The following is a 110595-nucleotide window of genomic DNA, read 5'->3' as shown; positions in this document are numbered from 1 at the left end:
ACGAAAAGGCGTGCTAGCCTGGCCCCATGTCGCAGGTTCTCCTCCGCCGCCTCGCCTTCGTCGCCCTGATCCTGGGCGTGCTCGCCAGCATCGCTTTGCTGAACAAGGGCCTGCAGGGGAACGTCCCCCTGGGCCAGCTGGCGGTGGTGCTGTTCCTGGCCTGCGTGGCCGGTTTCGCGCTGGTTTCGCGTCGGCGGACCTGAAGCGGCCCTAAGCCGCCCGGCCGTTGCCCTCGTCGGTCATGAAGCCCATCAGGGCGTCGATGCGCCTGACCAGTTCGGCGCGGCCGCCGCCGACCGAGAAATCGGCCGTGGTGCAGCCGGCCAGAGCCGCGGCGGCCTCGACCAGGCGCGGATCCTTCACCGCCACGCCGACGGCGTTCAGTTCGGCCGCCTGGGCGGCCAGGGCGCGGCGGGCCTGGGCCGGATCGCTGTCCAGCGACTGGGCGGCGGATTTGACGATGCGCAGGGCCTGCGACAGGCGCGCGGCGGGGGTGCCGGCGGCGTCGGCCTTGCGCTTGCGCGGACCCTTGTATTCGGCCGAGTTGAAGCGGCGGCGGTCGGGACCGACGTACTGGACGGCCTCCACCCAGTCGCGCGGCTTCAGGGTCACGGCCTCGAGGCGGCGTTCCAGATCCTTGATCGTGAACGGCTTGCGCATGAACTCGTGGATGCCGGCGTCGCGGGCCCCGAAGATGGCTTCGGCGGTGGCTTCGGCCGTGCACATGATGATCGGGTTCTGGCGGCAGGCCAGGTCGCTGCGGCGGATCTTGCGCGCCAGGGCCAGGCCGTCGGCGCCCGAACTGGCGTGCTCGACGAAGATCATCTGCGGGTCGACGGTGCGCACCATGCCCCAGCCCTGCTCGATGGTCGGGGCGGCGAAGACCTGCACATTGCCCACGTGGCGCAGTTGGTCGCCCAGCAGGCGGACGGCCGCGTTGCTCGGATCGACGACCAACACGCGCTGCATCTTGGCGGCGATGCGCTGCAGGGTGCGGGGGTTGTCGTCGAACACGGGGCGGGGCCTCCTCGCTGGTCGGGAAGATCGGACCCCGACTCTTAAGGCGCGAGGGTAAAAATCCGCTTGATGACCAGGCGGGCCCTCTGCGTCAGATCGCCTACCTCAGGTGGACGATCTCAGATCGACAGCGAGGCCGACAACCCGGAGTCGAAGTCCTGCAGGATGTCGACGGCCTCTTCCACGTCGACGATGGCCGGCTGGCCCTCGGGGAAGCGGTAGCGCCAGAAGCTGGCGATGTGCGAGATCACCCCGACCTTCTCGCCCAGGGACAGGAACATCTCGGGCGCGCGCAGCAGGAACTCGCGGAAGGCCTGCGGCTTGCCGTTGTCGATCAGGTCCTCGAAGGCGTCGTCATAGACCTTGATCGTGCGCAGGATCGAGGCGCGCTCGACCACCACCCCGTGCTGCAGCCGCTTGCGGGCGTCGTCGACATAGCGGGCCGTCTCGGCCTCGCGGGCGCCGGTGATGATCATCTGGCCGATCTCGCCGGCCGTGGCGGTCAGCTGCGGCCACAGGCGCGTCAGCATCCACTTGTAATAGAGGAAGCCCTTCCAGCTGAAGACGCCCTCGCGGAAGCTCTCGCCCTCCAGGACCAGGGTCTCGCGCAGGGGCTCCAGCCGCTCGTCGACGTCGGTCGACAGCAGGGCCTCGACCAGGCGGGCGGCGGCCGCGCCGTTGACCCGGCCGCTGTCGCGATAGGCCAGGTCGATCAGCCGCGAGATCTCGACGGTGACGAAGCCCTGCATCTGCTCCAGGTCGCCGGGCGACAGGGCGAAGTAGCAGGGGGCCACGATCATGCCGTGGCGGCGCAGGTGCTCGCGCAGCAGGAACGGGTCCAGCGACGGCAGCATGTCGATCATGCGCAGCGTGGCCAGGTCCCGCGTCATGTCGGTGGGATCGTTGCAGGCCTCGCGCAGCAGGTCGATCCAGCCGCGCTGGCCCACGAAGAACGACTGGCCGCCCAGCGACAGGTCGCTGCGCTCGAACGGGATGATGATCTTGGTCGCCGTGGGGCGGGCTTCGTCGAACAGGAACAGGTCGTCGGCCCGCAGGCGGTGCTTGACGATCAGGGCGTTGTTCAGGACCCGGTTGCGAAACAGCGGATGCTGCGAATATTCCGGCCGCTTGTGGCTGTCGGCGGCGATGGCCAGCAGGTTCAGCACCCGGCTGGTCGAGGCCGTGCGCTCCAGGGCGCGCAGGCTGCGCGTCAATCGGTCCGGCTTGCGGACCGGAGAGAGCTTTCGACGCGCGGACAAGATCAGGCGACCCCCTTGGTGACACGAGGGTTGTAGCCTTGCCGACCTAAGCAATCGCTAACCGCGACCGTAGGTAGTCCTCATTATGGGGATTGTCGGCTCCCGTGAGTTCCTTCTCCCGCCTCGGTTCACCTCTCCCATAGGGAGAGGGAGGGGCCCATGCGAAGCATGGGAGGGTGAGGGGTTACAGACTTTCCGGACAGGGCAAGGGGCGAGGGGGATAGGACGGCTGACGTCCTACCCCCTCACCCTCCCACGCCTGACGGCGCGGGCCCCTCCCTCTCCCCATGGGAGAGGTTTCAAAAGCTTAACCCGCGAACGGGTCGCGCATCAGGATGGTGTCGTCGCGCTCGGGGCTGGTGGAGAGCAGGGCCACCGGGGCGCCGATCAGTTCCTCGACGCGGCGCACATACTTGATGGCGTTGGCGTTGAGGTCCTTGAACGAGCGGGCGCCGGCGGTGCTTTCGCTCCAGCCTTCGATCTCCTCGTACACGGGCTCGGCGGCGGCCTGGTCGCGCATGCCGGCGGGCAGGTAGTCGAGGATCTTGTCGCCGATCTTGTAGCCGACGCAGATCTTCAGGGTCTTCAGGCCGTCCAGCACGTCCAGCTTGGTCAGGGCGATGCCGTCGATGCCGTTGATGGCCACCGACTGGCGCACCAGCACCGCGTCGAACCAGCCGCAGCGGCGCGGACGGCCGGTGTTGACGCCGACCTCGCGGCCGATCGTGGCCAGGTGCTTGCCGACCTCATCCTGCAGCTCGCAGGCGAACGGGCCTTCGCCGACGCGGGTGGTGTAGGCCTTGACGATGCCCAGCACGTAGCCCGGACCCTTGGGACCCATGCCCGAACCGGCGGCGGCCTGGCCGGCGACGGTGTTGGACGAGGTGACGAACGGATAAGTGCCGTGGTCGACGTCCAGCAGGGCGCCTTGCGCGCCTTCGAACAGGATGCGCTTGCCGGCCTTGTGGGCCTGGTCGAGCACGCGCCAGGCGGGCTGGGCGTAGGCCAGGATCTGCGGCGCGATCTCCATCAGCTGGTCGAACAGCGCGCCGGCGTCGGCGTCCGGCAGGCCAAGGCCGCGACGCAGGGCGCCGTGGTGGCTGAGCAGGCGCTCGATCTTCGGCTTCAGGGCTTCGGGATCGGCCAGGTCGGCGACGCGGATGGCGCGACGGCCGACCTTGTCCTCGTAGGCCGGGCCGATGCCGCGGCCGGTGGTGCCGATCTTCTGGCTGGAGGCGGCTTCACGCGCCTGGTCCAGGTCGCGGTGCAGCGGCAGGATCAGGGCGGCGTTGTCGGCCAGGATCAGCACGTCGGGCGTGATGGCCACGCCCTGGTCGGCGATCTTGGCGATCTCGCCCAGCAGGTGCCACGGGTCGACGACGACGCCGTTGCCGATGACCGAGGTCTTGCCCTGCACGACCCCCGAGGGCAGCAGGGCCAGCTTGTAGACCTTGCCGTCCACCACCAGCGTATGGCCGGCGTTGTGGCCGCCCTGGAAGCGCACGACGACGTCGGCCCGGTTGGAGAGCCAGTCGACGATCTTGCCCTTGCCCTCGTCGCCCCATTGGGCGCCCACGACGGTCACGTTGGCCATGATAGAGATATGCCTTGTCACCTGCCCGGTAGCGCCCGCGGCCCTTCGACAGGACTCGGCGGCGGACGTTGTCTCGATTGTAGGTGACGAACGGGGGGCCGTCAGGCGGCCCCCGCGAAGTCAGAAGGCGTAAAGCAGTCGCACGCCCAGATCGTCAAGCCCCTGGTTCTTGCCCTGGTGGAAGATCTGGCCGTTCGACAGGTGCACATAGGACAGTTCGGTCGCCCAACGGTCGTTGAAGCGGTAGCCCAGGTTCAGCTCCGGCTGGAACAGCACCTTCGAGCCGAAATCGATGCGGGTGTAGTAGAGCTTGAGGCGGCGATCGATCTCGGCCTGGCTGATGCCGGGCTGGTTCACCGGCGGCAGGTTGGTCTCGCCGTCGGTATAGGCCAGGCCCATGCCCGGGCGGAAATAGAAGCCGCCCTTGTCGCCGAAGTCGATCGGCCAGCTGAAGCCGGCGGCCACGAAGTTCGAGGTGTTTTCGCTGTTCAGGGACAGGAAAGCGTGGACCTGCGGCTTGCCCAGCCAGCGCAGGTTCTCCAGGCGATCGGTGCGGTAGCCGACGTGCAGGTCGACGCCGTCCTCGCGGCCGGCGGCGCCCAGGCCGACGGCCTCGCCGATGAAGGTGACGTCGTGCTTGTAGGCGCCGACGATCAGTTCGCCGGCGCTGGCGGCCGTGCCGGCGGCGAGCGACAGGACGGCGCAGGCCGCGGCGGCCAGCAGTGCGGTCTTCATGGTGTGAGAGCCCCTCAGCAGTCTTCCCGCTCTCTTATGGCGCGAACTTCCTGTGCGAGCTAGTAGCGGTGCGGTCGATTGTCGCGGCCCGTGGGGCCGCAGCCGCAACGGATGTTTTCATGACCGTCTCGCTCGCCGACATCCAGGCCGCCGCCGCCCGCCTCCAGGGCCAGGCCGTCGTCACCCCCTTGCTCGAAAGCGCCGCCCTGTCCGAGCGGCTGTCGGGGCGGATCTTCGTCAAGCCCGAGACCCTGCAGCTGGCCGGGGCCTTCAAGTTCCGCGGCGCCTACAACCGTCTCTCGCAGCTGACGGCCGAAGAGAAGGAGAGGGGCGTCGTCGCCTTCTCGTCGGGCAACCACGCCCAGGGCGTGGCCCTGGCGGCCCGCAAGCTCGGCATGCCGGCCCTGATCGTCATGCCGCTGGATGCGCCGAGCGTGAAGGTCGAGGCGACGCGGGGCTTCGGGGCCGAGATCCGCTTCTTCGACCGCTTCAAGGAAGACCGCGAGGCGATCGCCGCCGAGATCGCGGACCAGCGCGGCATGATCGTCGTGCCGTCCTACGACGACCCGCACATCATCGCCGGCCAGGGCACGGTGGGGCTGGAGATCATCGCCCAGGCCGAGGCGGCCGACGCGACCCTGGACAAGGTGCTCTGCCCCGTCGGCGGCGGCGGGCTGATCGCCGGAACCTCGACGGCGGTGAAGGCCCTGTCGCCGGCCACCCAGGTCTGGGGCGCCGAACCCGCGGGCTTCGACGAAACCCGCCGCTCGCTGGGCAGCGGCCATCGCGAGGTGATCGACCCCGACGCCCGCTCGTTCTGCGACGCCCTGCTGACCCCGATCCCCGGCGCCCTGACCTGGCCGATCAACAGCCGGACGCTCACTGGGATCGCCGCCGTCACCGACGACGAGGTGGCGAGCGCCATGCGCTGGGCTTTTGCGAACCTCAAGCTGGTGGTCGAGCCGGGCGGCTGCGTGGCTTTGGCCGCGGCGCTGTCGGGCAAGATCGACCTGTCCGGCCAGACGGCGGCCATCGTGCTGTCTGGCGGGAATGTGGATCCGGCGGTGTTCAAGCAAGTTCTCTGATCCTTCTCCCCTTGCGGGAGAAGGTGGCGGCCGAAGGCCGACGGATGAGGGGTCTCTCAGAAAGACCAACCGCGACGACCACTGACGAGCAGACGGCAACTTGAGATTGTTCTCAATTTGTTCCATGCTCCGTGCATGGCCGCCATCGCCCAAGCCCGCCACATGCGCCGCGCGCCCGTCTCCACCGAGCGCCTGCTATGGACCCTCCTGCGCGACCGCCAGCTCGACGGTCTGAAGTTCCGGCGGCAGGTCCTCCTGGGCCGCTACATCGCCGATTTCGTCTGTTTTCGGCATCGGCTGGTGATCGAGGCGGACGGTCCGCACCACGACGAGCGCGACCGGGATCTGGTTCGCGATTCCTGGCTACGGGAGCAGGGCTTTCGGGTGATGCGGTTTCCGAACCGGACGGTGCAGGAAGATCGGGAGACGGTGCTCGCGGCCATACTGGCGGCGTGCGGTCGCTAGCATTCGCCGTGCGCGGCGGCGCCGGCTTTCGACCCCTCATCCGACGCCTATCGGCGCCACCTTCTCCCGCAAGGGGAGAAGGAAGCTCGAGCACGCCCACTTTCTCCCCACCCCCTAGCGGCGGTCAAAACCACCCGCTAGGGTCCGCGCCTTCGAATGAACCGCTCGAAAAGAACAGCGACGATGAAACGCCTTCTCCTCGCCACGGCCCTGATCGCCGCGCCCATGCTCGCGCATGCGGCCGACGCGCCCAAGATTGACCCGGCCCGCCTGTCGCAGCACATCAAGGTGCTGTCCTCGGACGAATTCGAGGGCCGGGGTCCCGCCACCGAGGGCGAGAAGAAGACCGTCGCCTACATCACCCAGCAGATGCAGGCGATCGGCCTGGAGCCGGCCGGCGACCTGCAAAAGGACGGCAAGCGCGCCTGGACCCAGGACGTGCCGCTGGGCAAGTTCGAGATCAAGGGTCCGGTCGCCGCCCACATCATGACGGCGTCGAACCACATCAATCTGGCCCAGGGCGAGCAGATCGCCATCCGCGCGGCCATGACCAATGTCGACAAGGTGTCGATCAAGGACGCGCCGCTGGTCTTCGCCGGCTACGGCGTCACCGCGCCGGAACGCAACTGGGACGATTTCAAGGGCCTGGACGTCAAGGGCAAGATCGTCGTCGTGCTGATCAACGACCCGGACTTCGAAACGGGTAAGGGCGACTTCGGCGGCAAGGCCATGACCTATTACGGCCGCTGGACCTACAAGTACGAAGAGGCCGCCCGCCGCGGCGCCGCCGGCCTGCTGATCGTCCACGAGACCGCGCCCGCCTCCTACGGCTGGAACACGGTCAAGAACTCCAACACCAACACGATGTTCGACATCGTCCGCAAGGACCCGGGCAAGAGCCACCCGCCCCTGGAAGGCTGGATCCAGCGTGACCTGGCCGTCGAGCTCTTCAAGCAGGCGGGCCTGGACTTCGAGGCCCTGAAGCAGCAGGCCCAGACCCGCGACTTCAAGCCGGTGGACCTGAAGGCCACCTTCTCGGCCGACTACGCCGTCGACCACCAGGTCATCGTGTCCAAGAACATCGCCGGCCGGGTGAAGGGCACGAAGTTCCCCGACGAGAGCATCATCTACAGCGGCCACTGGGACCACCTGGGCGTGGGCCTGCCGGACGCCAAGGGCGACAAGATCTACAACGGCGCGGTCGACAACGCCGACGGCATCGCGGCTTTGCTGGAGCTCGGCCGGGCCTTCAAGGCCGGCCCCGCGCCGCAGCGCTCGGTGCTGTTCCTGGCCGTGACGGCGGAAGAAAAGGGCCTGCTGGGCTCGGAATACTACGCCGCCAACCCGCTGTTCCCGCTGGCCAAGACGGTCGCCGACCTCAACATCGACGCCCTGTCGGCCGCCGGTCCGGCCAAGGACGTCACCACCTCGGGCGACGGCAAGGTCGATCTGCAGGACATGCTGGTGGCCAAGGCCAAGGAAGAGGGCCGTTACTTCACGCCCGATCCGACGCCGCAGGCCGGCCACTTCTACCGCTCGGACCACTTCCCCTTCGCCAAGCGCGGCGTGCCGGCGATCTCGGTCGGCTCGGGCGCCGATCTCGTGAAGGGCGGCAAGGAAGCCGGCGAGAAGGCCGAGGAAGACTACACCACCAACCGCTACCACCAGCCGGCCGACGAATGGTCGGCGGACTGGGACCTGTCGGGCCAGGCGATGGACATCGGCCTGTTCTACAAGGTCGGCGCGGATCTCGCGAACTCCCGCGTTTGGCCCGAGTGGCAGGCGGGCTCGGAGTTCAAGGACCTGCGCGACAAGACCAAGGCCGAACGTAAGTAAGAGAAAAGTAGCCCGATCACCCCCGCGAAGGCGGGGGCCCAAGCCGAGTCGACCGCGCGCGCCGTGGCCAGCTCAGCTTGGGTCCCCGCCTTCGCGGGGAAGAACGGTGAAGAATAAAAATGACCGCCTCCGTCTTCGATCTCTTCAAGCTGGGCGTCGGCCCTTCCAGCAGCCACACCATGGGGCCGATGACGGCGGGGGTGATGTTCGTCGAGCGGCTGCGCGCCGCCGGCAAACTGCCCCTCACGGCCAGGGTCGAGACCCGGCTCTATGCGTCGCTGGCCCTGACCGGCAAAGGCCACGCCACCGACCGCGCCGTGATCCTGGGCCTGATGGGCTTTTCGCCCGCCGACCTCGATCCCGACGCCGGCGAGGCGGCTCTGGCGGAAACCAAGGCCACCCAGTGGCTGCTGCTCGGCGGCGAGGTCGGGATCGGCTTCGACGAGGCCCGCGACATCGTCTTCGCCGGTCACGAGCGCCTGCCCCAGCATCCGAATGCGCTGACCTTCACCGCCTATGACGCGGCCGGCGAGGTGCTGGCCGAGCGCACCTATTTCTCGATCGGCGGCGGCTTCGTGCGCGACGAGAGCGAGATGGGCCGCAACGCCCCGCCCGAGGAAGGTCCGGCCATCCCGTTCCCGTTCGAAAGCTCGGCCGACCTCTTGGAACGCGCCGACCAGGCCGGCCTGACCATCGCCCAGGTGATGGCCGCCAACGAGCTGGCCCGGATGAGCGAGGGCGAGATGAACGCCGGCCTCGACCGCATCTTCGGGGCCATGGAGGCCTGTATCGACCGGGGCATGCGCGAGGACGGGATCCTGCCCGGCGGCCTGTCGGTCAAGCGCCGCGCCCGCCAGATCCACCAGACCATCCTTGGTCGGATGGAGCGCCAGATGAGCGATCCGCTGGCGGCCATGGACTTCGTCAACCTGTGGGCCATGGCGGTCAACGAGGAGAACGCCGCCGGCGGCCGCGTCGTCACCGCCCCGACCAATGGCGCGGCGGGCCTGGTGCCGGCCGTGCTGCGGTTCTTCATGCGCTTCCACAAGGGCACGCCCGAGCAGGCGCGGGTGTTCCTGCTGACGGCCGCGGCGATCGGCGCGCTCTACAAGCGCAACGCCTCGATCAGCGGGGCCGAGGTCGGTTGCCAGGGCGAGGTGGGCGTGGCCTGCTCGATGGCGGCCGGCGGGCTCTGCGCCGCGCTGGGCGGGACCAACGCCCAGATCGAGAACGCCGCCGAGATCGGCATGGAGCACAACCTGGGCCTCACCTGCGATCCCATCGGCGGCCTGGTCCAGATCCCCTGCATCGAGCGCAACGCCATGGGCGCCATCAAGGCCATCGACGCCGCCCGCCTGGCTTTGCTCGGCGACGGCCAGCACTCGGTGTCGCTGGACAAGGTCATCGCCACGATGAAGCGCACGGGCGAGGACATGAACGAGATCTACAAGGAGACCTCGCTCGGCGGCCTGGCCGTGGGCCTGTCGGTGAACCGGGTGGAGTGCTGAGGCGGAGCTAGGCCTGGAGCCGCTCCAGCCCCCGATGCCAGACGTGCCGGACGGTTTCCAGGGCGTCTATGACGTCCTTCGCCGAGCGGTTCGATTGCGTGAGCTGGCGCTGATAGATCGTCATGAAATTGTAGAGCGGCATCTGCGTGATATCGACGAACGATCGAGCGGCCGAGACGACGAGCAGCCCATCGATGTGTTCCGACAGCGGGTGCGTCCCGTCCAGCGGAGAGACCCAGGTCCGGATGTCGATGCGGGCAAACGCGCTTTGGTAGGTCGAGGCGGTCCGGTCGAGATCGACGAGGTACCTCTGGGCCGGTTGCTCGGCCGTGGGCCGGTCGGCCGCGGCGGCGGCGAGCCTGATGATCAGCCGGGCCTCTGACTTTGAGAGGGAGGCGAAGTCCGCTTCCAGGGCGCCGGGAACGTCGCCGGCCCCGTAGCCGTAGCTATGGTGTACGATCCTGTCCAACGCCGTGACCGGCACGTTCACCTGGTCTTGCGGATCGGGCGACTGGCGGAACGCCGCGTCGTCGAGCAGATGCCGAGCGGCGGCCAACTGTTCCAGAGCCTGGACGGCGTCGCTGTCGGCGCCTTTGTTCAGCAACGTGTTGAGCGGCGTCAGCTTGGCCATGTCGGCTCCCTCGCATCGATTGGTGGGGCTCAACTTCCGAGAGGCGAATTAACAAACTCCACCGACGGCGCCCCTTTCCACCTGATCGCCGATAATTAGAATGAGCGTTTGAAAGAGCGCCGCCCCCGTCCCAGGTTAGAGCGGCCCGGCAGGAGGATCCCCATGCGCGACTACCTGAAGTTCTACATCGACGGCCAATGGGTCGAGGCGAAGTCCGACAAGACGGTGGATGTCATCAACCCCGCCACCGAGGCCGTCGCCGGCCGGGTGACCCTGGGTTCGGTGGAAGACGTGGACCTGGCCGTTCGCGCCGCCCGCAAGGCCTTCGCCACCTTCTCCCAGACCAGCCGCGAAGAGCGCATCGACCTGCTCGAGCGGATCATTTCCGAGTACCAGAAGCGCTTCGAGGACATGGCCAAGGCCATCACCGAGGAGATGGGCGCCCCCGCCTGGCTGGCCCAGCGCGCCCAGGCGGCGATGGGCATCGCCCACGTCCAGACGGCGCTGCAGGTGCTGAAGGACTACAAGTTCGAAGAGGATCGCGGCACCACGCGTCTCGTGAAGGAGCCGATCGGCGTCTGCGCCTTCATCACCCCGTGGAACTGGCCGGTGAATCAGATCGCCTGCAAGGTCGCGCCCGCCCTGGCCGTCGGCTGCACCATGGTGCTGAAGCCCTCGGAAATCGCGCCGTTCTCGGCCTGGGTGTGGACCGAGATCCTCGAGGCCGCCGGCGTGCCGGCCGGGGTGTTCAACCTGGTCAATGGCGACGGCCCCACGGTCGGCGCGGCGCTGTCGAGCCATCCTGAAGTCGACATGGTGTCGTTCACCGGCTCGACCCGCGCCGGCATCGAGGTGGCCAGGAACGCCGCCCCGACCGTCAAGCGCGTGCACCAGGAACTGGGCGGCAAAAGCCCCAACATCATCCTCGACGACGCCGACTTCCAGCGCGCCGTCGGCGGCGGCGTGGCCTCGGTGATGATGAACTCGGGCCAGTCGTGCAACGCCCCCACCCGCATGCTGGTGCCCGTGGGGCGCATGGACGAGGTGATCGCCATCGCCAAGGCCGCCGCCGAGGCCCACACGGTCGGCGACCCCAGCGGCAATTCCAAGCTCGGCCCGGTCGTCTCCGAGGTGCAGTGGACCAAGATCCAGGGCCTGATCCAGAAGGGCGTCGACGAGGGCGCGACCCTGGTGTCCGGCGGCCCCGGCAAGCCCGAGGGGCTGGAGACCGGCTACTACGTCAAGCCGACCGTCTTCGCCAACGTCACCCCCGACATGACCATCGCCAAGGAAGAGATCTTCGGCCCGGTGCTGTCGATCCTCGGCTACGACAGCGTCGACCAGGCCGTCGAGATCGGCAACGACACCGAATACGGCCTGGCCGCCTACGTCTCGGGCGGCGATCCGGAAGGCGTCCGCAAGGTCGCCGCCAAGCTCCGCGCCGGCCAGGTCAATCTCAACGGCGCCAGTCCCGACCTGATGGCCCCGTTCGGCGGCTACAAGATGAGCGGCAACGGCCGCGAATGGGGCGACCACGCGTTCGGCGAGTTCCTCGAGACCAAGGCCATCCTGGGCTACGCGCCCAAGCAGGCGGCTGAGTAGTCCTTCTCCCCTTGCGGGAGAAGGTGTCGGCGTAGCCGACGGATGAGGGGTCTCTCAGACCTGAAACGCCGCGACAGCTGATCGGCCGTCGCGGCGTTTTGCGTTCGTGCGACCCCTCACCCGACCCCGCTCCGCGGGGCCACCCTCTCCCGCAAGGGGAGAGGGATCACCAGGAAACCGCCGCCCGGGTCAGCACCAGGGTCTTGTCCGACAGCCCCCAGGCCATCAGCCCGTCGGGCTTGGCCCCCGGCGAGGGCGTGGCGCGGGGCCAGCCTTCGCGGACTTCCAGGGCGGCGGCCTCGACGCGGCCGGAGCCGTTCAGGCGGCTGAAGCTGAGGGTCACGCCGCTGGGGTCGGGGGCGTGGTAGGTCAGGCTGGTCCACTCGCCGGCCTTGGTGGTCAGGGGCACGGGGCGGCCGTTGAGGCGGGCGCCGGCCAGCATGCCGTCGGGCCTGATCCGCACCGTGACATATTCGGCGCCGGGACCGGGGATCACCCGCACCAGCAGCCGCTCGCCGGCCTGTTCCAAGACGAGTTGCGGCGGGTCCAGCGGCACGGGCCGGGCGTCGGCCAGCCAGGCCTTGGACTTGAAGAACGGGACCAGTTCCTGCTGCACCGGCGTGCCGCCCTGGGCGGTCAGGGCCCCGCGCGACCAGGCGTCCAGCCGCGGCAGGGTCGAGATCCGGTAGGCGCGGCCGGTCGACAGGTCCGAAAGATGCGCGGCCTCGGTCAATTCCGGCCGCGTGGCGCTGGCCCCGGCCAGCACGGCGTAGGCCACCAGCGCCGCGCCCAGGCCGGCGACCAGGGTGGCGGGGATGGCCGCCAGCTTCAGGGCCGAGAAGTCGTGGGCCAGGGGGATCAGGGCCGGCAGGGCCAGCAGGCCGAACGCCGCCAGGATCGCCGGCAGCTCGACGCCCAGCCCTGCGAAGGTCCAGCCGCCCCAGGCGCCGACCTGGGCGACCACGGCGACGGCCGCCAGGGCCACGAAGAAGGTCAGGGCCAGGGCCACGCGCTTGTTGCGGGTGCCGCCCTTGGCCAGCACCAGCACCGCCGCCAGGGCCGCGACCAGCAGCGGCCACGTGGTCATCACCGAGCCGCCGGGCAGCAGCACCATGGTCGCGATGGCGATGGCCAGCAGGCCGACCAGCGCCCCGATCCAGGCCCCCAGCACGCCCACCGGCTTGCCCAGCGAGGCCCAGACCAGCACGGCGGCGGCGACGCCGAGACCGAGACCGATCGGATCCAGCGCCGGCCCGCCGACCAGGCAGGTGAGGCCGCCGGCGGCCAGGGCCAGCAGGCTGGGCCAAATCCGCGCCGCGCCCTTGGCCTGGCCGATCACCACGGCCAGGGCCGTGCCGACGAGCAGCGCCGTGCCGCCCAGCAGCAGCGGGTTGAACCGGCCCAGCAGGGCGTAGTGGCCCTGCAAATCCACGATGCCCAGCAGCTTGCCGGCCAGGTGCAGCACCAGGCCGCCCGAGACGCCCACCAGCAGGAAGCCGCACAGGCCCTTGAGCAGTTCGACGACGCTGGTCGTCTTGATCATCAGGCCGCGCACCAGGGCGTAGAGCACCAGCGCGCCGGCCAGGGCCAGCAGGCCCCAGGCGACCTCGACCGGATAGCTGACCATCACCAGGCCGAAGAGGTCCGAATAGACCGCGTTGGGCGCCTTGGCCGGCAGGTCGGCGGCGGTCGCCAGGGCGCGCACCGTCGGCAGCACCTGGTCGCCCAGGTGTTGCAGGCTGCCCTGGTCGAGATGGTCGGCGCGGGCCAGGGGCGTGTGATAGGCCAGCTGGTCGTCGATGAAGGCGAAGTTCAGCCCCGGCAGGCCAGCCTTCACCGCGTGGGTGAAGTCGGTGTCGTTGGGCATCTTCTCGTAGACCGCCGCGGCCAGGGAGTTGGCGGCCGGGCGGATGGCCTCGCGGGCGAAGAGGTGCATCAGGGCGCCGTTGCCGGGGCCGGTCTGGAACATCGCCGCCCGGCCGGAATCGCCGCGCGCCTCCATGTTGATCACCAGGCCCACGCGCTCGCGCAGCGGGTCGCGGGCGAAGAAGGCGTCGGCGCCCAGCAGGCCCTGCTCCTCGCCGTCGGTGAACAGGAAGATCACGTCGCGGGCCGGCTTGGGTCCCGCCTTCAGGGCGCGGGCCACCTCGAGGGCGGCGGCCACGCCGGCCGCGTCGTCGGCCGCGCCGGGCGAGTTGGCCACCGAGTCGTAGTGGCTCATCACCAGCACGGCGGGCTTGGTGCGGTCAGCGCCCGGCAGCACGCCGATGACGTTCTGCACGGCCCCGGCCGACAGGAACCGGCCCTGGCTGCGCGCCGGGGCGTAACCCTCGTCGGCGCGCACGGCCAGCTCCAGCCCCAGCGACGAGATCCGGCTCATCAGGTGCTCGCGCACCCGCACGATGTCGGTCGAGCCGGTGGGGTGGGGGCGCAGGGCGATGGTCCGCACGTCGGCCATGGCCCGCGTGGCCGAGAAGGCGTCGGGCGGCGCGGTCGCGGGCAGGGGCGGCGGCGCGCGCTGGGCCAGGGCGGCCAGGGCCAGGCCCAGCAGCAGGCAGATCCAGAACCCCAGGAGTCTGATCGCTTTCATTCGCGGCTCGCCCTCGCGTCTTCCCGGCGGTTCGCCCCCGTCAGGTGAGGTTAGAGGGGCGAGGGTGGGGGTGTTCGCGCGAACGGGAAACGGGAAAAGGCGGGCGTGCGGAGCGAAAATGCGCCGGCTGCGTCTCGCGTCAGCGCGTCGTCGGCTCGACCAGCAGGGGCGGCGTGCTGTCCATGAACTGCAGCCAGCTGGCCCAGACGGTGCGGGTGCGCGACTGGGTGACCAACTGCCAGCAGTCCTCGTACATGGCTCCGCGAATGGTGCCGTCGCTGAACCGCGTATAGACGGCCGAGCACTCGGCCTTGCGGAAGGCCTCCCACGCCGTCTGCGAGGCGTCGAACTCGGCCAGGGCGGCCTTGGCCGAGGCGCCGGTGAACTCATCCCGCGCCTCTTCCGTCAGGCGCTTGCGGGCCGTGGCGAGGTAGCGGGCCAGCTCGCGGTCGGCCCGGCGGGAATATTCGGCCTGGCAGGCGTTGATCTCGGGCGTGGATCCGGCGCGCTCGCAGATCGCCGGCTTGTCCGAGGTCGCCGCCAGCAGCTTGATCTGCCGCTGATAGGCGGCCGACAGGCAGGCGATGTCGACGCAGGCGGCGCGCTGCTTCAGCCAGGCCGTCTGCCGGGTCTTCACCGAGGTCGGATCGGCCGAACGGTCGAGCGCGCCGCGATAGGCGCCCTCGAGCTGGGAGTCGAAGGCGTCGAGATCGGGGTCTTCGCAGATCAGGCGCTCGACCTGGCTGGCGGCCTTCTTGCAGTCGAAGCTGGCGGCGCTTGCGGCTCCGCACCAAAGCAGGGCCGCGCCGAGCAGGACGGCGGTCAGGCCTGGTCGGGTCCACGCGCCCGACGCATCAAGATCCCAAACGCCCGCCATCGATCTTTCCCCAAAGCCGCCATCGTTCGATGGCCCAGCCTAGCCGCGCCGCCGGCCATCTTACACCCCGGGTTGATGTCTGGGCGCGGTCTCGCCAACGAAAAAGGGCGGCCCTCGCGGACCGCCCTTCCCGTGTTTCCCCAGGCGCCGGATCCCGTGACCGGGCTCTGGCGGCTCGGATCAGAACTTCGCCCGCAGGGTCACGCCGTAGGTGCGCGGCGCGCCGAGGAAGGCGTCGTAGGTGATGGTGTCCTTGGAGGCCGAGTAGGTCGGCGAGGTCGCCGAGAGGCCCGACGAGCCTTGCAGCGGCCCGTTGAACACCACCTGATAGTACTCTTCGTCGAACAGGTTCTGGGCCCACAGTTCGGCGGTCCACTTGTCGTCCGCGTCGCCGATGCCGATGCGGGCGTTGACCACCGTGTAGGCGTCCTGGTGCTTCAGCGGGAACAGGTCCGAGCCGGTGTTGTAGTCCGACACGTACTTGGCGCCGATGTTGTACTTGGCCTTCAGGGTCGCGCCGACCGGGTGCGAGTAGCTGATCGAGGCCGACCCCGACCATTCCGGCGCGAACGACACCTGGCTGCCGGGCAGCAGCGACAGGGCGTTGTTCGGGTCGTTCGGGATCGACTGATCGCCGTACTCGGTCTTGGCGTAGGTCAGGCCGCTCTGGATGGTCAGGCCGCGCAGCGGGGTGAACCACAGGAAGTCGGCGTCGACGCCCTTGGAGGTCACTTCCGGCACCGAGCGCACCGCGAACGAGGTGCCCAGGAAGGTGTTCAGCTGGAAGTCGGTGAACTTCTGGTAGAAGCCCGTGAAGTTCAGCAGCACCGAGCGGTTGAACAGGGTGTTCTTGACGCCGATTTCATAGCTGTCGACGAATTCGGCCGGGAACGAGGTGTCGTAGATCGGCGTCACGCCGTTGCCGCCGCTCTGGGTGCCGTTCGACGACTGGGTGCGGTCGAGGTTGTAGCCGCCGCCCTTGTAGCCGCGGGCCGCCGACGCATAGGCGAACACCGACGGGTTGAAGCGGTACGAGGCCTTGACCGTGCCGGTCCATTCGCGGTCGGTGCGGCTTTGCTGGGTGCCGCGGCCGTTGAACAGCGGGTTGGCCCAGGGCAGGCACATGTTGCCGACGACGGTCGAGACCAGGGTGGTGCCGGTCGAGGTGGCGAACAGGGCCGCCGGCACGCCGCGGGCGACCAGCTGCTGGGCGACGCGGGTCTGGCCGGCGGTGGTCAGCAGGGCCGCGCAGCCCGGCGCGGAGCCGGTCTGGTAGGTGTCCAGGTCCTTGCTCTCGGAGGTGTAGCGCAGGCCCAGGGTGATATCGAAGGCCTCGGTGACCTTCAGGGTGTTGTTGGTGAACAGCGCCACGGTCTTGGAGCGCTGGTTGTAGGTGTCGTGCAGGCCGGTGCCGGTCGGGAACGACGAACCGTAGCTCAGGGCCGTCACCTGCGAGGCGAACAGCGCGCTGTTGGCCTGGTTGACGGTGATCCCGGCGGTGGCCAGCGAGCTGGCGATGCCCGACAGGATGATCGTCGACATGTAGGCTTCGTAGTCGGCCCCGAACTTGAAGTTGGCCTCGTTGTCGAGGCGCTCGTCGGCCAGGAAGGCGCCGACCAGCCAGTTCAGGCGCTCGGTGTTCCCCGCCAGGCGCAGTTCCTGGGTGTAGGTGGTGAACTCGGCGTAGTTGGTGCCGTCCTTGGCGCGGTAGGTGATGTCGGCGGCGGTGAAGTCGCTGTCCTGGCCGGTGTCGGTGCGCCAGTTACGGATGGCGCTGATCGAGGTCAGGGTGCCGATCGGCAGGTCGATGTCGGCCTGCAGCGAGATGCCCTTGTCTTCCACTTCCTGCGGCGAGCCGCGGTTGGAATAGGCCACGCGCTTGAACGGGTCGGCCGGATTGGCGATGCCGGTGCCGGTGCTGAGGGCGTTGACCACGGCGTAGGTCGGGCCGGTGCGGATCTGCACGGCGCCGCAGCAGTTTTCGTCGCGCTTGGTGTAGTCGGCGATGATCTTGAAGGTGGCGTTGTCGTCCGGCACGAACAGCAACTGGCCGCGCACGGTGTAGAAGTTCTGGTCGGCGTCTTCCTTCTCGGCGCTGGGGCCTTCGCCCGTCACCACCGTGTTGAAGCCGTCGCGCTTGCGGGCGGCGGCGTACAGGCGGCCGGCCCACTTGTCGCTGCCGAACAGCGGCCCGGTGACCGAGGCGGCCAGGCCCTTGGCGTCGTAGTTGCCGACCGTGGCCTCGACATTGGCCCCGAAGCCGAACTCCGGCTCCTTGGTGATGATGTTGATGACGCCGGCCGAGGTGTTCTTGCCGAACAGGGTGCCTTGCGGGCCCTTCAGCACCTCGATGCGCTCCATCTCGCCCAGGTCGCCGAACGACACGCCGTTGCGCGGGCGATAGACGCCGTCGATCACCACGCCGACCGAGCTTTCCAGGCCGGGGTTGTCGCCGACCGTGCCGACGCCGCGGATGCGGGCGGTGGTCGAGGCTTCCGACGTGGTCGAGGTCACGGTCAGGCCCGGGGTCAGGATCGTCAGGTCCTTGATGTCCTTGACGCCGGTGTCCTGCAGCAGCTTGGCGCCGACCGCGGTGACCACCACCGGGGTGTCCTGCAGGTTCTGCTCGCGCTTCTGGGCGGTGACGATGATGCTGTCGACGGTGAGGGTTTCGGGCTCCTGGGCGGCCGCCGCGGCCGTGTCCTGAGCATGGGCGACGCCGATCGCGGCGACGCCCGCGAGCACGACGGCGGACGCCGTGCCGCGAAGCACCTGGGTAAAGCGCATTTCCTACCTCGGTTCGTTATGACGAGAGCGCTTGCACCGCCCCCGCCGGCTTTTTGATTGGCCTACACCCGAACGATTGTTCGAATGGACAGCCAATGGTTATGGGCGGTCCGGATGCTCGGCAAGCGAAATCCTTGCTGGAACACGGATCGAGAGTTGCTGTTGCGAAACTGCGACAGCGTTATGTGAACATCCGCGCTTTCTTAAAACCGCGCGGCGGGGGCGGGCTTCTTGCGCGCGGGCGGCGCCGGGCGCATCTGGCGCACATGCCGGTCTCCGAACGCTATCGCCCCGATCCCCGATTCGCCGGCCTCGTCGCGCAGGCGGGCGAGTTCGCCGACCCCGTCGCCCCGGCCGACTTTCCGCAGACGATCCTGCGCTTCCGCAACGATCGCGCGGCCGCCACGGTGGGGCTCGCGGGGCTGACCGACGCCGAGTGGATTTCGCATTTCGCGCGCTTCCAGGCCTTGCCGGACAATCAGTCCCGGCCCCTGGCCATGCGCTATCACGGCCACCAGTTCCGCTCTTACAACCCCGAGCTCGGCGACGGTCGCGGCTTCCTGTTCGCGCAACTTCGAGAGGCCGGTTCGGACCGCCTGCTCGACCTGGCCACCAAGGGCTCGGGCCAGACCCCCTGGTCGCGCCACGGCGACGGCCGGCTGACCCTGAAGGGCGGGATGCGCGAGATCCTGGCCGCCGGCCTGCTGGAGGCCCTGGGCGTTCCCACCTCGCGGGCCTTCTCGCTGGTCGAGACCGGCGAGGCCCTGACCCGCGGCGACGAGCCCAGCCCCACCCGCTCGGCGGTGCTGACGAGACTTTCCCATAGCCATGTACGCTTCGGGACCTTCCAGCGCCTGGCCTATTTCGAGCGCGCCGACCTGATCACGGCCATGGTCGACCACGTGGTCGAGACCTATTTCCCGCATCTGATCGACGCCCCCGACCGGCCGACGGCGATGTTCCAGGAGGTGGTGGCCCGCACCGCCCGCCTGGTCGCCCGCTGGATGGCCGCCGGCTTCGTGCACGGGGTGCTCAACACCGACAACATGGTCGTCACCGGCGAGAGCTTCGACTACGGCCCCTGGCGCTTCCTGCCGGGCAACGATCCCAACTTCACGGCCGCCTATTTCGACCATTCGGGCCTCTACAGCTTCGGCCGCCAGCCGGAGGCCGGGTTCTGGAACCTGCAGCAGCTGGCCGCCTGCCTGGCGCTGGTCTGCCCCGACCAGTCGGGCCTGATCGCCGCCCTCAACGGCTTCTCGGCCGCCTATCGCGACGCCCTGCGCGAGGCCGTGATCGCCCGCCTGGCCGTGAAGAGCCGGGGCGAGGAGGCCGACGTCGCGCTGGTCAACGCCGCCTTCAAGGCCCTGGCCGAAGGAACCAAGCTTTCCGGCGGCGAGGCCCTGCGCTGGGAACCGTTCTTCTTCGACTGGTTCGGCGGCGAGGCTTCGCAAGTCCGCGCCCTGGAGGGGCCGCGCGGCGCGCTCTACCAGGACCCGGTCTTCGCCGACTTCCGCGCCCGCCTCTCGGCCTTCGAGCCGGATCGTCCGGAGCGCCTGGAAAACCCCGTGTTCGGACGAACCGAGCCCGAGGAACTGCTGATCGACGAGGTCGAGGCCCTGTGGGCCCCGATCGCCGAGGCCGACGACTGGGCGCTGCTGAACGACAAACTCGCGCGGATCGAGATCGCCAGGCTGGCCTACAACCTCGACCAGTGACATAAGTTTGAGGCAATTATGCCGCATGCTGAGTTTTCCGGCGGGCTGGCCGGAACAAACGTCACGCTAGCGGTTTAAGCGACCTGGACGGCGGTCTATCAACCCCGCGGCTGACCCCCTTCCGGCGGGCGAGGCGGGCTCTGAGGTGGAGAAAAACGCATGCGCATCTTCCAACCGATCCTGCTGGTCTGCGCCGTGGCCCTGTCGTTCATCGGCGCCCTCGGCATCCCCGGCTGCGCCCGCGCCATCGGCGAAGCGCTCTCGGACGGCCCGGAACTGGCTTAAACGTCCTTCTCCCCTTGCGGGAGAAGGTGTCATCCGCAGGATGACGGATGAGGGGTCTCTCAAACGGGAGACGCCTCGCCCAGCCTGTCCGCCGTCGCGGCGGCGAGTTCTGAGAAACCCCTCACCCGACCCCGCTCCCGCAAGGGGAGAGGGATAAATTTACCACACCGCCCGCAACTTCCGCTTGCGCCGCTCGCGCGGCCCCTGGCGCGGGTTCGCGTAACCCTGTAATCGCCCGCCTCCCGATGAGGACTTCGAAGACCATGGCGCGCAAAGCCCCAGTCACGACCGTCAGCTACCAACTGGACCGCCAGGTCGAGGGTAATGGCGCGCGCGTGTCGGAGGGGAAGACGGCCTAGGTCCAAGCGGACTTCGGGAAGTACGGAAAAACCCCTCCTGGCCTTGGCCGGAGGGGTTTTTCGTTTTGCGCGGAAATTCCTCCGACCATGACGCCGGGAGGGGCGGATTGGAAAGGAGAAGCCCATGAGCGGCTTCACGCACATCGAAAGCGAAGGCGCGCCGATCAAGGCGTGGACCCAAGGCGTGCCGATCGAGGACTCGGCGCTCAAGCAGCTGCGCAACGTCGCCAGCCTGCCGTTCATCCACAAGCACGTGGCGGTGATGCCCGACGTGCACTGGGGGATGGGCGCCACCGTCGGCTCGGTGATCCCGACCTACAAGGCGATCATCCCGGCCGCCGTGGGCGTCGACATCGGCTGCGGCATGATGGCGGTGCGCACCTCGATCCGCGCCGAGCACCTGCCCGACAACCTGTTCGGCGTGCGCTCGGCCATCGAGGCCGCGGTGCCGCACGGCCGCACCGACAACGGCGGGCGCAACGACAAGGGCGCCTGGCAGGTTGAACCCCCGGCGGTCGCCGCCGAGAAGTGGGCCGGGCTGAAGGAGGGCTACGACGACATCGTCGCCCGCAACCCCAAGGCCGGCCACCCGCGCGGGTTCGGGCACCTCGGCACGCTGGGCACGGGCAACCATTTCGTCGAGCTGTGCCTCGACGAGGCCGGCGACGTCTGGGTGATGCTGCACTCGGGCTCGCGCGGCGTGGGCAACCGCTTCGGCACGTTCTTCATTGAGCGGGCCAAGCACGAGATGCGCCGCTGGTTCGTCAACCTGCCCGACGAGGACCTGGCCTACTTCGCCGAGGGCTCCGACGGCTTCGTCGACTACGTGCGGGCCGTGGCCTGGGCCCAGAAGTACGCCCGGGCCAACCGCGAGGTGATGATGCACGAGGTGCTGGGGGTGCTGCGCCAGCACTTCCCGGATCTGGTGGTGACGGAGGAAGCGGTGAACTGCCACCACAACTACGTCAGCAAGGAGAAGCACTTCGGCAAGGAGGTCTACCTCACCCGCAAGGGCGCGGTGTCGGCCAAGGCCGGAGAGCTCGGCATCATCCCCGGCTCGATGGGCGCCAAGTCGTTCATCGTGCGCGGCAAGGGCAACCCGGACTCGTTCTGCACCTGCTCCCACGGGGCGGGGCGGGCGATGAGCCGCAACGAAGCCAAGCGCCGGTTCACCGTGGCCGACCACATGGCCGCCACCGCCGGCGTCGAGTGCCGCAAGGACGAGGGCGTGATCGACGAAACCCCGATGGCCTACAAGGACATCGACGCCGTCATGGCCGCCCAGAGCGACCTGGTGGAAATCGTCCACACCCTGCGCCAGGTGGTGTGCGTGAAGGGCTAGCAGGACGCCGTCCGGTTGTGAAACCGGGCGGCGTTTCTGCGTGGGGGAGGCGGTCAGTGGCCGATCGACCAGCGGCCTTGCAGCCGCTGCGACAGCCAGCCGCCGCCGAGGCCGATGGCCATGCCGGCCGCCAGTTCGGCGACCGAGGCCAGGGCCGGTTCCAGGTGCGCGGCGAAGAAGGCGATCAGGCCCAGGAACCAGGCGGGGATGTTGTCGAGCAGGCGGACGGCCCGCATCGACACCACGGCCAGGGCGACGACGAAGACCACGACTCCGAGAGACACCGCGCCCAGGCTCGGACCCAGAATCCGCAAGGCCAGCACGGCGACGGCGCCGAGCGCCAGGCCGCAGGCCAGGCACAGCCAAGTCGCCAGGCCCTGCCGGGCCGAGAGCGGACGGGTGAACCAGGCCACCCATCCGATGAACATCACCCAGGGCGCAAGCCCAAGCGTCAGGCTGGTGGTGGCGGCGGCCGCCGCGGTGAGCGCCGCCACGCTCCCGAAGGCGAGGAAGGCCAGCGGGCGGCGGCCAGAGACGGACTGAAGATCGGTCATGGGAAACTCCGGAAGAAAGGCCGCCGACGCGAGGGGCGCGTCGGCGGCGTCGACTGTCGGGCGTCAGGCGCGTTCGGCGGGGCTCAGCAGGTTTTCGAGACCGATGTTGCGGTACATCTCGCGACGCATGCGATCGGCGACGGCGTTGACCACCTCGGCGCCGTCCTGGGACGGATCGACGTGCACCCGGAACGGCCGCCGGCCGAAGGGCGTGTCGACCACCCGCACGATCTGGCGCGCCACCTCGGCCGGATCGGCGTCTGCGGGTTCCAGCCCGGCCAGGCCCTTCAGCGCCTTGTCGGCGATCCCGGCATAGGGGCCGGCCTCGTACTCGGCGACGCGGGCCGTGTCGGAGGGCGAGCCGGAGTGGGCGAAGTGGTTGGTGCCCTTGGTGAAGGCGCCCGGCACCATGATCGTGGTCTCGACGCCCCAGAGGGCCAGTTCGGTGGAGTAGGAGACGGCCAGGGCGTCCATCGCCGCCTTGGCCGCGAAATAGGGCGCCAGGAACGGCGGGGTCCCGCCGCGCGTCGAGGACGAGCCGACCCAGACCAGCAGACCCTGTCCCCGGCCGCGCAGGTGCGGCAGGGCGGCGCGGTTGACCCGTTGGGCGCCCAGGACGTTGACGTCGTACTGCTGGATGTATTGGTCGGGGGTGAAGGCCTCGGCCGGGCCGAACATCATGTGGCCGGCGTTGTGGACGATGGTGTCGAGACGGCCGGCGTCCTCGAGGATGAAGGCGATCCCGGCTTCGGCGGACGCATCGGACTGGACGTCCAGCTCGGCGGTGCGCAGATCGACGCCCTGGGCCTTGGCCCAGGCGGCGGTCTCGGACACGCGGGGGGCGTTGCGCCCCTGGGTTTCGCGCATCGAGGCGTAGACGGTGTGGCCGGCCTGGGCCAGGGCCTTGGCGGTCATGAGGCCGAAGCCCGAGGAGGCGCCGGTGACGAGAATGACTTGCTTGGACATGACGAGATCTTTCCGAGGGGCTGTCCCGCCGTCGCTTCTGGCGATGTGGCTTGGGGACGAGGTTGTGGGTCGGGGCGTGGTGGCGCGTGCGGGGGTGGCGCGTGCGGGGGTCAGGCGATCCCGCCGTTGGCGCGCAGGGTCTGGCCGTTGATCCAGGCGCCGTCCGGGCCGGCCAGGAAGGCGACGGCGGCGGCGATGTCCTCGGGCTGGCCCAGCCGTTCCAGCGGGGCCATCTTCGACAGGCGGTCGACCACCTCCTGCGGCTTGCCGTCGAGGAACAGCTTGGTGGCGGTCGGGCCGGGGGCGATGGCGTTGACGGTGATGTTGCGGCCGCGCAGTTCCTTGGTCAGGACGCTGGTCATGGCCTCGACCGCCGCCTTGGTCGCCGCATAGACGCCGTAGGTCGGCTGCAGCATTGTGGTGACGCTGGACGAAATGTTGATGATCCGGCCGCCGTCGCGCAGGCGGCGCGAGGCTTCGCGCAGGGTGTTGAAGCTGCCCTTCAGGTTCACCGCCACCTGGCGGTCGAACAGGGCGTCGTCGCTGTCGGCGATCGTGGCCAGCTGCATGATCCCGGCGTTGTTGACCAGCACGTCCACGCCGCCGAAGGCCGCCTGGGTGGTGTCGAACAGCCGGGCCACGGCGGCGGCGTCGGCGATGTCGGCCTGGGCGGCGACGGCGCGCCCGCCGGCCGCCTCGATCCGGGCCACCAGGGCCTCGGCCGGGTCGGCCCGGCCGGCGTAGTTGACGACGACGACGAAGCCGTCGCTGGCCAGCCGCTCGGCGACCGCGGCGCCGATGCCGCCCGAAGCGCCGGTGACAATGGCGACCTTGTTGGCGAGGTGGGTCATGGGTCTGTCTCCTTGAGGGCCACCGGTCGTCGGCGGCTGATGAGGAGACAGTGCCTGTTTGCTTTTGCGCGATAATCAGGCACAAACTGGCATCACTATTCGAAAGTGCGAACAATGGATCGGTTCGAGGCGATGCGGGCCTTCACCCGGATCGTGGAGCGGCGCAGCTTCACCCGGGCGGCCGAGGACCTGGGCCTGCCCCGCTCGTCGGTCACCGACGCGGTCAAGGGGCTGGAGGCCCGGCTGGGCGTGCGGTTGCTTCAGCGTACGACCCGCCATGTCAGCCCCACGCTGGACGGCGAGGCCTATTACCGCCGCTGCGTCGACCTCATCTCCGACCTGGAAGACGCCGAGGCCGGCTTCACCGGCGCCAAGCCCTCAGGACTGGTGCGGATCGACGTCCACGGCACCCAGGCGCGGCACTTCCTGCTGCCGGGCCTGCCTGGTTTCCTGGAGGCCTATCCCGACATCCGCCTGCACATCGGCGAGGCGCACCAGGCGATGGACATGGTGCGCGAGGGCTTCGACTGCATGCTGCGGGCCGGCGAGCTGACCGTCGACAGTTCACTGATCCGCCGGCGGCTGGCGACCCTGCCGCGCGGCACCTTCGCCAGCCCCGACTATATGCGCCGCTTCGGCCTGCCGCGAACGCCGGACGAGCTGGAGAGCGGCGGCCACCGGATGGTCGGCTATTACGCCCCCGACGCGCCGGAGATCGCGCCTTTCGACTTCACCGTCGGCGGCCAGTCGCGCCGCATGGTGCTGCCGGCCGCCATCACCGTGACCGGGCCGGAGACCAACGTCGCTTCGGCCTGTCTGGGGCTGGGCCTGATCCAGGTGCCCAAGTACCGGGTCGCGGCCGACCTCGCCGCCGGCGTGCTGGTCGAGGTGCTGGCCGACCATCCGCCCGCGCCCCTGCCCGTGCACGTGCTCTATTCGCACACAAGACAGCTCTCGCCGCGCCTTCGCGTGGTCATCGAGTGGATGGCCGAGCAATTTCGGGAACGCGCGACCTAGCCGGGTTCTCGCTCACCCCTCCCAATCCGCCAGCACCCCCGCCCGCGCTAGGCTGCCGAACAGCCGCTGCACGTTGCCGGCGTTGGTCCGGGCCATCTCGACCATCCGCGCCGCCATCGCCGCCGGCAGGGCCGCGACCACGCCGTCGGCTTCGCGGCGGCAGAAGCCCAGCGTCTCCAGTTCAGCCACCCGGCGGCGGACGGTTTCGCGTGGCAGGTTGAGGGTGGCGGCGAGGGCGGCGACGCGGGTGGGGCGGCCCAGGCGGGCCAGGCCGCCGGCCGGGTCGAGGTCGGCCGTGATGGGGCCCGTCTCCTTCCCATTGGCGGCGGGGCGCGTGGCGATCAGCGCCAGCTCCATCAGCACGCGGCTGCTGACGACGTCGCCGGTCAGGGCGATCAGGTCGGCGCAGGCGCGCAGGGTGTATTCGGAGAGGGCCCAGTTGGCGGCGCGCACCGGCGGTTCGGTTCCAGGCGGGGCGGAAGGCGGGGCGGGCTCGAAGGCGGGCAGGGCGCCCAGGGCTTTCAGCGTCTCGTAGAACCGCCGGGCGCGGTCGTAGCGGGCCCGCTGGTCGGCGACATAGGACGGCGAGGTGGTCAGGCTGTGGGGCGCGACCATGCCCTGGGGGCCGATCACGCACAGGCCGGCCTTGGCCAGCCGGCGGGCGCGCCGGCGCACGGTCTCGAACGGCAGGTTCAGCGACTGGGCCACGGCGTTGACGCTGACCGGCCGGCGCAGGTCGTCCGGGGCCGAGACGCTGGGGCCGCCATAGGCCTGGCGCAGGTCGGGCGCGCGCTTGACCGGGGCCATGTTGGCGTCCAGCGCGGCGGTCAGGATCAGGGCGTCGAGCAGCTCGTGGTCGCCGCGGGTGATCTCGACCGTGTCGCGCACATGGTCGAGGCTGGCGCGGGCGACCGCCCAGAAGCGGTGGTCGTCGAGGCGAAGGGCGGTGGTCGTCGCCGGGGGGGAAGCGAACATCAGACGCGATAGGGGGCGGGGTGCGAACGGGGGTATCGGAGTAATACCCATTTTGGGTCGCGCCTGCTTACAGATTTTACGGGTATTGCTAAACCCGCCCTTCGGGGTTGATCGGGGAGGCGCGCCATGGCCCAGGAAATCCTGTTTCCGAACGAGCCGTTCTTCATCGTCTCCAGTCTCGACCACGCCGGCCTGGCGCTGTCGCTGGACAAGGCGGGCAAGCTGGTTCTGGCGCCGCTGCTGGGCTCGCCCGGCCAGCGCTGGGTCGCCGAGCGCGATCGGCGCGGCGGCGCCCTGCTGCGCCACGTCGCCAGCGGCCTGGCCCTGACCTGCAAGACCCGCCGCGTCGGGTCGAGCGGCTCGGACGTGGCCATCGAGGGTCCCGAGGCGCTGGTCTTCGCCGCGCCGCCCGGCCAGCCGGACCTCGCCCAGCGCTGGCGGGCCGAGACCCTGGGCTTCTGGACCTGCCTCAACAGCCAGATGGACTGGGAATACAAGCTCAACGTCTTCGGCGGCGACAAGACGGGCCGGATCGGCGTGCGTCGCTGGGAGAACGGCGCGCCCCAGGAGTGCTGGCTCCTGCCGACCGAGGCCGGCGTGATCGCGCTGCAGTACGTCCGCTACGACCTCGACCGGGCCGTGGCCGAGCACCTGCCGCCGGCCCCGGCGGACCCGGCCCTGATCGTCGACAATCGCGCCGGCGAGGAACCGCTGGAGAAGCGCATCGTCCTTACCCGCACCTGCGTCTCCGAGGGCGGCTGCAGGCTGGACCCGGCCGATCGCGGGCGCCTGGCCGGCGCGACGATCCATGAAGACGAGGTCTCGATCGGGGTGGTGCTCACCGACCAGGGGGACTGCGTCGAGCGCGAGATGGCGCCGACCCCGCTGGACAATCCGGATCCGCATCGGACGGTGTCGGAGGAGCGGGTCGAGGTCGCGGTCCATGTGCCGCCAGGCCGGGTCTACAGCTACCAGGCGCTGGTTCGCCACGCGAGGGTGCGGGCGCCGTTCACGGCGCGCCTGTTGTTCCACGGGCAGGGGGTGGGCGTGGAGTCGCGCGCATTCGACGTGGCGGGCGTCTTCACCGGCGTCAATCCGGTGGAGACCAGGATCCAGGTCCGCGACCTCACCCCCAAGGACGGAGACACGCGCGCGGCGAGGCGGGGCGAGGAGTCGCCGGTGATCGCGGAGCTGACGCCGGCCTGACCGGCGCGGTTCGCAACGAGCTCGTCGACGCGCGTGGGGGCGCGCGTCCGGGAGAGGGGGAGGCCTGGCCCGCCGTCAGGCTTCCCCCTTGCTCCCGCCCGAGCGCTGGAAGAGCTGCAGGGTGCGCAGCATCGACAGCCGGGCGCTGTCGGCGTGGTGGCCGCTGGGGGCCACGAAGGCGTGGCCGGCCTCGTACTGGAAGATCGGCAGGTCCGGATGCGCCCCGGCGATGGCCTCGACGTCGGCCAGGGGGATCATTTCGTCGGTCTTGCCGAAGTGCAGGATGGTCGGGACCTTCGGCGTCTCGTCGCGATACCTGACGATGTCGCCGCCGTAGAAGGCCGAGACCGCCGTGACCCCGCTCGCCCGCGTCGCCGCCAGCCAGGCGGTGGTGCCGCCAAAGCAGAAGCCGACCACGAACACCGGCCCGCCCTCCAGGGCGTCGATCGCCGTCTGCACGCGGGGCAGGCAGGCCGCGCCCCAGGCGGCCTGTTCGCCGAGGGCCATGCGGTCGTCGAGGATCGCCGGCTCGGTGTTGAGTTCCGGCCACGCGGCGTCGGCGGAGTCCAGCAGGTCGGGGGCGATCACCTCGTAGCCGTGCTCGGCCAGGCTTTCGCTGAACTCGCGGATGTGCGGGGTGATCCCCCAGATGGCGTGCAGCACCACCACGCCCCCGCGCCGCGCCTCGCCCGGCGGCACGCGCCAGGCGCTGAACGGGCCGCCCTCGCGGTCGGCCAGGGCGATGCGGGTTCCGGTGGTGGTCACGCGCCGGCTCCATTCGCCTCGAACAGGGCCAGCGTGCGCTCGCGGGCCAGCTCGGCGTCGGAAAGGTCGCTGTCGGGACGGCCGTCGTTGTTGAAGCCGTGGCCGCTGTTCTCATAGACGTAGACCGGCAGGTCGGGATGCGATGTCCACACGGCCGCCTTGACGGCCTCGGCGTCGATGTGGCCGTCCTTGGCGCCCAGGTGGACGATCACCGGGCAGTTCAGCGGCAGGGCCGCGTTGGCCCCCACCTGGCTGCCGTAATAGCTGGAGCCGGCGGCGAGGCCTTCCAGCTTCGAGGCCGCCACCCACACCAGCGAGCCGCCCATGCAGTAGCCGACGGCGAACACCGGGCCCTTGTCCTTCAGGGCGTCGATGCTGGCCTGGATGTCCGACAGCATGGCCGGGAAACCCACCTGGCCGACGGCGGCGATGCCGGTCTGGAAGCCCTCCGGGTCGTGCTCGGCGACGTAAGCAGGCGTGACGCGGTCGAACAGCGACGGCGCGATCGCCTCGTAGCCGCGCGCGGCCCAGCGCGCGACGTCGGCCTGGACATACTGGTCGAGGCCGAAGATCTCCTGGATCACCACGACCCCGCCCTTGCGCGGCCCTAGCGGCGCGGCGTGCAGGGCGGAGAACGCGAAGCCGTCGACGGCGGAGGTCAGGGTGATGGTGTCGGACATGCGCGGCTCCCGGCTCGGTTTGGCGCGCATCCAGACCCGCGCCGCCCTTCCGGTCAAGGCGCTCAGTCGTCGAAGTCGATCAGCGAGACGTGCGGGGCGGAGCCTCGAGCGTCTTGCTCATCGGGTCCGCTCGGAGACTTGAGGGAAGAGGTGGGGCGCGCGCCGGTGGATCTCCGCCTTCAGGTCGCGGGTCGCGATGTCGAGATTGTCGAGATCGATGTCGACGGGCGCCGATACGGGCCACTCGGGAGCGTTCCGTTCCTCCACGGCCGGCGCCCCCAGGATCAGGCGCAGGGCCTCGCCGTCCTCGCCGTACGACTGGACCGAGGCCGAGGCGATCCGCGTCCAGGGCAGGAAGTAGAGCGGCCCGTCGTGGCCCTCGCGCCAGCGGATCCCGTCGAAGGCGACGATCAGACGGGGGGTCTTGTCGCGCAGGGCGAAGGGCAGCCGTCCGATCACGACGGCGGCGATCGCCACGGGCAGCAGCGAAAGCCAGGCCGTCGGCGAGATCGGCCACGCCCAGACCTGCGAGAGCCAGTCCCGCCAGGACCAGATCGCATGGGCGTCGAGCGCCTGCGACCAGGCCGCCACGCCGGCGAAGGCGACCAGGATCAGCGCGAGCGCGGCGTGCATGGCCACCATGCGCCGCAGATCGGGGCGGACCACGACGGAGGAGGTGTCGATCGCTTGGCTCATGGCGTGATCCTCACCGTCGCGCCGTCGCGCACCAGGGTCCAGACCTCTTCTATCTCGGGATCGGTGAGCGCTATGCAGCCGTCGGTCCAGTCGCGGCCCGCATAGAGCGCCGCCAGGGCGCCGCGGCCGTTGGGCAGGCCGTGGATCATGATGTCGCCGCCGGGCGAGACCCCCGCCGCCCGGGCCGCGGCGACCTGGGCCGGGGTCGGATAGCCGATGCGCAGGGCCAGGTGATAGCGGCTGTTCGGGTTGCGGCCGGTGATGCGGTAGTCGCCCTCGGGCGTGCGCCGGTCGCCTTCGCGGGTCTTGGGCGCCAGGCCGCCGGCCCCCAGCGAGACCGTGTAGGCGCGCACCAGCCGCTGGCCGGCATAGAGGCTCATGCGATGGGCGGCCTTCTCGATCACGATCCGGTCGACGGCGCCTTTGCCGGCCGGGGCGGGCGCCTGGGCCGTGGCCGCGCCGCAAGCGCTCAGCGCGGAGGCGGTCAGCAGCAAGGTCGCGGCGACGGACAGTTCCAGGACGCCGCGGGTCATGGGCGGTCCGGCGGGAACTGCATGGCGCGCGACATCTGGACCGCCAGCTCCCGGGTGATCGTCGGCCGCAGCAGGGTCTCGCCGACCGGCAGGGCCGACAGCAGGCGGATGTCGGCCTGGCCGTCGATCGTGACGTTCGAGATGTCCACGACATAGCCGGCAGGCGTCACCAGCCGCCCGACGCCGGCCGGATCGAGGTGCACGACCAGCGAGAAGGCCTCCTTCAGCGACTCCGGCGCGGCGCCGATCAGGATGTGGAACTCGGCCCGGCCATCGCACAGGAAGCTGCCGGACTTCAGCCGGCCCGAGATCGGGCCGACATAGCGCAGCGCCATCCATTCGGGCGCGGCGGCCGGCGGCGCCGTGGCCTGGGGCGAGGGCTTGGGCGAGGCCTGGGGCAAGGTTTGGGCGGCGGCGTAGGCGACCGGCTCGCGCAGCGGGCGGATCGGCCCCAGGCCGCCGATCTGGAAGCCGCTGTCGTTGAGCATCGGCTTGCCGCGGTCGGCGACGCCCTCGAAACGGCCGTCGTCGTCCTGGTCGAGGAAGCAGACGGCCCACTGCGGGCGGGGCGAGCGGCAGTAGGTCTTGCCCCAGGCGGTGACGGCGGGCCAAAGCGCCTGGCCGGGCGCGCCCAGGGCGGTCTTGCCGTCGGGCGCCGCCGCCAGGACGACGCCGGGGCCGGGACGCACCCGTTGCAGGGCCAGGACGGTCCCCGGCGACAGACGCCGCGTCGCCGCGTCGGGCTTCACCGCGGTCTCGACCACCAGGCGCGATTGGGCGACGATCCGGCCGATCCTGGTTTCGAAGAACGCCCGGTGATCGTCGGGCAGGGTCTCCCACGAGCGCAGCGGCGTGGTCGGGTCGGCGATGGGAGCGGGCGGGGGCGGGACGGCGGGCTGGGCCGACACGGCCTCGGCGGCGATCAGGGCGGCCAGAACGGCGCCGGCGAAGATCAGGCGTCGCATCACGGCTTCCTCGGGCGTTGCGCACCGGTGGCGTCGGGCTCGAACCGCGCCTCGTCGAGGTGAGGGTTCATCGGCTCCAGCACCTCGTAGCGCAGCGCGCCGTCGGCGGCGTAGCCCAGCAGCCGGATGCGCGCGCCGCGAGGGCGCACCTGCGCCGACTGGTCCGGCGCGGCCGTCAGCGCCCGGGAGGTCGACATCGGTTGCAGGCCCTTGCGGGTTTCGAAGGCCAGGCCGATGTCGACCACGGGTGGGGTCTTGAGCTTCGGGTCGGGCTTGCGTCCGTCGGCGGCCGCCGGGCTCCAGATCACCGCGAAGTTCATCGCGGGGCCTTCGGCGTAGGGCAGGCGGTTATAGGCGGCGGGCTTGGCCAGCTTGCGCATGGCGCCGTAGTCGACGACGAAGAACGGAACGTCGAGGCCCAGCTTGGTCGACGGCATGATCTCGTCGAAGCGGCCGTCGTCGTCGCGGTCGTAGAGGCACAGGAAGTAGGGCTCGCGCCACCAGTCGGGCCGGTCCTTGACGGCGCAGTAGGCGATCGAGAGGCCGTAGCGCACGCCGAACATGCGGCTGCCGGCCGGCGGTCCGCCCGCCGGGAAGGAGGGGACGTCCACCGTGTCGACCAGTTGGGCGGCCCAGGGCGAGACGGCGCGCTGCACGAGAAGGGGCTGGTTCTGAAGCGCGGTGCGTTCGCCGGCCGGCGCAGAGCCGGGCAGCACCGCATAGCGGAACGAGCTGTAGTCCACCGGCTCGGGCTCGGCCAGGGTCGCCTGCCGGGCGACCGCGAACGGAGCCGCAAGAAGGGTCGCCGTCAGGGCGACCGCCGCGGATCGAATTGAACGCACCTGAACCGAGCTCCCCCACGCAACGCGGGCAAGCTCGGCCAGGTGGAGCTTTATTTCAAGCCTGCGATCAGACGTTGAAGCGGAAGTGCATCACGTCGCCGTCCTTGACGACGTAGTCCTTGCCCTCGGCCCGCATCTTGCCGGCTTCCTTGGCCCCGTTTTCGCCGCCCAGCTTGACGAAGTCGTCGAAGGCGATGGTCTCGGCGCGGATGTAGCCCTTCTCGAAATCGGTGTGGATGACGCCGGCCGCCTGCGGGCCGGTGTCGCCGACATGGATGGTCCAGGCGCGGGCTTCCTTGGGGCCGACCGTGAAATAGGTCTGCAGGTCCAGCAGCTTGTAGGCTTCGCGGATCAGGCGGTTGAGGCCCGGCTCTTCGAGGCCCAGGGTCTCCAGGAACTCGGCGCGCTCCTCGGCGTCGAGCAGGGCGATCTCGCTCTCGATCTGGGCCGAGATGACCACGCTCTTGGCGTTGTCCTTGGCGGCGCGTTCGGTCACCAGGTCGCTGTACTTGTTGCCCTTGTCGGCGCTGCCTTCATCGACGTTGCAGACATAGAGGGCCGGCAGCGAGGTCAGCAGCTGCAGCATGTGCCAGGCTTTTTCGTCGTCGGCGTCGATCTTGGCGGCGCGGGCCGGGCGGCCTTCGCGCAGCAGGGCCAGGGCGATGTTGGCCAGGCGCAGGGTGTTGGCGCTTTCCTTGTCGGCGCCGACCTTGGCGCGCTTCTCCAGGGCGGGAACGCGCTTTTCCAGGCTCTCCAGGTCGGCCAGCATCAGCTCCATCTCGATGATCTCGAGGTCGCTCAGCGGGTCGATGCGGCCTTCCACGTGGACGATGTCGCCGTCCTCGAAGCAGCGGGCCACGAAGGCCACGGCGTCGCAGTCGCGGATGTTGGCCAGGAACTGGTTGCCCAGGCCCTCGCCCTTCGACGCGCCGCGCACCAGGCCGGCGATGTCGACGAAGGTGATCCGGGCCGGGATGATCTCCTTGGAGCCGGCGATCTTGGCCAGGGCGTCCAGGCGAGGTTCCGGCACGGCGACTTCGCCGGTGTTGGGCTCGATGGTGCAGAACGGATAGTTGGCGGCCTGGGCCGACGCCGTCTGGGTCAGGGCGTTGAACAGGGTGGACTTGCCGACGTTGGGCAGGCCGACGATGGCGACTTTCAGGGCCATGGAACTCTCGTGAATTTCGTTGGCCGGGCGCTTAGCACGGATCGCGCGGGAAGTCGCGGGGCGCGGGCCCGGGGCGGCCGCCTGATGCGACGCGACCGCTCCTGTCGCAGCCGCGATGCAATCTGAAGACGCCGACGCGACGGCCCGATCGGGCGGCGGCGGATTTTTCCAGATCCTTTATTTCAAGGCATTTCCAATGATCATCAACGTCAAGAACGCGCCCTACAACGCCGTCGGCGACGGCGTGACCGACGACACGGCCGCCATCCAGGCCGCCATCGACGCGTCGGGCGTCAATCAGGTCTACCTGCCCTCGGGCACCTACCGCACCACGGCCGCCCTGGTCATCGAAAAGCACGGCGTCACGCTGTGCGGCGACTCCCAGTGCGGCTATCCGTTCGTCTCGACCTCGCAGAGCGGGATCTACGGCTCGGTCATCTCGCCCGACCCGGACGTCGTGGTCGGCCTGCGCATCGGCGGGCCGAGCATCAGCCCCAGCTTCGTGACCCTGCGCGACCTGGCCGTCATCCGCGCCAAGACCACCTCGGCGCCGATCCGCACCGACAGCATCGGCATCCTGTGGCAGAGCTTCAACTACGGTCGCGAGCAGCGCGTGCTGTCCAGCCGCCACGCCTTCGGCCGGGTGATCACCGGCACGAGCGCCTCGGCGATCTCGATCGGCTATGAGGCGACCAACATCTCCACCTCGGTCTGCCCGCTGGCCTACATGCGGATCGAGGAGGCGGCCGGGATCAAGGTCGCCCAGAGCGACTTCGGCCTCAACGGCGGCGAGGAGGGCGTGATCCCCAACGTGCTCGTCCAGATCGGCGGCTCGGCCAACGACGTCAGCTTCGTCGACATCAACGCCTTCCCGACCGCGACCGGGGCCGGCGACACCGCCACGGTCCTCGGCTTCTTCAACCTGGACAGCGCGACGGGGATCTACACCTTCGTCAACTGGAACTCCGAGAACGTGAAGTCGGCGATCATCGACAGCGGCACGTCCGAGATCGTCGCCCTGTCGATCATCGGCGGCCGCTGGACGGGCGCGAGCACGGGCGACTTCTTCACCCAGGGCGAGGCCACCCGCTACAAGGCCCTGGCGATGAGCGGGATCAATGTCGGGGGCTTCACCGGCTTCACGCTGCACAACCCGACCTGGAGCAAGATCACCGGCGGCTTCTTCGGCGTCCCGGTGTCGCTGGTGGCGGGCACGGACGCCGACATGGCCTTCGCCGGCAATGTCGTGGCCGACGCCGCCTATCTGACGGGCGACTGGCGCTCGCTCGCGGTGACGGGCAACTGCCTGCTGAACGGGGGCGGCAAGAACGTCACCGGCGACGTCGCCATCAGCACCAACACTCCGTTCAACTTCTGACGGGGGAAGAAGGAGGGCGGCCGTCGGCCGTCCTCCACGTCTTCGTTTTCGGCGAGCCCGCGAAACGCTCGCTCAGGTTTCCTGGCAGGCTTCCTGGCAGGCTTCCAGGATCGCCCGCAGTTCGGGAACCAGGGCGCTGCCGGCCATGCCGTCGCCGATGTCGTCCAGGGCGAACCGGGCGAAGCCGTGGGCGGCGGTCCGATCGCCGGCCGCCAGGCGCATGTGGGCCAGGGCGCGGGCCATCCGGACGGGGGTCTGGCGGAAGACCTGGAAGTGCCGCGCCCCGTCCCTGAAGTCCTGCGGCGTCGCCGTCCGCAGGGGCGAGAACGGGCCGGCCATGATCTGCAGGAACGGCCGGCCGAAGGCGCGATAGGTCTCGGCGGCGGCGCCCATGGCCGCGTCCATCGCTTCCCGCGTGGGCTGGTAGCGCCATCGGCCGTCGTTCTCGGCCGGCCCCAGGTCGCGGCTGAATTCGCAGTGGGCGGCCGTCAGCTTTCCGCGCGCGATGGGCGTTCCCTGTTCGTTGGGGACAGCGACGGGCTGGAGGCCCAGGCTCAGCGCGACCTCGCCGCCATAGCGCGTGCCGCTCACCGCGACGACCAGCGTCAGGTCCCTGTAGAGACGGCGGAAGACGCGCCCCGAACCGGAGAAGCCGTCCTCGGCCAGCACCGGCGCCAGCAGGGCGTGGATCGACGGCTCCAGCTTCGGCGGCGGATCGTCGGACGGCGCGGGCTCGACCTGCCTGGAAAAGGTCCTGGGGGACGGCTCGCTCATCGCCTCACCACATCGGATCCACTTCCGCCCCATGCAGCGCCTCGGCGATGCGCTGGCGGGTGGCGGCGGTGACGTCGTCGGGCAGGGCGTCGGGATGGTGCCAGGCGACCTCGTGGATCTCGCCCTGGGCCGAGGCCTCGCAGGGCTCCCAGGCGTGGACGCGATAGACCAGCACGTGGTCGCCCGGATGGCGCGGCTCGTTGCTGTGCACCGACAGCAGGGTCGGCCGGCCCAGCACCCGCACGCCGGCTTCTTCCTGAAGCTCGCGGGCCAGGGCGGTCTCGGTCGTCTCGCGCTTCTCCACCCCGCCACCGGGCAGGTACCAGCCGGGCACGTAGGTGTGCTGGATCATCAGCACCCGGCCCTCGGCGTCGGTCACCAGACCGCGCACGCCCAGGGTCAGGCCCCGGTTCCAGCGGAACCAGGCGAAGACGAAGGGGCGGGTGAACGGTTCGACCTTGCGGCGCCAGAGCATGGTCGCGAGCCTAGATCGCTTTCCGCAAGAACGGCAGGGGGCAAAGCGGCAAGGAGGCGGGACGCCTTCGTCCGCCGCATGTCGGCCCTTGCTCCACAGAACGCCGACCGCTAAAGCCGCTGACAGAGGAAACCAGAGAACAACAAGCGGAGACACGCCCATGCTCGCGATCCTGATCATCGCCATCTTCCTGGGCGTCATCGTCGGCCTGAACGCCTTCGAATTCGGCCGCATCGACTAGGGGCCGAGGGGGGCAAGGCCCCCAAAGTTTCCCGTCATTCCCGCCCTTGTGGCGGGAACCCCTGGTTCAGCCCGCATGTGAAGCGCAAGCGGCGTGCTCGGCACGCCGCCTCATCCCCCCTTGCGGTCGATAGAGGGCTTCCCGCCACAAGGGCGGGAATGACGGGCGAAGGGGGCGTCTCCGCTCACGCCTCCCCCAGCCGCGACATCAGCCGCCGGCCGCCGGCGCGCATCAGCCAGCGGGTCTCGGCGTTGGCCGGGATGCGGGGATCGTCCCACAGCGCCAGCTGCAGCCAGGCCTCGACGCGCAGGCGGCGGGTGAGGCCGCGCGCCGTCTCGAAGGCGTCGCCCAGTTCGCGCACCGTGCGGGCCTCGACCGCCTGGGCCACGGCCTCGCCGTCGGAGAGCAACGGATCAGCATGCGCCAGCACCCAGTCGCGCACGTCCTCGCGGGCCTCGGTCGGCGGGGCCAGGTCGCGGGCGAAGAACAACGGCCAGTGCGCCAGCGGGCGGCGGCCGGCCTCCAGGTCCTGCGCCGCCAGCTCCAGGGCGCGGCTGAGCAGCTGGTCGCGGGCCAGGGGCGAGCTGGCCAGCTCCTCGGCGTGCAGCGACAGGCGCACGACCGCCTCGCGGGCGGGCTTGCGGGTCCAGGCGTCCTCGACCACGTCGGCCGCGGCGATCAGGGCCGCCGCCGCGGCGGTGGACAGGCCCTGGCCGGGGCTGGGGCACGGTCCGGGGTCATCGACGTCGGCGGCCATGACGTCGGGAGGCCTGACATCGGGAGGAAGCGCGTCACGCGTCATTGCGCACCGCCAGGATCTCGATGGTCCGCGCGCGGCCGTCGGCCTGGGTCCACGAAAACCGCTGGCCGGGCGAAAGGCCCAGCAGCGCCGCCCCGATCGGGGCGGTGACCGACACGCGGCCCTCGTCATGGGCGGCGTGGGGCAGGGCCAGCACCACCGTGCGCACCCGGCCCCGGTCGAGGTCGCGATAGGTCGCCCGCGAGCCCAGCCGCACGCGGTCGGCCGCTGGCGCGCCCTCGACCAGGGCGGCGCGTTCCAGCTCGGCGGCCAGCAGGGCATGGCCCGGGGCGGCGTGCGGGCCGCCGGCCACCAGCAGGGCCAGGCGGTCGTAGTCCTCACCGCAGACGGCGATCGGCGGGCGGTCTTCAGGCTCGCGGGCGGGGATGGACGCAGGCATGTGGGCGCTCCTTTGCGGACGCGCGGCCGCGGCCCGCCGGGCGGCCATGCGTCATCGCATGGCGCGGCCAGGGATCAGGTCGCGGCGCAGTAATCGGATGAAAGGCGCAAGATCGCGAAGCCTCGAACAGTGATGCTCGAAGTCTTGCGCAACGAAAATGTCGCGTTGATTTTCGTCCCGAGCCCGACGTCTAGGCGTCGATGGGGGCTCGGGACTAGGCTCCTGCGATGAGGTGGCCCGCCCGATGCTGGTCGCGATTGAACAATTCGATCCGATACATGGCGAGAAGCATCATAGGCCCGGCAGCGCTGCTGTCAAATCGATCAACAGGCGCCGGCTTTTCGAGCGGTGTTCGTTGAGGGGCGTTGCGGACGGGCGGCCGGCCTAAACGCCGACCGCCTTCCTCAGCAGGTCGTTGGCCCGACTCTGCCAGCCGGGACCGTCTTCGCGAAGCTTGTCGATGACGTCCTGATCCAGGCGCAGCGTCACCTGCTTCTTGGGTGTTTCGAGCTTAGGGCGGCCGCGCCTGGTCAGCGTCCCGGAAGCGGGGCGCAGGACGCGGTCGCCGTCCTTCAGTTCGGCCCGGTCTAGAACCTCGTCGGACCATTCGGGCGCGTCATCCGGATCCGTCCAGATGGGGCGCGTATCGTTGTTGTTCCCCGTCATTGGACTTTCTCATCGAAACGATGCGCCGTGGGCTGAAACCGCCCGACGATTTATCGTAGCTACAATAATCCTGACGTGGTCGCCTGTCGCCCCGGCAGCCGCTATGAACGGTGGCGACGCTCTCCAGCCAGGACCCCGCATGCCCTCTTCCCACACCCCATCCCCTCGCGGCGTCGCGCTGGTCACCGGCGCGGGACGTCGGATCGGGCGGGTGTTGGCGCTGGAGGCGGCGCGGGCGGGGTATGACGTGGCGGTGCACTACCGCTCGGCGCGGGGCGAGGCCGACGAGGTCGTGGCCGAGATCGCCGCCCTGGGCCGCCGGGCCGTCGCCGTGCGGGGCGAGCTGTCGGACCCGGAGATCGGCGCGGCCCTGGTCGGGGCGGCCGCAGAGGTGATCGGGCCGCTGACCCTGCTGGTCAATTCCGCCTCGACCTTCGAGGACGACCGCATCGGCGCCGTCACCGCCGACAGTTGGGACCGGCACATGGACGCCAACCTGCGCGCGCCGGTGCTGCTGGCCCAGGCCTTCGCCGCCGCCCTGCCGGTGGAAACCAAGGGCCTGGTGGTCAACCTGGTCGACCAGCGGGTGCTGAAGCCCAACCCGCAGTTCTTCAGCTACACCGTCTCCAAGGCCGGTCTCTGGTGGGCGACCCAGACCCTGGCCCAGGCCCTGGCGCCGGCCGTCCGCGTCAATGCGATAGGGCCTGGACCGGTGCTGGCCTCGGTGCATCAGGCCCCCGGCGAGTTCGAGGCCGAGGCCGCCGCCACCCCCCTCGGCGCGGCCGTCGATCCGGCCGAACTGGCCGCCGCCATGCGCTATCTCATTGACGCGCCGTCGGTCACGGGCCAGATGATCGCGGTCGATGGCGGCCAGCACCTGGCCTGGCGCACGCCCGACGTCCTCGGTTCCTGAAAGCCTCCGCCGTGTCCGCCTCCCCCCGCTCCGAAACGCCGTTCGCGGCTCCCGTCGCCTCCGGCGCTCCCGCCCCGATCGTCAAGGTCATCGTGACCAAGGTCTTCGTGCGCGGCCTCAAGGTCGAGGCCGAGATCGGCGTCTACGACCACGAGCACGGCCGCGTGCAGCCGCTGGTCATCGACGTCGAGCTCGACGTCGCCGCCGTGCACTGCGAGCAGCTGGGCGACACGGTGAACTACGAGACCATCCGCAACGCCGCCCAGGACATCGCCGCCGCCGGCCATATCGACCTGGTCGAGACCTTCGCCGAGCGCCTGGCCCAGGCCTGCTTCGACGACCATCGCGTCACCCGCGCCCGGGTGCGGGTGGAAAAGCCCCTGGCCCTGGCCCCGCACGCCGCCGCCGCCGGCGTCGAGATCACCGCCGTCCGGGGGTGAGCGACTTGCTCCACAGCGCTCGCCTCGCCCCGTTCCAGCCCGAGACGGCCTGGAGCCTGGAGGGCGGGACGCTGGTGGAACGGCGCGGCGGCCGCGAACGCCGCTTCGACCTGCAGGACCTCACCCGCTACCGCCTGGCCATGCCGCGCGGCGGCGGCCGCCAGCGCGCCCTGATCCTGAGCTTCGGCCGCCGCAAGCTGGCGATCGCCTCGCAGAGCTGGCGCGGTCCCGGCCGCTTCGACGACCGGCTGGAGAGCTTCTCGCTGCTGGCCCGCGCGCTCGCCGCCGTCGGCGCCGATCTTGCGCCCCGCGCCCGCTTCGAGACCGCCGGCTTCAAGCTGGCCGACGCCGTGACCCTGGTGGCCGGCCTGCTGGCGATCGGCACGCTCGCCCTGCTGCTGCTGGCCGTGTCGTCCTCGATGCGCGGCATGGCCATCGACGTCGCCGCCCGCATGGCCTTCCTGCTCCTGCTGCTGTTCGCCGCCGTGCCGTGGCTGCCGCGCGGCGAGACGCTGGATCCGCACGACCTGCCGACGCGGTGGCTGCCCTAGGAAGACCCTCCCCCTGAAGGGGGAGGTGGCCCGAAGGGCCGGAGGGGGAAGTGAGTTCCTGATCCCCCCAATCCGTAAAATCCCCGCGAAAGCGGGGACCCAGGTGTTTTATCGTCGAGCGCCGCGGGTTTCAGAAAAAGCCTGGGTCCCCGCTTTCGCGGGGATTTTACGGGGAGAGGTCATGGGGAACTTCCCCCTCAGTCGCTTCGCGACAGCTCCCCCTTCAGGGGGAGCATCCTCTCCACCTCTCCGAACCTTCATTTGCATCGCCGCGCGTTTTTGGCGAGCATCCGGAAAACATCGCTTTTCAATGAAGGACGCCCGTGACCGATCCCGTGCAAGACCCCGCCGTCCCGCCCGCCTTGCAGGACGACAAGACCATGGCGATCGTCGTCTACGCCTGCTACCTGGCCGGCTGGGTGACGGGCTTCTCGCCGATCGTCGGCCTGGTGCTGGCCTATGTCTCCAAGGGCTCGGCGCCGGAATGGCTGCAGAGCCACTACGTCTTTTCCATCCGCACCTTCTGGCTGTCGCTGCTGTTCGCGGTGATCGGCGTCCTGACCCTGATCATCGGCGTCGGCGCCCTGATCCTGGTGGCCGTCGGCATCTGGGTGACGGTGCGCGCCGCCGTCGGCCTGTCGTGGCTGCTGAAGGGCCAGGCCTATCCCACGCCGCGCAACTGGATGCTGTGAGCCGATGAGCGACTTCATCCAGGCCGACCTCGATCCGGGCGCGGAGCGTCACGCCGAGGACAAGATCCTGCCGGGCGTGGTCTACGGCCTCTACCTGCTGGGCTTCACCAACGGCCTGACCTTCTTCATCGGCCTGATCGTCGCCTATGTGCAGCGCGGCTCGGCCGGGCCGATCAACGAGAGCCACTACACCTTCGCGATCCGCACCTTCTGGCTGTCGATCGCCTGGTTCCTGATCGGCGCGATGCTGGTGCTGTTCGGCATTCCGCTGGTGCTGGTGCTGATCGGCGTGCCGATGCTGATCGCGGGGGTGGCGATCCTGTCGGCGATCAGCCTGTGGTTCGTGATCCGCTGCATCGCCGGCATCGCCTATCTGGTGAGGGGCGAGGCCTATCCGCGTCCGCGCGCGTGGCTGATTTAGAGGCAGACTGCGCCGTGGGCGCCTGCACCGGCGTCGTACAGGTTATCGGTGTTCCCCTGACAGGCGAGCAGGCTCGACGCGACCCCCTCGCTCCTATGACTTTCCGCCCCTGGCGGACGGACGTCGTGGAGGGGGCGACATGCTGGCTCGCATCGTAGGGATCATCTTGGGGCTGATCCTGACGACGTCGGGATACGTGATTTCGGGTCTGGGCGCGCTGGGGACGTGGGCCGCGGACTGGGATCTCGGCCCGTTCGAGCCGCACCGGCCGTTCGCCGGTTGGGCGGCGATGACGATAGGGGGGATCCTTCTCGTCGCCGCCCTAACTCCTCGAAAGGGGATGCCGCGAAAAGGTGCGAGCCGCACCGAGTCGCGGACCAAGAGGAGCGCCCGTGGGGACGGGCGCTCCTCGGCCGGTCCGGCCGTGCTGGATCTGGGGGAGGCCGTCGCGACGCCGGCGCTGGCCGTCGAGCCCGCGCCGGCCGCGACCCCGGTCGTGCAAGTCGAACCCGCCGTTCAGTCCGAGCCTGTCCTGCCAGAGCCGGTCCAGCCCGAGCCGGTCCAGCCCGAGCCCGTCGCGGTCGTCGCGCCTGCGCCCGTCGTCCAGCTGGCGCCGGTCGCCCTGCCGCCGGCCGAGGCGGACTTCGAGACCCTGCGCGGCGAGCTTCTGACGCTCACCGCCGCCGAATCCTGGAACCCGGCCGCCCGCGTGCTGGCCCGGATGGTCCGGGCCGCCTGCACCGACCGAGAGCGCGCTGTTGCTCATCGCGACCTGGGCGACTTCGCCGCCGGTCAGGGCCGCCACGACGACGCCGCCGAGGCCTATGAGGAAGCCGTCTCCTACGCCCGCTCGGTCCGCAAGGCCTCGCCGGGCGATCCGTCGGCGGACGAACTGCTGGCCGGCGCCCTGGCCGGGATCGGCGACGTCGCCGAGGCCGAAGGCCGCCTGAACGAGGCCCTGTCGGCCTTCGAGGAGGCGCTGACCCTGAGGCGCTCGCCCGGCGGCCGCGAAGCCGTCGACCCCGGCGCTCAACGGGCGCTGTCGGTGGCGCTGGAGCGCCTGGCCGACCTGCGCGAAGACCGCGGCCACCGCATGCGGGCGCTGGACCTCTATCGCGAAAGCTACGACGTCACCGCCCGCCTCGCCGCCGCCGACCCGGCCCGCTTCGGCCTCGACCTTGCCGCCACCCGCGCGAGGCTGGCCGAGATCGAAGCCAAGGTGGCGGGCTGAGATTTTCCCTCTCTCTTTGAGAGAGGGAGGGGCCCACGCCGCAGGCGTGGGAGGGTGAGAGGTAACAAATTCTCCGAATGAGGCGCGGCGGGGCCGGCCGCAGACTCAGATGTTCCGATATCTCTGACGCCACGTCTTCGAGCCTGGTCGCTCGACGCAACCGAACACGCCGGGATTTGCCTGCAAGCGGTGAAACCTCTCACCCCCCACCGCTTCGCGGCGGGCCCCTCGCTCTCTCAAAGAGAGAGGGAATATCATTGCGGTCCCACACGCGTGGCGACGTCTAACCCTGGTCTGGTAAACTCCCGGGGGAAACGCGATGGTCTACATGCGCTGGCGACGGTTCGTCGAAATGGCCTCGCTGGACCGTCCGTGGCTGGGCGACCTGATGGAGAAGCGCAAGGGCGAGGCGTTCCGCGCCGCGCCGGTCGAGCGCTGGGACCAGGAATATCGCGACGGCGTCTACGACCGCCTGCACCGCTCCGACCAGCGCCACCATCACCGCCTGCTGGCCGCCATGATCGCCGACCGCTGGCCCAAGGCGCGGGTGCTCGAGATCGGGGCCGGCGAGGGGGTGTTCTTCGAGGCCCTGCGCGCCCACGGCCCGGCCCGCTATGTCGGCGTCGACTTCTCCGCCCCCGCCGTGGCCAAGGGCGCCCTGCGTCTGGCGGGGGAGATCGCCTCGGGCCAGGTCGAGCTGCTGCTCGGCGACGGGCGCACCTTCGAGATCGACGAGGCCTTCGACGTGGTGGTGTTCTCCGAGTGCATCGAGCACCTGGGCGAGGTCGAGCCGCTGATCGCCCACTACCGCGCCATGCTGGCCCCCGGCGGGGCGGTGGGCCTGACCATGTGGCTGTCGCTCAAGCCCCTGCGCCTGTGGCGGCGGCTGAAGGCCCTGGGCGCGGTGCTCGACGAGGCGGTGGTCAACACGCCGTGGGGCGGGGGCTGGCTGGTGGCGACGGTGGGGGTGAAGGACTGAGGCAAGGAACCTCCCCCTCTGGGGGAGGCGATCGCGCAGCGATCGGTGGGGGGAGTGGTTGGGGCCTCCCCAGCGCCGCGAAAGCTGAAAACGTCCCCCCTCCGGCCCTCCGGGCCACCTCCCCCAGAGGGGGAGGATCTAGCAAGGCAGATGCTCCCCCTCTGGGGGAGCTGTCGCAAAGCGACTGAGGGGGTCTTCCCCGGCCAAAGAAAAACCCCGGGACATCGCCCCGGGGTTCTCGATCTCAAAGCTCGCGACCCAGCCTTACGCCGGCACGACCTCTTCGCGGCGCACGAGGGCCGCATAGGCGTCCATCAGGCTCAGCGACAGCTTGCCGGGCGTGAAGGTGAACTCGCCGATCTCGGCGACCGGGGTCACCTCGGCGGCGGTGCCGACGATGAAGCACTCGGTGAAGCCCGAGAGCTCCTGCTTTTCGATGTGGCGCTCGACCACCTCGATCCCCTTGCCCTTGGCGATGTCGATCACCGTGCGGCGGGTGATGCCATCGAGGAAGCAGTCGGGCTTGGGCGTGTGCAGCACGCCGTCCTTGACGAAGAACACGTTGGCGCCGGTCGCCTCGGCCACGTAGCCGCGGTAGTCCAGCATCATCGCGTCGGTGTAGCCGTCCTTCTCCGCGGCGTGCTTGGAGATGGTGCAGATCATGTAGAGACCGGCGGCCTTGGCGGCGACGGGGGCCGTCTTCGGGTCCGGGCGATTGTACTTGGCCCAGGTCAGGCGGATGCCCTTGGCCTTCAGCGCCGGGTCGAAATAGCTGGGCCAATCCCAGACGGCGATGGCCACGTGGATCTTGGTCTGCTGGGCCGAGACGCCGATCATCTCGCTGCCGCGCCAGGCGATCGGGCGCACATAGCAGTCCGACAGGCCGTTCTTGGCGGCCGTCGCCTTGCAGGCCTCGTCGATCTCGGCCACCGTGTAGGGGATTTCGAAGTCGAGGATTTCGGCCGACTTGAACAGGCGCTCGGTATGCTCGGTCAGCTTGAAGATCTCGCCGCCGTACATGCGTTCGCCCTCGAACACCGACGAGGCGTAGTGCAGGCCGTGCGTCAATACGTGCACCTTCGCCTCGCGCCAGGGAACGAACTGGCCGTCCAGCCAGATCCATCCGTCGCGATCATCGAAGGGAACGAGAGACATCGGTCCAAGACCTCCTTATTTGGAACCCGGTCCTTAGACGCCCGAGGAGCCGGAAGGTCAAACAAAATGGACGCGCCCGCATGACGCCGCACGCCGATCCCCGCCTGATCCTGCGCGAGGAGGAGCTCGATGGAGGCCTGGAGTTGATTCTCCTGGCCGAGGCGGCGCTGTGGGCGGCGGTCGACGGGGTGCTGGAGACCGAAGGGCCGGGCCTGGGGCGCTCGCACTGGCGCGCGGCCTTCCTGCTGCGCCGGCGTCCGGGCATCGGCGTGCAGGACCTTTCCAAGCTGACCAGCCTGTCGAAACAGGCCGCCAGCAAGACCCTGAGCGACCTGCAGAAGCTGGGTCTGGCCGAGAAGGCCGCCGGCGATCTCGACGCCCGCCGCCGTCCCGCCGTGCTGACCGAGGCCGGCAAGGCCTTCGAGGCCCGGGTCAGCGAACGCCTGCGCGCCTTGCTCGGCCGCGCCTATCGCACCGGCGGCCTGGATGGCGTGCCCGGCGCGCGGCGCATCCTGGCGGCCCTGGCCGGTCCGCGCCAGGGCGTCGGCGTCAATCGGAGGGAGGCCCTGTGAGCCCCGAGGAAAGACGCGAACGTCATCTCCTGGTGGTCGATGACGACGACCGCATCCGCGACCTGCTCAAGCAGTTCCTCAGCCGCGCCGGCTTCAGGGTCAGCGCCGCGGCCGACGCCGCCCACGCCGACCGGCTGGTGGCGGTGATGGACTTCGACCTGCTGGTGCTCGACGTGATGATGCCGGGCGAGGACGGCTTCTCGTTCACCAAGCGCCTGCGGGCCAAGGGCGGCGAGATCGGCAAGGTGCCGATCCTGATGCTGACCGCCCGCGACCAGACCGGCGACCGCATCGAGGGCCTGACCCACGGCGCCGACGACTACCTGGCCAAGCCGTTCGAGCCGCAGGAACTGCTGCTGCGCATCGAGTCGATCCTGCGCCGGGCCGCGCCCAAGCCGATCGGCCCGCGCGAGATCGTCATGGGCGACTGCGCCTTCGCCCCCGATCGCGGCGAGCTGACCAGAGCCGGCGTCCCCGTGCGCCTGACCGAGGCCGAGGTCGCCCTGCTGCGCCGCCTGGCCCGCGCCCTGCACGAGCCCGTCGACCGCCTGGAACTGGCCCGCGACACCGCCGACGCCACCGGCCGCGCCGTCGACGTCCAGGTCACCCGCCTGCGCCGCAAGATCGAGCCCGACCCCAAGAACCCCCGCTACCTGCAGACCGTGCGCGGGGTGGGCTATCGGCTGGCGCCGGATTGATGGGGATGCAGCCAAATCCTTCTCCCCTTGCGGGAGAAGGTGTCGGCGAAAGCCGACGGATGAGGGGTCTCTCAGAACCCCGACGCTCCGCTCGGCCTCAACGCCGTCGCGGCGGCGCCGTCTATCGACCCCTCACCCGACCTCCTTCGGAGGCCACCCTCTCCCGCAAGGGGAGAGGGGGTTAGAATGCGCCTGCGCACCCGCCTGTTCATTCCGCGCCAGATCAAGCGCTGGCTGCCGACCTCGCTGTTCGGCCGCTCCCTGCTGATCATCGTCCTGCCCGTGGCGGTGATGCAGATCGCCGTCACCTGGGGCTTCTTCGACGCCCACTGGGAGACGGTGAATAGCCGCCTGTCCGAGGGGCTGGCCGGCGACATCGCCTGGGCCGTGGCCACCTATCAGGACGATCCCAGCCCCGCCGCCGTCAAGGCGATGGCCGAGCGGGCCGAGCAGACCATGGACCTGTCGATCGCCCTGCTGAAGGGCCGCGAACTGCCGACGGGCAAGCGGCCGGCGATGTTCGCCTCGCTCGACCGCTCGATGCAGCGGGCGCTGGAGGAGCGGCTGGACGAGCCCTTCTGGTTCGACGCCTCCAACCGCTACGCCGCCCATGTCGAGATCCGGGTCAAGGTCAAGGAAGGCACCCTGCGGATCTTCGCCCCGCGCGACCGCGCCTTCGCCACCCAAGGCCACATCTTCATCCTGTGGATGGTGGTGGCGACCATGCTGCTGACGGCGATCGCGATCCTGTTCATCCGCAACCAGGTGCGGGCCATCGAGCGCCTGGCCGACGCCGCCGACGCCTTCGGACGCGGGGCCGAGCACGAGTTCAAGCCGCACGGCGCGCGCGAGGTGCGCCAGGCGGCCCAGGCCTTCCTGTCCATGAAGGCCCGCATCCAGCGCCATATCGAGCAGCGCACGGCCCTGCTGGCCAGCGTCAGCCACGACCTGCGCACCCCGCTCACCCGGCTGAAGCTGGAGATGGCCCTGGCCGAGCCCGGCCCGCAGGTCGAGGCCATCAAGCGCGATCTCTCCGAAATGGAGCACATGATCGACGAGTACCTGGCCTTCGCCCGAGGCGAGGGCGGCGAGGCCCTGCAGGCCGTCGAGCTGGCGCCGCTGATCGCCGGGGTCTGCGCCGGGGCCGAGCGCGGCGGGGCCAGCGTCGAGACGGTGCTGGAGCAGGGGCTGAGCGCCAACCTGCGCCCCAGCGCCTTCAAGCGGGCCCTGACCAACCTGGTGGACAACGCCGCCGCCCACGGCGAGGCCGTCCGCGTCACCCTGGAGCCGCGCCTGACCGGCGGGGTGCTGATCATGGTCGACGATGACGGCCCCGGCATCCCCGAGGACCGCTACGAAGAGGCCTTCAAGCCCTTCAACCGCCTCGACGAGTCGCGGAACCAGAACGAGAAGGGCGTCGGCCTCGGCCTGGCGCTGGCCCGCGACATGGCCCGCGGCCTGGGCGGCGACCTTGTCCTGGAGCGCTCGCCGATGGGCGGGCTGCGGGCGGTGATGCGCCTGCCGGGGTAGGGCGCGACCGTTTCCGACGCAGCGGCGATGTAAGGATTACGGGCAATCCGTGAAATACACTCCATGATTGACTCATGGCGCGGCTTGTCGTTCGGATAACGCCGCTACGCGACGGAGTTGCGGTCATGAAAATCAAGGACATCCAGCAGCAGCTGGCGGCGCGCGGCTATACGCCCGGGCCGATCGACGGGGTGTGGGGACGGGCCACGGTGGCCGCCGTTCGCCGCTTCCAGCTCAAGCACGGGCTCGAGCCCGACGGGGTGGTGGGGCCCCTGACCCTGGCGGCTCTGTTCCAGGGCGCCCCGGCGGTCAACGCCCCCACGCCCCTGACCCTGGCCGATTTCGACGATCCGAGCCTGGTCTGGTTCCAGGAGGCCCGCCGCCTGATCGGCACCCGCGAGAAGCCCGGCCGGGGCGACAATCCCGAGATCATCGACTGGGCCTCCGACCAGGGGCTCAAGAGCATCTACACCGGCGACGACGTGCCCTGGTGCGGCCTCTTCGTCGGCCACTGCGTCTCGGCCACCCTCGACCGCGAGCCGACCCCGGCCGGCCTGCTGTCGGCCCGCGCCTGGGAGCGCTTCGGCATCCCCACCGCCCCGACCCCGGGCGCGGTGATGGTGTTCTGGCGCGACGGCCGTGGCAGCGGCAAGGGCCATGTCGGCTTCTACGCCGGCGAGGACGACGGGGCCTATCGCATCCTCGGCGGCAACCAGTCCGACAGCGTCTCCCTGGCCTGGCTGACCAAGGAACGCTTCGTCGCCGCCCGCTGGCCCGCCACCGTGCCGCCCCCCGTCGCCCGCGCGATCAAGGTGGCCCGCAACAGCAGCCTGTCGTGGAATGAGGCCTAGGGCGGATCGACATTCACCGGCCTGAGCTCATTTTTCACCGAGCATCCCCGCGAAGGCGGGGATCCAAGCTGAGGTTGCGGTCGATCCACGGTCGCGCCTCATCCTGAAATCCAGCTTGGGTCCCCGCCTTCGCGGGGATGCGCGGATTTGAAGGTCGCAAATAGCTGAATGTCGATCCGACCTAGGCCGCGACCAGCGGCTGGATCGCTTCCAGGTCGGCGCGGCGTTCGATCACCGTCCGCGACAGGTCGTGCTGGGCCTGCAGGTTCATCCAGAACCGCGCGTCCATGGAAAACACCCGCTCCAGCCGCAGGGCCGTGTCGGGTGTCACGGGCTGGGTCTCGCGGGTCAGGCGCTCGATCCGCGTACGGTCCTTCAGCCCCATGGCCTTGGCCAGCGCGCCGGCGGTCAGGCCCATCGGCGCCATGAAGTCCTCGCGCAGGATCTCGCCGGGGTGCGGCAGGGGCGAGACGAAGTCGAGATCGAGGAAGGTGTCGCTCATCGTTCGTGTCCTTCGCACTCATGCGCTCAGTGATAGTCGCCGAACCAGACGTCTTCCGGTCCGTCGTCGCCCCACCGGAAGGTGATCCGGAACTGGTCGTTGACGCTGACCGACCACTCGCCGGCCCGGTCCCCGTCCAGGGCGTGCAGGCGGTTGCCGGGCGGTATGCGCATCTGCGCCGCCTCGGTGACCGCGTTTAGCTGGGTCAGCACCCGACGGGCTCGCCGCACCAGATCGGCGGGAAAGCCCTTAGGCGAATGTCCCAGGAAGACGGCTTTGGCGGCAACGCTCTTCCAGCTTTGGATCATCGATGTCCGCCATCATGTGTAGCGTAATGCGCTACGAATGTCGAGCAGAATGTAGCGCGGCGCGCTACGACCGCTCGTCGACGAACAAGCTTAACCTTGGCGGGATTTGTAGGGCAATGCTGCGCCCATAGATTGCGCCTCTAGAACCCCGCCCCCACCTTGCCCAGTTGCTCGGCCATCTGTTTCAGGCGCTTGTCGAGTTCGGCCATGGTGCGGTTCAGGGCGCCTTCGTCGTCGCGCCAGACCTGCAGGGCGCGGGCCCAGACGGCGGTCATGGCGGCCAGGCGCACCGGCGTGGCGTCGATGCTCGCCGCCTCGAGGATCGCCCGGGCGGTCTTGGGGAAGCGGGCGGCCGAGCGGGGCAGGCCTTCGGCCTTGGCGATGGCGATCAGGGCGTGGCGGTGGGGCTCCATGGCCTCGATGCGGGCCATGGCGGCGTCGAACAGGCGGTCGTGGGCGGCCGCGCCCTCGCCGGCGTCGGCGTTCAGCGCCGCCTGGTCGAAGCGGCGCGACAGGTGGCTGAGCACCTTGGCCTTGCTGTCGGCCCGCGCATAGAGCTCGGCGAACGGCGCGCCGGCGGCGACGGCGATGTCGCGCAGGGCGATCTGCGGCCAGGGACGGTCGGCGGCCAGCGACAGGGCCGCGGCGGCCGCGCGGTCGAGCAGGTCTTCGGCGGGCGTGGTCATGATCAAAGAGATGGCCGTGCGAAGGGGGCATGGCAAGGGCGGGCCTTGCCCCGCGCGGCGCGGCGAGGGAAAGGAGCGGCCATGAGCCTTTCCCACTACCGCTGCGACTGGACCCACGACCACGCCGACGAGCCCGTCACCCTGTTCTACGAGGTCGACGAGGACGGCCGCGTGCTGCGCATGGTCGATGTCTTCCGCGACGGCCGCCGCGAGCGCGACAGCGTCGCCAACTATTTCGGCCCCGAGGCCGACAACCTGACCGACGGCGACTTCTACGAGAGCACCGAAAACCTGCGGGCCGGCTACGAGGCCGTCGAGGGCGACGAGCGGATGTCGCTGATCCAGATCGAGGCGGCCGCGTTCGAGGCCGCCTGGCGTCCGGACGCCTGATCCCCGCCTAGGGCGTATCGACATTCAGCTATTCGCGACCTTCAAATCCGCGCATCCCCGCGAAGGCGGGGACCCAAGCTGGATTTCAGGATGAGGCGCGGCCGTGGGTCGATTGCGACCTCGGCTTGGATCCCCGCCTTCGCGGGGATACTCGGCGAAAAATGAGCTCAGGCCGGTGAATGTCGACCTCGCCTACCCCAGCAGCCACCGTAGCCCGCCCGCCGCGACGATGCCGATCGGCACCACGGCCAGCATCGGCAGGCGCAGGGCCGCGACGAAGGTGATCGCCAGGGCCAGCAGGTCGGCCGGGCGGGGCGAGACGAAGTGCGGGGCGATCACCGCGATCAGCACGCAGCCGGGGGCGGCCTCCATCACCGCCGTGGCGCGCGGCCCAAGCGTGCGGTTGCGCAGCACCAGATAGCCGCCGATCCGGGTCAGGTAGGTGACGCCGGCCATGGCCAGGATGGTCGCAAGGACGGGCAGGGAGATCATGCGGCCGCACCTTCTTCTTCCCGCTGCTCGCCGCCGGCCCACAGCCAGGCGCTCAGCAGTCCGGCCAGGGCGCCGGCCGCCACAGTCCAGGCCCCCGGCGCCAGCAGGTGGCCGCAGGCGGCGACCGCCAGGCTGACCAGCCACGGCCGGGCGGCCGAAAAGCTCTTCCACATGCCGCGCAGCAGCACGAGGAAGATCGCGGGGAAGGCCATGTCGAAGCCCAGGGTCTCGACGTTTCCCAGCACTGGCCCCACCATCGCGCCCAGGGCGGTGAAGACGATCCAGGCCAGCCACATCGGCAGGGCCACGCCCATGTAGTGCGCCAGGCTGAAGGTCCCGCGCGCCTTGGCGTCCGCCAGGGCCATGGCCCAGCTCTCGTCGCACATCAGGAACAGGGCCGGCAGCACCCGGCGCTTGGGGAGTTCCTTCAAAAAGGGCGTCAGGGCCGCGCCCATCAGCAGGTGGCGGCTGTTGATCATCAGCGTCACGGCGGCGATCAGCAGCAGGTGCGGCGGCGAGGTCCACAGGCCGATGGCCGCGAATTCCGAGCCGCCGGCGAAGTTGAGGCCCGTCATCAGCGGCGTCTCGGCGACGCTCAGCCCCTTCTGGGCGGCTTGGGCGCCCAGCACCAAGGCGAACGGTACGAAGCCGGCCGTCACCGGCAGCGAGGCGACCACGCCCCGCCGGAACTCGGGCCAGAGTTCAGAACGCAGTTCGGAGGGCCCGTCGCCAGGCATGGCGGCGGGAGCGCAGGTTTCGATTGTCATGGGCGACCGGGGGAGGAGCGGTTGCGGGAAGGATTGGCAGCCTAGCGCAAACCTCGCGCAATCGGGTTGCGATCATGCTCCCATATGATCAATGATTGGCATCCAGGCGATGCTGATCGCCAAATCCTGGCAGCAGATTCCATGAAGCTCGACGACATCGACCGCCGCATCCTGCGCGAACTGCAGAAGGACGGCCGCATCCAGAACGCCGAGCTGGCCAAGCGCGTGGGCCTGTCGCCCTCGCCCTGCCTGCGGCGGGTGCGGATCCTCGAGGAGACGGGGATCATCGAGCGCTACGTGGCGGTGATCGACGCGGCCAAGGTGGGCCGGGGCCAGACCTTCTTCACCCGCATCTGGCTGAACTCGCAGAACGAGGACGCCGTCGAGCACTTCGTCGCCGAGATCGACAAGATGCCCGAGGTGGTCGAGTGCTACGTCATGCTCGGCGACTGCGACCTGCTGCTGCGGGTGGTCGCCGCCGACATCGCCGCCTATCGCCGCTTCCAGGCCGACCACCTGACCCGCATCCGCGGCGTGCTCAACGTCAAGACCGACATCCCGGCCCAGACCATGAAGCAGACCTTCGCGGTGCCGCTCTGAACTTACCTTCTCGCCAAGGGAGAGGTTTTATTCGGCAGCCTCCGCCAGTTCCGCCGCCGGACGATACTTGTCCAGCCAGTGCGCATAGGGCGCCGGCAGGGTCGCCCAGGTGGGACGCTCGACGCCCAGTTCCTGGGCCAGCTCGTAGGCGTAGTGCGGATTGGCCAGGTGGGCGCGGCCGATCATCACCAGGTCCATCTGCTCCTCGGCCACCAGACGCTCGGCCAGGCGCGGGGCGTCCAGACCCCAGGACGAGGCCACCGGCAGGCCGGCTTCCTCGCGCACCCGCCGGGCGATCGGCCCCAGGAACGGCGTGCCCCACGGGATATTGGCGCCCGGGATGGTGAAGCCGACGCTGACGTTCAGCAAGTCGAGGCCCCCGGCCTTCATCCGGCGGGTCAGGTCGATCGACTCGACCAGGGTCTCCTCGTCGTGGCCGTCATATTCCAGCACGCCGAAGCGGGCGGTCAGCGGCAGGTTTTCCGGCCACTCGGCGCGGACAGCCGCCAGGGTCTCTTCCATGAACCGGCCGCGCGCCAGGGCGTCGCCGCCGTACTGGTCGGTGCGGTGGTTGCTGTGTCGCGAGAAGAAGCTCTGGGCCAGATAGCCGTGGGCGAAGTGCAGCTCCAGCCACTCGAAGCCGGCCTCGCGGGCGCGGCGGGCGGCGGCGGCGAAGTCGGCCTTCACCCGCTCGATGTCGACCAGGGTCATCTCGCGCGGAACCTTGGGCAGGCCCTGGCCGTAGGCGATCGCCGACGGGGCGATCGTCTGCCAGCCGCGCGGATCGCCGCCCTCGATGTGGTCGTCGCCTTCCCACGGACGGTTGGCGCTGGCCTTGCGGCCGGCGTGGGCGATCTGGATGCCGGGCACCGCGCCCGCCGCCTTGATGGCCGCGGCGATTCTGGCGAGACCCTCGGCCTGCTCGTCGGTCCAGATGCCGGTGCAGCCGGGCGAGATGCGGCCCTCGGGCGACACCGCCGTCGCCTCGACGATCACCAGCCCCGCCCCGCCGCGCGCCAGGCCCGCATAGTGCGGCAGGTGCCAGTCGGTCGTGACGCCGTCTTCGGCGCTGTACTGGCACATCGGCGGGATAGCGATGCGGTTGCGAAGGGCGGCGTCCTTCAGGCGGAAGGGCGTGAACAGGGCGGACATGAAGGGCGTGCTCTTTCGGCGAGGAGGAAGGGCGCAGATGAGGGCGCGGGCGGAGCGGCTCAAGGGCGATGGTGGAAAAGCAGCTGTGCCTTGGGGGCACAATCAAGATGCTCCCCCCGAAAGAGGAGCCGCCGCGAGCGTCGGCTAACCGACCAAGCCAGGCCCTGGTTTCTGATATGACCGTTTCTCCGAGGGCGCGGCGTCGTCCCGGGGAGGGGCGGCCATGGTCGAGCGCGACTTCTGGTCCTGGAACGTCGGCTGCGAGGCCTGCGGCACGCGCGGGCGCGTCGATCTTTCCGAGTGGGACGACCCCCCGGCCGAACCCTACGGCTTCCGGGTCGACGTCGTCTCTCCCGGCTTCGTCGTCAGGCGCTACGGCCAGACCGGCCTCGACACCGCCATCGCCTGCGCCGCGTGCGGCGCGGTGGTCAGGGATGTGCTGGGGCGGCCGGGAGCGCAATAGAAAAACCTCTCCCATGGGGAGAGGGAGGGGCCCGGCGCGCAGCGACGGGAGGGTGAGGGGGGACGCCGTGGGCGGTCCCATCACCGGATTGCAGCGCGAAAATCGGCGAGGTCCCTAACCCCTCACCCTCCCAGGCTATCGCCTGGGCCCCTCCCTCTCCCTCTGGGAGAGAGTTTCCAGTTCTAGGCCACCTTCACCCGGGCGGCGCTTTCCGGCAGGTCCTGGCCGAAGGCGCGCTGGTAGAACTCGGCGACGGTCGGGCGCTCCAGCTCGTCGCACTTGTTGAGGAAGGTCAGGCGGAACGCCAGGCCGATGTCGCCGTCGAAGATCTCGGCGTTCTGGGCCCAGGTGATCACCGTACGCGGGCTCATGACCGTCGAGATGTCGCCGTTCATGAAGGCGTTGCGGGTCATGTCGGCGACGCGGACCATGGCCGCCAGGGTGCGCTTGCCCTCGGCGTTGTCGTAGGACGGGTTCTTGGCCAGCACGATGGCCGCCTCGACGTCGTGCTCAAGGTAGTTCAGCGTCGTGACGATCGACCAGCGGTCCATCTGGCCTTGGTTGATCTGCTGGGTGCCGTGATAGAGCCCGGTGGTGTCGCCGAGACCGATCGTGTTGGTCGTCGAGAACAGCCGGAAATAGGGGTTGGCGCGGATCACCCGGTTCTGGTCGAGCAGGGTCAGCTTGCCGCCGGCCTCCAGCACGCGCTGGATGACGAACATCACGTCCGGACGGCCGGCGTCGTATTCGTCGAACACCAGGGCGATCGGGCGCTGCAGCGACCACGGCAGAATGCCTTCGCGGAATTCGGTGACCTGCTTGCCGTCCTTCAGGACGATGGCGTCCTTGCCGACCAGATCGATACGCGACACGTGGCTGTCGAGGTTCACGCGCACCAGCGGCCAGTTCAGGCGCGCGGCGATCTGCTCGATGTGGGTCGACTTGCCGGTGCCGTGATAGCCCTGGACCATCACCCGGCGGTCCTTGGCGAAGCCCGCGCAGATGGCCTTGGTCGTCTGCGGATCGAAGCGGTAGGCGCTGTCGATCTCCGGCACGTGGCTGTCGCGATGGCTGAAGGCGGGAACCTTCATGTCGCTGTCCACGCCGAAGGCGTCGCGAAGCGTCACCCACTTGTCCGGGGCCAGGGTGATCAGGGGATCGGCGGCGTGGCTGTCGGTCAGTTCGGGCATGTTTTCCGATTAGCGCTTCGACCCCCGGGAGGGGAAGGGGGAATTGCGTCAAAATCATCCTTCTCCCCTTGCGGGAGAAGGTGTCGTCTTTCCTTCTCCTCCCCCGCGTGCGGGGGAGGGGGACCGCGAAGCGGTGGAGGGGGCGAGACTGGGCGCTGTGCCGGCCGTCGCCCCCTCCGTCACGGCGCTGATAGCGCCGCGCCACCTCCCCCGCTTCGCGAGGGAGGAGCAAAAAAGGCGGCGGATTGCTCCGCCGCCCTCTTGGTCAGACTGTCGGCGCCTTAGTGGTTGGCGATGATCACCGAGGCGATCAGGCCGGTGGCGACGGCGGCCAGGACGTACTGGTCGTTGACGCGCTGCCAGCGGTAGCCGCGCGGCGGCTGGCGCAGGCCGTGACGGCGGTAGTCCTTCACGTAGTAGCCGTCGCCGCGATAATGGGCGTCCAGGCGCTGGCCCTTGGCCCAGCGGCGGGCTTCGCGGCGATCGTCGCGACGGTCGTCACGGCGTTCCTGGCGGGCCTGGTCCTTGCGGCCCTGTTCGTAGGCGCGCTGCTGCTGATAGCGGTCGTCGTGACGGGGCTGGGCCATGGCCGTACCCGACAGGGCGGTCCCGGCCAGCAGGGAGGCGGCGACGGCGGTAATGATGAGACGCTTCATGGCGTAGTCCTTTCGTTCGATGTCCCCACCTTAGACAGGTCGTTTTGGACTGGTGATGAACGGCGAAGATCAGGAACGGTTCATGTTTCATTCATGAAATATTGTAGCAATACCTGCGCTATTCGAGTTGCGTCGATCGGCGATTTCGCGCGTTGAGGGCGCATGACCCCGAAGCTTCGCCTCAACCCCCGCCGCGACCTGCCCGTGCTGCTCAAGGCCGCCCGGCGCGAACTGGCCGCCACCGCCGCCCTGCTGGTGGCGGGCCTGGGCCTGCTGACTTTCCTGAACATCGCCGACGAGGTGGTCGAGGGCGACACCCGCCGGCTCGACCTGCAGGTCCTGCAGTCCCTGCGCCTGCCGGGCCAGCCGCACCAGCTGATCGGCCCCGAATGGTTGCACACCGCCGCCGCCGATATCACCGCCCTGGGTTCGGTGACCGTGCTGACCCTGCTGGTGATCCTGGCCCTGGCGGTCCTCGCCAGCCTGCGCCGCTGGGCCGAGGCCCTGGTGGTGCTGGTCGGGGCGGCCGGCGGGGTGGCGATCAGCCAGGGCCTCAAGCACCTGTTCCTGCGCGAGCGGCCCGACCTCGTCTACCGCGCCGTCGAGGCGGCTAATCCTAGCTTCCCCTCCGGCCACGCCATGCTGTCGGCGGTGGTGTTCCTGACCCTCGGGGCCCTGGCCGCGCGGTTTTCGCGGAAACGCCGGCTGAAGGCCCTGGCGCTCGGGGCGGCGGTGTTCTTCTCGGTGCTGGTGGGCCTCAGCCGGATCTATCTCGGCGTCCACTGGGCCAGCGACGTGCTGGCCGGCTGGTGCGTCGGCGCCGCCTGGGCCATGGCCTGCTGGCTGGCCGCGTGGGGGTGGTCCAGGTTCTTTCCGTCGAGCCTCGCCGCCAAGGAACCTCCCCCTGTGGGGGAGGAGGCCGAAGGCCGGAGGGGGGACGGTTTCAGCTGACGGTGCATTGGCCGGCGCTCGCGCTACGCCCCCCACGCCGCTTCGCGGCTGCTCCCCCATGGGGGGAGCTTCCCTGAGGAGCCGGCAGGCCCCTGCTTTAAGCCGCCGCCACGGCCCCCGTCTTGCGCCGCATGCGCCAGAAGCGGATCGTCCGCAGGGCGCTTTCGCGGGGCAGGGCGGCGTAGAGTTCGCCGTACGCCTTGGCCTTGCCCATCACCTCGTCCGACGGATCCAGGATCAGCAGGGCGAAGGTCAGGAACAGGGCGCGGTCGAAGTCGGCCGCCTTGCAGACCACGGCCAGGCCGTCGAGCTCCTTGCGCTCGAGGATCTTGCGGGCGGTGTGGAAGTCGATGTCGGCCATGTCCGACAGGGCGCCGAGGAACAGGGTGGTCTGCTTGGCGCGCAGCATGCCGGCCAGGGCCTGGGGCGTGACGCCGCCGCGGGCCTTGATCTTGGCGAACTCGGCCATGGCCGCGTCGTAGTCGGCCGGCAGGGCGCCGTCGCGGGCGGCCAGGCGGTTGCGGCCGGCGGCCAGGGCCGCCTCCAGCACCGCCGGGTCCAGGGCCTCGTTGCGGGCCATGATCCGGTCGCGCAGCCGGGCCTCGGCCACGAAGTACATCTCGTTGAGCAGGTCGACCGGCAGGCTCTGGCGGTCGATCACCGCCTCGTGCAGGGCCGGATTGGCTTGGGCGCGGTCGACCACGGTCTCGTGCGCCGCGCGCGACAGCTCCGCGCCCTCGTTGCGGATCAGCACGCCCAGGGTGTCGTCGTCGCCGCGCGCCACGATGGCGTCGGAGACGGCGCTCGACACGCGGGCCCGGCTGGAGATCGCCCGCAGGTGCTCCTGGCCCTGCGTCTGGGCCACGTGCAGCAGGTCGGCGTCCGACAGCGTCGCGGCCCCCGACAGGATCGGGCTGGCGACGGCGATGCTGTCGCTGATCAGGTTGCGGGTCAGGGCCGGCGGCGGGCTGGCCGACTGGCCCAGGCGCTCGGCCAGCTCGACCCGGACGGCCTCTTCCATCTCGCCGGCCAGCTGGCCCATGACCTGGTCGAACAGGCCCATCTCGACGGCCCCGTGGTCGTCGGCGGTGAAGAACAGGTCGGTCACCCCGCGCAGCAGGTCGCGGCGGCGGGCGCTGGACGGCTCGTCGGCGAGGGCGATCAGGTCGTGCAGCCGCGATTGCAGCATCAGAGGTCGCTCTCCTCGGCGGTCTTTTTCTTCTTGGTCGGCGCGTCGCGGCCGGCCTCCTGGGCGGCCTCCGCCAGCCACGCGGCCGAGCCGTGGTCGGCCTCGCCATCATCGGCGGGCGCGGTGGCGACGGCGGCCGGGTCGACGGCCATCAGCACGGTGTTGGGCGGGCCGGGGGCCTCGATGCGGTCGGGCGTCAGGCCGAACATCCGTCCGACCGAATAGGTGCGCGGGGCCAGACCGTCCGGGGCGCGGGCGTTGGCGGCGTAGGTGGTGGTCTGGGCCTGCGGCAGTGGCGTCTGGGCGGGCGGACCGCCGGCCAGCTCGCGCGGCGCGGCGGGCGCGGCTGGCGGGATCGAGGCCGAGGCCACGGGCGGCGAATAGAGGCTGGTCGGCAGGGCGCCTTGCTGGGGCGCTTGCTGGACGGCCTGCGGAACGGGCGGAGCGTAGACGGGCGCGGGAACGGTTCGCTGCGGCGCCGGCGCGGCGTTGGCGTAGCCGGCCCAGGCGGCCACGGGAGCGGGGCGGCCGTTGGCGCGCGGGTCCTGGGCGTCGGGCGCCGGGGCGGCGGCCTTGCCGGCCCAGCTCAGGGTCGGACCGGCGTAGTCGGCGCGGGCGGCGGTCTCCACGCGCTGGCTGCGCGGCCCGTAGCGGCTTTCACGCGCGTCCTCTGCGCGCGCCGGAAGGGCGACGCTGGCGAGCAGCAGCAGGGACAGAACGAGGCGCATGCCGGTCCGGACGTGGGTATTGCAGTCTGCAACCCTTAGCCGACGCCGCTTAATCCCCGCCTAACGGCGAGGCTCCAGCGTCGGGCGTGCGACATTTTGGGTGGGGCGGTCCGGCGCCTCTTCCTCCGCCGCCATCCCTTTATGTCCCGTCATTCCCGCCCTTGTGGCGGGAACCCCTCGTTCCGCTCGCAGGTGAAGCGCAAGCGACGTGCTGAGCACGTCGCCACTACCGCTCTTGCGGCTGACATAGGGTTTCCCGCCACAAGGGCGGGAATGACGGGAGTTATAGGTGGGGGAAGGGCGCTTCACCGCCCCCGCCACCACGCCAGCAGCCGCCGCTCGGCCGCCGCCAGGGCCGCGTGCAAGGCCACGCCCAGCAGGGCCAGCACCGCCAGGGCCGCGAAGCCGCGCGCGGTCTGCAGGCGGTTGAAGCTTTCCAGCATCCGCCAGGCCAGGCCCTGGCTCGAGCCCGAGCCGGCCACGAACTCGGCCGCCACCGCGCCCACCAGCGCCAGGCCCGCCGCCACCTTGATCCCCTCCAGGATCGCCGGCAGGGCCGAGGGCAGGCGCAGTCTCACCAGTCGCTGCCAGGCGCTGGCGCCATAGAGGTCGAACAGCCGCGACAGGTCCGGATCGGCCGCCTTCAGGCCCGCCACGGCGCCCGAATAGATCGGGAAGAAGGCGATCACGGCGGCCAGCGCCGTCACCGCCCGGCCCGGATGGTCGATGCCGGCCCAGATCGTCACCAGCGGCGCGATGGCGATCACCGGCGTCACCTGCAGGATCGCCGCGACGGGCCGGAAGGCGTCCTCGACCACCGGCCGCAGGGCCGCGGCGAACGCCAGGGCCAGGGCGACGAGGGCGGCCAGGACCAGCCCGGCCAGCGCGGTGGAAAGCGTGCCCCAGGCGCTGAGCGCCAGCAGGGGACCGGCCTCGACCAGGGCCTTGGCGATCTCCGACGGGGCCGGCAGCAGGTAGGCCGGCACGTGCAGGAGGCGGCAGGCGCCTTCCCAGGCGGCCAGCAGGAAGGCGATGAACAGCACGGGGGCGAGGAGGCGGGTCATGGCGCGGACCCCCTCCGGCCCTCCGGGCCACCTCCCCCAGAGGGGGAGGATTTAAGATGCTCCCCCTCTGGGGGAGCTGTCGGCGGAGCCGACTGAGGGGGCCGCGCGAGCAGCGCGGATACGGCCTCCACGGTCTCGCGGAACTGAGCCGTCGTCCGAAACCCCGCCGGCCTTGCCAGCGGCCCCTCGACCACGACCTCGCCGGCCACGACCCCCGGCCCCGGCGTCAGCACCACGACCCGGCCGGCCATGTAGACGGCCTCCTCGACATTGTGGGTGACGAACACCACGGCCGGCGACAGGTTGGCGCACAGGGCCAGCACGTCATCGGCCAGGGCGCGGCGGGTGATCTCGTCCAGGGCCGCGAACGGCTCGTCCAGCAGCAGCAGGCGCGGGCGGGTGACCAGCGCCCTCGCCAGCGAAGCCCGCATGGCCATGCCGCCCGATAGCTGGGCCGGCCGGGCGTCCTGCGCGCCGTCGAGACCGACCTGCGCCAGGGCCTCGCGCGCTTTGCCGCGCGCCTCCCGCGCGGGAACGCCCGCCAGCTCCAGCGGCAGGGCCACATTGGCCGCCGCGCTCATCCACGGCGCCAGGGTCGGGGCCTGGAACACCACCGAGGTCTCGCCCTTGCCCGCCGCCCGGGCGACGCTCCCCCGCGTCGGGTTTTCCAGCCCCGCCAGCAACCGCAACGCCGTCGACTTCCCACACCCCGACGGCCCCACCAGCGCCACCACCTCGCCGGCGGAAAGCGCAAGGTTGATCGGCCCCAAGGCGCGACCGCGCGGGTAGTCGACCTCGGCGGCGGAAAGGCTGGCGATCACGCTCACTTCTCCTCCCCCGCATCGCGGGGGAGGGGGACCAGCGAAGCTGGTGGAGGGGGCGACCGCCGTTCAGACCCAGGCCGCACTCCGCCCACGCGCTCGGCCGCGACCGTCCAAACGCCCAGCGCCAGTTCGTCCGGATCCCGCAAGAAGTCGCCGGCGGCGATGCGCATGACCTCGATCCCCTGCGACGCGAGCCACGCGTCCCTGCGCGCGTCATGCCTCGCCTGATCGGCCGTGTCATGCCCCGCGCCGTCGATCTCCACCGCCAATCGCGCCGCCGAGCAATAGAAGTCGAGGATGTAGGCGCCGACGGGATGCTGGCGGCGGAAGGTCGGGCCTTCGCCTCGCCGACGCAGGCGTTGCCAGAGCATGGTCTCGGGCAGAGTCATTTCGCGGCGCAGGCGGCGGGCGCGTTTCAGCGTCAGGACTGGTGAGCGCATGTGCGGCGGTCGCCCCCTCCACCCCTTCGGGGTCCCCCTCCCCCGCGAGCGGGGGAGGAGAAAGATCACTTCGGCAGGAAGCCCAGGCTGTAGGCCTTCTTGTAGTCCAGGCCCTTGTCGTAGACCCCCTGGTCGGCCGCCACCTGGAAGAACTCGGCCCAGCGGGCGTCGGTCATGGCGCCGATGCCGTCCTTGGGCACGATGCCGTAGGACCGCATCTTGTCCCGGGCCTGGTCGAGCAGGTCCTGGGTCATTTCGGGGTTGTCCTTGAGGATCAAAGCGTCGCCCGGCTTGGCGTCGCCGTAGAGATAGCTCTTCCAGCCGGCCGCCAGGGCGTCGCTGATCGCCTGCACCTGGGCGGGCTTGGCCTGGATCATCGCGTCGCTCACCAGGGCGAAGCTGGCGTAGGCCGGGTAGCCGTCGTCGGCCAGCAGGAACACCGCCGGCTTCTCCCCGCCCGCCTTCTCGATCAGATAGGGCTCGGACGTCGCATAGCCCTGCTGGATCAGGCTCTTGTCGGCCAGGAACGGGGCGACCGAGTAGTTGTACTTGCGCACCTGGGCGTCGGTGAAGCCGTGCTTGGCCTTCAGCCACACCCAGAAGGCCGTCACCGAGGCGTCCGACAGCAGGATCGGCTTGCCCTTCATGTCGGCGATGCTGGCGACGCCCGCTCCCGGGTGGGCGATCAGCACCTGCGGGTCCTTGTCCATGTAGGCGGCGACGGCTTTGACCGGCACGTTCTCCTTGGCCAGGTTCAGCACGATGAAGCTGTTGGAGCCGACGCCGATGTCCACCGCCCCCGTGGCCAGCAGCTGCGGCACGTTCACCCCGGGGCCGCCCTGGACGATGCTGACGTCCAGCCCGCGCTTGCTGAACTCGCCCGTCGCCACGGCCTGGTAGTAGCCGCCCAGCTCGGCCTGCGCCCGCCAGTCGGTGGCCAGCTTCAGCTTGGTCAGGCCGGGGGCGGCGTCCTTCTTGGCGGGCGAACAGGCGGCGGCGAGCGCGGCGAGGCCGGCTGCGGTCACGGCGCGGCGCGAAAAGGTCATGGCGGATCCCCCGGTACGATGCGGCGCGGAGGTTAGCGGGGGCTGTCACGCAGGCAAAGCCTTTCAAAACGCCCCGTCATTATCGCCACCCAAACTCCCGTCATTCCCGCCCTTGTGGCGGGAACCCCTCTGTCAGCCGCAGGGGCAGGAGTGGCGACGTGCCCAGCACGTCGCTTGCATCTCACGTGTCAACGGAACCAGGGGTTCCCGCCACAAGGGCGGGAATGACGGGAGTGAAAATGAGTGACGTGAACAAAATAAGAACTTATGGTTGTGGCGATCGTTCAGAGAGCAGTCGCCATGGACCTCAACACCGCCTGGATCGCCGTCTACATCATGGCCGATCGCTATCGCGGCACGCTTTACATCGGCGTCACCGCCGACTTCCAGACCCGGATCGTCCAGCACCGTGAAGGCGCGGGTTCGGGCTTCTCCCGCCGCTACGGACTGAAGCGTCTCGTCTGGTGCGAGGTGCACGAGACCATGGCCGACGCCATCCAGCGCGAAACTTCCCTCAAGCGCTGGCCGCGCCAGTGGAAGATCAACCTGATCGAGCGCGACAATCCGCGTTGGGACGATCTCTATTCGGCCGTTTTCGAGTGGACGCCACTTTCGCGCCAAGTGTGACGGCCGCCCAACCCAAAACTCCCGTCATTCCCGCCCTTGTGGCGGGAAACCCTCTGTCAGCCGCAGGGGCAGAAGGGGCGGACTGCTAAGCAGTCCGCTGGCGCTTCACGTGCGTACGGAACCAGGGGTTCCCGCCACAAGGGCGGGAATGACGGGAGGAAAAGGGAGAATAAGGGGGAGGCGGCGCTGCTTCGGCGCACCGCCCGCCCCGCTCTAATCCCCCGCCTCCAGCCAGCGCCCGATCTTGGCGTACAGCACCTCGCGCTGCACGGGCTTGGCGATGTGGTCGACCATGCCGGCGGCGAAGCAGCGTTCGACCTGCTGGGGCAGGGCGTCGGCGCTCATGGCGATGATCGGGACCTTGCCGGCCGCGCCTTCCAGGCCGCGGATGGCCCGGGTGGCGGCCAGGCCGTCCATCTCGGGCATGTGGATGTCCATCAGGATGATGTCGAAATGGCCGCGCGCCGCCGCCGCCAGGGCCTGGCGGCCGTTCTCGGCGGTCTCGACATGGCAGCCGGCCAGGCGCAGCAGCCCGACCCCGATCTCGCGGTTCATCGGGTGGTCGTCGACCAGCAGGATCCGCGCCGCCCGGGGATCGCGCGCCGCCTCGGGCGGCGGGGCGGCCACGGGCTCGGCCTCGGCGGCCGGCAGTTCGAACCAGAAGCACGAGCCGTGCCCCGGCGCGCTGTCGGCCCCGATCCGCCCGCCCATCAGCTCGACCAGCGACTTGCTGATCGCCAGCCCCAGCCCCGCGCCGCCGTAGGCCCGCGTCGCCCCGCTGTCGAGCTGCACGAAGCGCTGGAACAGCCGCGCCTGGTCCTCGATCGGCACGCCCACCCCGGTGTCGATCACCTCGAAGCGCAGGCGGTCCTCGACCTCGCCGGGCTCGATGACCAGCCGGGCGACGATCTTGCCGCGCTCGGTGAACTTCACGGCGTTGTTGAGCAGGTTCAGCAGCACCTGGCGCAGGCGCAGGGCGTCCAGGTCGTGCAGGCCCTCGACCGGATCGACGACGTCGATCTCGACGGTCAGGTTCTTGCCCTCGGCCTCCGACTGCACGATGCCGACCGCGTCGTGCAGCACCGCGCTGGCCGAGGCCGGCTGCAGCAGCAGCTCGACCTGGCCGGAATCCACCCGCGAGACGTCGAGGATGTCGCTGACCACGGTTAGCAGGGCAGCGCCCGCCGTGTCGATCATCCCCACCTGCCGCTGGGCGTCGGCCGGCAGGTCCTCGCGCCCGGCCAGGAGCTGGGCGAAGCCGAGGATGGAGTTCAGCGGCGTGCGGATCTCGTGGCTCATGGTGGCCAGGAACTCGGTCTTGGCCTCGGCGGCGGCCAGCGCCCGGGCCCGGGCCGAGCGGGTCAGCTGCTCGCGCCGCACCAGGAGGCGCCGCAGCCGCTCCTGCTGGGCCAGGGCCAGGCCCGCCGCCAGGGCGGTGACGAACACCACCGTGACGAAGCACTGGATCAGCCGGGTCATCTGCGGCGGGTTCCACGGCGCCAGCAGGTGGCCCTGCCAGATGTTCCACACCCCCAGCGGCAGGGAGACGACGGCGATGGTCAGGGCCGCCTCGGCCGCCCCGCGCGGACCCAGCCGGAAGGCGCAGAGGATGGCGGCGGGGAACAGCACGAAGGGCAGGGGGGCGCGGGTGTCGTGGAACACCGCCGCCGTCAGCACCGCCATCAGCAGGAAGAGGCCCGCCCGCTCGCCGGCCGAGCGGTGGAAGGTGCGCCGGTGCTCGGCGTCGATCAGCACCAGCACGGCGGGCACGATCAGCGCCATGCCCAGGGCTCCGCTGACGAACCAGTCGCGCCACACCCCCAGGAACGGCTGGTGCTCCAGCAGGCTCAGCAGCCCGGCCGCGACCCCGGCCGTGACCGCCACCACCGGGGCGATCACCGTCACCAGCAGGGCCAGCTGGCGCATGGTCCGCACCCGGGGCGGCCCGCCGAACGCCCGCCGCACGGCCTCGCGCGCGCCCCAGGCCTCGGCCAGGTTGACGGCGGTGAAGATCAGGGCCCGCTCCGGCGCGTCGCCCAGGGCCAGGCAGACAGCGACATGGGCGACCCCGACCACCACCGTCAGGATCAGCCGCCGGGGCGGCCCCAGGGCCATCAGGCCGACGGCCAGCAGGGCGGTGCAGGGCCACAGGGCGGCGATGCCGTAGGGGCCGCGGGTCAGGGCGTCGCTGAACAGCTGGGTCGCGACGAAGGCGAGCGCCAGCACGACCAGCAGCGTCGTCTGTCGCCCCGTTTCCTGTAAGGCGGCGCTTCGCGTCATCCTGTTCCCGTTCCCCCGGACGGAAAACTTACGCCGAACGGCGGTTTCAGTTTCGGCAGCAATGAACTCTGTGACGCTTTGCCGCAATCCATTTCAGTAGCGTCGACTACCCGACGAAGGGGTGTTGGCGACGGCTATCCCTTTGATTGGCAACACTTAGCTATCGTATAAATTGCGTATATGCTTCTAGTTGCTCTATAGCTGAGCTTCGGGTCAAACTGGCGTTGCACCAGGGTGGCGGGGGCCAGATGAGTGAGAACACCGGCGGGGCGGTCGCGAAGGTCGAGAAAGACGACGATCTTCCGGCCGGCGAGATCGTCGCCAAACTGTTCGGAGAGCAGATCGAGCGGCTGAAGACGCTGCTCGAATCCAACGAACTCAACACGGTCTGCGTCGACGGCCTGACGGAACTGGGCTGCCCGCGGATCGTCGCGCCGACCGTGTTCGCGGGCGTCAAGGTGCTGGCCATCAAGGCCATCGAGCTAGGGCCCGACCTCGCCAGCCAGTCCATCCAGGCGGGCCTTCTGCGGCTCATGGCGCGCATTCCGGCGCTGGACCGCCTGTTGCGAATGCTCACCCGGGTTCTCGGCCGCTTCGAGGACAAGGCCAAGCTGCGTCAGGCGATGATCGACGACATCAAGCGGTCGGGCCTCACGCCGTTCGGCATCAAGGTGAACCAGGTCACGCCCACGGAGGTCGTCGAGGCGCTTCACGCGGAGGTCGATCAGCACAAGCTGACCCGCAGGTTCGAGGATCTGCTCGGCCAGCTCGCGGCCGTGCTGGAAGCGCGGATCAACGACCTCGCCGAGCTGCGCCTGAATTGGCCCGATACGGTGGGGACGACCGCCAGCGTCATCGACACCCTGTACTATGGCGCGCTGCACGACGATTTCGTCGGGCGCGACGAGGAGATGGCCTTGCTCCGGGCGTTCCTCGGAGACCCGGACGACGTGACGGCGCGACCGTTCTCCTGGCTGCTGGTGGCGGGGCGCGGCGGCGAGGGCAAGAGCCGCCTGGCCTTCGAACTGGTGCGTTCCTCCCGCGTCCGCTGGCGGGCGGGGCGGCTGGTGGAGGCCGATCTCTCCTGGCTGCTGAACAGCAACTGGCGGCCGCGGAAGCCGACACTGATGGTCATCGACTACGCGCTCGATTGGCCGGTTGCGCTCAAGCGCCTGCTGGCGGCCTTCGCGCAGCGCTGTGTCGACTTCGAATATCCCTTGCGCGTCCTGCTGATCGCGCGGGAAGGCGGCCGCTCGCTCGTCGAACAACTGGTGGGGCCGGGGGGCGAAACCATCCGGCCGCGCCTCTACAAGGCCGCGGGTTGCGAAAAGGGCGTCCTGAGCCTCCAGCCCGTCTCGCGCGAAGCGGTCATCGGGCTGATGCAGCGCCGCCTCCGCCAGCACGTCGAGGATCTGCCGCCCGACGACCTGCTGATCGTCGCGGCCAAGCGGCTGGACCAGGCGACGGCGCTGGGCGAGCGGACCCCGCGTCCCCTGTTCGCGGCGATCGCCGCCGAAGCCCTGGCCTCGATGATCGCCGATCGCGGCGGGCCGGGGTCGAAGGGCTGGCAGGAGCTGGTGTTCCAGATCGAGAAGGACCAGACCCTGGCGGGGCTGATCCAGCGCGACCGTCAGCTGTTCTGGCGCCAGTCGTCGGCGAGCGACCCGCTGACCGAGACCCAGCGCGAGATGCTGCACGAGAACCTGCTCTGCCTGTCCACGTTCACGCTCGGGCACGTGACGCAGGACGAACTCGACGAAGCCATCAAGGACGTCACGCTGGCCGCCAAGGTGCTGCCCTCCTTCGCCCTGGGCTCCTACGCCTTCGACGGCGAGCGCTTCCAGCGCATGACCAGCCGTTCGAACCATGAAACCCTCGGCGCGCTGGAGCCCGACATTCTCGGGGCCTTCTTCGTGCTGCAGAGGCTCGACCCCGAGCAGCACGAACTGACCCCCAAGCAGCGAAGTTTCCTGGTCGATACGGCCTGGCGGGCGGCCGCGCGCGACGCCGCCGCCTTCGTCCGACGCACCTTCAGCGACTTTCCGATCCGGGTCGCGGCCTGCGGCGACCTGCTGCCCTCGGCCGGCGTCGCGGACGCCTGGGTCATCGAGCTGCTCCGGTCGCTGATCGCCGACCTCGGCGCGGCGGCGCGCGTGCTGGTCAAGGAGGCCGAAAGTCCCGGGCTCACCTCGGGCCACCGGCAGGCCCTGGCCGACGAGCACCTGCGCCTGGCCGGCGAGGCGCTGCGGCTGGCCTCCCGCCTGAAGCTCTACGCCGCGCCGATCGAGGCGCTCGGCGAAGACGTCCTGACCTCCATCGCCACGGCCCTGAAGGAAGCCGCCTACGTCGCCAGCACCGCCTATCGCAAGGAGCTGGTCGAGAGCGACCCGCGCTATGCGCCGCAGTTCCTGGGCAGCAGCGTCATCGAGCCGCCGCAGATCGCCTCGCCGCTGTCCGACACCTTCAACGCCGCGGCGACCTTCTTCACGGTGGGCTCCAGCGCCGACATCATCGGCTTCGCGCCCCCGCCGGCTCCCGCCGCGTCGGGTTCCGATCAGGCCTGTCCCCGCCGCGAGACCATCCAGGAGGTCATGCGTCTGGAGGAGGAGCTCCTGGCGCTGCGCCCCGCCGCGGAAATCCGCGCGACGCTCCTGACGGCGGAACGCGACCTGATGTTCGTGCTCGACGCCCTGGGCGACTTCGACGCGGTCGGGTCGATCGTGCAGCGGGCCTGGCAGCGCTTGCGGGAAGAAGACGACGAAGAGGCGCTCTTCTGGATCATGCGCCATCTGTTGGGCTGCACCTATCTCGACGGAGAAAGGCTGCGCGAAAAGAAGGATGAGGCCTCGCGTCTTCGCCTTGAGGAGATCGGTCAGGCGCTTCAGAAGCTGCCGCCGTCGCTGTTGGCGCGTCGAAGGTCGCAACGTCCGCTTACGGCGGCCTTGTTGAACGTCGCTTACGCCTTGCCGGAACTGTCCGACCAGCAAGCTCCCTTGGCGGATTTCCTTCTCCGCTTCGCGCGGCAGGACATGGCGACGATAGACGTCACCTTCAGTTTGACGCAGCTTTCCGTGGCGCAGCTCTGGCAGACCCTTGACCCTGCGTTCGCTGGGAACCTTTCCGACCAGCTCCAGGTGACCATGCCTCCTGAGGAACAGGAGCGCCTCGCCGAATGGCTACTGGCGGTTCGCGATGGGTTGGAGCGTGATCTCGTCGGCGACTCTTCCCCGGCTGGCCAGGACGAGAACGAGACGCGCAGGCGGTTCATTCGATCCCGCATACTTTGCATCACCATAGCGCTCGCGAGCTTTTCGGGGGCAAGCGAAACGGCGGACGCTCTGCTGGCCGACTTCCTGTCCAAGGCGCAGTCAGACGGGGTGGACTGGATGGAGGCTGAAGACTGGAACCGGATCGGCCAAGTCTCGGCGCTTCTCGCAGGCATGACGACCCAGGCGTCCGAGAACCATCGCCTGAAGGTCCTGGAGACCGTCTGCCAGAGCAATGCGGTCGGCGCGATCCGGGGGCTGGCGTTCGCCCTGTATGGCCTCGTGCCCCATATCGGCGAGATTCCCGAGGCGACGGTCGAATTCCTGCGCGAGGTTTTCGCACGCGTGCTGGCGGCGCCCGATATCGTGACAGAAGGGGCGGCGCTTAGCCTGCACGAGATAGTCGCCGATGCGGCCGTGGCCGTATGCGGACAGGCGTACTTGAAGGGCAACGTTCCCATGCTGTGGGCCTGGAGCCAATTGCTGGAGGCCGAACGCGGAGAGTCGGATCGGGATATCGACGCGCACCGGCGGCACGTGTCCTGCCTGCGGATACCGTTCTTCACGACCGAGGGATTGCGCCAGGCCGCCTCGCTTATTCTGGCCGACGAGTCAGGACAGGACGCCTCTTCGCTCTGGACGACCATCGCCGTCGTCGCCGATCAAAAGCACGATGTCGAAACCTTGGATCTCATCCGCGAACATATTTCCAAACAGGCGGCGTCATGAGCCTCGAAGCAGCACTTTATCCCGATCAGCGGCTTTTCTTCGTCATTAGCCGGCTGTTGAATCACGCCGTTAGCGAGGGGCGATGGGACGAGGTTCTGCGCCTTGTCAGCCGCATGGATCCCATCGCCGGACGGTTGGGGCGTGAGCACGCCACGCTTCTTGCCAGCCTTTCGCTTGATTTGGCGCAGTCCTGTCCTCCAGACCAAGACGCGAAGAGTCCCTTAAACGGACTGGCCAATCGGTATCATTCCTACCGTGCCTCCGCGGACCCGCAGCAGCTTCACGGGCCCCGTTCCGACGCAGAGCCGCCTGTTGGCGAGATGTCGGATCCGAGCACGCTCCGTCTGGGCGAATATGTCGAGGATGCGCAAAGCGAACGCGATATCGACTCGATCTTGAGGCGTGAGCTGCAGTTCGCGCTGGCGATCCATAACGCGCAAATTGCCTGGTCGTCACAGACGTTGTCGTTCGCGCCAGGATGGCGCCTGCTTGAAGCCATGCATATCGATGATCAGAAGGTTCCATTGGCGGCCAAGGCCTTCATCGTCAGTGATGGGCAGTACGCCTCTCTCAATACTTCGGCCGGGGTGTTTGTCGAACTCGGCCAACGTGGAGGCCTCGTCCTGAATGCTCCCCAGGTCGTGGCCGACTATGTGCGCGCCTGGGTGGCCCTCTTCGAGGTAAAGGAGGCCGGCCGCGCGGGCTCGGTGCTCGAACCCGGCAATGGGATCCCGTTCTCACCCGAGCTCGCGCCCGAGGCGCGCGATCTTTTGGCCGCGGCGCTTCGTCCGCTGGAAGTTCAGGCGATCGACGACGGCTATCTGGTCACCGGGACCATGTGCATGTTCGGAGAGCTTTATGCGCTCGTCGCGCGGGTGAAGCCGAATGGCAAGGTCAGCCTGACCGACTCCAAACCGCTCGAGATTCCGGGCTTGTCCGAATTTCTGAAACCCGGAGAACGGCCGCTGTTCGAGCATAGGATCAACCCTGTCGGTTGGCGCGTGCTGCGACGGTGCCTGCAACAGCTGAATATGGATGCCTGGCCGGCCCATCTGCCGGACGATACGTTTCCGTCCGAGCAGCGTTTCAAGACGGTTGTCACGCCCGTGGACATCGAAACCTTCGGCGGCCTGCCTCTCCGAGCGGTGGAGGCAAGCGAACAGGAAACGGTGCGAAAGGCGCAGGCGGTGGTTGTTGGCGCGAACGGCGGAACGCCCCTCGCGGATCACTGCCGGATCGCCGACCTGCCGTTCTTGCCCGAGCGACGTTTGGTTCTCGTCGCCGTTGCGGAGCGCGACTACCTGATACCAGCCTTCGCCAACGAGGAGCACGCCGAACTGGCGGGGACCGAAAACGACTGGCTCTATGATTTTGTCCACGCCACGGGCCGAAAGCCGACCGCCGAAACGGCCAAGCCGTTCATCCGCATATTCTTGTCATGCATCGTTGGGCCGCATGGGCGTTTCGTCCTGCTCGAGACCATCGACAGCGCGCCGTGGTCGGACGCGGCGACCCAGGCCGATCGCGAGCGCGTCTCCAGCGTGGTCTCCGCCATCCATTTCCTGGGAAAGACGGCTGACGAGGATCTACTCTATTCGTTCTTCGTCACTTTCCGGACGGCCGTGTTCAGGGTCACCTGTCGCCTGAAGCCCAACTGGGAGGTCGAGTTCCGGGAGAACGACATGGTGCTGACGGACCTGCCGTTCCGGGGGGGACCCGCGATCGACTTCGTGGTTCGCGAGTAACCGCAGGCCCCTAGGCCGCCGCCGTCTCCCGTCCGATCCACTGGTTCAGGGCCGTGATCAGCGCGTCGCGCTGGATCGGCTTGGCGACGTGGTCGACCATGCCGGCCTGGCGGCAGCGTTCGATCTGGTGGGGCATGACGTCGGCCGAGAGGGCGATGATCGGCACGCGGGCGGCGGGGCCGTCCAGGGCGCGGATGGCGCGGGCGGCGGCCAGGCCGTCCATGCGCGGCATGTGGATGTCCATCAGTATGACGTCGAAGCCGCCGTCGGCGGCGATGCGCACGGCCTCGTCGCCGTCCTCGGCGGTCTGCACCGCGCAGCCGGCCAGGGTCAGCATGGCCGCGCCCAGTTCGCGGTTCATCGGATGGTCGTCGACCAGCAGCACCCGGGCGGCGGCCTCCTGCTCGACCCGGGCGGCGTCGGCGGCGCGGGCGGCGACGGCGGGGACGGTGAACCAGAAGGTCGCGCCCTGGCCCAGGGCGCTGTCGATGCCGATCTCGCCGCCCATGCGGGTGACCAGGGTCTTGCTGATCGCCAGGCCCAGGCCCGCCCCGCCGAACGCCCGGCTGATCGAGCCGTCGGCCTGGCTGAACCGTTGGAAGAGCCGGTCCTGCACCTCGGGGGCGATGCCGATGCCGGTGTCGGCGATGGTGAAGCGCAGGCGCTCGGCGCCGTCCCCGCCGTTTTCCAGAGCGACCGTGGCCCGCACCCCGCCGCTGGCGGTGAACTTCACGGCGTTGTTGAGCAGGTTCAGCAGCACCTGGCGCAGGCGGGCCGGATCCAGGGCGTAGTCGCCTGCGCCTTCCAACTCGGCCTCGACCGACAGCGACAGGCCCTTGGACTGGGCCGACAGGGCGATGATCGAGGCGGCGTCGGCCAGCAGGGCGGCCGGGTCCACGGCCTCGGGCCTAAGCTCCACCCGGCCGGCCTCCAGGCGCGAGAAGTCCAGAATGTCGTCGACGATGGTGGCCAGCGAGCCGCCGGCCTGGGCGATCAGCTCGAGCTTGCGGCGGCCGGCGGGAGAGAGGCCGTCCTCGGTTTCGGCCAGCAGGCCCGCGAAGCCCAGCACGCTGTTCAGCGGGGTGCGGATCTCGTGGCTCATGGTCGCCAGGAAGTCGGTGCGGGCGCGGCCGGCGGCCTGGGCGCGGGCCCGGGCGGCGCGGGCGGCGGCGCTGCGGCGGGCCATCAGGGTCTTCAGCCGCGCCTCCTTGTAGAGCGACAGGGCCGCGGCCAGCGAGGTGAAGAACACCGTGGTTACGAAGGCCTGCACCATGCGGATGCGGTCGACCTCGTCCCAGCGTGGGGCGATCCGCGCCACGCCGTCGCTGCCGATGGTCAGGGGGGCGGTCACGGCGATGATCACCACGGCGCTCCAGGCAGCCCCGCGCGGCCCCAGCTGGAAGGCCGCCAGCATGGCCGCGGGGAAGATCAGGAACGGCATCGGCGTGCGGGTCTTCAGGAAGGCGAAGGTGGTTACCGCCGCCACCAGGCCGTACAGCGCCAGCCGCACCGGCAGCGGCCGGCGGAAGGCCAGGTCCGGCGTGCGGTCCAGGATGATCAGGGCGGCGGGCAGGGTGATGATCATGCCCATGCCGTTGGCCGAGGCCCAGCCGGAGAAGAAGCTGGCCAGGTTCGCCCCGACCAGCGGCGCGGTCAGGCTGGCGCCCACGGCCGCGGCGGTCAGGGTGATGGGCAGGATGGCCGCCACCAGCACCAGGGCGTGGCGGACGCTGCGGATCGAGGCCCGGGGGCCGCGCAGGCGGCGGATGACGGCGACCGCGCCTAGGGTCTCGGCCATGTCGCAGGCGGCATAGATGACGATGACTAGCCACGGGTCGCCGGCCAGGTGGTGGACCACGGCGTTGGTGGCCAGGGCCAGGCCCAGCATGATCCGCCGCTGCACCGGTCCCAGGTGCAGCAGGGCCGCCGCCAATATGGCGTTCATCGGCCACAGCGAGGGCATGCCGTTGGAGTCGCGGGTCAGGAGGTCGCTGAACGCGAACGAGATCACGAACGCCGCGGCGAGTCCGGCCAGCCGCAGCCACGGCGCGGCGGCGCTCTCACGTCCTGGTGCGGATGTTGCGTCCAAGGCCCCGTATTCCCCCTCCGGCCGCGCGGGCGGCCGGGTATCCCCATCGATCACGCCGAACCGGAAAAAGGGTTAAGGCAGAACGCTTTTTCCGTATGCGGCCAAGTTCTGCGACGTTCCGTCGCGCTCCGGTTGCTCCGGCGTCCGGCGCTCGCCCTCGCGGGTCTCCTTCGGCCCCTCGGCCAGGGCGCGCGACACGGCGGCCATCAGCTCCTCGCGGCGGATCGGCTTGGGCACGTGGCCGTCCATGCCGGCGGCGCGGCAGCGGGCCACCTGCTCGGGCAGGACGTCGGCGCTCAGCGCCAGGATCGGAGTGGCGGCGGCCGGCCCGTCGAAGGCGCGGATGGCGCGGGCGGCGGCCAGGCCGTCCATCCCCGGCATGTGCACGTCCATCAGGATCAGGTCGAAGCCGCCGCTGCGGGCGGCCTCCACGGCCTGGAAGCCGTCCTCGGCGGTGAACACCTGGCAGCCGGCCAGGGTCAGCAAGGCGTCGCCCAACTCGCGGTTCATCGGGTGGTCGTCGACCAGCAGCACGCGGGCGGCGGCCGGGGCGGGCAGGGCCTCGTCCACGGTCTCGGCGGCGGCGGCCGGCTCGGCGGTCAGGGCGATGTGGAAGGCCGCGCCGGCCCCAAGCGCGCTCTCCACCCAGATCGTCCCGCCCATCTGGCCGACCAGCGCCTTGCTGATCGCCAGGCCCAGGCCCGTGCCGCCATAGGCGCGGCTGATCGAACTGTCGGCCTGGGAAAAGCGCTGGAACAGGCGCGCCTGCACCTGCGGGGCGATGCCGATGCCGGTGTCGGTGACCGAAAACCGCAGGGCGCCGGTCTCGGGCCCCACCACCAGCCGGGCGGCGACCTGGCCCTGGGTGGTGAACTTCACGGCGTTGTTGAGCAGGTTCAGCAGCACTTGGCGCAGACGGGTCTCGTCGAGGGCGAACAGCGCCTCGGGATCCTGGCCGCCCAGCGCCTCCACGGAAACCGTGACGGTCAGGCCTTTCCCTTCCGCCTCGGGAGCGATGATGGCGGCGGCGTCGCGCAGCAGGGCGGCGGGCGAGGTGGGCTCCAGCGCCAGTTCCAGGCGGCCGGCCTCGACCTTGGCGAAGTCCAGCAGGTCGCCGACGATCTCGGCCAGCGAGCGGCCGGCGCGGCCGACCAGATCCAGGCGCCGGCGGTTCTCGGGCGACAGGGCGGCGTCGTCGGCCACCAGGCCGGTGAAGCCGAGGATGCTGTTCAGCGGGGTGCGGATCTCATGGCTGATCGTGGCCAGGAACTCCGACTTGGCGGCGTTGGCGGCCTGGGCGCGGGCTTGCGCGGCGCGGGCGGCGGCCTGGCGGCGCACCAGCAGGGCCGAAAGCCGCGCCTGGCGGCTGAGGGCCAGGGCGGCGGCCATGCTCACCGCATAGAGCACGACGTGGAATAGCAAGAGGTGGCGCATCGGCTCGGCGGCGGCCCTGGCGTCCAGCCCGACGATCGACAGCACCGCCGGAATGGCCGTGGCCAGGGCGATCATAACCGACAGGGCCGCCGCGCGCGGACCGCCCCGGAAGGCGGCCAGCACCACCGGCGCGAACACCAGCACCCGCAGCTGCGGCGGGCCGGTGAACACCAGCCAGGATATGACGCCGATCGCGGCCAGGCCGAAGGTCGGCTCCAGCCAGCCGCGCACCGGGAAGGCCTCGGCGTGGCGACGGTCCATCAGGATCAGTATGGTCGGCAGGGCCACGGCCACGCCCAGCACGTTGCTGGTGGTCCAGCCGCTCCAGCCGGTCCAGAAGCCGCCGCCCTCGGCCAGCGAGGCCAGGCCGTTGACGCCGATCGAGGTCACGGCCGTGAACACCGCCGACACCAGCGTCAGCACCAGCAGGCCGCGCATGCCGCGCACCCGTCCGGGCAGCCGCAGCAGCCGCAGGGCCACGGCGGTGGCGGTGATCTGCACGGCGTCCAGCGCTGTCACCGCCACGGCGAAGGCCGACGACTTGCTGGTCAGCAGGCTGAGCGCCAGGTGCAGCAGCGTGCACACCACCAGCAGCCCGACGCCCCGGCGGCGGTCCAGCACCAGCAGCCCGGCGATCAGCACGGCGTTGGCCGTCCAGATGGTTGCGATTTCCTGGGCGGCGCCGGTCAGGAACAGGCTGTAGGCCATCGACGCCAGATAGGCGATCGTCAGCGCCACGGGCCGGCGCCAGCGGCGCAGGGCCGATCGGCGCGCGTCGGCTCGATCGATCGCGATGTCGAGGCGGTCGGTCCCCACGATACTCCCCAGCGCGCCCGGGGCCGAAGAGGGGGCCAGGGGCGCGGTCTGGCCGTACAATGCGGACGAAACGTCGGTTTTTGGTTAAGTGCGCTGACGCGGGGGAAGTTGCGGGGCGGACTTCCAGGGGATTGTCATCCCGGCCGGAGGAGCGCGCCAGCGATCCGTAGAGCCGGGACCTCCCACGCCGGACGGATCAGCGGTGCGAGGTCCCGGCGCTCCGCTTCGCTACGGCCGGGATGACAAATGAGGGGCGGCGGGGCCGCTCCCTCACCCCCGCACGAACAGGTTCCGGATCCACTGCGAGCCGGCCTTCGCCGCCTGGCCCCAGTCCTCGTCGTCCTCGACCGCGTCTTGAGCATAACCCCAAGGGTTGAACACCTTCAGCCGGGCGACCTTGAAGGCGGCGACGTCGCGGGTGACCAGGGTCAGGCCGTGCTCCAGGGCGGTGGCGGCCAGCAGGGCGTCGCGGGGGTCGGCCAGGGGCACGCGAGAGCGGGTTCGCGCCACGGCGGCGTCGACGGGCAGGATCCGGCCCTCGAAGGCTGGCCCCACCTGCTCGTCCAGCCAGGTCCGCAGGGCCTTGCCGGCGATCTTGTCGCGTCGCTCGGCCTGGGCGACCTCGGCTTCCAGCTCCAGCAGGGTGATCGCCGAGATGAACAGGCCCGAGCGCGCCACGCCCGCGGCCCAGCGCGCCAGGCCCGGATCGGTGCGCCCGGCCCTGGCCCCGCGCAGCTCCAGCACGATCTCGGTGTCGAGCAGGTGCATCAGCCGCGTCCCGGTTTCGCGGGCGGCCGGCCCCAGGCGGCCGACGACCTGGCGGGCTTGGCCTCACCCCCTGGCGACTTGGGCGTCACGGGCTCGTCCATGGCCAGCAGGTCGACGATGGTCTCGGCCTGGCCGGCCAGCTTTCGATAGGCCTCGACGCTCATCAGCACGTGGGTGGCCCGGCCCCGGTCGGTGACGAACACCGGCTCGATTCTCGCCGCGCGCTTGGCCGCGCTGACATCCTGATTGAGCTCGCGGCTGGTGACGACCTTCATGGCTTCAACCTGGAATGACAGGGCTGTCGTATAGGTACGTACCTACATAGTGGCGTTCGGGCAACGGATAATTCGCCAGCGAAAACAATCGAAAGCCGCGCGGCCGGGATCAACCTCCGACGCATTGCGCATTGGTCAGATCTCTGCGCGGCATGGGGCCCAAGGCAGAGGCGAAAAACCGGCTTGCCGCAAAGAACGATCCTAGGGGGGAACGAACCGGTGTCAGACCTACTCGCGCAGACCATCGCCACGGCGACGGACCTGCTCAACGCCCACGGCCCGGCCACCAAGGCCGCCGCCAAGAGCTTCACGCCCACCGATTTCAGCGTGCACTTCTTCCTGCAGCTGGCCGTCATCGTACTGGCCTGCCGCGTCGTCGGCTGGCTGGGCCAGAAGCTGCTCAAGCAGCCCCAGGTGGTCGGCGAGATGATCGCCGGCGTGGTGCTTGGCCCGTCGCTGCTGGGCCTGCTGTTCCCCGACTTCCAGCTGGCCCTGTTCCCCAAGGAGACCAAGAACGTCCTGTACGTCGGCGCCCAGCTGGGCGTGGGCCTCTACATGTTCATGGTCGGCACCAGCTTCCAGGCCGGCCACTTCAAGGCCAAGGCCAAGAGCGCGATGAGCGTCTCGTTCGCCGGCATCGCCGCGCCGTTCCTGATCGCCGCCGCCATCACCCCCTTCCTGCTGAAGGCGCCAGGCCTCTTCGCCCCGACCATCGGCCAGGGGCCGGCCACCCTGTTCATGGGCGCCTGCATCGCCCTGACCGCCTTCCCGATGCTGGCCCGCATCATCAACGAGCGGGGCCTGGCCAACACCTCGCTGGGCACCTTGTCGCTGACGGCCGGCGCCTTCGACGACGCCGTCTCCTGGTGCGTGCTGGCGGTGGTGCTGGCCACCTTCGGCGGCGGCCCGGGCGTTGCCCTGCTGGCCATCGGCGGCGGTCTGGCCTGGGTGGCCTTCGTCGTCCTGCTGGGTCCGAAGATCCTGGCCCCGCTGGGCCGCATCGTCGAGCGCGAGGGCGAGATGAGCACGGGCGTCCTGGCCCTGGTCATCCTGGCCTTCTGCATCTCGGCCTTCCTGATGGACGCCGTCGGCATCCACGCCATCTTCGGCGGCTTCATCCTCGGCGTCGTCATGCCGCGCGGCAAGCTGGTCGAGGAGCTGAAGAAGAAGGTCGAGCCGCTGGCCGTCGTGCTGCTGCTGCCGATGTTCTTCACCTATTCGGGCCTCAACACCCGGATGGACATGGTCAATTCGCCGACCCTGCTGCTGATCGCCCTGGGGATCCTGGCCGCCTCGATCCTGGCCAAGTGGGGCGCCTGCTACGTCGCCGCCCGCGCCACCGGCGAGAACCACGCCACGGCCATGGGCATCGGCGCCCTGATGAACTCGCGCGGCCTGATGGAGCTGATCATCATCAACATCGGCCTGCAGAAGGGCATCATCGGCCCGACCCTGTTCTCGATGCTGGTGCTGATGGCGATCGTCACCACGGTGATGGCCAGCCCGCTGTTCGAGGTCGTCTACGGCAAGAAGGCCCGCGAAAGCGGCGAGCTGGACGCCGTCGACGCCCGGGTGCCGAACGCGGCCTAATTTTCCCTCTCCCTTTGCGGGAGAGGGTGGCCCCCGAAGGGGGGCGGGTGAGGGGTCTCTCAAAAGCAAGACGCCGCGACAGCCGATCAGCTGTCGCGGCGTTTTTCGTGGGTGCGACCCCTCATCCGTCAGCTTCGCTGACACCTTCTCCCGCAAGGGGAGAAGGGGGTCAGGCCGGCTCGAGCGGCCGGTCGAAGCCGAAGCGGTTGATCTGCGAGATCAGGTCGCGGTGGCTGGGCAGGTCGTGGGTGGCGCGTTCGCCGAAGGCGCGGATGCGGGCGAACTGGCGGGCGGCCGACTGCACGTCGGGGAACTCGCCCCGGCCCGGCGACAGGTCGGTTTTGAAGCCCATGCCGTAGAGAATGTACTGGTAGTTGAAGAAGGCGAAGGTCTCGAGATCGAGGATGAAGTCGTAGCGGCTGGGCGGGCGGTGACGCCATTGCTCCAAGAGCTCGGCCAGCCGCTCGGGGATAGAGGCGGGGTCTGCGTTGTCGCGCCAGAACGGCTCGGTCCGCCGGCTCAGGCAATAGTGCAGCTTCAGGAAGGCGATGATGTTGTCGTAGCGCGCGGTCATCAGCTGGTTGAAGCGCCGGGCCGGGGCGTCGATAGGTCCATTATGGGGAAAGAGCTCGGCGATGATCGCCACCGCCGCCTCGATCAGCACCACGCCGGTCGACTCCAGCGGCTCCAGGAAGCCCGCTGACAGGCCCACGGCCACGCAGTTGCCCACCCACTGCCGCTCGCGATAGCCGGCCTCGAAGCTGATCGCCTTGGGGGTGATCTCGACGTCGCCGCCGATGTGGGCGCGCAGGATCGCCTCGGCGCGATCGTCGTCCATGTGGTCGCTGGAATAGACGCAGCCGACGCCGCGCGCGCCGGCCAGACCGATGTCCCAGATCCAGCCGGCCTCGTGGGCCGTGGCGACGGTGAAGCTCTGGATCGGCGCGTCGGGCCGCTCGTAGGGAACCCGGCAGGCCAGGGCGCGGTCGGTGAACAGCACCGGCCGGGTCGACTTGAACGGCGCCTTCAGGGCCTGGCCGATCAGCTCGGCGCGAAAGCCGGTGCAGTCGACATAGAGGTCGGCCTCCAGTCGGCCGTGCTCGGCGCAGGTGATGTGGTCGATGGCCCCGTCGGCGTCCAGCGCGACGTCGGTCAGCAGCCCCTCCAGCCGTTCCACGCCCAGCTCCCGGGCCCGGTCGGCCAGCACCTGGGCCAGCTTGGCGGCGTCGAAATGGTAGGCGTAGTTCAGCGGCCCGGCGAAATTGCCCTCGTGCGGCCGCTTGGGCGCGCGCTGGGCGCCGGCCACCCGCGCCTGGATGGTCATGGCCTCGGCGAACGGCGGCCGCGTCGCCTCGTCCTGCAGCAGCCAGTAGGGCGCCAGGCTCGCCCCGTCGGCCGAGAACGGCGCCTCGAACGGATGGAAGTACTGGTGGCGCTGGCCGTCCTGCGGCGCGTGCCCCCAGTCGATGAAGCGGATGCCCTGCTTGAAGGTGGCCGAGGTCTCGCGGATGAACCGCGTCTCGTCGATCCCCAGGAACTGCAAGGTCGTGCGGATGGTGGGGAAGGTCGCCTCGCCCACGCCGATGATGCCGATGTCGGGCGACTCCAGCACCGTGATGCGCAGGTGATCCTGCTCGGCGATGCGCAGGCTCTTGGCCAGATAGGCGGCCGTCAGCCACCCGGCCGTCCCGCCGCCCACGATGAGGATGCTGCGCCCACGCTCCATGGGTCCGTGCATAGCGCGTTTGCGCGGCAGGGGCATCCGTTTCGGGGGAGGGGGCAGAGCTTGGCCCTTCGCCATTTAGATCCGAGTATCCCCGCGAAGGCGGGGACCCAAGCTGACTCTCGGGGTGTGGCGAGGCCGTGGATCACCCGCCGCCTCGGCTTGGATCCCCGCCTTCGCGGGGATGCTCGGAGTTTGGGGGCGTAGGAGAAGGGTCCTGCTACCCCAACCGCAGCAACGCCGCCCCGTGCGGAGCCACCACCCGCTCCACCCGGCCCGACACCCGGCCGAGATCCTCGCCGCTCCACAGGTCCCGTGCAGCCACAGACCCCGAAAGTCCCAGGTCCCGCAGCGGCAGGCCCACGGCCTTCGGCTTTTCGGTGGTGTTGAACAGCGCCAGGTAGCGGGCGTTCTGCGCCCCCTCCGGCCGCGCCGACCAGATCCGCATGCCGTCGGCGATGAAGTGCGGCTGGTTGCCGGTGCTGGCCTGGTTCACCGCCAGGACCTCACGGTTCGTCAGTAGGCTGAGCGTCGGAGCATCCAGGTGGCGCAGGTCGCCGCCCATGATCAGCGGCGAGCGGGCGATGGCCCACAGGGTCATCAGGGTGCGCTGCTCGTCGGGCGTGAACTTGGTGTCGCGCTTGCCCAAAGCCAGCCGCCCCAGCGGCAGCATGTCGGCGTCGGGCCAGCCGCCGACGACGCGGTGCTCGTTCCAGTTCTCCAGCCGGGTGAACTGGGCCTCCAGCATGGACCACTCGTCCCAGAAGTCGTCCGAGATCCGCCACATCTGGGCGTAGCGGCGCACGTGGCCGGCCCGCGCCACCGGGGTCTCGCCCGGCGACAGCGACAGCACGATCGGCCGTCCCGTCGCCGCGATCGCCTTGTGCGCCGCCTCGATCTCGGGCGCATGGGCGTCATAGGGCCGGCTCATGTCGTCCATCTTGACGAAGTCGACGCCCCAGTCGGCCAGCAGCCGAAAGACGCTGTCGTAATAGGCCTGGGCGCCGGGCTTGCTCATGTCGACGCCGTACATGTCCGGGTTCCAGGTGCAGATGCTGGAGGTGTCGGCGATGTCGGCGGCGCGGACCTTGGTCCCCAGGATCGGCAGGTTGGCCTTCACCGCCGCGCGCGGGATGCCGCGCATCAGGTGCACCCCGAACTTCAGGCCCAGGGCGTGGACCTGGTCGGCCAGGGCCTTGAAGCCCTTGCCCCCGGCGCTGGACGGAAAGCGGTTGGGCGCGGGGATCAGCCGCCCGAAGCCGTCCATCGCCGGCTGGGGATTGCGGTTGTACTCGTAGCTGGCCGCCTCGGGCTCGTACCACTGGATGTCGACCGTGAAGACGTCGTAGCCGAACGGCAGCAGCTTGGCCGCCATGATCCGGGCCGTCTCCAGCGCCTCGCTTTCGGTGATGGTGGTGGCGAAGCTGTTCCAGCTGTTCCAGCCCATCGGCGGCCGCGGGGCCAGCAGGGCGGGCGCCTTCTTGGGCTTGGCGGCCGGCTTGGTCGCGGCGGCGGAAGCGGTGGTCGAGGCCGCGCCGGCCATAAGTCCGGCGGCCAGCAGGCCGCGCCGGTGCATGTCCAGGGTCACTCGCATCCTCCCGTGTTTTTGCTCTTGTCAGACAATATGGCGGGTCTGGCAAGCGGGTGGAGCGGGATCCATTCCTCCCTCCGTAAAATCCCCGCGAAAGCGGGGACCCAGGCTTTTTCTGAAACGCGTGGCGCTCGACGATAAAACACCTGGGTCCCCGCTTTCGCGGGGATTTTACGGGAGGAGGGAGGGCCGCCGACTTGAGCCCCGCCACCCATCATGCTCTCTTGCCCACAATAGTCAGACAAATGCCCCGGGGAAGAACGCCATGGATCCGCACAAGCCGAGCCGCCGCGCCTTCCTGCTGGCCACCAGCGCCCTGGCGTTCGCCGCGACCGCCGCCGCCGCCAAGCCGGTCGAGCAAAGCCCCCGGATCGTCGCCACCCCCGTCCCGGCCCGCCACATCGTCCTGAAGGCCTCGCATCACCAGCGCGCCGCCGACGCGAACCGCGCCTATCTCCTGTCGCTGTCGCCCGACCGGCTGCTGCACAACTTCCACCAGGGCGCGGGCCTGCCCGTGAAGGCCCCGGTCTATGGCGGCTGGGAGGCCCAGAGCATCGCCGGCCACACCCTGGGCCACTGGCTGACCGCGTGCTCGCTGCAGGTGGCCCACACCGGCGATCCGCAGCTGCGCGAGCGCCTGGCCTACACCGTCGCCGAACTGGCCCGCGTCCAGGCCGCCCACGGCGACGGCTATGTGGGTGGCACCACCCGCTGGGGCCAGTCCGACGCGGCGGCCGGCAAGCAGGTGTTCGAGGAGCTGCGCCGGGGCGACATCCGGTCCTCGCGCTTCAGCCTCAACGACGGCTGGGTGCCGGTCTACACCTGGCACAAGGTGCACGCCGGCCTGCTCGACGCCCATCGCCTGGCCGCCACGCCGGGCGCCCTCGACGTCGCCACGGGCCTGGCCGGCTATTTCGCCACGATCATCGAGGGCCTGAGCGACGAGCAGGTGCAGAAGATCCTGGTCACCGAGCACGGCGGCCTCAACGAGGCCTATGCCGAGACCTACGCCCTGACCGGCGACGAACGCTGGCTGAAGATCGCCCGCCGCCTGCGCCACAAGGCCGTGCTCGATCCCATCGCCGCCGAGCGCGACGAGCTGGCCGGCCTGCACGCCAACACCCAGATCCCCAAGGTCATCGGCCTGGCGCGTCTCTACGAGGTCGGCGGCGATCCGGCCGAGGCGACGGCGGCGCGGTTCTTCCACACGGCCGTCACCCGCGACCACAGCTACGTCATCGGCGGCAATTCCGACCGCGAGCACTTCGGCAAGCCGCGCCAGATCGCCCGCCACATGGCCGAGACCACCTGCGAGGCCTGCAACAGCTACAACATGCTGAAGCTGACCCGCCACCTGTGGAGCTGGAAGCCCGACGGCGCCCTGTTCGACTATTACGAACGCACCCAGCTCAACCACATCCTGGCCCACCAGAACCCGGCCGACGGCCGCTTCGTCTATTTCATGCCGATGGCCGCCGGCGGCCGCCGCAGCTATTCCACCTACGAGGACAGCTTCTGGTGCTGCGTCGGCTCGGGCATGGAAAGCCACGCCAAGCACGCCGACAGCATCTGGTGGCGCAGCGGAGAGACGCTGTGGCTGAACCTCTTCATCGCCTCGAGGCTCGACCTGGGCGAAGGCGACTTCGCCATCGACCTGGACACCCAGTATCCCAGCTTCGGCCACGTCGCCCTGACCATCGAGCGCGCCCCGAAGGGCGAGCGCGAGCTGGCCCTGCGCCTGCCGGCCTGGAGCATCAAGCCGACCCTGGAGCTCAACGGCCAGCCGGTCGCCATCCAGACCCGGGGCGACGGCTACGCCCGGGTCTCGCGCCGCTGGAAGGCGGGCGATCGCCTGCGGCTGACCGTGCCGATGACCGTGCGGGCCGAGCCGACGCCGGACGATCCCAACCTCGTGGCCCTGCTGTCGGGGCCGCTGGTGCTGTCGGCCGACCTTGGCCCCGCCGACCGGCCGTTCGACCGTCCGGCCCCGGCCCTGCTGGGGCAGGGCGATCCGGCCGCCCTGCTGCGCGTCACCGGGGCCCACCCGCACAATTTCGACGCCCCCCTGGCCCAGGGCGGACGGGTGGAACTGACGCCGTTCTTCACCGGCTACAGCCGACGCGAGGCGATCTACCTGCCGGTGTTCACCCCGGCCCGCTGGGCGGCCGAGGGACCGGCCTATCTGGCCGCCGAGAAGCAGCGCATCGACACCGTCGCCCGCACCGTCGACGCGGTCTATCTGGGCGAGCAGCAGCCCGAGGTCGACCACGCGGTGAAGGCGGGCGCCGGCGAGATCATCCAGCTCAACGGCCGCAGCGGTCGCCGCATCGCCCCCGGCGGCTGGCTGGAGATGACGCTGAAGCGCCGCGCCGGTCCGCTGACCCTGCAGCTCGTCTACTGGGGCCAGGACACCGGCCAGTCGGCCAAGGTGCTGGCCGACGGCGCCGAGACCGGCCGCTTCGCGACCCCCACCGACCGCCGCGACGGCTTCTTCACCGCCGACGTCCCGCTGCCGGCGGGCGAGGGGACGGCGAGGGTACGGATCGAGGCCGGGGACAAGCCGGTGACGGTCTACGAGGCGAGGGTGCTGGCGGCGGGGGCGGCGGCTACGGCGTAGGGGCGAACTCGCGCCGCCTGCCCCCTAAACCGAGTATCCCCGCGAAGGCGGGGACCCAAGCTGACTTCCAGGATGGGGCGCGGCCGTGGATCATCCGCCGACCCCGCTTGGATCCCCGCCTTCGCGGGGATGCTCGGTGAAAAAGGACGCCCGAGGGCGGTCCCCGTTCCGGCGTTGGCGTGGCCTCCAACACCCCCCTCCCCACAACGCGCTAAAGCCCGCGTTAATCCTCTGGCAAGATGGTGCGCGCAACCGACCAACCGGCAGGAGAGCCATGGCTTCGCGACACAACCGCCCCGCTCCCGCCCGGTCGGCTCCAACCAAGGCCGTGCCCAAGCCCGTCTCGGCCAGCGCCCTGGCCCTGGGCCAGGAGGCCGCGCCCGCCGCCGCCTATGTCGGCTTCAAGGCCGCGCCCGTCGGCGACTCCGCCTCCAAGGAGGCCCTGGCCCGGCTGAAGCAGGCCACCCAAGGGCTGCGCGACCACGCCCAGAGCCGCCTGCTCGACCAGGCGATCCTGGCCGTGCGCCGCCACGACTACGCCAAGGCCGAGCAGCTGGCCCAGAAGGCCCTGGCGCAAGACCAGGGGCTGGGCGTGGCCTGGCATGTGCTGGCCGTGGCCCGCGAGAAGCTGGGCGACTTCGCCGCCTCGATGCACGGCTACGAGGCCGCCCTGAAGCTGCTGCCCAACCAGGACGCGGTGGCCGCCGACGTCGGCCGCCTGGCCTATCGCATGGGCATGCCCGACATCGCCGCCAAGCTCTTCCGCCTGCACCTGGCCCACCAGCCGGGCGACGTGGCCGGCCTCAACAACCTGGCCAGCGCCCTGCGCGACCTCAACGCCGAGTCCGAGGCGATCGAGGTGCTCAAACCCGCCATCGGCGCCCATCCCGAGCAGCCGATCCTGTGGAACACCCTGGGCACGGTGATGTGCAGCCTGGGCGACGGCGCCACCGCGCTCACCTTCTTCGACGAGGCCATTCGTCTCGATCCGGCCTTCGCCAAGGCCTATCACAACCGCGCCTACGCCCGGCTCGACCTGGGCGACGCCGAGGGCGCGCTGGCCGACTGCGACCAGGCCATCCGCCACAGCGTCGCCCGCGAGGACGTCGCCACCATCCAGTTCGCCCGCTCGACCATCCTGCTGGCGCTTGGCCGCGTCGCCGAGGGCTGGGCGGCCTACGAGGCGCGCACCTCGCCCGACCTGCCCGACGCCCCGCGCTTCGTACTGGAAGGCCGCCAGCTGGCCGCCGGCGAGCCCCTGGCCGGCAAGCGCCTGCTGGTCATGGCCGAGCAGGGCCTGGGCGACGAGGTGATGTTCGCCGGCCTGCTGCCCGACGTGCGCGAGGCCCTGGGTCCCGACGGCAAGCTCTCCCTGGTGGTCGAACGGCGCCTCGTGCCCCTCTTCGCCCGCAGCTTTCCGGACGCCGACGTCACCCGCCACCGCACCGTCGCCCTCGAAGGCCGCGTCTACCGCACCGCCCCCGAGATCGAGCGCTGGGACGATTTCGACGCCTGGACTCCGATCGCCTCGCTGCTCCAGACCCTGCGCCCGAGCGCCGAGAGCTTCCCCGACCGCGAGCGCTTCCTGACCCCCGACCCCGACCGCGTCGCCCACTGGCGGGGCGTGCTGGCCGACCGGCCGGGCCTGAAGGTCGGGGTGCTGTGGAAGAGCCTCAAGCTCGACGGCGAGCGCGCCCGCCTGTTCTCGCCCTTCCGCCTGTGGGAGCCGGTGCTGCGCACCCCCGGCGTCAGCTTCGTCAACATCCAGTACGGCGATTGCGACGAGGAGATCCGCATCGCCCGCGAGGAATTCGGCGTCGATCTCTGGACCCCGCCGGGCATCGACCTGAAGGAAGATCTCGACGACATCGCCGCCCTGACCAGCGCGCTGGACCTGACGGTCGGCTTCTCCAACGCCACCATCAACCTGGCCGGGGCCTGCGGCGCGCCGATCTGGATCGTCACCGCCGCCGCGGCCTGGACCCGCCTGGGCACCGACCGCTACCCCTGGTACCCGCAGGCCCGCGCCTTCGTGACCGAGAACCTCCAGACCTGGGCCAGCGTCATGGACGAGGTGGCGCAGGCCCTCGCCGAAAAGGCGGCCCGATGATCGCGGCCGTCCTCCAGGCCCGGATGAGCTCCACCCGCCTGCCGGGCAAGGTGCTGGCCGACGTGGTCGGCGCGCCGATGATCCTGCGCCAGATCGAGCGCCTGCGCCGCATCCCCTCGCTCGACCGCCTGATCGTCGCCACCTCCGACGACGCCAGCGACGACGTCCTGGCCGATACGCTGGAGGCCGCCGGGGTCGAAGCCTTCCGCGGCCCGCTCGACGACGTCCTGGCCCGCTTCGCCGGCGCCGTGGCGGGCTTGGCCGACGACGACCTCGTCCTGCGCCTGACCGCCGACTGCCCCCTGGCCGACCCCGCGCTGATCGAGCGCCTGCTGGTGCACCACCAGGCCGTCGGCGCCGACTATTCGGCCACCACCCACCCGGCGCGCACCTATCCCATCGGCCTCGACGCCGAACTGACCAGCGCCGGCCATCTTCGCCTCGCCGCCTCCGAGGCCGCCGACCCCTACGAACGCGAACACGTCACCCCGTTCTTCTACCGCAATCCGCAGCGGTTCGTGCTCGACGGGGTGATGCAGGCCGTCGACGAAAGCGCGGTGCGCTGGACGGTCGACCTGCCCTCCGACCTGGCCTTCGTGCGCGAGGTCTACGGGGCGCTCTATGCGGGCAACCCGGCGTTCACGTCGGACGACGTGCGGGCGCTGGTGGCGGGGCGGGAAGATTTGCAGAGGCTCGGGGATTTCCCGCGAGGGTAGGGGCCGCCCCTCCGTCATCACCCCTCCCGATACCGCAACGCTTCGATCAGCAGGGAAAACGCCGGCGAGGCGTGGCGGCGGCTCGGGTAGTAGAGGTGGTAGCCCGGAAACGGCGGCGACCAGTCCTCCAGCACGCTGATCAGGTCGCCGGCGGCGATCCGGGACGCGACGACGTCCTGCGGAACATAGGCCAGGCCCAGGCCCATCAGCGCCGAGTCCAGCCGCTGGTCGAGGGTGTTGCAGACCAGCTGGCCGTCGACCCGCACCTTCAGCTCGCGGCCGTCCTTCTCGAACTCCCACGGGAAAAGGCCGCCATAGGTGGGCAGGCGCACGTTGATGCAGTTGTGGTCGGTCAGGTCCTGGGGCGTCAGCGGCTTCGGGCGGGTGGCGAAATAGGCCGGTGAGCCGACCACGGCCATGCGCATCTCCGGGCCGATGCGCAGGGCGATCATGTCCTTGGCCACCTGCTCGCCCAGGCGCACCCCGGCGTCGAAGCCCTCGGCGACGATGTCGACCAGGCCGTAGTCGACCACGATCTCGACCCGGATGTCCGGATAGTGCGGCAGCAGCCTGGCGATACCGGGCTGGAGGACCGAGCGCGCGGCGTGCTCGCCGGCGGTGATGCGGATCGTGCCGGCTGGCCGCTCGCGTAGTTCGCTTAAGGCGGCGAGCGCCTGCTCGATCTCCTCCAGGCGCGGGGCGATGGTCGAGAGCAGGCGCTCGCCGGCCTCGGTGGGGGCGACGCTGCGGGTGGTGCGGGCCAGGAGCCGCAGGCCCAGCCGCGCCTCCAGACCTTTGATCGTCTGGCTCAGCGCCGAGGCCGAGACGCCCAGCTTGGCCCCCGCTCGCGTGAAGCTGCGCTCCCGGGCCACGGCGGCGAAGGCGGCCAGTTCGTCGAAGCCCTGGGCCATTTGTTAGTCCTGCTAAAAACGACATGCCGATTATCGCGTCTAATCGCCGGAATGGGCCAGCGCTATCTTCCTGGCTCGCAAGCCCGTTCAGGAGGACACCCCATGCAGACGCGCAAACTCGGCCAGGGCCTGGAGGTCTCCGCCCTCGGCTACGGCTGCATGGGCCTCAGCGCCGCCTATGGCCCGGCGACGCCGCGCGCCGAGGCCGTCGCCGTCATCCAGGCCGCCTTCGACGGCGGCGTGACCCTGTTCGACACCGCCGAGGCCTACGGGCCGTTCGCCAACGAGGCCCTGCTGGGCGTGGCCGTGGCTCCGTTCCGCGACCAGGTGGTGATCGCCACCAAGTTCGGCTTCGACATCGACATGACCACGGGCGCGCGGACGGGCGGCCTCAACAGCCGGCCCGAGCACATCAAGGCGGTGGTCGAGGCCCAGCTGCAGCGCCTGCGGACCGACCGCATCGACCTGCTCTACCAGCACCGCGTCGACCCGGCCGTGCCGATGGAGGACGTCGCCGGCGCGGTGAAGGACCTGATCGCGGCCGGCAAGGTCGGGCATTTCGGCCTGTCGGAGCCCAGCCTCGACTCCCTGCGGCGCGCCCACGCCGTCCAGCCCGTCACCGCGCTGCAGAACGAATACTCCCTGTGGACGCGCGACGTGGAGGAGAACGGCGTGCTGGCCGCCTGCGAGGAACTGGGGATCGGCTTCGTGCCGTTCAGCCCGCTCGGCGCCGGGTTCCTGACCGGCAAGATCGACGCGCAGACGCAGCTTGATCCCACCGACTTCCGCTCGATCTCGCCCCGCTTCGCCGCCGACGCCCGCGCCGCCAACATGGCGCTGGTCGACCTGCTCAAAGCCATCGCCGAGCCCAGGCAGGCGACCCCGGCCCAGGTCGCCCTGGCCTGGCTGCTGGCCCAGAAGCCCTGGATCGTCCCCATTCCCGGCACCACCAAGCGCCACCGCCTGACGGAAAACCTGGGCGCGGCGGAGGTGGAGCTGACGGCGTCCGACCTGACCCGGATCGCCGGAGCGGCCGCGAAGATCGCCGTCGTCGGGGCGCGGCTGCCCGAAGCCGTCCTCGCCCAGACCAACCGCTAGCCGCCGGAGACGATGACCATGAACCAGCGCACCCCGCGCGGCGTCGGTCGCCGCGATCTCCTGGCCCTGGGCCTCGCCGCGCCCGCCGCCATGGCCGCCCCCGCCCAGGCGCGGACGGCCAGGCCCGCCGGCCTCGAGCGCCGCAGGCTCGGAACGCTGGAGGTCTCCGGCGTCGGCCTGGGCGTCCAGAACATGAGCCGCACCTACCAGACCACGGTCCCGTACCGGCCGGAGATGATCAACATCATCCGGACGGCCCACGATCGCGGCGTCACCTTCTTCGACGCCGCCGAGGCCTACGGCCCGCACGAGGTCGAGCGGATCCTCGGCGAGGGGGTCGCCCCGATCCGCGACCAGGTGGTGATCGCCAGCAAGTTCGGCTGGAACGTCGACCTGGAGACCGGCCAGCGCCGCCCCGGCCTCAACAGCCGGCCCGAGCACATCAAGCTGGCGGTCGAGGGCATGCTGAAACGCCTGCGGACCGACCGGATCGATCTGCTCTACCAGCACCGCGTCGATCCGGCCGTGCCCATCGAGGACGTCGCCGGCGCGATCAAGGACCTGATGGCGCAGGGCAAGGTGCTGCACTGGGGCCTGTGCGAAATGGGCCAGCAGACCCTGCGCCGCGCCCATGCCGAGCTGCCGGTCACGGCCGTCCAGAACGAGTATTCGATGTTGTGGCGCGGGCCGCAGGCCTGGGTGCTGCCGACCTGCGAGGAACTGGGGATCGGCCTGGTCTGCTGGAGCCCGCTGGGCGTGGGCTTCCTGAACGGCGCGATCGATGCGGCCACCCGCTACGCCGACGGCGACATCCGCAAGCTTGAAGGCCGGTTCTCGGCCGAAAGCCTGCCGCACAACCTGGCGCTGGTCGCCCTGGTGAAGACCTGGGCCGAGCGCAAAGGCGCCGCCCCCGGGCAGATCGCCCTGGCCTGGCTGCTGGCGCAAAGGCCGTGGATCGTGCCGATCCCGGGAACCACCCAGATGGCGCACATGCTCGAGAACGTCGGCGCCGCCTTGGTCCGCTTCACCCCGGCCGAACTGGCCGAGCTGAACGCCGCCGTCGCCGCGATCGAGGTCCAGGGCCTGCGGCTGCCGCCGGCCGTGCTGGCCTATTCCGAGGTCGAGGCCCCGCCGAGGGGGTGACCTCGGCGGCCGCTCAGGCCAGTCCTGGCGGTCGGAAACGATCCAGGTTCGTGCGCAGGCGCCGGAGCCGGATCCGGCGATCCTTGCCGGTCTCGGTCGCGGCGGCCAGAAGCGCGTCCATGATGGTGTCGGACAGCTGGGTGCGGGTCGGTTCATCCAGCGTATCAGCCGCCGCTACGCGCGACAGGTAGCGTGTGATGGCGTGCACGGGCTGGACGTTGTCGGCGATGCCGTCTCCGTCGACGTCGGTGAACGTCACCCGGGCGCCGTCCCGCACCAATGGAAACTGGCGGTGATCGAACCTGGCCAGTAGTCCGCCCCCATCGGCGTTGATCGCCCACCACTGCGTGCCGAGGTTCTCGGCCGTCCCCACGGGCATGCCCTATCTCCTAGTTGCGGGTGATCCTGATCGACTGGGGCGTGCCGACGCTCTTCTTGTCGGCGAAGAATTCGAGTTGAACCGTTCCGGGTTCGATGCCCTCGGCCTGATCGCGGGCGAGCTCGACCCTGAGCGACGTTCCGTCCGCCGCCGCGGCGATCGTCATTTCCCGCCCGTCCAGGGTGACCTTTTCGACCTTCTTCAGGTTTTTCCCTGTGACATCGATCCTGATCAGGCTGGGCACGGAGAAGCTGGTTGGAGCCGCCTTGCCGATCGCCACGGCGGCGGGATCCGCGGCGGCCGCGGCGGGGGCGGGTTTGCACGCGTCGCCCGACAGGGTTGCGTCGTAGGCGATGGGCTTGGCGACCTGACCGAGCGGGGTCAGCACCCGGATGTTGTCGTTCAGGCGGAAGGCGCGTTCGCCCGCGATGGCCGCCACCGGCGGCACGGTGACGATGATCCCCTCCATGTCCGGCGCGATGGTGATGGCTTCGCGTCCGAGCGACAGGCCAAGCAGAAGCACCTTTTCGGCGCGCCACAGGTTACGACCGTTGAGGAGAAGCGTCGTCGCCGTGCAGCCATTGACGGGGCCGCCGACGACCTCGTCCAGCTTTGGCGTCCGCCTGGAGTCCTGCAACAGGAGCTGGGTGAAGGCCTGGTCGTCGGAAAGGTTCGCCACGAGCGGAACGGGCAGGATTTCAGGCTTCGCCTCGGACTTGGGCTCGCCGTCCATCGCGACCAGCGCGCCGCGGGCGAGCTTCTGGGGAGACGGCGCCCATACGGTCGTGACCTCGAGATCGAGCACGCTCCACCATGAGGGCACCGACAGGTCCACCGAGAGATCGTAGGACTTGGCGACCTGACGGACTTCGGCGCGCCCGCGGGCGTCGGTGGTCGCGTGCGGTCCGATCACCCAGCCGAAAGTGCGTTTGCCGCCGACCGAATAGCCCACCACCTCGGGCGCCCGATCGAGCGCCGAAGCGCGGTTCATCACGTCGCGCTGAAATCCGGCGCCGAGATTGCCGGCTACGCCTGAAGCCGGGTCGGCGGCGGCGATCGACGCCGCCAGGGCCAGGCTGTTGGCCGAGCGGGCCATCGTGGAGATCTGCTGGGCCTGTTCGCGCGGACCCACTTCGTAGATGCGCACTTGCTGTGCGCTGCCCAGTTCGGGCCTGCGCAGCACCCGCCAGGTCGGCGCCGCCGGCGAATAGTCGGCGACCAGGGACGTGCAGTCCGCACGGTGGCGGATCAGGTCGATCACCTGGTCCTGGTATTTCTTGGCCCGCGCGTATTTCGCGAGGGCGTTCGGGCTCGGCGCGGGAACGCCCAGATTGGTCGCCGCCAGGTTGGCCGAACGGACCAGCGCATAGGATTTGGTTCGCGCGTCGGCGCGGTCAAGCGCCAGGGCGGGCGGCGACCCGGGGCGGCAAAGCCCGATGAGCGCCGTCTCCAGCGCCGGCCCGTCCACCGACAGCGACGCCGTATGTTCGCCGAAATACCGGATGTCCTTCAGATCGTCCTCGTCCCACTCCGCCCGGGTGAGAAGAGGCTGCGGATAGAGCACGACATTCTCGGTCTGCAGCACCGGCGCCAGCATCCGGAACCCGCCGATCTGCGCCTGGGCGAAGTCGCCGCTGTTCTCGAGCGTGTCGAGCTCCGGGTGGGATTTGAAAGTCGCCGCATCGACCCGCCAGGGGCTTTGACTATTGGTCTTCTGCAGCCAGTTGGCGAGAACGTCGGCGGGGCCGTCCGCGCCATCGTCACGGATCCTGACCTGGATCGCGCCCAGGGCCCGCAGGTTGGCCGGATCCGGCGTGACCATCGCCTGGAGGTTCAGCCGGACCAGCCGGTTGTGGCCGGCGTCGTGCAGCTCATCCAGGGCGGCCGCGTTCCTGGCCGCCTTGAGCATGTCGCGATAGGCCAGCCTGTCGCGGAAATCGTCCTGCGGGCTGCTCGTCGCTTCGGTCTTGCCGATCGGCTTCACCTCGGTCGTGAGCCTGCCGGCCGCGCTCGCGATCAATGTGTTGAGCGTCGTTATCACCTGCGACGGATCCGGCGGCGTCACCGCCGTGGACGTGGTCGCCGTCGTCGCCGCGCCCAGCTTGTTGAGGTCGGCGTTCACCGGCGCGGTCTGATCCGGCAGCTTGGCGCGGATGAGCTCGATGTCGCGACGCAGCTGCTCGAGCTGGATCTGCGCCTTCAGCACGTCGATCTGCTGCTGGATTTCGCCCGTCTCGTTCTGCCGCTTGAAGCTGATCGCCGCCGCGGGATCGTAGCGCAGCCCCAGCGCCGCCGAGAACGCGGAAATCTCCTCCATCTCGCGGATCAGGGCGGGTTTGAAGCTGACCTTGGCCGGGTCCTCGCTGTTGGCGATCAGCTTGTCGATCCAGGCGATGTCGGCCGCGCGTTCGTTGATCAGGGCCTCGCGCGAATAGACCTTGGCGTCGCCCAGCGTGATCGTGCCCGGCGTGTCTCGGACGGTCGGGTCGTAGTCTATGGAGCCATGTCCAACGCAGGCCGAAAGGTGCGCCGCGCCCAACACCATGACGGCCGCCCCGGCGGCGTTGCGGCGCAGTCTTCGTGCGGATGCACGAATTCCTGGACCCTTGAATAGGGAATGCCACATGCCAACGCCCCCCGACGTCCTCTGACATCGACCATAGCAAGGCACGTCTGGCTAAACGTCAAGTAGAGTTAATGCTCGCGCGCGTCTTTTTCGTGAACTCTCACGTTCAGTCTCTGGAGAGTGCTCTAGCGCTCGGTTGAGCGCCCGCGAAGCGACCTTTCACCCCACCCCGAACCCCTTCGCCGCCAACTTCCCGCGCGCCGTCTCCCGTTCCCCGGCTTCCCAGTCGGCTCGCAGCAACCCCAGCCCCACCACGTTCAGGGCCTTGCCGCCCTTGACCACGTGGGCGCGGTAGAGGGCCTCGCGCTGGAAGCCGAAGGTCATGTGGAGGCGCCAGACGGCTGCGTTGTCTTCGAGGACTTCGCACCAGAGCTTGTCGAGGCCTAGCTCGTTGAAGACGTGCTCGATGACCCAGTATTCGACGAAGCTGCCTACGCCCAGGCCCCGCACGGCGGGGTCGGCGAGGTAGTAGGCCCAGGTGCAGCGGCGGTTGCTCTGGTCGATGTCGACGACGTTGGCCAGGCCCACGGGCAGGCCGTCCAGCTCGATGATCCAGTAGCGGCGCGAGGGATCCTCGCCGATGCGGGCGAACCAGGCGGCGTGCTCGGCCGGGGTGATGGCGTGGTCGCTGTACATGTAGGGGGCGACGGCGGGCGAGTTGCGCCAGGCCAGCAGCCGGTCGTGATCCTGCGCCGCCACGGGGCGAAGCCTGACGTCGGGCATGTTCGAGCCTCCCCGGATGATCTCACCCCCTCTGGCTAGCGCCGCCCGGAGGCGAGCTCAAGGCTTCAGGCGCGCCAGGAACCGCTCGGCCACCCGCGCCGCGCCGCGTCCGTCGCACACCGCCGCGGCGGCCGTCGACATCGCCGCGCGGGCGCCGCTCGAGGCGGGGCCGTCGACGGCCAGGGCGGCGAAGGCGCTCGCCAGGGCCTCGTCCGGCGTGGCGGCGTCGAGGGCCAGGTGCGCGCCCAAGGCCGACAGCGCCGCGGCGGCTTCCCGCTGGTTGTCGGCCAGCACCAGCGACAGGGTCGGCAGGCCCAGCACGCAGCGCTCCCAGCTGCTCGACCCCGCCGCGCCGACGGCGAGGTCGGCGGCGGCCGTCAGGGCGGCCATGTCGCGGCTGTCGATGTGGAGGGTCAGGCGCGGGTCGGCGGCCGCCAGCGCGCGCAGGGCCGGCAGGCTGGGCGCCTGGCCGCCGACCACCACGTCGAGCGTCCGCTCGCCCAGCACCGGCAGCAGGGCGGCGACCACGCGGGCGGTGATCCCGCCCACGTCGGTCAGGCCCAGCGAAACCAGCACCCGCCGGACCTCGGAGACGGTCGCGCGGTGGGCCAGGGCCGTCTCGCGCAGGGCGGCGAAGGCGGGCGACAGGGCGGCGTGCGACGGGCCCAACAGCAGTTCAGCGTCATTCGGGGTCAGTCCCCGATAGTCCTGCGCCCGCCGCGAAATCCCGGCGTCGACCACCAGGCCGGCGGCCAGCGGCCGGTCGGCCAGGTCGTCCACCGCCAGGGCCGGGCGCTCGCCGGCGATCGCGCGGTGGTCGGGGGCGGAAAGGCCGTAGTGGTCGAAGATCACGGCGTCGAAGCCGGCCGCCAGGGCCGCGCCGCCGGCGACCAGGGCGTCCTTGGTCTCGAAGATCCCGGCCGGTTCGGCCCCGGGCGCGAAGGCGGCCATCAGCCCGGCGAGCGCGGGTGGCCCGGCGAAGTCCCACTCGACCCCCATTTGGGCGCCCTCCGCCTCCAGGGCCCGGGCCAGGTTCAGGCTGCGCATGAAGTGGCCGCCGCCGACCCTGGGGCCCGCATCGACGACGAACAGGATGCGCGGTCCGGGCATGGGGGTCTCGCGGGCGCGGGCGATGGTGCCCGAGTGTGTGCTGGGATTCGTCCCCCTCGCCACCCCCTATCGCCGCTGTGCGCGGAGCGGGGAAGGCGGGCTGAAGAGCGGCCGGCACGGAATTCGCCCATCAAATCGCATTGGTCCTCTTTTGTCTGACAAATGAATCCACCATGCTAGGGCGACAGCGTCCGACCAACGGGACGCGGGTATAGGGAGGCGTGCATGCGGAAGATCCTGGCGGCCGGCGCGGCGATGACGGTTCTGGCGGCGGCGGGTGCGGGCCTCGCCCAGCCCAAGGTCGATCCGGTGCAGATCGATTCCACCCGCCCCGACTGGGAGAACCCGGCCGTCAACGCTCGCGGCAAGATGCCGGCCAGCGCCAGCCACTTCCCGTTCGAAAGCAGAGCCGCCGCCCTGGCCGGCGACATGACCAGGTCGGCCCGCTATCTCAGCCTCGACGGCCAGTGGGCCTTCCAATTCTCGCCGTCGTCGGACGACACGCCCAACGGCTTCGAAAAGTCGGACTACGACGCCTCGACCTGGAAGAGCATCAAGGTGCCGGCCATGTGGCAGGCGCAGGGCTACGACCAGGCCCGCTACAACAACATCACCTACCCGTTCCCCGCCAACCGCCCGCTGATCCCGCACGCGACCAACCCCGTGGGCTCCTACCGCCGCACCTTCGAGGTTCCGGCCGGCTGGAGCGGCCAGGACGTCATCCTGCACATCGGGGCTGCCGGCGCGGCCTACCGCGTCTGGGTCAACGGCCAGGAGGTCGGCTACTACGAAGACTCCAAGCTGCCGGCCGAGTTCGACGTCACCAAGCTCGTGAAGCCGGGGACCAACCTCGTCGCCATCCAGGTGCACCGCTGGGCCGACGGGTCCTACCTTGAGGACCAGGACTTCTGGCGCGTCTCCGGCATCGAGCGCTCGGTCTATCTGAAGGCCGTCCCGCAGGCCCGCACCAGCGACGTCTTCGTCCATGCCGGCCTCGACAAGGCCTATCGCGACGGGGTGCTGAGCACCGAGCTCTCCCTGACCGCCCGCAAGGCGCCGCTCACCGCGCGGATGACCCTGCTCGACGGCGACAAGGAAGTGCTGAAGACCGAGACCAAGGTCGCCGCCGGCGCCGCGCGCACCGTCTCGCTGAACGCCACGGTCCCAGGCGTGCGCCAATGGACCGCCGAAACGCCGAACCTCTACACCCTGCTGGTCGAACTGCTCGACGCCAAGGGCGAGGTCGTCCAGGCCACGCCCCAGCGGATCGGTTTCCGCACCGTCGAGATCAAGGACGGCCGGGTGGCGGTCAACGGCCGGCCCATCGTCATCCGCGGCGTCAATCGCCACGAGCACGATCCGGAGACCTTCCACGTCATCTCCGAAGCCTCGATGCGTCGCGATATCGAGCTGATGAAGAAGGCCAACATCAACGCGGTGCGCACCTCGCACTACCCCAATACCGAGCTCTGGTACGCCTTGGCCGACGAGTACGGCCTCTACGTCATGGACGAGGCCAATATCGAGAGCCACGCCTATATGGACTACGGCAACAAGCATCCCGAGCTGCGCGAGAGCCTGCAGCTGGGCTTCGACCCGGCCTGGGAAGCCGCCCATCGCGACCGGGTGCTGAACATGGTCGAGCGCGACAAGAACCACCCGTCGGTGATCTTCTGGTCGCTGGGCAACGAGGCCGGCATCGGTCCCAACTTCGCCAAGGCGGCCGCCGCCGCCCGCAAGCGCGATCCCAGCCGCCTGATCTCGTACCTGGGCTGGGGCACGCTGGACTGGGAGCATCAGCCGAACGCTTACGTCGACATCTATGCGCCCATGTACGACGACATCGAGAAGATGGTCGACTGGGCCACCGATCCGTCGCGCACCCAGCCGATGATCCAGTGCGAATACGCCCACATGCAGGGCAACGGCGGCGGGAACTTCAAGGACTACTGGGACACCATCTACGCCTACGACAAGCTGCAGGGCGGCTTCGTCTGGGACTGGGTGGACCAGTCGATGTACCGCTACGCCAAGGACGGCCGCCGCTATTGGGGCGACGGCGGCGAGTACGGTCCCAATCCGGGCGGCGACATCGAGTTCGGCGACGGCATGATCCAGCCGGACCGCACGCCCAACCCGCACTATTACGAAGTCAGGAAGGTGCTCTCGCCGATCCAGTTCGGTGGTTTCGATCCGGCCACGGGCAAGCTGACGGTGACCAACCGCCACGACTTCCGCGACCTGTCGGGCTTCGACTTCGAGTGGGTGCTGGAAGGCGACGGGATCGAGGTCGCCTCGGGCGCCCTGCCGGCCCTGTCGACCAAGGCCCGGGGCGTGGAGACGATCACCCTGCCGCTGCCGGCGATCGCGACCAGGCCGGGCGTCGAATACTTCGTCACCGTGCGGGCCAAGGCGAAAGCCGGGGCCGTGCCGATGACCCCGGCCGGCTTCGTGGTCGGCTGGGAGCAGTTCGCCGTCTCGGCCACGCCCAAGCCCGCCGTCGCTCGCCCGGGCGCCGTGGCCCTGACCGACGGCAAGGACGCCGTCGTGCTGGAGGCGGCCGGCGCCAGCCTGACCATCGACCGGGCCACGGGCCTGGTCACGGCCTACGCCAAGGGCGGCGCGGTGCTGGCCCAGGGCGGAGCGCCCAACTTCTTCCGGGCCGAGACCGACAACGACACGGCCACCGGCACGGTCGCCCAGCAGAAGCCCTGGCGCCTGATGACCGACGTGCGCCAGGTGCGCGCGATCACCGCCCGCAAGCTGGCCGGAGGAGAGGCCCAGGTCACGGTCGAGCACGCCCTGGGCGCCGGCGCGGCCAGGTTCGTCACCACCTACGTCATGGCCGGCGACGGCTCGGTGGCCGTGACCGGCGACCTCACCCCGCTGAAGGATGATCTGCCGCCGCCGGTGCGCGTGGGCCTGTGGTTCACCCTGCCGGGCCAGCCCAAGACCGTCGAATGGCTGGGTCGCGGCCCGCACGAGTCTTACGTCGACCGCTTCACCTCGGCCCCGGTCGGCCTGTGGCGCGGCGCCCTGGCCGACCAGAACCACGACTACATGCGGCCCCAGGACACCGGCAACAAGACGGGCGTGCGCTGGCTGGAACTGTCGGGCGGCGACAAGGGGGGCGGCCAGGGGGCGGCGGGCCTGCGGGTCGAGGCCGCCGGCGCCCCCCTGATGATGAACGCCCTGGCCTTCCCCTACACCGACCTCTACCGCCGTCCGGCCGGAACCTGGAAATCCACCGACATCGTCCCCCACGACGCCGGAACCCTGCTGATCGACGCCGCCCAATGGGGCGTCGGCGGCGACACCACCTGGAACTTCGTCGGCCAGCCGCACGTGAAGTACCGCACGACCCTGGCCCCGACCCGCGTGAGCTTCCGCCTGGAGCCGTTCACGGGCGAGGGGACGGAGGTTGGCAAGGCGAAGCCGGCGCGGGCGACGGAGGTGGAATAGCCCCTCAGTCCGTTCCTCCCAACAGCCCCTGGATCACGCTCGCGCCCTGGGCGGCGGCCAGGGTGCGGGCGGTCTGGCCCGTGGCGTCGGGGCGGGTGGGGGAGGCGCCTTTGGCGAGGAGGAGGCGGACCTGGGTTTCGCGGCCGAACAGGCTGGCCAGCATCAGGGCGGTCTGGCCCTGGGCGTTGGCCTGGTCGACCGGGCAGGCGGTCTCGTCGAGCAGCAGGCGGGCGACCGCGTCGTCGCCCTTGAAGGCCGCGCCCATCAGGGCGGTGTTGCCCCTGGTGTCGCCGGCGCAGGCGTCGGCGCCGCGCTTGATCAGGGTGCGGACGAGGTCGACCTTACCGTTGTAGGCGGCGAGCGTCAGGGCGGTGTAGCCGCGCGCGTCGCGGGCGTTCAGCGGGGCGCCGGCGTCGAGCAGGGCGAGCACGATGTCCGCCCGACCCTCGCGGGCGGCGGCGAAGAAGGCGGCCTTGGGATCGGGCGTAGGTGCGGCGGGCGCGCCTTGCAGGGCGGCGGCCAGGAGGATGGCGGTGAACATGTGAAGCCTTGGGGGATCCGAAAGGAGAGCGGACCCGGCCGTTTCCGACCGGGTCCTGAAGGGGCTTAGTTGCTGGCCAGCTTGGCGGCTTCCAGCGCCTTGGCGGCCCGGGCCTTGACGGCCGTCAGGTCGACCTTGGTCGCCGCCGCTAGGCGCGTCCCGTAGTCGGGATCGGCCGCGTAGAAGTGGCTGACCATGATCTCCTTGATCTCCGGAACCGTGACGCCGTTGAGGTCGCCCGACAGGTTGCGGATCAGGGCGGCCTTCTGGTCCTCCGGCAGGCGCTTCCAGAAGAGGCCCGCCTGGACGAACGGCTCCTGCTTGCCGATCGCCTTCTGCTGGATCGTGGTCGTCACCTCATAGGGGCTGAGCTTGTAGGCGGCCGTGTCGGCATAGACGCCCGCATCGGTGCGGCGCGAGGGCTGGTAATTGACGTCGCCGACGCGCGGCACGGTGTTCATCGCCCCGTCCTGGGCGCCGTTCCTGACGGCGACCTTGGGGGCGTTGACGGCCAGCTGCTGGTAGTTCGGGCCCAGGCGGTGGCGTTGGGTGTCGGCGTAGCTGAACAGGCGACCCTGCAGCAGGCGGTCGGGCGAGGGCTCGATGCCCGGAACCAGGACGCCCGGCGAGAAGGCGCTCATCTCGGTCGACTGGAAGAAGTTCTCCGGCATGCGGTTCAAGGTCATGGTCCCGACCTTGATCTCGGGCATGTCGTACCAGTCCTTCGTCGCGTCGAAGGGGTTGTAGCCCAGCTTGGCGATGTCCTCGGGCTTGAGGATCTTGACGTAGAGATCCCACTTGGCGGGTTGGCCCTTGCCGATCGTGGCGTAGAGGTCGTCGGTCAGGTAGTTGAAGCCGGCCTTCTGGGCCTCGTCGGGGGTGTAGTTCCTGATCCCCTGCTGGCTCTTCCAGTGGAACTTGGCGAACACCACCTTGCCGTCTTCATCCACCAGCTTCAGGGCATGGACGCCATTGCCGTCCATGGTCCGGTAGCTCTGCGGCGTGCCGAGGTCCGTATAGAGCTGGGTGATCATGTGGGTGCTTTCCGGCTGGTGACTGAAGAAGTCGAACAGTCGGGTCGGGTCCTGCTTGTTGGTCACCGGCGAGGGCTTCAGCGAGTGCACCATGTCGGGGAACTTCATGGCGTCGCGGATGAAGAACACCGGCAGGTTGTTGCCCACCAGGTCCCAGTTGCCTTCGCTCGAATAGAACTTGGTGGCGAAGCCGTGCGGGTCGCGCAGATATTCGGGCGAGCCCTGCGGGTGGATCACGGTCGAGAAGCGCACGAACACCGGGGTGGTGACGCCGGCCTTGAACAGGGCCGCCTTGGTGTATCTGTCGAGCTCGCCGTTGGAGACGAACTGGCCCTCCGCGCCCGTGCCGCGGGCGTGGACGACGCGCTCGGGGATGCGCTCGCGGTCGAAACGGGCCAGCTTCTCGATGAGGTGGAAGTCCTCCAGCATCACCCCGCCCCATTCGCCGGCGGTCTTGGAGTTCTGGTTGTCGCCCACCGGGGCGCCGCTGTCCTGAGTCTGGCTGGGGGTCTGGCGGGGCGTGTCGGCGGCCTGGGCGGAGGCGGCGCCGCTGGCCGTCAGGGCGAGGGCGGCGAGGATGGCGGTGGAGGGGCGGGACGTCATCGGGTCTCCTGTCGGCCAATCGTGGCGATGTCTTTGGCGATGCGTCCTTTCGAATAGGGACGGGGCCTGACCGACGGAAACGAATAGAATCTCGGGCCCTGATCGACTGGGCCGATCAGCCGGCCAGGCTCTGTCGCCCCGGGCGGACAGGGCGCGCGGCGTTCGCCAGGCTCTGGCGCCCAGGGGGCGGAGCCCCCGCCAAGCTCTGGCGGATATGCTGGGCCAGCAGGGCGAACTCCTCGGCGCGCGGGGTGTTGCGCCGCCAGGCCAGGGCGATGGTGCGGTGCGCCCGGGGCGCGTCGAGCGGACGGGTGACGATCGGCGCGCCGTCGATGACTCCGGCCTCGACGGCGATGGCGGGGATCAGGCTGACGCCCATCCGCGCCTCGACCAACTGGACCAGGGTGTGCACGCCGGCCCCGCGCCCGGGGGCGCGGTCGAGATCGCGGCGTTCGCAGGCGTCCAGGGCGTGGTCGCGCAGGCAGTGGCCGTCGTCGAGCAGCAGCAGGCGCTCGGCCGGCAGGTCGCGGGGGGCGATCGACGGGCGCCGGGCCAGCGGGTCATCGACGTGCAGGGCGACCAGGATCTCGTCCTCGAACAGGGTGACGTGGTCGAGGCCGTCGCAAGGATAGGGCAGGGCCAGCACCAGGCAGTCGCGCGCGCCCCGGCTGAGGGACTCGCAGGCCCAGTGGCTCATCTCCTCGTGCAGCACGACCTGCAGTTCGGGGCAGCTCTTCTCCAGCGCCGGCAGCAGGCGCGGCAGCAGGAAGGGGGCGATGGTCGGGATCACCGACAGCCGCAGCGCGCCGCTCAGCGGCGTGGCCGGGGCCCCGGCCAGGGCGGCCAGGTCGCGGGCCTGGGCCAGCATGTCCTGCGCCCGCATCGCCGCCCGCACGCCCAGCGGCGTGAAGATCGTCACCCGCCGGGTGCGCTCGACCAGCCGCGCGCCGAGGATGGTCTCCAGCTCCTTCAGGCCGGCCGAAAGCGTGGACTGGGTGACGTTGCAGGCGTCGGCCGCCCGGCTGAAGTGCATGTGCTCGTGCAGGCTGACCAGATATTGCAGCTGCCGCAAGGTGGGCAGGATCATCGGCGAGCGCCCGCCATCGCCGTTTCGGGCGCGCGGGAAAGGACGACGGGCGGGCCGTCGAGCGGGCGGGGTGTCATGCGGGAGCTCCTCGGCTCCCAGACTTCACCGCGCCGGCCGATAAGGCGAATAGATAGTTTTCATCGGCTCGATTGAGCGGGTCGATGGGGGTGAAGCGCGCGCCCCGGCTCCCCCTCCGCCGTCATCCCGGGCGCAGGCGCGCAGCGCCGCAGACCCGGGACCCAGGGGACTGGGCTCGGAAAGGCGATCGCGCGCCCAGGCGGCGACCGACGCGGTGCGGCGGCCCCTGGGTCCTGGATAGCCGCTGCGCGGCTTCCGGGATGACGAGCTCAGGGGGTGGCGAGGAGGGCCGTTAGCCCGCCAGCGCTTCGCGCTTCTCTTCCAGCGCCAGCCAGTCTTCCTCGGCCTGGGCCAGATCCGCCCGGGCCTTGTCGAGCGACTTCATGATCTTGTCGAAGCCGGCCGGGTCGCGGGCGTAGAGGTTGGGGTCGTCGAGCTTCTTCTCGAGGTCGGCCAGGATCTTGGGGGAATTGGCGATCAGGGCCTCGCATTCCTCCAGGCGGCGCTGGTCCTTGTAGGACAGCTTGACGGCCTTCTTGGGCGCGGCCGGGGCGGCGGGGGTGACGATGGCCTTGTGCGAGCCGGTTCCGGTGGCGAAGTCGCCGGCCGCGCCGCGGGCGCCCTTGAAGAAGTCCGGGGCCTGGTCGATCAGGTCGCTCCAGCCGCCGGGGGTCTCCAGCACCTGGCCGTGGCCGTTCATGGCGATGGTCGAGCTGGCCAGGCGGTCGATGAAGTCGCGATCGTGGCTGACGAGAATGAGGGTTCCCTCGAAATCGGCCAGAAGCTCTTCCAGCAGGTCGAGCGTGTCCATGTCGAGGTCGTTGGTCGGCTCGTCGAGCACCATCAGGTTCATCGGCGTGGCCAGGGCGCGGGCCAGCAGCAGGCGGTTGCGCTCGCCGCCCGACAGGCTGGTGACCGGCTGGCGCAGCTGGGCCTCGGTGAACAGGAATTCCTTGGCGTAGCCGGCCACGTGCTTGGGCTGGCCGCGCACCAGGATGGAGTCGCCGCCCGACGGGGTCAGGAAATCCCAGACGGTGATCTTCTCCGACAGGGCCATGCGGTTCTGGTCGACATAGGCGACCTCCAGATTGGTGCCCAGCTGAACGGTGCCGGCGTCGGCCTCCAGCTCGCCCAGCAGCAGGCGCACCAGGGTGGTCTTGCCCGCGCCGTTGGGGCCGACCAGGGCGACGCGGTCGCCGCGCAGGATGCGGGTCGAGAAGTTCTCGACGATGGTGCGCTCGCCGAACGTCTTGGTCAGGCCCTTGGCCTCGACCACGCGCTTGCCCGAGGTGCCCGAGCTCTCGACCGCCATGGTCATCGAGCCGCGCTTGTCGGCGACGATGTCGCGCTTCTGGGCGCGCAGGTCCATCAGGGCGCGGCGGCGGCCTTCGTTGCGGGCCCGGCGGCCCTGGACGCCGCGGGCCAGCCAGGCGTTTTCCTTTTCCAGCTGCTTGTTCAGCCGGCGCTCCTCGTCGGCCTCGGCGGCCAGCACCTGCTCGCTCCAGGTCTCGAACTCGGCGAAACCCTTGTCGAGGCGGCGCACCTTGCGGTGCTCCAGCCAGAAGGTGCGCTGGGTGACGCGGTTGAGGAAGGCGCGGTCGTGGCTGACGATCAGGGCCGCGCACTTGGAGTTGGCCAGCTCTTCTTCCAGCGTCTGGATGGCGAAGATGTCCAGGTGGTTGGTCGGCTCGTCGAGCAGCAGCACGTCGGGCTGTTCGGCGAACGCCCGTGCAAGAGCGGCGCGGCGGCGCTCGCCGCCGGAGAGGCCCTGGGTGCTCTTCTGGAAGTCCAGGCCGAAGTCGGCCAGGGTCGCGTGGGCCTCGTAGTCCTGGGCGCCGCCGGCCGTGCAGTAGTCGAGCAGGGTCTCGCCGGTGATGTCCGGCTCCTGGCTGACGAACACCACCTTGGCGCCCGGCTGCACGGCGCGCTCGCCGCTGTCGGCCTCGGCGCCCTGGGCGGCCAGAACCTTCAGCAGGGTCGACTTGCCGGCGCCGTTGCGGCCGACCAGGCAGGCGCGCACGCGCGGCTCCAGAGCCAGGTCCACGCCGTCGAACAGCGGCTTGGCGCCGTCGGCGAGACGAACGTCCTTGAGGGCGAGCACGGGGGCGCGGGCGGGGGCGGCCATGGAGCGGTCTTTACGTCTGGGAGGGCGGCGAGGCGGGGGAGGCGAAGGAGATGGGGCCTATAGCAGGGCGCGGGGAGGGGGAAGGCGGAAAGTTTGACGGGCGGGCGAGCCGATTGCGGGTGTTTGGGTGAAGCGCTACCTTGGCGGGCATGAACGCGCCGGCCCTGTCGTCTTTTAGCAAACACCTTCGCCGCCTCGGCGAGTGGTTGATGACGCTGTTCCTCCTGTGGATCGGGGTGGGCGAAAGCGTCCTGCGATTCTTCTTCAGCGGCGGGCGGGACGGCGTGATCGACACCGTCTGGCTGGCAGGCCTGCTGGCCGCCTTCCTGATCTTCTTCGTGGCCCTTCATCTGCTCGACAGGCCACGGGGGGGTCCCCGCCAGGCCCTGGTCTGGGCGGTGCTAGGCACGGCGATCTGGCTAGGCTTCTGCGCCTGGGCGGCGCCGATCATTCCCCCGACCGAGCGCCTGACCGCGACGGCCCTCGGCCTGGCGCCGATCGTCGCCGGTTGGGCCGGGCTGGCGTTCAAGGCGCACAGCCTTGGACGCGGGACGGCGCCGGAATCGCTCCTCGAAAAGATCGCGGGGTTCCTGCTCTGGGTGCTGCTTTCGGGCGTCGCCGGCGCGCCCTTGCTGATCCGCTTCCTTGAAGGCGGCTGGCGCGAGGGCGGGCCGGTGCTGCTGGCCCTGTTCGCCTGCGGTTGCCTGCTGATGGTCGTGCTGGCGGCCTTCTTCCGCCCCAAGCCCCAGGGGCAGGTCTAAGCCGCCCGCTTCATCTCCTCCGCCTGCGCCGGGATCGGCTTGCGCAGCACCCGCTCGCGCAGGCGCAGGAAGGGGCGTTCGATCAGCAGCCACAGCAGGATGGCGGCCGCGAAGTCGGCGGCGAGATAGGCGCCAACGCCGGTCCAGCCGCGCAGCACGGTGTCGCCCAGGGCCTCGCGCAGCATATGCTGCACCGGCTTGTGGACGAGGTAGAGGCTGTAGGCCAGGGTCGCCACGGCGGTGACGGGCTGGAGGGGCAGCCGTTGCAGGGCCGGCTCCAGGTCGAGCAGGGCGCAGAGCAGCAGGGCCGTGGCCAGGCAGGCCAGCGGATAGAGGAAGACCGCGCCGGTCAGGTCCAGCGCCACGCCGTCGGCGGTGCGCAGGCACAGGATCACGGTGGCGACGGCGGCGGCCAGGCCCAGCGGTCCGGTCACGGTCGGCGGCAGCCAGCGGGCGACCTGGGCGGGGCGGAAGATGCGGGCGGCGGCCAGCAGCACGCCCAGGGCCAGGCCGTCCAGCCGGGTCCAGGTCGGATAGTAGATCAGCCGCAGGAAGTCGGCGGGCCGGGTGGACGGATCGGCGGCCGGGCCGTGCCAGATCCCCCAGCGCAGGGCCATGCCGCCGAGGATCAGGGCCGCGCCGACGGCGACGCTGGGCCCCCATCCCCTGAAGCGGGCCAACAGGAGGACCAGCGGCGGCAGGATCCAGTAGAAGTGCTCCTCGACGCACAGCGACCAGGCCGAGGTGAAGGCGCCGGTGACGCGGTAGTCGAGGCCGACGTTCATGGTGAAGGTCAGGAACCGCCACAGCGGCTGGATCGCCTTGCCGTCCGAGAAGCCGGGCAGCAGGAAATAGAGCGCCAGCACCACCAGGAAGGCCGGCAGGATGCGGAAGGCGCGGCTGGTCCAGAAGCGCTTGAAGTCGACGCCGTTCCCCGCCGCGATCCCCTTCAGCAGCTGGGCGCCGATCAGGTAGCCGCTGAGCACGAAGAACACGTCGACCCCCAGCCAGCCGAAGGGCTGGACGGTGAGCAGCGGCTCGGGCCGGGCGGGCTTGGGCATGTGCCAGGTCATGACCAGCAGGATGGCGGCGGCGCGCAGCAGGTCGGGTCCGTAGGCGCGGCGATGCTGGTCGCGCCCATGCTGGTCGCGCGATGGGGCGAAGAGGGCGACGAGGGCCCTGGAGACGGCGTTCATGATGATCCCGAAAGGCCGCCGGGAGGCAAGGGCGGCGGCCGGGGAGGATGGTGCGCGATCAACCTTGAGTCGTCACGGGGGAGAGGCGAGGTTTCGGAAGATTTCGATCGTCCTTCTCCCCTTGCGGGAGAAGGTGTCGGCGATAGCCGACGGATGAGGGGTCTCTCAGACTTGAGACGCCGCGCCGGCCCCCTCAGTCGCTCCGCGACAGCTCCCCCAGAGGGGGAGCATCTGCTGAGCTAAATCCTCCCCCTCTGGGGGAGGTGGCCCGGAGGGCCGGAGGGGGTCTACGCCCCCGTCAGCCGCCACACGGCGAAATCCTTGAACCGCAGCCGGCTCCAGGTCGTGCGCAGCCCGAACCATCCCGAGCGATAGGGGTCGCTGTCGGCCAGCTCGAACAGCTTGCGGCCGTCGGCCCAGTACTGGATCAGGCCGTCATAGGCCACCAGCTGGACGGCGACCCAGCGGTTGGGCTGAAGCAGGGTCCGGGCGTCCTTGAGGTCGTGCTGGGGCAGCATGGGGCGGTCGCCGGCCCGGCCGACATAGCGGCGCAAGCGGGTGCTGGAATTGTAGTTGCCGCCCTGGCCGACATAGTAGGTCTTGAGCAGGTCGTAGTCGGCGAAGGCGCCGCTGCGGGGGCTGGCGAAGAGGTCGTCCGGGGAGCGGACGTCGGTGGCCATCCAGAAGGCGTTGAGGTCGCTGATCCGGTCGTTGCGGCCGCCTTCATAGACCGCCAGGGCCTGGTATTCGATCAGCAGCGGGCCTTGCAGGCGCGGCTTGAACCAGGCGGTCAGGCCGGCCGGGGCGTCGAGCTCGAGGACGCCGTTTTCGGCTTTTGCGGCGGCGGGCTTCTCGGCCTCGATCGTCCAGTTGGCGAGGTCTTGGGTGAAATCGTCCGTATAGAGACGGTTTGCCTTGCGCCAGGGCTCTGGGGTTTGCGCGCGGGCGGTCGTGGCCAGCGGCAGGGCGAGGGCGGAAAGGGCGAGGGCGCGGCGGGTGAGCATGGGGGCAGGGGTAGCAGGGCCGGAGACGCTCGCGAAGCCCCTCTCCCCCTGCGGGAGAGGGTGGCCTCCGAAGGAGGTCGGGTGAGGGGTCTCTCAGGCCGTACCGCCGCGGCGGCGGTCAGGCTGGGTGAGGCGATTTCCTTTTGAGAGACCCCTCATCCGTCGGCCTTCGGCCGCCACCTTCTCCCGCAAGGGGAGAAGGGTTCAGTCCTCGTCCGGCTCATACGGCCAGTCGCCCTTGTCGACCATCAGGTCGGTGGCGACGAAGTCCATGGCGTCTTCGGGGTCGTCGAGGCTGGTTTCGCTGATGGTCTGGTCGCGGATCGAGATCCCGGCCTTGTGGGGGCTGTCGGGGTCGCCGGTGATCAGCGGGTGCCACTGGGGCAGGGTCTTGCCCTCGTGCAGGCGGCGATAGGCGCAGGAGGGGGGCATCCACTCCAGGTCCTCGATGTTGTGCGGCGTCAGCTTGATGCAGTCGGGCACGGTCTTGCGGCGATTGGGGTAGTCGCTGCAGCGGCAAAGATGGGCGTCGAGCAGCTGGCAGTGCACCCGTGTGGGGATCACTTCGCCCGTATCTTCGTCTTCGAAGCGAACCAGGCAGCAAAGGCCGCAGCCGTCGCATAGACTCTCCCACTCGGGGACGGTCATCTGGTGAAGGGATTTCGTCTCCCAGAAAGGTTTGCGCGCCATCATCGGGGCGTCCTAAACCCAAACGCCAAGAAGACCAACTGGACGCAACACCGCACGTGAACGACTGGACGCTGCCGCCCTACAAGTTCGAGGACACGCCCGCGCGCCCGACGCCGCCGGCGCAGGGCGGATTCGCGCCTGTTCCGCCGTCTCCGCCGGAGCCTCCCCAGCAGCCGCCGCAGCGCCCGCCGGAGGAGCCGTTCCGCGCCGACCTGAAGCCGCCGCGCAAGAAGGGCGGCTGGGGCTGGGTGTGGATCACCCTGCTGGTCAGCGCCCTGATCGGCTTCATCGCCGTGGGCGGCGGCGCGGCCTATGTGTGGTTCAAATATCTGAAGGACACGCCGGAGCTGCCCAGCCGGGAGGCCCTGTTCGCCATCAACCGCGCGCCGGGCGTGCGGTTCGAGGACCGCAGCGGCCAGGTGATCGCCACGCGCGGCCCGCGCTACGGCCAGCGGGTGACGGTCAATACGGTGCCGGGCTACGTGCCGCTGGCCTTCCTGGCGGCCGAGGACAAGCGCTTCTACAAGCACGGGCCGATCGACCTCTACGGCATCACCCGCGCGGCCTGGGTCAACTGGCGCGCGGGGCGCACGGTGCAGGGCGCCTCGACCTTGTCGCAGCAACTGGCCAAGGGCCTGTTCCTGACGCCCGACCGCACGGTCGAGCGCAAGCTGCAAGAAATGCTGATGGCCTGGCGGCTCGAGCAGGTGCTGAGCAAGGACGAGGTGCTGGAGCTCTATCTCAACCGCGTGTTCTTCGGGGCCAACACCTATGGCGTCGATGGCGCGGCAAGGACCTATTTCGGCAAGCCGGCCAGCCAGCTGACCCTGTCGGAAGCCGCCCTGCTGGCCTCGCTGCCCAAGGCACCGTCGCGCCTGGCCCTGACGCGGGACATGGAGGGGGCGCTGGCCCGCTCGCGGCTGGTCCTGGCCAACATGAAAAAAGAGGGCTGGATCACCGCCGAGGAGGAGGCCAAGGCGCTGGACGACACCCCGCGCCTGTCGCCCGACGCCGTCAGCGACGAGGGCGACTATGGCTGGGTGCTGGACTACGCCACCACCGAGGCGATCCGCATCGCCGGCCAGAACGCGCCGGATCTGGTGGTGCGCCTGACCATCGACAGCCGCCTGCAGAAGGCGGGCGCCGACATCGTGCGCCAGGCCATCGCGCTCGGCGGCGAGCATGCCGGAGCCAGCCAGGCGGCGCTGCTGTCGATCTCGGCCGACGGGGCGATCCGGGCGATGGTGGGCGGCACGGACTATATCGCCAGCCCCTTCAACCGCGCGGTGCAGGCGCGTCGCCAGCCGGGCTCGACCTTCAAGCCGTTCGTCTATGCCGCGGCCCTGGAGAAGGGCGTGCTGCCGACCGACATCCGCGTCGACGCGCCGGTGCAGTTCGGCGACTGGAAGCCGGAGAACTATGGCGGCGACTATCGCGGCCCGATGACGGTGGAGCAGGCCCTGGTGACCTCGACCAACACCATCGCCGTCAAGCTGGCCCAGGAGGCCGGCGGCGCGCGGGTGGCGGACCTGGCCCGCCGGTTCGGCGTGACCAGCCTGCCCGAGCGGCCGGACCTGTCGGTGGCCTTGGGGGCCTATGAGGTCAATCTGCTGCAGATGACCTCGGGCTTCCAGGTGTTCCAATTGGGCGGCCAGCGCGTGGCGCCCTACGTCATCGAGAGCATCGCCGCCCAGGACGGCCGGCCGATCTACAGCCGCGGGCCGCTGGCCCCGACCCAGGTCTATGACGTCGCCAAGGCCAGCATGATGGTCAAGATGATGAAGAAGGTGGTCGACCAGGGCACCGCCAAGCGGGCGGCGTTCGGCTGGCCGGCGGCGGGCAAGACCGGCACCAGCCAGAACTGGCGCGACGCCTGGTTCGTGGGCTTCACCCCCGACTTCGTGACCGGCGTCTGGGTGGGCAACGACGACGACAAGCCGATGAACAAGGTGGTCGGCGGCGACATCCCGGCCAGCATCTGGCGGCGGTTCATGCTGGCCGCGCACCAGAACCTGGCGATCCGGGATTTCCCGTGGCTGCTGCCCGACCCGGAGCCGAGGACCTCGCCGGATCCGAGGAACGGCTTTTACGAGACCCTGTCGTCGGAGTTCGCGCGGACGGCCTCGGAACTCGAGGCCGACGCCGCGCCGGACGATCCGGCGCCGGGGGCGGGGCCGCAGCCGCAGACGCCGCCGGAGCTGCCTTACTGAGGGAGCGAGCCGAAGGCGGGCGGTTCTTGGGGCTTGGCTGAGGCGTCAGTGATCGAAATCGTGCATGGTCGAGTTCGTCTCAACCTGAACGGACGGGCAGATGATCTTCCGTAGTCGGTGGCTGGCGCTCGCGGCGGGCATGCTCAGCCTCTTGCTGTTCGCGCTCCAGCCCTTGTCCTACATGCGCTACCCGCACGAGGGGGGCGTGCTGATGACGCCGCTGATGGCGACCGCCGCGATCGCTTTTGGCCTGATCTTCGCGCAGGCCCTTCCCCGGCGGGGTCTCATCGCGGCGCTCTGCGCGGGAACGTCCACCGGCCTCTTCGCCTATGGCGAAAGCTATGTGGATGCGGCGTTCGACAATCTTTTCGGCGGACCTCTTTCGTGGTGGAGCGAGAAGGTCGCGGTTCTGAGCATCGTTGTCGGCATCCCGGCGATCCTCGTGGCGGCCGGCGTGGGCTTTTTCGTCAGCCGGAGCTTCAACCAAGGGCGCTGAGGGGGCCTGACGTCGGAGTTCGCGCGGACGGCTTCGGAACTGGAAGCCGACGCCGCGCCGGACGATCCGCCGCCGGGCAGGGGCCGCAACCGCGGACGCCGCCGGAGCTGCCTTACTAGATCCCTCTCCCCTTGCGGGAGAGGGTGGCCTCCCGGAGGGAGGTCGGGTGAGGGGTCTCTCAGAAGTCGAACGCCGCGATAGCCGATCAGCTGTCGCGGCGTTTTGCGTGGGTGCGACCCCTCATCCGTCGGCCTTCGGCTGCCACCTTCTCCCGCAAGGGGAGAAGGACGCTTTTACGCCTGGAAAGTCGCCCGCAGCCGCGCCTCGTCCGGCGCGGTGGCGATGTGGACGATCAGGGTGGCGGGCAGGTCGAGGGACGGGTGCAGGGCCGCGTGGGCGGCGAACCAGGCAACCTCTTCGAGCGGCTCGTCGGCATGCCAGGTGGTCATGACGTCGTCGTCGTCGGACAGGTTTTCGCCGGACGGATCAGCCTGGATCGAGACCAGGGCCGCATCGTCATCGACGGCGTCGTGCCAGGCCTCGCAGTCGATCCCCCAGGCCAGGGCGTAGCGGCAGCCGGCCCGGACCAGCCAGGCGGTGATCCGGGCGCGCCAGGCCGGGTCGGCGGCGGCTTCCAGCACCAGCACGGCCTTGAAGGGGGCCCGCGGCGGCTCGGGCGGCGGGTCGGCGCCGGGCGGCAGGTGCAGATAGGCGACGGCGGTCATGGCCAAGGTCTAGCAGGTCGCGCCGCCGACGGGGATAGAGCGCCGTGGATCCCCGGTTCGTGGCGGAGAAAGTTCTGCGATCCCGGTGACTTGCAACTTTATCAGCGTCGTGGATCAGACGCGTTCGCTGGCGCCGTACACTTCTGTCATGGCCGAGAAAAGCGACGAGGCGCGGCGCTGGGGCGAGAGGCTCCAGAGCGACCTCATGGCGTCGATGGACGCCGAATGGAACCGGGCGAAGGACAGCGACGAGGTCGCCGTCCTGGCCCTGGCCGACAAGCGCGCCCGAATGATGGGGACCTTCGCGCGGTCGGCCAAGGCGCTGGTCGCCATGATTTCCGAACCCAAGCAGGCCGCCGCGACCGGCGGCGAAGAGGACGAGGCCGACATGCATGGCGAGATCCCCGACGATCCCGAAGAGCTTCGAGCCGCAGTTGAGTCCAAGGTCGCCAAGCTTGCTGAACTGCTGGAGCGCAAGCGCAGCGAGGGACAGGGCGGTGGCGATCGCGGCGATGGACTTCGATCAGAAGCGGAGGTTTCTCAGCGTCGATCTGGTTGAGGCCCTGCCGCACCAGGAACTCGAACTGGTCGAAGGCTGGTCGACCTTCCTGCTGCTGGGCGGGCGTGGGTCGGGCAAGACCTTCGCCGGGGCGCGATGGATGGCGCAGATGGCGCTTTCCGTGCCGCGCATGGCCCTGGTCGGTCCGACCCTGCACGACGTGCGCGAGGTGATGGTCGAGGGGGCGTCGGGCCTGCGGGCCGCGAGCGGGCCGGCCTTCAGGCCGCGCTGGGAAAGTTCGCGCCGCCGGCTGGTCTGGCCGAACGGCGCGGCGGCCTACGCCTTCTCCGCCGAGGATCCCGACAGCCTGCGTGGGCCGCAGTTTCACGCGGCCTGGGCCGACGAGTTCTGCGCCTGGCCCAAGGCCAGCGAGACCCTGGCCATGCTGCGGTTCGGGCTGCGGCTGGGCGAGGATCCGCGGCTGGTGGTGACCACCACGCCGCGTCCGACCCGGGCGTTGAAGGTGCTGATGGCGCAGGCGGGGGTTTCGACCACGCGGGCGGGGACGGCGGCCAACGCCGGCAATCTCGCGCCCC

100 protein-coding genes and 1 pseudogene (1 of these 101 only partly in view) are annotated in these 110595 nt (G+C 70.0%); 42 read left to right on the top strand and 59 right to left on the bottom strand.

Annotation, left to right across the window (positions count from 1 at the left end; all coding sequences use genetic code 11):
• Positions 1-26: 26 nt before the first annotated feature.
• Positions 27-203, top strand: coding sequence for a hypothetical protein (locus tag AC1RRS_RS03260; RefSeq protein WP_492853915.1), 177 nt, complete (start codon positions 27-29; stop codon positions 201-203).
• Positions 204-210: 7 nt separating this feature from the next.
• On the opposite strand, the gene AC1RRS_RS03255 is transcribed toward AC1RRS_RS03260, so the two are convergent.
• The 4 genes from AC1RRS_RS03255 to AC1RRS_RS03240 all read right to left on the bottom strand — a co-directional run bounded on the left by AC1RRS_RS03255 (position 211) and on the right by AC1RRS_RS03240 (position 4605).
• Complete coding sequence (locus AC1RRS_RS03255; RefSeq protein ID WP_110118347.1) at positions 211-1014, bottom strand: response regulator; 804 nt, start codon at positions 1012-1014, stop codon at positions 211-213.
• Positions 1015-1136: 122 nt separating this feature from the next.
• Complete coding sequence (locus AC1RRS_RS03250; protein WP_492854001.1) at positions 1137-2282, bottom strand: hypothetical protein; 1146 nt, start codon at positions 2280-2282, stop codon at positions 1137-1139.
• 301 nt (positions 2283-2583) lie between these two features.
• Complete coding sequence (locus tag AC1RRS_RS03245) at positions 2584-3870, bottom strand: adenylosuccinate synthase (protein ID WP_110118348.1); 1287 nt, start codon at positions 3868-3870, stop codon at positions 2584-2586.
• 120 nt (positions 3871-3990) lie between these two features.
• Entirely contained in the window at positions 3991-4605 is a 615-nt protein-coding gene (locus AC1RRS_RS03240) for an acyloxyacyl hydrolase (protein WP_487290424.1), read from the bottom strand.
• A gap of 119 nt (positions 4606-4724) precedes the next feature.
• Here AC1RRS_RS03240 and AC1RRS_RS03235 point away from each other — a divergent pair, with 119 nt between their 5' ends.
• The 4 genes from AC1RRS_RS03235 (at position 4725) to AC1RRS_RS03220 (ending at position 9499) form a co-directional block, all read left to right on the top strand.
• Entirely contained in the window at positions 4725-5690 is a 966-nt protein-coding gene (locus tag AC1RRS_RS03235) for a threonine ammonia-lyase (RefSeq protein WP_492853914.1), read from the top strand.
• 135 nt (positions 5691-5825) lie between these two features.
• Positions 5826-6155 carry an endonuclease domain-containing protein gene (locus tag AC1RRS_RS03230; RefSeq protein WP_492853913.1) on the top strand — a complete coding sequence of 110 codons (330 nt, stop codon included), beginning with the start codon at positions 5826-5828 and terminating at the stop codon, positions 6153-6155.
• 183 nt (positions 6156-6338) lie between these two features.
• Positions 6339-7991, top strand: coding sequence for a M28 family metallopeptidase (locus AC1RRS_RS03225; protein WP_492853912.1), 1653 nt, complete (start codon positions 6339-6341; stop codon positions 7989-7991).
• 119 nt (positions 7992-8110) lie between these two features.
• Complete coding sequence (locus AC1RRS_RS03220) at positions 8111-9499, top strand: L-serine ammonia-lyase (protein ID WP_492853911.1); 1389 nt, start codon at positions 8111-8113, stop codon at positions 9497-9499.
• A 7-nt stretch (positions 9500-9506) separates the two neighbouring features.
• Here the strand turns inward: AC1RRS_RS03220 and AC1RRS_RS03215 are convergent, their stop codons facing one another.
• The gene (locus tag AC1RRS_RS03215; RefSeq protein ID WP_492853910.1) at positions 9507-10130 is read right to left on the bottom strand and encodes a hypothetical protein; all 624 of its coding nucleotides are present in this window, start codon (positions 10128-10130) and stop codon (positions 9507-9509) included.
• A 162-nt stretch (positions 10131-10292) separates the two neighbouring features.
• Here AC1RRS_RS03215 and AC1RRS_RS03210 point away from each other — a divergent pair, with 162 nt between their 5' ends.
• Positions 10293-11732 carry an aldehyde dehydrogenase family protein gene (locus AC1RRS_RS03210; protein WP_492853909.1) on the top strand — a complete coding sequence of 480 codons (1440 nt, stop codon included), beginning with the start codon at positions 10293-10295 and terminating at the stop codon, positions 11730-11732.
• A 166-nt stretch (positions 11733-11898) separates the two neighbouring features.
• Here the strand turns inward: AC1RRS_RS03210 and AC1RRS_RS03205 are convergent, their stop codons facing one another.
• The 3 genes from AC1RRS_RS03205 to AC1RRS_RS03195 form a co-directional block, all read right to left on the bottom strand.
• Positions 11899-14322 (bottom strand): M20/M25/M40 family metallo-hydrolase, encoded by a 2424-nt coding sequence (locus tag AC1RRS_RS03205; RefSeq protein ID WP_492853908.1) that lies wholly within the window; start codon positions 14320-14322, stop codon positions 11899-11901.
• A gap of 139 nt (positions 14323-14461) precedes the next feature.
• Complete coding sequence (locus AC1RRS_RS03200) at positions 14462-15199, bottom strand: lysozyme inhibitor LprI family protein (RefSeq protein ID WP_492853907.1); 738 nt, start codon at positions 15197-15199, stop codon at positions 14462-14464.
• Between the two features lie 180 nt (positions 15200-15379).
• On the bottom strand, positions 15380-17986 hold the full coding sequence (locus AC1RRS_RS03195; protein WP_492853906.1) for a TonB-dependent receptor: 2607 nt from the start codon (positions 17984-17986) through the stop codon (positions 15380-15382).
• 266 nt (positions 17987-18252) lie between these two features.
• Between AC1RRS_RS03195 and AC1RRS_RS03190 the strand changes: the two genes are divergently transcribed.
• The 3 genes from AC1RRS_RS03190 to AC1RRS_RS03180 all read left to right on the top strand — a co-directional run bounded on the left by AC1RRS_RS03190 (position 18253) and on the right by AC1RRS_RS03180 (position 21690).
• Entirely contained in the window at positions 18253-19704 is a 1452-nt protein-coding gene (locus AC1RRS_RS03190; protein ID WP_492853905.1) for a protein adenylyltransferase SelO, read from the top strand.
• Between the two features lie 159 nt (positions 19705-19863).
• Positions 19864-19989 carry a hypothetical protein gene (locus tag AC1RRS_RS03185; protein WP_110120497.1) on the top strand — a complete coding sequence of 42 codons (126 nt, stop codon included), beginning with the start codon at positions 19864-19866 and terminating at the stop codon, positions 19987-19989.
• A 483-nt stretch (positions 19990-20472) separates the two neighbouring features.
• Positions 20473-21690 carry an RtcB family protein gene (locus AC1RRS_RS03180; RefSeq protein ID WP_492853904.1) on the top strand — a complete coding sequence of 406 codons (1218 nt, stop codon included), beginning with the start codon at positions 20473-20475 and terminating at the stop codon, positions 21688-21690.
• A 53-nt stretch (positions 21691-21743) separates the two neighbouring features.
• Here the strand turns inward: AC1RRS_RS03180 and AC1RRS_RS03175 are convergent, their stop codons facing one another.
• The 3 genes from AC1RRS_RS03175 to AC1RRS_RS03165 all read right to left on the bottom strand — a co-directional run bounded on the left by AC1RRS_RS03175 (position 21744) and on the right by AC1RRS_RS03165 (position 24061).
• Positions 21744-22244 (bottom strand): DUF1097 domain-containing protein, encoded by a 501-nt coding sequence (locus AC1RRS_RS03175; RefSeq protein ID WP_492853903.1) that lies wholly within the window; start codon positions 22242-22244, stop codon positions 21744-21746.
• 63 nt (positions 22245-22307) lie between these two features.
• On the bottom strand, positions 22308-23210 hold the full coding sequence (locus tag AC1RRS_RS03170) for an SDR family oxidoreductase (RefSeq protein WP_492853902.1): 903 nt from the start codon (positions 23208-23210) through the stop codon (positions 22308-22310).
• A gap of 110 nt (positions 23211-23320) precedes the next feature.
• Complete coding sequence (locus AC1RRS_RS03165; protein WP_492853901.1) at positions 23321-24061, bottom strand: SDR family oxidoreductase; 741 nt, start codon at positions 24059-24061, stop codon at positions 23321-23323.
• 114 nt (positions 24062-24175) lie between these two features.
• Between AC1RRS_RS03165 and AC1RRS_RS03160 the strand changes: the two genes are divergently transcribed.
• On the top strand, positions 24176-25078 hold the full coding sequence (locus AC1RRS_RS03160) for a LysR family transcriptional regulator (protein WP_492853900.1): 903 nt from the start codon (positions 24176-24178) through the stop codon (positions 25076-25078).
• A gap of 12 nt (positions 25079-25090) precedes the next feature.
• Here AC1RRS_RS03160 and AC1RRS_RS03155 read toward each other — a convergent pair whose 3' ends face one another.
• Positions 25091-26053: a hypothetical protein gene (locus tag AC1RRS_RS03155; protein WP_492853899.1), complete on the bottom strand. Its 963-nt coding sequence runs from the start codon at positions 26051-26053 to the stop codon at positions 25091-25093.
• Positions 26054-26179: 126 nt separating this feature from the next.
• Here AC1RRS_RS03155 and AC1RRS_RS03150 point away from each other — a divergent pair, with 126 nt between their 5' ends.
• Positions 26180-27259 carry a hypothetical protein gene (locus AC1RRS_RS03150; protein WP_492853898.1) on the top strand — a complete coding sequence of 360 codons (1080 nt, stop codon included), beginning with the start codon at positions 26180-26182 and terminating at the stop codon, positions 27257-27259.
• A 75-nt stretch (positions 27260-27334) separates the two neighbouring features.
• Here the strand turns inward: AC1RRS_RS03150 and AC1RRS_RS03145 are convergent, their stop codons facing one another.
• The 7 genes from AC1RRS_RS03145 to ychF form a co-directional block, all read right to left on the bottom strand.
• On the bottom strand, positions 27335-28024 hold the full coding sequence (locus AC1RRS_RS03145) for a dienelactone hydrolase family protein (protein ID WP_492853897.1): 690 nt from the start codon (positions 28022-28024) through the stop codon (positions 27335-27337).
• Positions 28021-28704, bottom strand: a complete 684-nt coding sequence (locus tag AC1RRS_RS03140; RefSeq protein WP_492853896.1) for a dienelactone hydrolase family protein — start codon at positions 28702-28704, stop codon at positions 28021-28023. The genes AC1RRS_RS03145 and AC1RRS_RS03140 overlap by 4 nt, the downstream gene beginning before the upstream one ends.
• 117 nt (positions 28705-28821) lie before the next feature.
• Entirely contained in the window at positions 28822-29400 is a 579-nt protein-coding gene (locus AC1RRS_RS03135) for a hypothetical protein (protein WP_492853895.1), read from the bottom strand.
• Positions 29397-29933, bottom strand: a complete 537-nt coding sequence (locus tag AC1RRS_RS03130; RefSeq protein ID WP_492853894.1) for a L,D-transpeptidase family protein — start codon at positions 29931-29933, stop codon at positions 29397-29399. Before AC1RRS_RS03130 ends, AC1RRS_RS03135 begins: the two co-directional genes overlap by 4 nt.
• A complete protein-coding gene (locus tag AC1RRS_RS03125) occupies positions 29930-30898 on the bottom strand; it encodes a hypothetical protein (RefSeq protein ID WP_492853893.1) in 969 nt (322 codons plus the stop codon). Before AC1RRS_RS03125 ends, AC1RRS_RS03130 begins: the two co-directional genes overlap by 4 nt.
• A complete protein-coding gene (locus tag AC1RRS_RS03120) occupies positions 30898-31740 on the bottom strand; it encodes a hypothetical protein (protein ID WP_492853892.1) in 843 nt (280 codons plus the stop codon). Before AC1RRS_RS03120 ends, AC1RRS_RS03125 begins: the two co-directional genes overlap by 1 nt.
• A gap of 67 nt (positions 31741-31807) precedes the next feature.
• Positions 31808-32908: a redox-regulated ATPase YchF gene (gene ychF / locus AC1RRS_RS03115; RefSeq protein WP_492853891.1), complete on the bottom strand. Its 1101-nt coding sequence runs from the start codon at positions 32906-32908 to the stop codon at positions 31808-31810.
• A 196-nt stretch (positions 32909-33104) separates the two neighbouring features.
• Between ychF and AC1RRS_RS03110 the strand changes: the two genes are divergently transcribed.
• Positions 33105-34286, top strand: a complete 1182-nt coding sequence (locus tag AC1RRS_RS03110; RefSeq protein ID WP_492853890.1) for a glycosyl hydrolase family 28-related protein — start codon at positions 33105-33107, stop codon at positions 34284-34286.
• A 72-nt stretch (positions 34287-34358) separates the two neighbouring features.
• Here the strand turns inward: AC1RRS_RS03110 and AC1RRS_RS03105 are convergent, their stop codons facing one another.
• The 5 genes from AC1RRS_RS03105 to AC1RRS_RS03085 form a co-directional block, all read right to left on the bottom strand.
• Complete coding sequence (locus AC1RRS_RS03105) at positions 34359-35060, bottom strand: DUF4304 domain-containing protein (protein ID WP_492853889.1); 702 nt, start codon at positions 35058-35060, stop codon at positions 34359-34361.
• 4 nt (positions 35061-35064) lie between these two features.
• On the bottom strand, positions 35065-35535 hold the full coding sequence (locus AC1RRS_RS03100; protein WP_492853888.1) for an NUDIX domain-containing protein: 471 nt from the start codon (positions 35533-35535) through the stop codon (positions 35065-35067).
• A 425-nt stretch (positions 35536-35960) separates the two neighbouring features.
• Positions 35961-36578, bottom strand: coding sequence for a hypothetical protein (locus AC1RRS_RS03095; protein ID WP_492853887.1), 618 nt, complete (start codon positions 36576-36578; stop codon positions 35961-35963).
• On the bottom strand, positions 36568-36975 hold the full coding sequence (locus AC1RRS_RS03090) for a GreA/GreB family elongation factor (RefSeq protein WP_492853886.1): 408 nt from the start codon (positions 36973-36975) through the stop codon (positions 36568-36570). The genes AC1RRS_RS03095 and AC1RRS_RS03090 overlap by 11 nt, the downstream gene beginning before the upstream one ends.
• Positions 36976-37359: 384 nt before the next feature.
• The gene (locus tag AC1RRS_RS03085) at positions 37360-37641 is read right to left on the bottom strand and encodes a BrnA antitoxin family protein (protein WP_492853885.1); all 282 of its coding nucleotides are present in this window, start codon (positions 37639-37641) and stop codon (positions 37360-37362) included.
• 139 nt (positions 37642-37780) lie between these two features.
• Here AC1RRS_RS03085 and AC1RRS_RS03080 point away from each other — a divergent pair, with 139 nt between their 5' ends.
• The 7 genes from AC1RRS_RS03080 (at position 37781) to AC1RRS_RS03050 (ending at position 42868) form a co-directional block, all read left to right on the top strand.
• On the top strand, positions 37781-38554 hold the full coding sequence (locus AC1RRS_RS03080; RefSeq protein ID WP_492853884.1) for an SDR family oxidoreductase: 774 nt from the start codon (positions 37781-37783) through the stop codon (positions 38552-38554).
• 11 nt (positions 38555-38565) lie between these two features.
• Positions 38566-38994, top strand: coding sequence for a dihydroneopterin aldolase (gene folB / locus AC1RRS_RS03075; RefSeq protein WP_487290455.1), 429 nt, complete (start codon positions 38566-38568; stop codon positions 38992-38994).
• Positions 38991-39545, top strand: a complete 555-nt coding sequence (locus AC1RRS_RS03070; RefSeq protein WP_492853883.1) for a hypothetical protein — start codon at positions 38991-38993, stop codon at positions 39543-39545. The genes folB and AC1RRS_RS03070 overlap by 4 nt, the downstream gene beginning before the upstream one ends.
• A 323-nt stretch (positions 39546-39868) precedes the next feature.
• Positions 39869-40237, top strand: a complete 369-nt coding sequence (locus AC1RRS_RS03065) for a DUF4870 family protein (protein WP_492853882.1) — start codon at positions 39869-39871, stop codon at positions 40235-40237.
• Between the two features lie 4 nt (positions 40238-40241).
• On the top strand, positions 40242-40658 hold the full coding sequence (locus AC1RRS_RS03060) for a DUF4870 family protein (RefSeq protein WP_492853881.1): 417 nt from the start codon (positions 40242-40244) through the stop codon (positions 40656-40658).
• 424 nt (positions 40659-41082) lie between these two features.
• Positions 41083-41889, top strand: coding sequence for a tetratricopeptide repeat protein (locus AC1RRS_RS03055; protein ID WP_492853880.1), 807 nt, complete (start codon positions 41083-41085; stop codon positions 41887-41889).
• Positions 41890-42208: 319 nt separating this feature from the next.
• The gene (locus AC1RRS_RS03050) at positions 42209-42868 is read left to right on the top strand and encodes an SAM-dependent methyltransferase (protein ID WP_492853879.1); all 660 of its coding nucleotides are present in this window, start codon (positions 42209-42211) and stop codon (positions 42866-42868) included.
• 264 nt (positions 42869-43132) lie between these two features.
• Here the strand turns inward: AC1RRS_RS03050 and AC1RRS_RS03045 are convergent, their stop codons facing one another.
• On the bottom strand, positions 43133-44023 hold the full coding sequence (locus tag AC1RRS_RS03045) for a branched-chain amino acid aminotransferase (RefSeq protein ID WP_492853878.1): 891 nt from the start codon (positions 44021-44023) through the stop codon (positions 43133-43135).
• Positions 44024-44103: 80 nt separating this feature from the next.
• Between AC1RRS_RS03045 and AC1RRS_RS03040 the strand changes: the two genes are divergently transcribed.
• From AC1RRS_RS03040 to AC1RRS_RS03025, 4 genes are all read left to right on the top strand, one after another.
• Positions 44104-44595 (top strand): MarR family winged helix-turn-helix transcriptional regulator, encoded by a 492-nt coding sequence (locus tag AC1RRS_RS03040; RefSeq protein ID WP_058349175.1) that lies wholly within the window; start codon positions 44104-44106, stop codon positions 44593-44595.
• The gene (locus tag AC1RRS_RS03035) at positions 44592-45293 is read left to right on the top strand and encodes a response regulator (RefSeq protein WP_110120606.1); all 702 of its coding nucleotides are present in this window, start codon (positions 44592-44594) and stop codon (positions 45291-45293) included. Before AC1RRS_RS03040 ends, AC1RRS_RS03035 begins: the two co-directional genes overlap by 4 nt.
• A gap of 186 nt (positions 45294-45479) precedes the next feature.
• Entirely contained in the window at positions 45480-46823 is a 1344-nt protein-coding gene (locus AC1RRS_RS03030; protein WP_492853877.1) for an ATP-binding protein, read from the top strand.
• A 125-nt stretch (positions 46824-46948) separates the two neighbouring features.
• On the top strand, positions 46949-47674 hold the full coding sequence (locus tag AC1RRS_RS03025) for an NlpC/P60 family protein (RefSeq protein ID WP_487290465.1): 726 nt from the start codon (positions 46949-46951) through the stop codon (positions 47672-47674).
• 181 nt (positions 47675-47855) lie between these two features.
• Here AC1RRS_RS03025 and AC1RRS_RS03020 read toward each other — a convergent pair whose 3' ends face one another.
• The 3 genes from AC1RRS_RS03020 to AC1RRS_RS03010 all read right to left on the bottom strand — a co-directional run bounded on the left by AC1RRS_RS03020 (position 47856) and on the right by AC1RRS_RS03010 (position 49170).
• Positions 47856-48176, bottom strand: a complete 321-nt coding sequence (locus AC1RRS_RS03020; RefSeq protein ID WP_110120603.1) for a HigA family addiction module antitoxin — start codon at positions 48174-48176, stop codon at positions 47856-47858.
• A gap of 26 nt (positions 48177-48202) precedes the next feature.
• Positions 48203-48484 (bottom strand): type II toxin-antitoxin system RelE/ParE family toxin, encoded by a 282-nt coding sequence (locus AC1RRS_RS03015; RefSeq protein WP_492853876.1) that lies wholly within the window; start codon positions 48482-48484, stop codon positions 48203-48205.
• Between the two features lie 140 nt (positions 48485-48624).
• Entirely contained in the window at positions 48625-49170 is a 546-nt protein-coding gene (locus AC1RRS_RS03010) for a TetR family transcriptional regulator (protein WP_492853875.1), read from the bottom strand.
• Between the two features lie 81 nt (positions 49171-49251).
• Here AC1RRS_RS03010 and AC1RRS_RS03005 point away from each other — a divergent pair, with 81 nt between their 5' ends.
• Positions 49252-49560: a DUF6881 domain-containing protein gene (locus tag AC1RRS_RS03005; protein ID WP_487290467.1), complete on the top strand. Its 309-nt coding sequence runs from the start codon at positions 49252-49254 to the stop codon at positions 49558-49560.
• Between the two features lie 192 nt (positions 49561-49752).
• Here AC1RRS_RS03005 and AC1RRS_RS03000 read toward each other — a convergent pair whose 3' ends face one another.
• Positions 49753-50052, bottom strand: coding sequence for an AzlD family protein (locus AC1RRS_RS03000; protein ID WP_487290468.1), 300 nt, complete (start codon positions 50050-50052; stop codon positions 49753-49755).
• A complete protein-coding gene (locus tag AC1RRS_RS02995) occupies positions 50049-50819 on the bottom strand; it encodes an AzlC family ABC transporter permease (RefSeq protein ID WP_492853874.1) in 771 nt (256 codons plus the stop codon). The genes AC1RRS_RS03000 and AC1RRS_RS02995 overlap by 4 nt, the downstream gene beginning before the upstream one ends.
• A gap of 141 nt (positions 50820-50960) precedes the next feature.
• Here AC1RRS_RS02995 and AC1RRS_RS02990 point away from each other — a divergent pair, with 141 nt between their 5' ends.
• Positions 50961-51419 carry an Lrp/AsnC family transcriptional regulator gene (locus AC1RRS_RS02990; RefSeq protein ID WP_487290470.1) on the top strand — a complete coding sequence of 153 codons (459 nt, stop codon included), beginning with the start codon at positions 50961-50963 and terminating at the stop codon, positions 51417-51419.
• A 27-nt stretch (positions 51420-51446) separates the two neighbouring features.
• Here the strand turns inward: AC1RRS_RS02990 and AC1RRS_RS02985 are convergent, their stop codons facing one another.
• Positions 51447-52571: an NADH:flavin oxidoreductase/NADH oxidase gene (locus AC1RRS_RS02985; RefSeq protein WP_492853873.1), complete on the bottom strand. Its 1125-nt coding sequence runs from the start codon at positions 52569-52571 to the stop codon at positions 51447-51449.
• Positions 52572-52794: 223 nt separating this feature from the next.
• On the opposite strand from AC1RRS_RS02985, the gene AC1RRS_RS02980 reads away from it, so the two are divergent.
• Positions 52795-53034 carry a hypothetical protein gene (locus tag AC1RRS_RS02980; RefSeq protein WP_492853872.1) on the top strand — a complete coding sequence of 80 codons (240 nt, stop codon included), beginning with the start codon at positions 52795-52797 and terminating at the stop codon, positions 53032-53034.
• A gap of 182 nt (positions 53035-53216) precedes the next feature.
• Here the strand turns inward: AC1RRS_RS02980 and cobS are convergent, their stop codons facing one another.
• Both cobS and AC1RRS_RS02970 read right to left on the bottom strand, forming a co-directional pair.
• A complete protein-coding gene (gene cobS / locus AC1RRS_RS02975; RefSeq protein WP_487290473.1) occupies positions 53217-54224 on the bottom strand; it encodes a cobaltochelatase subunit CobS in 1008 nt (335 codons plus the stop codon).
• A gap of 281 nt (positions 54225-54505) precedes the next feature.
• Positions 54506-54880, bottom strand: coding sequence for an RcnB family protein (locus tag AC1RRS_RS02970; RefSeq protein WP_487290474.1), 375 nt, complete (start codon positions 54878-54880; stop codon positions 54506-54508).
• 162 nt (positions 54881-55042) lie between these two features.
• Between AC1RRS_RS02970 and AC1RRS_RS02965 the strand changes: the two genes are divergently transcribed.
• The gene (locus tag AC1RRS_RS02965) at positions 55043-55831 is read left to right on the top strand and encodes a phosphatase PAP2 family protein (protein WP_492853871.1); all 789 of its coding nucleotides are present in this window, start codon (positions 55043-55045) and stop codon (positions 55829-55831) included.
• A 97-nt stretch (positions 55832-55928) separates the two neighbouring features.
• Here AC1RRS_RS02965 and AC1RRS_RS02960 read toward each other — a convergent pair whose 3' ends face one another.
• From AC1RRS_RS02960 to AC1RRS_RS02935, 6 genes and pseudogenes are all read right to left on the bottom strand, one after another.
• Complete coding sequence (locus AC1RRS_RS02960; protein ID WP_492853870.1) at positions 55929-57020, bottom strand: DUF2336 domain-containing protein; 1092 nt, start codon at positions 57018-57020, stop codon at positions 55929-55931.
• Complete coding sequence (locus AC1RRS_RS02955; protein ID WP_492853869.1) at positions 57020-57748, bottom strand: hypothetical protein; 729 nt, start codon at positions 57746-57748, stop codon at positions 57020-57022. Before AC1RRS_RS02955 ends, AC1RRS_RS02960 begins: the two co-directional genes overlap by 1 nt.
• A 305-nt stretch (positions 57749-58053) precedes the next feature.
• Positions 58054-58812 (bottom strand): ABC transporter permease, encoded by a 759-nt coding sequence (locus AC1RRS_RS02950; RefSeq protein WP_492853868.1) that lies wholly within the window; start codon positions 58810-58812, stop codon positions 58054-58056.
• Between the two features lie 86 nt (positions 58813-58898).
• Positions 58899-59639: pseudogene (locus tag AC1RRS_RS02945) on the bottom strand (ABC transporter ATP-binding protein); the annotation flags it as partial.
• A complete protein-coding gene (locus tag AC1RRS_RS02940; protein WP_492853867.1) occupies positions 59636-60076 on the bottom strand; it encodes an endonuclease domain-containing protein in 441 nt (146 codons plus the stop codon). The pseudogene AC1RRS_RS02945 and the gene AC1RRS_RS02940, both read right to left, overlap by 4 nt.
• Before the next feature lie 65 nt (positions 60077-60141).
• The gene (locus tag AC1RRS_RS02935) at positions 60142-61122 is read right to left on the bottom strand and encodes an ABC transporter substrate-binding protein (protein ID WP_492853866.1); all 981 of its coding nucleotides are present in this window, start codon (positions 61120-61122) and stop codon (positions 60142-60144) included.
• A 300-nt stretch (positions 61123-61422) separates the two neighbouring features.
• Here AC1RRS_RS02935 and AC1RRS_RS02930 point away from each other — a divergent pair, with 300 nt between their 5' ends.
• The gene (locus tag AC1RRS_RS02930) at positions 61423-61749 is read left to right on the top strand and encodes a GIY-YIG nuclease family protein (RefSeq protein ID WP_492853865.1); all 327 of its coding nucleotides are present in this window, start codon (positions 61423-61425) and stop codon (positions 61747-61749) included.
• A gap of 213 nt (positions 61750-61962) precedes the next feature.
• On the opposite strand, the gene AC1RRS_RS02925 is transcribed toward AC1RRS_RS02930, so the two are convergent.
• A complete protein-coding gene (locus AC1RRS_RS02925; RefSeq protein WP_492853864.1) occupies positions 61963-64029 on the bottom strand; it encodes a hybrid sensor histidine kinase/response regulator in 2067 nt (688 codons plus the stop codon).
• Positions 64030-64277: 248 nt separating this feature from the next.
• Between AC1RRS_RS02925 and AC1RRS_RS02920 the strand changes: the two genes are divergently transcribed.
• Together AC1RRS_RS02920 and AC1RRS_RS02915 are read left to right on the top strand one after the other, a co-directional pair.
• Complete coding sequence (locus tag AC1RRS_RS02920) at positions 64278-68024, top strand: hypothetical protein (RefSeq protein ID WP_492853863.1); 3747 nt, start codon at positions 64278-64280, stop codon at positions 68022-68024.
• Positions 68021-69769 (top strand): hypothetical protein, encoded by a 1749-nt coding sequence (locus tag AC1RRS_RS02915; protein ID WP_492853862.1) that lies wholly within the window; start codon positions 68021-68023, stop codon positions 69767-69769. The genes AC1RRS_RS02920 and AC1RRS_RS02915 overlap by 4 nt, the downstream gene beginning before the upstream one ends.
• A 10-nt stretch (positions 69770-69779) precedes the next feature.
• On the opposite strand, the gene AC1RRS_RS02910 is transcribed toward AC1RRS_RS02915, so the two are convergent.
• The 4 genes from AC1RRS_RS02910 to AC1RRS_RS02895 all read right to left on the bottom strand — a co-directional run bounded on the left by AC1RRS_RS02910 (position 69780) and on the right by AC1RRS_RS02895 (position 75151).
• On the bottom strand, positions 69780-71858 hold the full coding sequence (locus AC1RRS_RS02910; protein ID WP_492853861.1) for an ATP-binding protein: 2079 nt from the start codon (positions 71856-71858) through the stop codon (positions 69780-69782).
• 72 nt (positions 71859-71930) lie between these two features.
• Entirely contained in the window at positions 71931-74108 is a 2178-nt protein-coding gene (locus AC1RRS_RS02905) for an ATP-binding protein (RefSeq protein ID WP_492853860.1), read from the bottom strand.
• 270 nt (positions 74109-74378) lie between these two features.
• Entirely contained in the window at positions 74379-74876 is a 498-nt protein-coding gene (locus AC1RRS_RS02900) for a PIN domain-containing protein (protein ID WP_487290484.1), read from the bottom strand.
• Entirely contained in the window at positions 74876-75151 is a 276-nt protein-coding gene (locus AC1RRS_RS02895) for a type II toxin-antitoxin system Phd/YefM family antitoxin (RefSeq protein ID WP_487290485.1), read from the bottom strand. Before AC1RRS_RS02895 ends, AC1RRS_RS02900 begins: the two co-directional genes overlap by 1 nt.
• A 219-nt stretch (positions 75152-75370) precedes the next feature.
• Here AC1RRS_RS02895 and AC1RRS_RS02890 point away from each other — a divergent pair, with 219 nt between their 5' ends.
• Complete coding sequence (locus AC1RRS_RS02890) at positions 75371-76741, top strand: cation:proton antiporter (protein WP_492853859.1); 1371 nt, start codon at positions 75371-75373, stop codon at positions 76739-76741.
• A 169-nt stretch (positions 76742-76910) separates the two neighbouring features.
• On the opposite strand, the gene AC1RRS_RS02885 is transcribed toward AC1RRS_RS02890, so the two are convergent.
• Positions 76911-78479, bottom strand: a complete 1569-nt coding sequence (locus AC1RRS_RS02885; RefSeq protein ID WP_492853858.1) for a tryptophan halogenase family protein — start codon at positions 78477-78479, stop codon at positions 76911-76913.
• Positions 78480-78684: 205 nt separating this feature from the next.
• Entirely contained in the window at positions 78685-80058 is a 1374-nt protein-coding gene (locus tag AC1RRS_RS02880) for a glycoside hydrolase family 27 protein (protein WP_492853857.1), read from the bottom strand.
• 262 nt (positions 80059-80320) lie between these two features.
• Between AC1RRS_RS02880 and AC1RRS_RS02875 the strand changes: the two genes are divergently transcribed.
• The 3 genes from AC1RRS_RS02875 to AC1RRS_RS02865 all read left to right on the top strand — a co-directional run bounded on the left by AC1RRS_RS02875 (position 80321) and on the right by AC1RRS_RS02865 (position 85498).
• The gene (locus tag AC1RRS_RS02875; protein WP_492853856.1) at positions 80321-82672 is read left to right on the top strand and encodes a beta-L-arabinofuranosidase domain-containing protein; all 2352 of its coding nucleotides are present in this window, start codon (positions 80321-80323) and stop codon (positions 82670-82672) included.
• 274 nt (positions 82673-82946) lie between these two features.
• Entirely contained in the window at positions 82947-84782 is a 1836-nt protein-coding gene (locus AC1RRS_RS02870) for a tetratricopeptide repeat protein (RefSeq protein ID WP_492853855.1), read from the top strand.
• Positions 84779-85498, top strand: coding sequence for a cytidylyltransferase domain-containing protein (locus AC1RRS_RS02865; RefSeq protein WP_492853854.1), 720 nt, complete (start codon positions 84779-84781; stop codon positions 85496-85498). The genes AC1RRS_RS02870 and AC1RRS_RS02865 overlap by 4 nt, the downstream gene beginning before the upstream one ends.
• Before the next feature lie 17 nt (positions 85499-85515).
• Here the strand turns inward: AC1RRS_RS02865 and AC1RRS_RS02860 are convergent, their stop codons facing one another.
• Positions 85516-86409: a LysR family transcriptional regulator gene (locus tag AC1RRS_RS02860; protein WP_492853853.1), complete on the bottom strand. Its 894-nt coding sequence runs from the start codon at positions 86407-86409 to the stop codon at positions 85516-85518.
• A 102-nt stretch (positions 86410-86511) separates the two neighbouring features.
• Between AC1RRS_RS02860 and AC1RRS_RS02855 the strand changes: the two genes are divergently transcribed.
• Together AC1RRS_RS02855 and AC1RRS_RS02850 are read left to right on the top strand one after the other, a co-directional pair.
• Complete coding sequence (locus tag AC1RRS_RS02855; protein ID WP_492853852.1) at positions 86512-87507, top strand: aldo/keto reductase; 996 nt, start codon at positions 86512-86514, stop codon at positions 87505-87507.
• An 18-nt stretch (positions 87508-87525) separates the two neighbouring features.
• Entirely contained in the window at positions 87526-88650 is a 1125-nt protein-coding gene (locus AC1RRS_RS02850) for an aldo/keto reductase (protein ID WP_492853851.1), read from the top strand.
• 13 nt (positions 88651-88663) lie between these two features.
• Here the strand turns inward: AC1RRS_RS02850 and AC1RRS_RS02845 are convergent, their stop codons facing one another.
• The 4 genes from AC1RRS_RS02845 to pseG form a co-directional block, all read right to left on the bottom strand.
• Positions 88664-89029 carry a hypothetical protein gene (locus tag AC1RRS_RS02845; protein ID WP_492853850.1) on the bottom strand — a complete coding sequence of 122 codons (366 nt, stop codon included), beginning with the start codon at positions 89027-89029 and terminating at the stop codon, positions 88664-88666.
• Between the two features lie 10 nt (positions 89030-89039).
• Entirely contained in the window at positions 89040-91574 is a 2535-nt protein-coding gene (locus AC1RRS_RS02840; protein WP_492853849.1) for a hypothetical protein, read from the bottom strand.
• A 240-nt stretch (positions 91575-91814) separates the two neighbouring features.
• Positions 91815-92378: a UDP-4-amino-4,6-dideoxy-N-acetyl-beta-L-altrosamine N-acetyltransferase gene (gene pseH, locus AC1RRS_RS02835; RefSeq protein WP_492853848.1), complete on the bottom strand. Its 564-nt coding sequence runs from the start codon at positions 92376-92378 to the stop codon at positions 91815-91817.
• A gap of 57 nt (positions 92379-92435) precedes the next feature.
• Positions 92436-93488: a UDP-2,4-diacetamido-2,4,6-trideoxy-beta-L-altropyranose hydrolase gene (gene pseG / locus AC1RRS_RS02830; RefSeq protein ID WP_492853847.1), complete on the bottom strand. Its 1053-nt coding sequence runs from the start codon at positions 93486-93488 to the stop codon at positions 92436-92438.
• A 225-nt stretch (positions 93489-93713) separates the two neighbouring features.
• On the opposite strand from pseG, the gene AC1RRS_RS02825 reads away from it, so the two are divergent.
• Positions 93714-96950 (top strand): glycoside hydrolase family 2 TIM barrel-domain containing protein, encoded by a 3237-nt coding sequence (locus AC1RRS_RS02825; RefSeq protein WP_492853846.1) that lies wholly within the window; start codon positions 93714-93716, stop codon positions 96948-96950.
• Positions 96951-96954: 4 nt separating this feature from the next.
• On the opposite strand, the gene AC1RRS_RS02820 is transcribed toward AC1RRS_RS02825, so the two are convergent.
• From AC1RRS_RS02820 to AC1RRS_RS02805, 4 genes are all read right to left on the bottom strand, one after another.
• Positions 96955-97491 carry an ankyrin repeat domain-containing protein gene (locus AC1RRS_RS02820; RefSeq protein WP_492853845.1) on the bottom strand — a complete coding sequence of 179 codons (537 nt, stop codon included), beginning with the start codon at positions 97489-97491 and terminating at the stop codon, positions 96955-96957.
• A gap of 65 nt (positions 97492-97556) precedes the next feature.
• A complete protein-coding gene (locus AC1RRS_RS02815; protein WP_492853844.1) occupies positions 97557-99128 on the bottom strand; it encodes a catalase in 1572 nt (523 codons plus the stop codon).
• A gap of 115 nt (positions 99129-99243) precedes the next feature.
• Positions 99244-100215, bottom strand: coding sequence for a hydrogen peroxide-inducible genes activator (locus AC1RRS_RS02810; protein WP_492853843.1), 972 nt, complete (start codon positions 100213-100215; stop codon positions 99244-99246).
• A gap of 370 nt (positions 100216-100585) precedes the next feature.
• Entirely contained in the window at positions 100586-102418 is a 1833-nt protein-coding gene (locus tag AC1RRS_RS02805; RefSeq protein ID WP_492853842.1) for an ABC-F family ATP-binding cassette domain-containing protein, read from the bottom strand.
• 209 nt (positions 102419-102627) lie between these two features.
• Here AC1RRS_RS02805 and AC1RRS_RS02800 point away from each other — a divergent pair, with 209 nt between their 5' ends.
• Positions 102628-103179, top strand: coding sequence for a hypothetical protein (locus AC1RRS_RS02800; protein WP_492853841.1), 552 nt, complete (start codon positions 102628-102630; stop codon positions 103177-103179).
• On the opposite strand, the gene AC1RRS_RS02795 is transcribed toward AC1RRS_RS02800, so the two are convergent.
• The 3 genes from AC1RRS_RS02795 to AC1RRS_RS02785 form a co-directional block, all read right to left on the bottom strand.
• Positions 103176-104375: an acyltransferase family protein gene (locus AC1RRS_RS02795; protein ID WP_492853840.1), complete on the bottom strand. Its 1200-nt coding sequence runs from the start codon at positions 104373-104375 to the stop codon at positions 103176-103178. The genes AC1RRS_RS02800 and AC1RRS_RS02795 overlap by 4 nt on opposite strands.
• A gap of 287 nt (positions 104376-104662) precedes the next feature.
• A complete protein-coding gene (locus tag AC1RRS_RS02790) occupies positions 104663-105379 on the bottom strand; it encodes a DUF6250 domain-containing protein (RefSeq protein WP_492853839.1) in 717 nt (238 codons plus the stop codon).
• Positions 105380-105583: 204 nt separating this feature from the next.
• Positions 105584-106072 carry a YcgN family cysteine cluster protein gene (locus AC1RRS_RS02785; protein WP_110118077.1) on the bottom strand — a complete coding sequence of 163 codons (489 nt, stop codon included), beginning with the start codon at positions 106070-106072 and terminating at the stop codon, positions 105584-105586.
• Positions 106073-106125: 53 nt separating this feature from the next.
• Between AC1RRS_RS02785 and pbpC the strand changes: the two genes are divergently transcribed.
• Together pbpC and AC1RRS_RS02775 are read left to right on the top strand one after the other, a co-directional pair.
• A complete protein-coding gene (pbpC, locus tag AC1RRS_RS02780; protein WP_492853838.1) occupies positions 106126-108279 on the top strand; it encodes a multimodular transpeptidase-transglycosylase PbpC in 2154 nt (717 codons plus the stop codon).
• A 139-nt stretch (positions 108280-108418) separates the two neighbouring features.
• Entirely contained in the window at positions 108419-108775 is a 357-nt protein-coding gene (locus AC1RRS_RS02775) for a hypothetical protein (RefSeq protein WP_492853837.1), read from the top strand.
• A gap of 293 nt (positions 108776-109068) precedes the next feature.
• Here AC1RRS_RS02775 and AC1RRS_RS02770 read toward each other — a convergent pair whose 3' ends face one another.
• On the bottom strand, positions 109069-109500 hold the full coding sequence (locus AC1RRS_RS02770; protein WP_492853836.1) for a DUF7684 family protein: 432 nt from the start codon (positions 109498-109500) through the stop codon (positions 109069-109071).
• Between the two features lie 109 nt (positions 109501-109609).
• Here AC1RRS_RS02770 and AC1RRS_RS02765 point away from each other — a divergent pair, with 109 nt between their 5' ends.
• Together AC1RRS_RS02765 and AC1RRS_RS02760 are read left to right on the top strand one after the other, a co-directional pair.
• The gene (locus tag AC1RRS_RS02765) at positions 109610-110059 is read left to right on the top strand and encodes a hypothetical protein (protein ID WP_492853835.1); all 450 of its coding nucleotides are present in this window, start codon (positions 109610-109612) and stop codon (positions 110057-110059) included.
• Positions 110013-110595 carry the 5' portion of a DNA-packaging protein gene (locus AC1RRS_RS02760; RefSeq protein WP_492853834.1) on the top strand. 632 nt of this gene lie beyond the right edge of the window, so 583 of the gene's 1215 nt are visible here — the first part of the coding sequence; it begins with the start codon at positions 110013-110015; the stop codon falls past the right edge of the window. Before AC1RRS_RS02765 ends, AC1RRS_RS02760 begins: the two co-directional genes overlap by 47 nt.

The organism is Caulobacter sp. GW821-FHT12A07, from assembly GCF_058807655.1.
Note: the sequence above shows the minus strand (reverse complement) of the source record. Positions and strands in the feature narration are given on the sequence as shown.

Coding starts and splice junctions, on each gene's coding strand:
- AC1RRS_RS02770 (WP_492853836.1), bottom strand. CDS start 109,500: ATGACCGCCGTCGCCTATCTGCACCTGCCGCCCGGCGCCGACCCGCCG.
- AC1RRS_RS03135 (WP_492853895.1), bottom strand. CDS start 29,400: ATGAGCCAAGCGATCGACACCTCCTCCGTCGTGGTCCGCCCCGATCTG.
- AC1RRS_RS02950 (WP_492853868.1), bottom strand. CDS start 58,812: ATGACCCGCCTCCTCGCCCCCGTGCTGTTCATCGCCTTCCTGCTGGCC.
- AC1RRS_RS03245 (WP_110118348.1), bottom strand. CDS start 3,870: ATGGCCAACGTGACCGTCGTGGGCGCCCAATGGGGCGACGAGGGCAAG.
- AC1RRS_RS03130 (WP_492853894.1), bottom strand. CDS start 29,933: ATGACCCGCGGCGTCCTGGAACTGTCCGTCGCCGCGACCTTGCTGCTG.
- AC1RRS_RS02915 (WP_492853862.1), top strand. CDS start 68,021: ATGAGCCTCGAAGCAGCACTTTATCCCGATCAGCGGCTTTTCTTCGTC.
- AC1RRS_RS02995 (WP_492853874.1), bottom strand. CDS start 50,819: ATGACAATCGAAACCTGCGCTCCCGCCGCCATGCCTGGCGACGGGCCC.
- AC1RRS_RS02790 (WP_492853839.1), bottom strand. CDS start 105,379: ATGCTCACCCGCCGCGCCCTCGCCCTTTCCGCCCTCGCCCTGCCGCTG.
- AC1RRS_RS02840 (WP_492853849.1), bottom strand. CDS start 91,574: ATGGTGTTGGGCGCGGCGCACCTTTCGGCCTGCGTTGGACATGGCTCC.
- AC1RRS_RS03005 (WP_487290467.1), top strand. CDS start 49,252: ATGAGCCTTTCCCACTACCGCTGCGACTGGACCCACGACCACGCCGAC.
- AC1RRS_RS02785 (WP_110118077.1), bottom strand. CDS start 106,072: ATGATGGCGCGCAAACCTTTCTGGGAGACGAAATCCCTTCACCAGATG.
- AC1RRS_RS03125 (WP_492853893.1), bottom strand. CDS start 30,898: ATGCGACGCCTGATCTTCGCCGGCGCCGTTCTGGCCGCCCTGATCGCC.
- AC1RRS_RS03030 (WP_492853877.1), top strand. CDS start 45,480: ATGCGCCTGCGCACCCGCCTGTTCATTCCGCGCCAGATCAAGCGCTGG.
- AC1RRS_RS03220 (WP_492853911.1), top strand. CDS start 8,111: ATGACCGCCTCCGTCTTCGATCTCTTCAAGCTGGGCGTCGGCCCTTCC.
- AC1RRS_RS02860 (WP_492853853.1), bottom strand. CDS start 86,409: ATGGCCCAGGGCTTCGACGAACTGGCCGCCTTCGCCGCCGTGGCCCGG.
- AC1RRS_RS03195 (WP_492853906.1), bottom strand. CDS start 17,986: ATGCGCTTTACCCAGGTGCTTCGCGGCACGGCGTCCGCCGTCGTGCTC.
- AC1RRS_RS02955 (WP_492853869.1), bottom strand. CDS start 57,748: ATGCGCCTCGTTCTGTCCCTGCTGCTGCTCGCCAGCGTCGCCCTTCCG.
- AC1RRS_RS02850 (WP_492853851.1), top strand. CDS start 87,526: ATGAACCAGCGCACCCCGCGCGGCGTCGGTCGCCGCGATCTCCTGGCC.
- AC1RRS_RS03090 (WP_492853886.1), bottom strand. CDS start 36,975: ATGCCTGCGTCCATCCCCGCCCGCGAGCCTGAAGACCGCCCGCCGATC.
- AC1RRS_RS03040 (WP_058349175.1), top strand. CDS start 44,104: ATGACGCCGCACGCCGATCCCCGCCTGATCCTGCGCGAGGAGGAGCTC.
- AC1RRS_RS03110 (WP_492853890.1), top strand. CDS start 33,105: ATGATCATCAACGTCAAGAACGCGCCCTACAACGCCGTCGGCGACGGC.
- AC1RRS_RS03175 (WP_492853903.1), bottom strand. CDS start 22,244: ATGACCGATCTTCAGTCCGTCTCTGGCCGCCGCCCGCTGGCCTTCCTC.
- AC1RRS_RS03160 (WP_492853900.1), top strand. CDS start 24,176: ATGGATCGGTTCGAGGCGATGCGGGCCTTCACCCGGATCGTGGAGCGG.
- AC1RRS_RS03050 (WP_492853879.1), top strand. CDS start 42,209: ATGGTCTACATGCGCTGGCGACGGTTCGTCGAAATGGCCTCGCTGGAC.
- AC1RRS_RS03150 (WP_492853898.1), top strand. CDS start 26,180: ATGGCCCAGGAAATCCTGTTTCCGAACGAGCCGTTCTTCATCGTCTCC.
- AC1RRS_RS02805 (WP_492853842.1), bottom strand. CDS start 102,418: ATGGCCGCCCCCGCCCGCGCCCCCGTGCTCGCCCTCAAGGACGTTCGT.
- AC1RRS_RS02920 (WP_492853863.1), top strand. CDS start 64,278: ATGAGTGAGAACACCGGCGGGGCGGTCGCGAAGGTCGAGAAAGACGAC.
- AC1RRS_RS03200 (WP_492853907.1), bottom strand. CDS start 15,199: ATGGCGGGCGTTTGGGATCTTGATGCGTCGGGCGCGTGGACCCGACCA.
- AC1RRS_RS02980 (WP_492853872.1), top strand. CDS start 52,795: ATGGTCGAGCGCGACTTCTGGTCCTGGAACGTCGGCTGCGAGGCCTGC.
- AC1RRS_RS03260 (WP_492853915.1), top strand. CDS start 27: ATGTCGCAGGTTCTCCTCCGCCGCCTCGCCTTCGTCGCCCTGATCCTG.
- AC1RRS_RS03000 (WP_487290468.1), bottom strand. CDS start 50,052: ATGATCTCCCTGCCCGTCCTTGCGACCATCCTGGCCATGGCCGGCGTC.
- AC1RRS_RS02900 (WP_487290484.1), bottom strand. CDS start 74,876: ATGCACCTGCTCGACACCGAGATCGTGCTGGAGCTGCGCGGGGCCAGG.
- AC1RRS_RS02985 (WP_492853873.1), bottom strand. CDS start 52,571: ATGTCCGCCCTGTTCACGCCCTTCCGCCTGAAGGACGCCGCCCTTCGC.
- AC1RRS_RS02940 (WP_492853867.1), bottom strand. CDS start 60,076: ATGCGCTCACCAGTCCTGACGCTGAAACGCGCCCGCCGCCTGCGCCGC.
- AC1RRS_RS03100 (WP_492853888.1), bottom strand. CDS start 35,535: ATGCTCTGGCGCCGCAAGGTCGAACCGTTCACCCGCCCCTTCGTCTTC.
- AC1RRS_RS03155 (WP_492853899.1), bottom strand. CDS start 26,053: ATGTTCGCTTCCCCCCCGGCGACGACCACCGCCCTTCGCCTCGACGAC.
- AC1RRS_RS03105 (WP_492853889.1), bottom strand. CDS start 35,060: ATGAGCGAGCCGTCCCCCAGGACCTTTTCCAGGCAGGTCGAGCCCGCG.
- AC1RRS_RS02820 (WP_492853845.1), bottom strand. CDS start 97,491: ATGTTCACCGCCATCCTCCTGGCCGCCGCCCTGCAAGGCGCGCCCGCC.
- cobS (WP_487290473.1), bottom strand. CDS start 54,224: ATGCCCGAACTGACCGACAGCCACGCCGCCGATCCCCTGATCACCCTG.
- pseG (WP_492853847.1), bottom strand. CDS start 93,488: ATGCCCGGACCGCGCATCCTGTTCGTCGTCGATGCGGGCCCCAGGGTC.
- AC1RRS_RS03170 (WP_492853902.1), bottom strand. CDS start 23,210: ATGTCCAAGCAAGTCATTCTCGTCACCGGCGCCTCCTCGGGCTTCGGC.
- AC1RRS_RS03085 (WP_492853885.1), bottom strand. CDS start 37,641: ATGACGGGGAACAACAACGATACGCGCCCCATCTGGACGGATCCGGAT.
- AC1RRS_RS03180 (WP_492853904.1), top strand. CDS start 20,473: ATGAGCGGCTTCACGCACATCGAAAGCGAAGGCGCGCCGATCAAGGCG.
- AC1RRS_RS03020 (WP_110120603.1), bottom strand. CDS start 48,176: ATGAGCGACACCTTCCTCGATCTCGACTTCGTCTCGCCCCTGCCGCAC.
- AC1RRS_RS03010 (WP_492853875.1), bottom strand. CDS start 49,170: ATGACCACGCCCGCCGAAGACCTGCTCGACCGCGCGGCCGCCGCGGCC.
- AC1RRS_RS02870 (WP_492853855.1), top strand. CDS start 82,947: ATGGCTTCGCGACACAACCGCCCCGCTCCCGCCCGGTCGGCTCCAACC.
- AC1RRS_RS03190 (WP_492853905.1), top strand. CDS start 18,253: ATGCCGGTCTCCGAACGCTATCGCCCCGATCCCCGATTCGCCGGCCTC.
- AC1RRS_RS02845 (WP_492853850.1), bottom strand. CDS start 89,029: ATGCCCGTGGGGACGGCCGAGAACCTCGGCACGCAGTGGTGGGCGATC.
- AC1RRS_RS03225 (WP_492853912.1), top strand. CDS start 6,339: ATGAAACGCCTTCTCCTCGCCACGGCCCTGATCGCCGCGCCCATGCTC.
- AC1RRS_RS02925 (WP_492853864.1), bottom strand. CDS start 64,029: ATGACGCGAAGCGCCGCCTTACAGGAAACGGGGCGACAGACGACGCTG.
- AC1RRS_RS02965 (WP_492853871.1), top strand. CDS start 55,043: ATGACCCCGAAGCTTCGCCTCAACCCCCGCCGCGACCTGCCCGTGCTG.
- AC1RRS_RS03140 (WP_492853896.1), bottom strand. CDS start 28,704: ATGTCCGACACCATCACCCTGACCTCCGCCGTCGACGGCTTCGCGTTC.
- AC1RRS_RS02775 (WP_492853837.1), top strand. CDS start 108,419: ATGCTCAGCCTCTTGCTGTTCGCGCTCCAGCCCTTGTCCTACATGCGC.
- AC1RRS_RS02960 (WP_492853870.1), bottom strand. CDS start 57,020: ATGCTGCAATCGCGGCTGCACGACCTGATCGCCCTCGCCGACGAGCCG.
- AC1RRS_RS03015 (WP_492853876.1), bottom strand. CDS start 48,484: ATGATCCAAAGCTGGAAGAGCGTTGCCGCCAAAGCCGTCTTCCTGGGA.
- AC1RRS_RS02865 (WP_492853854.1), top strand. CDS start 84,779: ATGATCGCGGCCGTCCTCCAGGCCCGGATGAGCTCCACCCGCCTGCCG.
- AC1RRS_RS03060 (WP_492853881.1), top strand. CDS start 40,242: ATGAGCGACTTCATCCAGGCCGACCTCGATCCGGGCGCGGAGCGTCAC.
- AC1RRS_RS02885 (WP_492853858.1), bottom strand. CDS start 78,479: ATGCACGGACCCATGGAGCGTGGGCGCAGCATCCTCATCGTGGGCGGC.
- AC1RRS_RS02895 (WP_487290485.1), bottom strand. CDS start 75,151: ATGAAGGTCGTCACCAGCCGCGAGCTCAATCAGGATGTCAGCGCGGCC.
- AC1RRS_RS02795 (WP_492853840.1), bottom strand. CDS start 104,375: ATGAACGCCGTCTCCAGGGCCCTCGTCGCCCTCTTCGCCCCATCGCGC.
- pseH (WP_492853848.1), bottom strand. CDS start 92,378: ATGCCCGACGTCAGGCTTCGCCCCGTGGCGGCGCAGGATCACGACCGG.
- AC1RRS_RS03210 (WP_492853909.1), top strand. CDS start 10,293: ATGCGCGACTACCTGAAGTTCTACATCGACGGCCAATGGGTCGAGGCG.
- AC1RRS_RS02990 (WP_487290470.1), top strand. CDS start 50,961: ATGAAGCTCGACGACATCGACCGCCGCATCCTGCGCGAACTGCAGAAG.
- AC1RRS_RS02810 (WP_492853843.1), bottom strand. CDS start 100,215: ATGATCCTGCCCACCTTGCGGCAGCTGCAATATCTGGTCAGCCTGCAC.
- AC1RRS_RS03185 (WP_110120497.1), top strand. CDS start 19,864: ATGCGCATCTTCCAACCGATCCTGCTGGTCTGCGCCGTGGCCCTGTCG.
- AC1RRS_RS03205 (WP_492853908.1), bottom strand. CDS start 14,322: ATGAAAGCGATCAGACTCCTGGGGTTCTGGATCTGCCTGCTGCTGGGC.
- AC1RRS_RS03235 (WP_492853914.1), top strand. CDS start 4,725: ATGACCGTCTCGCTCGCCGACATCCAGGCCGCCGCCGCCCGCCTCCAG.
- AC1RRS_RS03045 (WP_492853878.1), bottom strand. CDS start 44,023: ATGTCTCTCGTTCCCTTCGATGATCGCGACGGATGGATCTGGCTGGAC.
- AC1RRS_RS02875 (WP_492853856.1), top strand. CDS start 80,321: ATGGATCCGCACAAGCCGAGCCGCCGCGCCTTCCTGCTGGCCACCAGC.
- AC1RRS_RS02935 (WP_492853866.1), bottom strand. CDS start 61,122: ATGACCTTTTCGCGCCGCGCCGTGACCGCAGCCGGCCTCGCCGCGCTC.
- AC1RRS_RS02825 (WP_492853846.1), top strand. CDS start 93,714: ATGCGGAAGATCCTGGCGGCCGGCGCGGCGATGACGGTTCTGGCGGCG.
- AC1RRS_RS02815 (WP_492853844.1), bottom strand. CDS start 99,128: ATGACGTCCCGCCCCTCCACCGCCATCCTCGCCGCCCTCGCCCTGACG.
- AC1RRS_RS03240 (WP_487290424.1), bottom strand. CDS start 4,605: ATGAAGACCGCACTGCTGGCCGCCGCGGCCTGCGCCGTCCTGTCGCTC.
- AC1RRS_RS03080 (WP_492853884.1), top strand. CDS start 37,781: ATGCCCTCTTCCCACACCCCATCCCCTCGCGGCGTCGCGCTGGTCACC.
- AC1RRS_RS03095 (WP_492853887.1), bottom strand. CDS start 36,578: ATGACGCGTGACGCGCTTCCTCCCGATGTCAGGCCTCCCGACGTCATG.
- AC1RRS_RS02930 (WP_492853865.1), top strand. CDS start 61,423: ATGGACCTCAACACCGCCTGGATCGCCGTCTACATCATGGCCGATCGC.
- AC1RRS_RS03165 (WP_492853901.1), bottom strand. CDS start 24,061: ATGACCCACCTCGCCAACAAGGTCGCCATTGTCACCGGCGCTTCGGGC.
- AC1RRS_RS03230 (WP_492853913.1), top strand. CDS start 5,826: ATGGCCGCCATCGCCCAAGCCCGCCACATGCGCCGCGCGCCCGTCTCC.
- AC1RRS_RS03025 (WP_487290465.1), top strand. CDS start 46,949: ATGAAAATCAAGGACATCCAGCAGCAGCTGGCGGCGCGCGGCTATACG.
- AC1RRS_RS02880 (WP_492853857.1), bottom strand. CDS start 80,058: ATGCGAGTGACCCTGGACATGCACCGGCGCGGCCTGCTGGCCGCCGGA.
- AC1RRS_RS02970 (WP_487290474.1), bottom strand. CDS start 54,880: ATGAAGCGTCTCATCATTACCGCCGTCGCCGCCTCCCTGCTGGCCGGG.
- ychF (WP_492853891.1), bottom strand. CDS start 32,908: ATGGCCCTGAAAGTCGCCATCGTCGGCCTGCCCAACGTCGGCAAGTCC.
- AC1RRS_RS02800 (WP_492853841.1), top strand. CDS start 102,628: ATGACGCTGTTCCTCCTGTGGATCGGGGTGGGCGAAAGCGTCCTGCGA.
- AC1RRS_RS03215 (WP_492853910.1), bottom strand. CDS start 10,130: ATGGCCAAGCTGACGCCGCTCAACACGTTGCTGAACAAAGGCGCCGAC.
- AC1RRS_RS02855 (WP_492853852.1), top strand. CDS start 86,512: ATGCAGACGCGCAAACTCGGCCAGGGCCTGGAGGTCTCCGCCCTCGGC.